This is a genomic window from Marinobacter daqiaonensis (genome assembly GCF_900115285.1).
Classification (GTDB): Bacteria; Pseudomonadota; Gammaproteobacteria; order Pseudomonadales; family Oleiphilaceae; genus Marinobacter; species Marinobacter daqiaonensis.
On record NZ_FOYW01000001.1, the window covers coordinates 1,147,287 to 1,262,629 of the forward strand.

At 60.9% G+C, this 115,343-nt stretch carries 106 protein-coding genes (2 of these 106 cut by a window edge); 50 read left to right on the plus strand and 56 right to left on the minus strand.

Annotated features, from left to right (window positions below):
• Positions 1–1,060 carry the 5' portion of a serine hydrolase domain-containing protein gene (locus tag BM346_RS05260; RefSeq protein WP_092009512.1) on the minus strand. Its footprint begins 89 nt before the window's first position, so only the first 1,060 of its 1,149 coding nucleotides appear in the window; its start codon is at positions 1,058–1,060; its stop codon lies beyond the left edge, outside the window.
• A 142-nt stretch (positions 1,061–1,202) separates the two neighbouring features.
• Positions 1,203–1,670, minus strand: a complete 468-nt coding sequence (locus BM346_RS05265; RefSeq protein WP_320083154.1) for a pilin — start codon at positions 1,668–1,670, stop codon at positions 1,203–1,205.
• Positions 1,671–2,057: 387 nt separating this feature from the next.
• Here BM346_RS05265 and pilB point away from each other — a divergent pair, with 387 nt between their 5' ends.
• The 10 genes from pilB to BM346_RS05315 all read left to right on the plus strand — a co-directional run bounded on the left by pilB (position 2,058) and on the right by BM346_RS05315 (position 13,016).
• The gene (gene pilB, locus BM346_RS05270) at positions 2,058–3,773 is read left to right on the plus strand and encodes a type IV-A pilus assembly ATPase PilB (RefSeq protein ID WP_092009514.1); all 1,716 of its coding nucleotides are present in this window, start codon (positions 2,058–2,060) and stop codon (positions 3,771–3,773) included.
• A 6-nt stretch (positions 3,774–3,779) separates the two neighbouring features.
• Positions 3,780–5,006, plus strand: coding sequence for a type II secretion system F family protein (locus tag BM346_RS05275; protein ID WP_092009516.1), 1,227 nt, complete (start codon positions 3,780–3,782; stop codon positions 5,004–5,006).
• Positions 5,007–5,137: 131 nt separating this feature from the next.
• Positions 5,138–6,013: a prepilin peptidase gene (locus BM346_RS05280; protein WP_092009518.1), complete on the plus strand. Its 876-nt coding sequence runs from the start codon at positions 5,138–5,140 to the stop codon at positions 6,011–6,013.
• A gap of 264 nt (positions 6,014–6,277) precedes the next feature.
• A complete protein-coding gene (gene coaE / locus BM346_RS05285; protein WP_092009520.1) occupies positions 6,278–6,889 on the plus strand; it encodes a dephospho-CoA kinase in 612 nt (203 codons plus the stop codon).
• A gap of 3 nt (positions 6,890–6,892) precedes the next feature.
• Positions 6,893–7,972, plus strand: coding sequence for a hypothetical protein (locus tag BM346_RS05290; protein WP_227662888.1), 1,080 nt, complete (start codon positions 6,893–6,895; stop codon positions 7,970–7,972).
• A 9-nt stretch (positions 7,973–7,981) separates the two neighbouring features.
• Positions 7,982–8,716: a tRNA (N6-threonylcarbamoyladenosine(37)-N6)-methyltransferase TrmO gene (gene tsaA / locus BM346_RS05295; protein WP_092009522.1), complete on the plus strand. Its 735-nt coding sequence runs from the start codon at positions 7,982–7,984 to the stop codon at positions 8,714–8,716.
• Between the two features lie 40 nt (positions 8,717–8,756).
• The gene (locus BM346_RS05300; RefSeq protein WP_227662887.1) at positions 8,757–11,126 is read left to right on the plus strand and encodes a response regulator; all 2,370 of its coding nucleotides are present in this window, start codon (positions 8,757–8,759) and stop codon (positions 11,124–11,126) included.
• Between the two features lie 10 nt (positions 11,127–11,136).
• A complete protein-coding gene (gene yacG / locus BM346_RS05305) occupies positions 11,137–11,328 on the plus strand; it encodes a DNA gyrase inhibitor YacG (protein WP_092009524.1) in 192 nt (63 codons plus the stop codon).
• A gap of 132 nt (positions 11,329–11,460) precedes the next feature.
• Positions 11,461–12,024 carry a YfaZ family outer membrane protein gene (locus tag BM346_RS05310; RefSeq protein WP_227662886.1) on the plus strand — a complete coding sequence of 188 codons (564 nt, stop codon included), beginning with the start codon at positions 11,461–11,463 and terminating at the stop codon, positions 12,022–12,024.
• Between the two features lie 74 nt (positions 12,025–12,098).
• Positions 12,099–13,016 carry a glucosaminidase domain-containing protein gene (locus BM346_RS05315; protein WP_092009527.1) on the plus strand — a complete coding sequence of 306 codons (918 nt, stop codon included), beginning with the start codon at positions 12,099–12,101 and terminating at the stop codon, positions 13,014–13,016.
• A gap of 7 nt (positions 13,017–13,023) precedes the next feature.
• Here the strand turns inward: BM346_RS05315 and zapE are convergent, their stop codons facing one another.
• Complete coding sequence (zapE, locus tag BM346_RS05320) at positions 13,024–14,121, minus strand: cell division protein ZapE (RefSeq protein ID WP_092009529.1); 1,098 nt, start codon at positions 14,119–14,121, stop codon at positions 13,024–13,026.
• A 224-nt stretch (positions 14,122–14,345) separates the two neighbouring features.
• Here zapE and BM346_RS05325 point away from each other — a divergent pair, with 224 nt between their 5' ends.
• Positions 14,346–14,789, plus strand: a complete 444-nt coding sequence (locus BM346_RS05325) for a Z-ring associated ZapG family protein (RefSeq protein ID WP_092009531.1) — start codon at positions 14,346–14,348, stop codon at positions 14,787–14,789.
• Positions 14,790–15,028: 239 nt separating this feature from the next.
• Here BM346_RS05325 and BM346_RS05330 read toward each other — a convergent pair whose 3' ends face one another.
• From BM346_RS05330 to BM346_RS05380, 11 genes are all read right to left on the minus strand, one after another.
• On the minus strand, positions 15,029–15,772 hold the full coding sequence (locus tag BM346_RS05330) for a Nif3-like dinuclear metal center hexameric protein (protein ID WP_092009533.1): 744 nt from the start codon (positions 15,770–15,772) through the stop codon (positions 15,029–15,031).
• 503 nt (positions 15,773–16,275) lie between these two features.
• Positions 16,276–17,340, minus strand: a complete 1,065-nt coding sequence (gene hisC / locus BM346_RS05335; RefSeq protein ID WP_092009534.1) for a histidinol-phosphate transaminase — start codon at positions 17,338–17,340, stop codon at positions 16,276–16,278.
• Positions 17,341–17,350: 10 nt separating this feature from the next.
• Positions 17,351–18,664: a histidinol dehydrogenase gene (hisD, locus tag BM346_RS05340; protein WP_092009536.1), complete on the minus strand. Its 1,314-nt coding sequence runs from the start codon at positions 18,662–18,664 to the stop codon at positions 17,351–17,353.
• Positions 18,665–18,858: 194 nt separating this feature from the next.
• Positions 18,859–19,512, minus strand: coding sequence for an ATP phosphoribosyltransferase (gene hisG, locus BM346_RS05345; RefSeq protein ID WP_092009537.1), 654 nt, complete (start codon positions 19,510–19,512; stop codon positions 18,859–18,861).
• A 56-nt stretch (positions 19,513–19,568) separates the two neighbouring features.
• Positions 19,569–20,831: a UDP-N-acetylglucosamine 1-carboxyvinyltransferase gene (gene murA, locus BM346_RS05350; RefSeq protein ID WP_092009539.1), complete on the minus strand. Its 1,263-nt coding sequence runs from the start codon at positions 20,829–20,831 to the stop codon at positions 19,569–19,571.
• A 27-nt stretch (positions 20,832–20,858) separates the two neighbouring features.
• Entirely contained in the window at positions 20,859–21,101 is a 243-nt protein-coding gene (locus BM346_RS05355; protein WP_092009541.1) for a BolA family protein, read from the minus strand.
• A gap of 50 nt (positions 21,102–21,151) precedes the next feature.
• The gene (locus tag BM346_RS05360; protein ID WP_092009543.1) at positions 21,152–21,457 is read right to left on the minus strand and encodes an STAS domain-containing protein; all 306 of its coding nucleotides are present in this window, start codon (positions 21,455–21,457) and stop codon (positions 21,152–21,154) included.
• On the minus strand, positions 21,454–22,164 hold the full coding sequence (locus BM346_RS05365) for an MlaC/ttg2D family ABC transporter substrate-binding protein (RefSeq protein ID WP_174805152.1): 711 nt from the start codon (positions 22,162–22,164) through the stop codon (positions 21,454–21,456). Before BM346_RS05365 ends, BM346_RS05360 begins: the two co-directional genes overlap by 4 nt.
• 78 nt (positions 22,165–22,242) lie before the next feature.
• Positions 22,243–22,701: an outer membrane lipid asymmetry maintenance protein MlaD gene (gene mlaD, locus BM346_RS05370; protein ID WP_092009545.1), complete on the minus strand. Its 459-nt coding sequence runs from the start codon at positions 22,699–22,701 to the stop codon at positions 22,243–22,245.
• Positions 22,701–23,480 carry a lipid asymmetry maintenance ABC transporter permease subunit MlaE gene (mlaE, locus tag BM346_RS05375; RefSeq protein WP_206675705.1) on the minus strand — a complete coding sequence of 260 codons (780 nt, stop codon included), beginning with the start codon at positions 23,478–23,480 and terminating at the stop codon, positions 22,701–22,703. The genes mlaD and mlaE overlap by 1 nt, the downstream gene beginning before the upstream one ends.
• Positions 23,481–23,487: 7 nt before the next feature.
• A complete protein-coding gene (locus tag BM346_RS05380; RefSeq protein WP_092009547.1) occupies positions 23,488–24,312 on the minus strand; it encodes an ABC transporter ATP-binding protein in 825 nt (274 codons plus the stop codon).
• A 178-nt stretch (positions 24,313–24,490) separates the two neighbouring features.
• Here BM346_RS05380 and BM346_RS05385 point away from each other — a divergent pair, with 178 nt between their 5' ends.
• The 11 genes from BM346_RS05385 (at position 24,491) to yjgA (ending at position 32,351) form a co-directional block, all read left to right on the plus strand.
• Complete coding sequence (locus BM346_RS05385; RefSeq protein WP_092009549.1) at positions 24,491–25,459, plus strand: KpsF/GutQ family sugar-phosphate isomerase; 969 nt, start codon at positions 24,491–24,493, stop codon at positions 25,457–25,459.
• A gap of 10 nt (positions 25,460–25,469) precedes the next feature.
• Positions 25,470–26,042, plus strand: a complete 573-nt coding sequence (locus BM346_RS05390; protein ID WP_092009551.1) for a KdsC family phosphatase — start codon at positions 25,470–25,472, stop codon at positions 26,040–26,042.
• A complete protein-coding gene (lptC, locus tag BM346_RS05395; RefSeq protein WP_092009553.1) occupies positions 26,039–26,659 on the plus strand; it encodes an LPS export ABC transporter periplasmic protein LptC in 621 nt (206 codons plus the stop codon). The genes BM346_RS05390 and lptC overlap by 4 nt, the downstream gene beginning before the upstream one ends.
• Complete coding sequence (gene lptA, locus BM346_RS05400) at positions 26,643–27,182, plus strand: lipopolysaccharide transport periplasmic protein LptA (protein ID WP_092009555.1); 540 nt, start codon at positions 26,643–26,645, stop codon at positions 27,180–27,182. The genes lptC and lptA overlap by 17 nt, the downstream gene beginning before the upstream one ends.
• Positions 27,183–27,194: 12 nt before the next feature.
• On the plus strand, positions 27,195–27,920 hold the full coding sequence (gene lptB, locus BM346_RS05405; RefSeq protein ID WP_092009557.1) for an LPS export ABC transporter ATP-binding protein: 726 nt from the start codon (positions 27,195–27,197) through the stop codon (positions 27,918–27,920).
• 239 nt (positions 27,921–28,159) lie between these two features.
• Positions 28,160–29,671, plus strand: a complete 1,512-nt coding sequence (locus tag BM346_RS05410) for an RNA polymerase factor sigma-54 (protein WP_092013353.1) — start codon at positions 28,160–28,162, stop codon at positions 29,669–29,671.
• Positions 29,672–29,701: 30 nt separating this feature from the next.
• Positions 29,702–30,010: a ribosome hibernation promoting factor gene (hpf, locus tag BM346_RS05415; RefSeq protein ID WP_092009559.1), complete on the plus strand. Its 309-nt coding sequence runs from the start codon at positions 29,702–29,704 to the stop codon at positions 30,008–30,010.
• Positions 30,011–30,103: 93 nt separating this feature from the next.
• Complete coding sequence (gene ptsN / locus BM346_RS05420; RefSeq protein ID WP_092009561.1) at positions 30,104–30,571, plus strand: PTS IIA-like nitrogen regulatory protein PtsN; 468 nt, start codon at positions 30,104–30,106, stop codon at positions 30,569–30,571.
• Between the two features lie 64 nt (positions 30,572–30,635).
• Complete coding sequence (gene rapZ, locus BM346_RS05425) at positions 30,636–31,517, plus strand: RNase adapter RapZ (RefSeq protein ID WP_092009563.1); 882 nt, start codon at positions 30,636–30,638, stop codon at positions 31,515–31,517.
• Positions 31,518–31,526: 9 nt separating this feature from the next.
• Positions 31,527–31,796 (plus strand): HPr family phosphocarrier protein, encoded by a 270-nt coding sequence (locus BM346_RS05430; RefSeq protein WP_092009565.1) that lies wholly within the window; start codon positions 31,527–31,529, stop codon positions 31,794–31,796.
• 42 nt (positions 31,797–31,838) lie between these two features.
• Positions 31,839–32,351: a ribosome biogenesis factor YjgA gene (gene yjgA, locus BM346_RS05435; protein ID WP_228704314.1), complete on the plus strand. Its 513-nt coding sequence runs from the start codon at positions 31,839–31,841 to the stop codon at positions 32,349–32,351.
• Between the two features lie 242 nt (positions 32,352–32,593).
• Here yjgA and BM346_RS05440 read toward each other — a convergent pair whose 3' ends face one another.
• The 7 genes from BM346_RS05440 to BM346_RS05470 all read right to left on the minus strand — a co-directional run bounded on the left by BM346_RS05440 (position 32,594) and on the right by BM346_RS05470 (position 42,125).
• Positions 32,594–33,427, minus strand: a complete 834-nt coding sequence (locus BM346_RS05440; RefSeq protein ID WP_092009567.1) for a carbon-nitrogen hydrolase family protein — start codon at positions 33,425–33,427, stop codon at positions 32,594–32,596.
• 47 nt (positions 33,428–33,474) lie between these two features.
• Positions 33,475–37,458, minus strand: coding sequence for a YhdP family protein (locus tag BM346_RS05445; RefSeq protein ID WP_092009569.1), 3,984 nt, complete (start codon positions 37,456–37,458; stop codon positions 33,475–33,477).
• A gap of 5 nt (positions 37,459–37,463) precedes the next feature.
• Positions 37,464–38,954, minus strand: coding sequence for a ribonuclease G (gene rng, locus BM346_RS05450; RefSeq protein WP_092009572.1), 1,491 nt, complete (start codon positions 38,952–38,954; stop codon positions 37,464–37,466).
• Positions 38,955–39,004: 50 nt separating this feature from the next.
• Entirely contained in the window at positions 39,005–39,595 is a 591-nt protein-coding gene (locus BM346_RS05455) for a Maf family protein (protein WP_092009574.1), read from the minus strand.
• A 5-nt stretch (positions 39,596–39,600) separates the two neighbouring features.
• Entirely contained in the window at positions 39,601–40,077 is a 477-nt protein-coding gene (gene mreD / locus BM346_RS05460) for a rod shape-determining protein MreD (RefSeq protein WP_092009576.1), read from the minus strand.
• Positions 40,077–40,976 carry a rod shape-determining protein MreC gene (mreC, locus tag BM346_RS05465; protein WP_092013359.1) on the minus strand — a complete coding sequence of 300 codons (900 nt, stop codon included), beginning with the start codon at positions 40,974–40,976 and terminating at the stop codon, positions 40,077–40,079. The genes mreD and mreC overlap by 1 nt, the downstream gene beginning before the upstream one ends.
• 108 nt (positions 40,977–41,084) lie before the next feature.
• Complete coding sequence (locus BM346_RS05470; RefSeq protein WP_092009578.1) at positions 41,085–42,125, minus strand: rod shape-determining protein; 1,041 nt, start codon at positions 42,123–42,125, stop codon at positions 41,085–41,087.
• A 195-nt stretch (positions 42,126–42,320) separates the two neighbouring features.
• Here BM346_RS05470 and gatC point away from each other — a divergent pair, with 195 nt between their 5' ends.
• From gatC to gatB, 3 genes are read left to right on the plus strand one after another with little or no spacing between them, the layout of a single operon-like run.
• On the plus strand, positions 42,321–42,608 hold the full coding sequence (gatC, locus tag BM346_RS05475) for an Asp-tRNA(Asn)/Glu-tRNA(Gln) amidotransferase subunit GatC (RefSeq protein WP_092009580.1): 288 nt from the start codon (positions 42,321–42,323) through the stop codon (positions 42,606–42,608).
• A gap of 26 nt (positions 42,609–42,634) precedes the next feature.
• The gene (gatA, locus tag BM346_RS05480; RefSeq protein WP_092009582.1) at positions 42,635–44,080 is read left to right on the plus strand and encodes an Asp-tRNA(Asn)/Glu-tRNA(Gln) amidotransferase subunit GatA; all 1,446 of its coding nucleotides are present in this window, start codon (positions 42,635–42,637) and stop codon (positions 44,078–44,080) included.
• A 22-nt stretch (positions 44,081–44,102) separates the two neighbouring features.
• The gene (gene gatB, locus BM346_RS05485; protein WP_092009584.1) at positions 44,103–45,551 is read left to right on the plus strand and encodes an Asp-tRNA(Asn)/Glu-tRNA(Gln) amidotransferase subunit GatB; all 1,449 of its coding nucleotides are present in this window, start codon (positions 44,103–44,105) and stop codon (positions 45,549–45,551) included.
• A 531-nt stretch (positions 45,552–46,082) separates the two neighbouring features.
• Here gatB and rimO read toward each other — a convergent pair.
• Positions 46,083–47,423, minus strand: coding sequence for a 30S ribosomal protein S12 methylthiotransferase RimO (gene rimO / locus BM346_RS05490; RefSeq protein WP_092009586.1), 1,341 nt, complete (start codon positions 47,421–47,423; stop codon positions 46,083–46,085).
• 448 nt (positions 47,424–47,871) lie between these two features.
• Here rimO and BM346_RS05495 point away from each other — a divergent pair, with 448 nt between their 5' ends.
• The 4 genes from BM346_RS05495 (at position 47,872) to BM346_RS05510 (ending at position 52,592) form a co-directional block, all read left to right on the plus strand.
• Positions 47,872–48,324, plus strand: coding sequence for a PilZ domain-containing protein (locus BM346_RS05495; RefSeq protein WP_092009588.1), 453 nt, complete (start codon positions 47,872–47,874; stop codon positions 48,322–48,324).
• A gap of 201 nt (positions 48,325–48,525) precedes the next feature.
• Entirely contained in the window at positions 48,526–49,434 is a 909-nt protein-coding gene (gene cysD, locus BM346_RS05500; RefSeq protein WP_092009591.1) for a sulfate adenylyltransferase subunit CysD, read from the plus strand.
• Between the two features lies 1 nt (position 49,435).
• Positions 49,436–51,094, plus strand: a complete 1,659-nt coding sequence (gene cysN / locus BM346_RS05505; protein ID WP_092009593.1) for a sulfate adenylyltransferase subunit CysN — start codon at positions 49,436–49,438, stop codon at positions 51,092–51,094.
• A gap of 481 nt (positions 51,095–51,575) precedes the next feature.
• Positions 51,576–52,592: a nucleoid-associated protein gene (locus BM346_RS05510; RefSeq protein WP_092009595.1), complete on the plus strand. Its 1,017-nt coding sequence runs from the start codon at positions 51,576–51,578 to the stop codon at positions 52,590–52,592.
• Between the two features lie 136 nt (positions 52,593–52,728).
• Here BM346_RS05510 and trmH read toward each other — a convergent pair whose 3' ends face one another.
• Positions 52,729–53,436 carry a tRNA (guanosine(18)-2'-O)-methyltransferase TrmH gene (gene trmH / locus BM346_RS05515; protein WP_092009597.1) on the minus strand — a complete coding sequence of 236 codons (708 nt, stop codon included), beginning with the start codon at positions 53,434–53,436 and terminating at the stop codon, positions 52,729–52,731.
• A 130-nt stretch (positions 53,437–53,566) separates the two neighbouring features.
• Between trmH and miaB the strand changes: the two genes are divergently transcribed.
• The 5 genes from miaB (at position 53,567) to lnt (ending at position 59,040) form a co-directional block, all read left to right on the plus strand.
• Positions 53,567–54,913, plus strand: a complete 1,347-nt coding sequence (miaB, locus tag BM346_RS05520; RefSeq protein WP_092009599.1) for a tRNA (N6-isopentenyl adenosine(37)-C2)-methylthiotransferase MiaB — start codon at positions 53,567–53,569, stop codon at positions 54,911–54,913.
• 315 nt (positions 54,914–55,228) lie between these two features.
• Positions 55,229–56,209, plus strand: a complete 981-nt coding sequence (locus tag BM346_RS05525) for a PhoH family protein (RefSeq protein WP_092009601.1) — start codon at positions 55,229–55,231, stop codon at positions 56,207–56,209.
• Positions 56,206–56,679, plus strand: coding sequence for an rRNA maturation RNase YbeY (ybeY, locus tag BM346_RS05530; protein ID WP_092009603.1), 474 nt, complete (start codon positions 56,206–56,208; stop codon positions 56,677–56,679). Before BM346_RS05525 ends, ybeY begins: the two co-directional genes overlap by 4 nt.
• Positions 56,676–57,524, plus strand: coding sequence for an HlyC/CorC family transporter (locus tag BM346_RS05535; RefSeq protein ID WP_092009605.1), 849 nt, complete (start codon positions 56,676–56,678; stop codon positions 57,522–57,524). The genes ybeY and BM346_RS05535 overlap by 4 nt, the downstream gene beginning before the upstream one ends.
• On the plus strand, positions 57,514–59,040 hold the full coding sequence (gene lnt / locus BM346_RS05540; protein ID WP_092009607.1) for an apolipoprotein N-acyltransferase: 1,527 nt from the start codon (positions 57,514–57,516) through the stop codon (positions 59,038–59,040). Before BM346_RS05535 ends, lnt begins: the two co-directional genes overlap by 11 nt.
• 223 nt (positions 59,041–59,263) lie before the next feature.
• Here the strand turns inward: lnt and BM346_RS05545 are convergent, their stop codons facing one another.
• On the minus strand, positions 59,264–59,815 hold the full coding sequence (locus BM346_RS05545) for a zinc ribbon-containing protein (RefSeq protein WP_092009608.1): 552 nt from the start codon (positions 59,813–59,815) through the stop codon (positions 59,264–59,266).
• 172 nt (positions 59,816–59,987) lie between these two features.
• Between BM346_RS05545 and leuS the strand changes: the two genes are divergently transcribed.
• Genes leuS through holA form a run of 3 tightly spaced genes read left to right on the plus strand, consistent with a single transcriptional unit; the run spans position 59,988 to position 64,146 of the window.
• Complete coding sequence (gene leuS / locus BM346_RS05550) at positions 59,988–62,573, plus strand: leucine--tRNA ligase (RefSeq protein ID WP_092013362.1); 2,586 nt, start codon at positions 59,988–59,990, stop codon at positions 62,571–62,573.
• Between the two features lie 29 nt (positions 62,574–62,602).
• Entirely contained in the window at positions 62,603–63,151 is a 549-nt protein-coding gene (locus tag BM346_RS05555; protein ID WP_092013365.1) for an LPS-assembly lipoprotein LptE, read from the plus strand.
• Positions 63,148–64,146, plus strand: a complete 999-nt coding sequence (gene holA, locus BM346_RS05560; RefSeq protein ID WP_092009610.1) for a DNA polymerase III subunit delta — start codon at positions 63,148–63,150, stop codon at positions 64,144–64,146. The genes BM346_RS05555 and holA overlap by 4 nt, the downstream gene beginning before the upstream one ends.
• A 50-nt stretch (positions 64,147–64,196) precedes the next feature.
• On the opposite strand, the gene BM346_RS05565 is transcribed toward holA, so the two are convergent.
• From BM346_RS05565 to bioB, 8 genes are all read right to left on the minus strand, one after another.
• Complete coding sequence (locus BM346_RS05565; protein WP_092013368.1) at positions 64,197–64,460, minus strand: hypothetical protein; 264 nt, start codon at positions 64,458–64,460, stop codon at positions 64,197–64,199.
• A gap of 135 nt (positions 64,461–64,595) precedes the next feature.
• The gene (locus BM346_RS05570) at positions 64,596–66,386 is read right to left on the minus strand and encodes an acyl-CoA dehydrogenase C-terminal domain-containing protein (protein ID WP_092009612.1); all 1,791 of its coding nucleotides are present in this window, start codon (positions 66,384–66,386) and stop codon (positions 64,596–64,598) included.
• 237 nt (positions 66,387–66,623) lie between these two features.
• On the minus strand, positions 66,624–68,423 hold the full coding sequence (locus BM346_RS05575; RefSeq protein WP_092009614.1) for an acyl-CoA dehydrogenase C-terminal domain-containing protein: 1,800 nt from the start codon (positions 68,421–68,423) through the stop codon (positions 66,624–66,626).
• A gap of 277 nt (positions 68,424–68,700) precedes the next feature.
• Positions 68,701–69,399, minus strand: coding sequence for a putative metalloprotease CJM1_0395 family protein (locus BM346_RS05580; RefSeq protein ID WP_092009616.1), 699 nt, complete (start codon positions 69,397–69,399; stop codon positions 68,701–68,703).
• Between the two features lie 77 nt (positions 69,400–69,476).
• On the minus strand, positions 69,477–69,722 hold the full coding sequence (locus BM346_RS05585) for a flagellar basal body rod C-terminal domain-containing protein (RefSeq protein ID WP_092013371.1): 246 nt from the start codon (positions 69,720–69,722) through the stop codon (positions 69,477–69,479).
• A 168-nt stretch (positions 69,723–69,890) separates the two neighbouring features.
• Positions 69,891–70,595, minus strand: coding sequence for a dethiobiotin synthase (bioD, locus tag BM346_RS05590; protein WP_092009618.1), 705 nt, complete (start codon positions 70,593–70,595; stop codon positions 69,891–69,893).
• A 35-nt stretch (positions 70,596–70,630) separates the two neighbouring features.
• Positions 70,631–71,812, minus strand: a complete 1,182-nt coding sequence (gene bioF / locus BM346_RS05595) for an 8-amino-7-oxononanoate synthase (RefSeq protein ID WP_092009620.1) — start codon at positions 71,810–71,812, stop codon at positions 70,631–70,633.
• Positions 71,812–72,870 carry a biotin synthase BioB gene (bioB, locus tag BM346_RS05600; protein ID WP_092009622.1) on the minus strand — a complete coding sequence of 353 codons (1,059 nt, stop codon included), beginning with the start codon at positions 72,868–72,870 and terminating at the stop codon, positions 71,812–71,814. Before bioB ends, bioF begins: the two co-directional genes overlap by 1 nt.
• 50 nt (positions 72,871–72,920) lie before the next feature.
• On the opposite strand from bioB, the gene BM346_RS18235 reads away from it, so the two are divergent.
• A complete protein-coding gene (locus BM346_RS18235) occupies positions 72,921–73,763 on the plus strand; it encodes a ComF family protein (RefSeq protein ID WP_092009624.1) in 843 nt (280 codons plus the stop codon).
• Here the strand turns inward: BM346_RS18235 and BM346_RS05610 are convergent.
• Positions 73,704–74,807 carry an NAD(P)/FAD-dependent oxidoreductase gene (locus BM346_RS05610; protein WP_227662882.1) on the minus strand — a complete coding sequence of 368 codons (1,104 nt, stop codon included), beginning with the start codon at positions 74,805–74,807 and terminating at the stop codon, positions 73,704–73,706. The two genes, BM346_RS18235 and BM346_RS05610, sit on opposite strands and share 60 nt — an antisense overlap.
• Positions 74,808–74,920: 113 nt before the next feature.
• Between BM346_RS05610 and BM346_RS05615 the strand changes: the two genes are divergently transcribed.
• From BM346_RS05615 to cmoB, 4 genes are read left to right on the plus strand one after another with little or no spacing between them, the layout of a single operon-like run.
• Positions 74,921–75,940, plus strand: a complete 1,020-nt coding sequence (locus tag BM346_RS05615) for a serine/threonine protein kinase (protein WP_092009627.1) — start codon at positions 74,921–74,923, stop codon at positions 75,938–75,940.
• A 31-nt stretch (positions 75,941–75,971) separates the two neighbouring features.
• Positions 75,972–76,304, plus strand: coding sequence for a kinase (locus BM346_RS05620; RefSeq protein ID WP_092009629.1), 333 nt, complete (start codon positions 75,972–75,974; stop codon positions 76,302–76,304).
• Between the two features lie 10 nt (positions 76,305–76,314).
• The gene (cmoA, locus tag BM346_RS05625) at positions 76,315–77,076 is read left to right on the plus strand and encodes a carboxy-S-adenosyl-L-methionine synthase CmoA (protein WP_092009631.1); all 762 of its coding nucleotides are present in this window, start codon (positions 76,315–76,317) and stop codon (positions 77,074–77,076) included.
• A gap of 22 nt (positions 77,077–77,098) precedes the next feature.
• Complete coding sequence (cmoB, locus tag BM346_RS05630; protein ID WP_092009633.1) at positions 77,099–78,121, plus strand: tRNA 5-methoxyuridine(34)/uridine 5-oxyacetic acid(34) synthase CmoB; 1,023 nt, start codon at positions 77,099–77,101, stop codon at positions 78,119–78,121.
• A 49-nt stretch (positions 78,122–78,170) separates the two neighbouring features.
• Here cmoB and BM346_RS05635 read toward each other — a convergent pair whose 3' ends face one another.
• The 11 genes from BM346_RS05635 to BM346_RS05685 form a co-directional block, all read right to left on the minus strand.
• Positions 78,171–79,466 (minus strand): adenylosuccinate synthase, encoded by a 1,296-nt coding sequence (locus BM346_RS05635; RefSeq protein ID WP_092009635.1) that lies wholly within the window; start codon positions 79,464–79,466, stop codon positions 78,171–78,173.
• 46 nt (positions 79,467–79,512) lie between these two features.
• Positions 79,513–80,694, minus strand: coding sequence for an ATP phosphoribosyltransferase regulatory subunit (locus BM346_RS05640; protein WP_092009637.1), 1,182 nt, complete (start codon positions 80,692–80,694; stop codon positions 79,513–79,515).
• A 202-nt stretch (positions 80,695–80,896) separates the two neighbouring features.
• Complete coding sequence (hflC, locus tag BM346_RS05645; protein WP_092009639.1) at positions 80,897–81,775, minus strand: protease modulator HflC; 879 nt, start codon at positions 81,773–81,775, stop codon at positions 80,897–80,899.
• 2 nt (positions 81,776–81,777) lie between these two features.
• A complete protein-coding gene (gene hflK, locus BM346_RS05650) occupies positions 81,778–82,989 on the minus strand; it encodes an FtsH protease activity modulator HflK (RefSeq protein WP_092009641.1) in 1,212 nt (403 codons plus the stop codon).
• Positions 82,990–83,087: 98 nt separating this feature from the next.
• A complete protein-coding gene (hflX, locus tag BM346_RS05655) occupies positions 83,088–84,389 on the minus strand; it encodes a ribosome rescue GTPase HflX (protein ID WP_092009643.1) in 1,302 nt (433 codons plus the stop codon).
• Positions 84,390–84,508: 119 nt separating this feature from the next.
• Complete coding sequence (hfq, locus tag BM346_RS05660) at positions 84,509–84,760, minus strand: RNA chaperone Hfq (protein ID WP_092009645.1); 252 nt, start codon at positions 84,758–84,760, stop codon at positions 84,509–84,511.
• A gap of 152 nt (positions 84,761–84,912) precedes the next feature.
• Positions 84,913–85,917, minus strand: coding sequence for a tRNA (adenosine(37)-N6)-dimethylallyltransferase MiaA (miaA, locus tag BM346_RS05665; protein ID WP_092009647.1), 1,005 nt, complete (start codon positions 85,915–85,917; stop codon positions 84,913–84,915).
• A gap of 2 nt (positions 85,918–85,919) precedes the next feature.
• A complete protein-coding gene (gene mutL / locus BM346_RS05670; RefSeq protein WP_092009649.1) occupies positions 85,920–87,845 on the minus strand; it encodes a DNA mismatch repair endonuclease MutL in 1,926 nt (641 codons plus the stop codon).
• Positions 87,846–87,899: 54 nt separating this feature from the next.
• On the minus strand, positions 87,900–89,258 hold the full coding sequence (locus tag BM346_RS05675; RefSeq protein WP_092013374.1) for an N-acetylmuramoyl-L-alanine amidase: 1,359 nt from the start codon (positions 89,256–89,258) through the stop codon (positions 87,900–87,902).
• An 11-nt stretch (positions 89,259–89,269) separates the two neighbouring features.
• Positions 89,270–89,803: a tRNA (adenosine(37)-N6)-threonylcarbamoyltransferase complex ATPase subunit type 1 TsaE gene (gene tsaE, locus BM346_RS05680; RefSeq protein ID WP_092009651.1), complete on the minus strand. Its 534-nt coding sequence runs from the start codon at positions 89,801–89,803 to the stop codon at positions 89,270–89,272.
• Positions 89,796–91,364 (minus strand): NAD(P)H-hydrate dehydratase, encoded by a 1,569-nt coding sequence (locus tag BM346_RS05685; RefSeq protein ID WP_092009653.1) that lies wholly within the window; start codon positions 91,362–91,364, stop codon positions 89,796–89,798. The genes tsaE and BM346_RS05685 overlap by 8 nt, the downstream gene beginning before the upstream one ends.
• Positions 91,365–91,474: 110 nt before the next feature.
• On the opposite strand from BM346_RS05685, the gene queG reads away from it, so the two are divergent.
• On the plus strand, positions 91,475–92,533 hold the full coding sequence (gene queG, locus BM346_RS05690; RefSeq protein ID WP_092009655.1) for a tRNA epoxyqueuosine(34) reductase QueG: 1,059 nt from the start codon (positions 91,475–91,477) through the stop codon (positions 92,531–92,533).
• A gap of 381 nt (positions 92,534–92,914) precedes the next feature.
• On the opposite strand, the gene orn is transcribed toward queG, so the two are convergent.
• Positions 92,915–93,457, minus strand: coding sequence for an oligoribonuclease (gene orn, locus BM346_RS05695; protein ID WP_092009657.1), 543 nt, complete (start codon positions 93,455–93,457; stop codon positions 92,915–92,917).
• Between the two features lie 77 nt (positions 93,458–93,534).
• Here orn and rsgA point away from each other — a divergent pair, with 77 nt between their 5' ends.
• Positions 93,535–94,587 carry a small ribosomal subunit biogenesis GTPase RsgA gene (gene rsgA, locus BM346_RS05700; RefSeq protein WP_092009659.1) on the plus strand — a complete coding sequence of 351 codons (1,053 nt, stop codon included), beginning with the start codon at positions 93,535–93,537 and terminating at the stop codon, positions 94,585–94,587.
• A 21-nt stretch (positions 94,588–94,608) separates the two neighbouring features.
• Here rsgA and motB read toward each other — a convergent pair whose 3' ends face one another.
• Entirely contained in the window at positions 94,609–95,568 is a 960-nt protein-coding gene (gene motB, locus BM346_RS05705; RefSeq protein ID WP_092009661.1) for a flagellar motor protein MotB, read from the minus strand.
• Positions 95,569–95,618: 50 nt separating this feature from the next.
• A complete protein-coding gene (gene motA / locus BM346_RS05710; RefSeq protein WP_092009663.1) occupies positions 95,619–96,470 on the minus strand; it encodes a flagellar motor stator protein MotA in 852 nt (283 codons plus the stop codon).
• A 171-nt stretch (positions 96,471–96,641) separates the two neighbouring features.
• Between motA and asd the strand changes: the two genes are divergently transcribed.
• Positions 96,642–97,532 carry an archaetidylserine decarboxylase gene (gene asd / locus BM346_RS05715; protein ID WP_092009665.1) on the plus strand — a complete coding sequence of 297 codons (891 nt, stop codon included), beginning with the start codon at positions 96,642–96,644 and terminating at the stop codon, positions 97,530–97,532.
• Here the strand turns inward: asd and epmA are convergent.
• Both epmA and efp read right to left on the minus strand, forming a co-directional pair.
• Positions 97,499–98,500 (minus strand): EF-P lysine aminoacylase EpmA, encoded by a 1,002-nt coding sequence (gene epmA, locus BM346_RS05720; protein ID WP_092009667.1) that lies wholly within the window; start codon positions 98,498–98,500, stop codon positions 97,499–97,501. The genes asd and epmA overlap by 34 nt on opposite strands.
• 15 nt (positions 98,501–98,515) lie before the next feature.
• Entirely contained in the window at positions 98,516–99,088 is a 573-nt protein-coding gene (efp, locus tag BM346_RS05725; protein WP_092009669.1) for an elongation factor P, read from the minus strand.
• Positions 99,089–99,133: 45 nt separating this feature from the next.
• Between efp and epmB the strand changes: the two genes are divergently transcribed.
• From epmB to BM346_RS05740, 3 genes are all read left to right on the plus strand, one after another.
• Positions 99,134–100,177 carry an EF-P beta-lysylation protein EpmB gene (gene epmB, locus BM346_RS05730; RefSeq protein ID WP_092009671.1) on the plus strand — a complete coding sequence of 348 codons (1,044 nt, stop codon included), beginning with the start codon at positions 99,134–99,136 and terminating at the stop codon, positions 100,175–100,177.
• Positions 100,178–100,415: 238 nt separating this feature from the next.
• Positions 100,416–102,233 carry a GTPase gene (locus tag BM346_RS05735; RefSeq protein WP_092009673.1) on the plus strand — a complete coding sequence of 606 codons (1,818 nt, stop codon included), beginning with the start codon at positions 100,416–100,418 and terminating at the stop codon, positions 102,231–102,233.
• Positions 102,234–102,510: 277 nt separating this feature from the next.
• Positions 102,511–104,595, plus strand: coding sequence for an EAL domain-containing response regulator (locus BM346_RS05740; protein WP_092009675.1), 2,085 nt, complete (start codon positions 102,511–102,513; stop codon positions 104,593–104,595).
• 40 nt (positions 104,596–104,635) lie between these two features.
• On the opposite strand, the gene serB is transcribed toward BM346_RS05740, so the two are convergent.
• Together serB and parC are read right to left on the minus strand one after the other, a co-directional pair.
• Complete coding sequence (serB, locus tag BM346_RS05745; protein WP_092009677.1) at positions 104,636–105,859, minus strand: phosphoserine phosphatase SerB; 1,224 nt, start codon at positions 105,857–105,859, stop codon at positions 104,636–104,638.
• On the minus strand, positions 105,852–108,149 hold the full coding sequence (parC, locus tag BM346_RS05750; protein ID WP_092009679.1) for a DNA topoisomerase IV subunit A: 2,298 nt from the start codon (positions 108,147–108,149) through the stop codon (positions 105,852–105,854). Before parC ends, serB begins: the two co-directional genes overlap by 8 nt.
• A gap of 314 nt (positions 108,150–108,463) precedes the next feature.
• On the opposite strand from parC, the gene BM346_RS05755 reads away from it, so the two are divergent.
• A complete protein-coding gene (locus BM346_RS05755; RefSeq protein WP_092009681.1) occupies positions 108,464–108,703 on the plus strand; it encodes a hypothetical protein in 240 nt (79 codons plus the stop codon).
• Positions 108,704–108,735: 32 nt separating this feature from the next.
• On the opposite strand, the gene BM346_RS05760 is transcribed toward BM346_RS05755, so the two are convergent.
• A complete protein-coding gene (locus tag BM346_RS05760) occupies positions 108,736–109,320 on the minus strand; it encodes a YceI family protein (protein ID WP_092009683.1) in 585 nt (194 codons plus the stop codon).
• 77 nt (positions 109,321–109,397) lie between these two features.
• Entirely contained in the window at positions 109,398–109,964 is a 567-nt protein-coding gene (locus tag BM346_RS05765; RefSeq protein WP_092009685.1) for a cytochrome b, read from the minus strand.
• A 943-nt stretch (positions 109,965–110,907) separates the two neighbouring features.
• On the opposite strand from BM346_RS05765, the gene BM346_RS05770 reads away from it, so the two are divergent.
• Complete coding sequence (locus BM346_RS05770) at positions 110,908–112,185, plus strand: EAL domain-containing protein (RefSeq protein WP_092009687.1); 1,278 nt, start codon at positions 110,908–110,910, stop codon at positions 112,183–112,185.
• 10 nt (positions 112,186–112,195) lie between these two features.
• On the opposite strand, the gene parE is transcribed toward BM346_RS05770, so the two are convergent.
• The 3 genes from parE to BM346_RS05785 all read right to left on the minus strand — a co-directional run.
• The gene (gene parE, locus BM346_RS05775) at positions 112,196–114,091 is read right to left on the minus strand and encodes a DNA topoisomerase IV subunit B (RefSeq protein WP_092009689.1); all 1,896 of its coding nucleotides are present in this window, start codon (positions 114,089–114,091) and stop codon (positions 112,196–112,198) included.
• Positions 114,092–114,212: 121 nt separating this feature from the next.
• Positions 114,213–114,695 (minus strand): protease complex subunit PrcB family protein, encoded by a 483-nt coding sequence (locus BM346_RS05780; protein WP_092009690.1) that lies wholly within the window; start codon positions 114,693–114,695, stop codon positions 114,213–114,215.
• On the minus strand, positions 114,692–115,343 hold the end of the coding sequence (locus BM346_RS05785; protein ID WP_092009692.1) for a S8 family serine peptidase. Its footprint extends 2,099 nt past the window's final position; the window shows 652 of its 2,751 coding nt (coding positions 2,100–2,751); its start codon lies off the right edge, out of view; the stop codon is at positions 114,692–114,694. The genes BM346_RS05780 and BM346_RS05785 overlap by 4 nt, the downstream gene beginning before the upstream one ends.

The following is a 115,343-nucleotide window of genomic DNA, read 5'->3' on the forward strand; positions in this document are numbered from 1 at the left end:
CGAAAATCTCTCGGTTTTCGTTAATCACCGCCACACCAGAGGCTCCTGGTAAATAGCCTTCCTTTATCTGGTAAGCTTTTTCGCTTACAGGTGAGTATTCGTAGAAGGCGTAGCCATAACATTTCTTGAAAACGCTGCTATCACAATCGCCGCTGTAAAAAAAATCTGGAGCTGCCCCCTTTATCAAGTCCCGCAATAATAGCGCATAGGCAGATGCACTACCGCTCATTCCTGCTGTGGATGAAATGGCGTCGTAATCGAATCGCCCCTTAAGGTTACGACCATAGAAATCGTTGAATCTAAAATCTCTTTCAACCTCATCAACAGCTTCATCGTACTGTACGTAACCGATATTTCTCTCCGACAGATAATAGCTGGACTCCACTGCTGAGCGGTAAGAGCGCCCAGTCGCCACCGCGATAACTTCGCCCAGAATACAATAGCCTAAATTGGAATATTGGAAATCCCCAACAGAGCCGACATTCCCAGAGGAAATCAGATCGGAAAGAGCGTACGGGCAAACGGGCGTCATATTGTTAACAAATATCTGTCCCCTTATGCCAGACCTGTGGCTCAACAACTGTCCGACCGTGACATCGCCGACGCTTCCCGTACCCTCTGGCATGGAGAACAGATCGTCCAGTGCGCTTTGCAACGTCAACTTCTCTTCTTTTACCAGATCCAAAACCTTTGCTGCGGTAATCGGCTTGGTAAGACTCCCATACCTGAAGCGCGTGTCTTGGTCGACCATTTCTGACAAGAGCATGGTCGACTTCCAGCCGGTTTCACAATGGGACAGTTTGCCTTGCTCATCAACAAACGCCACCTGCGTTGACAAGGCTTTCAGACGGACGATGCCATGGGACGTCATTTCACCCAGCCAGTCAGGTGCGCCTTCGGAGCATTTGGCGCTCAGTCTTGCGATTGGAGCCTGAACTGTAAACAGTGCCCGCATGACTGCATTGCGGTCGGAAAGCCAGTAATGCAGAGCCAAGGACAGACAGATTATGCCCAGAAGCATTAGAAGAAACGAAACAGGTAGTCGCTTTGCGGTTCCCATTGCACTTTAGCCAAAAAGCTCACTCGAAGTCGCCAGCCATTAACAAGATAAAAGCTCAAGTATTTTCTGGCTGTTCTCTCAGTCCAAAAAAAAAAGCGAACCGCTCACGCGATTCGCTTTTGCTATAGAGCAGCTAGAGATCTTAAGAGCCGGTACCAGAACAACCAGTCGGCTGATACTTAGCTTCTACAGTTGTTGCACAGCTCCACACACCGGCCGGGGTACGAGTCCAGGTCAGGGTCTGGCTTGCAACAGCTGCACTCGCGTTACCTCCAAACGTAGCCTCGATAGTGCTGTTTTCAGTATTGGTTGTTGCGATTTCTACGGCCAGTCCCGTTTGGGGGGCATATGAAGTTGCACCGATCAGGTTGCTGTTGGTCCAACCAAGATCACACTCGCCCGCAGCAGTGAGGCCGTCCAGCAGACAGGTTTCAATCACGGTTTTCAGAGCACCCGTCTCCTGCATCACACGAGTTACCTGGGACTTGGAAACGTAATTCTGGTACTGCGGGATGGCTACGGCAGCCAGAATACCGATGATCGCTACAACGATCATCAGTTCGATCAGGGTAAAACCCTTCTGAGCGTGGTTCATCTGAATGTTCTTCATGTCACAACCTCTGTGTGTTTTTTCGATTTGCTTTCGACTGGCCCCGGGGCCGGTGGAGCGCTGCCCCCGAACCGGTGTGAGCCTGCCGAACTCATTGCAGTGATCGTGCCAACTTACGTGATAACCTAATTTAACCTTTGTTTTCAGTTCGGTACGGATTTGGCCCTGATCCAAAGAAGGGCGCGAGAGCCCGGCATTTTCATGACGCATCCGGTCGACCAATGACCCTCAGCGTCACTCTGCGATGACAGTCACATGCCTGAGTGACACAAATGGTCAATAAGGAGTCTTTCCAATCATACTTGGTCCATCTAAACTCACTGTCATTCAGTCACCGCAGGTCCATTCCCGTCCTGTCAGTGCTTTACCGACAAAAGTTCAATGTCTATGGCAACCAACAAAAGCAATGTGACCCTCACCGGCCTGGCCCGGCGTTTTGTGGAAGATGGCCTGCTGGAAGAGGCGGTCGCCAAGGACGCCTACCTTCAGGCGGCCAACAACCGGATTCCGCTTATTACCTACCTGGTGCAGAACAATCTGGCGAACAGTCAGAAGCTGGCGTTCGCCGCTGCCATGGAGTTTGGCGTCTCGGTTCTGGACCTGAGCAGCTTCCTGCCGGAAATGCTTCCGGAAAATCTGGTCGATGAGAAGCTCGTTCGAAAACACAATGCGCTGCCGCTCTACAAGCGTGGAAATCGTCTGTTTATTGCCGTTTCGGACCCCACCAACATCCAGGCGCTGGATGAGATAAAATTCAATACCGGGCTGAGCACCGATGCGATCCTCGTGGATGACGCGGCGCTTCGCACCGCCATCGACAAGTACCTCGAGTCACACGACGACTCCATGGGCAATCTTGATGATGCTGACCTGGAAGGCGTGGAAACGGAAGGCGGCGATCAGGACGAAGACGACAGCGTCGTCAGCACGACGGATGTGGATGACGCCCCCATCGTCAAGTACGTGAACAAGGTACTCCTCGATGCCATTCGCGGCGGTGCCTCGGACGTCCACTTTGAACCCTATGAGAAGACATACCGGGTCCGCTACCGCACAGATGGCATTCTTAAGGAAGTCTCCAGGCCCTCTATCAAGCTGGCCCCCAAGATCTCCGCCCGGGTCAAGATCATGTCTCAATTGGACATTTCCGAGCGTCGCGTACCCCAGGACGGCCGGATCAAGATGAAGCTGTCCAAGACAAAGGCCATCGACTTTCGTGTTAACACCCTGCCCACCCTGTGGGGCGAGAAGATCGTGCTCCGGATTCTGGATCCCAGCCAGGCCCAGATGGGCATTGATGTGCTGGGCTATGAGGAAGACCAGAAAGAACTGTACATGGACGCCCTGAAACAGCCTCAGGGCATGATTCTGGTCACCGGTCCCACCGGTTCGGGCAAGACGGTCTCCCTTTACACCGGCCTGAACATTCTCAACACCGCCGAGATCAACATTTCCACGGCGGAAGATCCGGCCGAGATCAACCTGGAAGGCATCAACCAGGTCAACGTGAACAACAAGGTGGGACTCGGCTTTGCCGAGGCTCTGAGGGCCTTCCTCCGCCAGGATCCTGACGTGATCATGGTGGGCGAGATCCGGGATCTGGAAACCGCCAACATTGCCATCAAGGCGGCCCAGACCGGGCACCTGGTGCTTTCCACACTGCACACCAACAGTGCGGCGGAAACCCTGACCCGGATGATGAACATGGGGGTCCCCTCCTTCAACATTGCCACCTCGGTCAGCCTGATCATCGCCCAGCGCCTGGCCCGGCGCCTCTGTAGCTGCAAGCAACCTTTAGAGGTGCCCAGAGAGACCCTTTTGAAGGAGGGGTTCACAGAAGAACAAATTGAAACAGGCTTCACGTTGTTCACACCTAAGGGCTGTGATAAATGCAGTGGAGGCTATAAGGGCCGCGTGGGCATATACGAGGTGGTGAAGATCACCGAATCCCTGGCCAACATGATCATGGAGGAGGCAAGCTCCCTCCAGATCGCCCGCGAGGCCCAGAAAGAAGGTTTCCGCAACCTGCGTCAGTCCGCCCTTCGCAAGGTAATGGACGGGATGACCAGTCTTGAGGAAGCCAACCGCGTGACGAAGGATTAAGCAAGTATGGCAACGGCAAACAGCTCAGAAAAGCTTCAGGCGTATGTCTGGGAAGGTAAGGACCGTAAAGGCAACAAAACCAAGGGAGAGGTGTCCGGTACCAATCTCGCCCTGGTGAAGGCCCAGTTGCGAAAGCAGGGCATCATGCCCAGCAAGGTCAAGAAAAAGCCCAAGCCCCTGTTTGGCGGCAGTAAGAAAATCACGCCTTTCGACATCGCCATGTTCACCCGGCAACTGGCCACGATGATGAAGGCGGGCGTGCCGCTGGTTCAGAGCTTTGACATCGTCGCGGATGGCCTTGAGAACAAGGGCCTTCAGGAACTGGTCATGTCCATTCGTAATGACGTGGCCTCGGGCACCAGTTTTGCGGGAGCCCTCAAGCGTCACCCAAAGCATTTTGACGACCTTTACTGCAACCTGGTGGAATCCGGCGAGAAGGCCGGTGCCCTGGAGCAGATGCTTGATCGGATTGCCACCTATCTTGAGAAAACGGAACTGCTCAAGAAAAAGGTCAAGAAGGCCATGACCTACCCAATCGCGGTTGTCGTGGTAGCTATTATTGTTACCGCGATACTTCTGGTAAAGGTGGTACCTCAGTTCGAAAGCCTGTTCCAGGGCTTTGGGGCCGAACTTCCTGTATTTACGCAGATGGTGGTGCAATTATCCGAATGGATGCAAAGTTGGTGGTTTGTGGTACTCATTGCCATTGTAGGAACCATTTACCTTTTCAAGGAAGCCAAAAGGCGATCTCAGAAATTCTCTGATCTGGTGGACAAGTACGTCCTCAAGCTGCCTATTGTCGGTGAAATTATAGACAAGTCCGCAGTGGCGAAATTCGGTCGTGTCCTTTCCACAACTTTCGCGTCAGGCGTACCACTGGTCGATGCCTTGGACTCGGTCGCTGGTGCGACTGGCAACGCGATTTACCGGGATGCCATCATGAAGATCAAGGATGAAGTGTCCGCAGGCGTTCAGTTACAGGCTGCCATGAAACAGACGGATGTCTTCCCGGTCATGGCTGTCCAGCTAACCGCCATTGGCGAGGAGTCCGGCAACCTCGATGAGATGCTGGAGAAAGTTGCCGACCATTATGAAGCCGTGGTGGACGACATGGTGGACAACCTTACCGCACTGATGGAGCCAATGATCATGGCCGTGCTGGGTGTGCTGGTGGGCGGCCTTATTATTGCCATGTACCTGCCGATCTTCCAGATGGGCAACGTCGTTGGTTGATCAGCGCTGGAATGATCACTACCTGTAGGAGCTGGCCTGCCAGCGAGGTGGTGGACTGCGGCCTCGAAGCCACCCTCCTCGCCAGCAGGCTGGCTCCTACAGTTTTTCGCCCCCAGATACATAGGTAATTGATGGCATTTCTCGACACCCTGTTGGGCACCCCCTGGCTTCTCTACCTTGTGGTCCTGTTTGTTTCCCTCTGCATCGGCAGTTTCCTGAACGTTGTCATTCTCCGGCTACCGAAGATGATGCAGCAGGAGTGGCGATGCCAGTGTGAGGATTTCCTCGCTATTCCTGAGAAGGGACGTAGCACTGAAGAGGCCATCACCCTATCGAAGCCTGCGTCCACCTGCCCCTCCTGCGGCCACCGTATCCGGCCCTGGGAGAACATTCCGGTTGTCAGCTACCTGCTTCTCCGTGGCAAGTGCAGTAACTGCAAGTCCCCGATATCCGCCCGCTACCCGCTGATTGAAACGGTTACGGCGCTTTTTTCATTGATCACCGTCTGGTTGCTTGGCCCCGATGTTGGAACTCTCTGGGCCCTGGTGCTGGTCTGGGCATTGATTGCCCTCACCATGATCGACTTCGATACCCAGCTGTTACCCGACAACATCACCCTGCCGTTGCTGTGGCTCGGGCTGGTACTCAACTACTTCGGCACTATCACGGACTTTACCAGTGCCTTCTGGGGCGCGGTGGCGGGTTACCTGTCGCTGTGGTCCGTGTACTGGCTGTTCAAACTTGTCACCGGCAAGGAAGGCATGGGGTACGGTGACTTCAAGCTGCTGGCGGCCCTGGGTGCCTGGCTGGGCTGGCAACTCCTGCCTGCCGTGATCCTTCTTTCCTCCCTGGTGGGCGCCATTGTCGGCATCAGCCTGATGGTCTTCCGCCGCCACGGCCGGGAAGTACCCATCCCCTTCGGCCCCTACCTGGCCGCCGCCGGCCTCTTGTCCCTGTGGTTCGGGGATGAAATACTAGCCGGCTGGTATGCGTGGCTTGGGGTTTAACACTTTTTTGCCGCGGAATCGGCGGAAGTACGCGGAAAAGACAGAGACGATTTTAGCCACGGAACCCACGGAAGGACACGGAAAAATAACGGGCTGCGGGAAACCCGAACTTTTGATGGCACCCGCAACCCATTCTTTTCTGTTGGTCTTTTCTTCCGTGTTTTCCGTGTTTTCCGTGTTTTCCGTGGATTCCGTGGCTATCCTTAATCCTTTCTTTCCGCGTACTTCCGCGGATTCCGCGGCCAAATAATAAAGAGGGTATTCATGGAGAATCCGGTGGTAATTGGCCTGACCGGCGGGATTGGTAGCGGCAAGTCCACGGTTGCGAAGATGTTTGGCGATCTGGGTGTGCATTGGGTGGACGCGGATATTGTGGCGCGGGAGGTGGTTGAGCCTGGCACGCCGGGTCTGGAGAAGATCGCCGAACATTTTGGCCAGGAGATTCTGCAGGAAGACGGTTCGCTGGACCGGGCCGCATTGCGCACCATTGTGTTCCGAGATCCCCATGAAAGGGAGTGGCTTGAGAGCCTGTTGCACCCGACCATCCGGGACGAGCTGGCGCGGCAGCTTCAACCGGAGGACTACGACCTGCCCTACGTGCTGCTGGTCTCCCCCCTCTTGCTGGAAACCGACCAGTACACCCTGGCCCGGAAGGTGATTGTGGTGGACGTTCCGGTCGAAACCCAGATTGAGCGGGCCATGGAGCGGGACGACAATCCCAGGGATCAGGTCGAGCGCATCATTGCCGCCCAGATGCCCAGGGAGCACCGTCTGGAGCGGGCTGACTACGTGATCGATAACGATCGGCCACTGGACCAGGTCCGCGACGTGGTCAGGGAACTGCACCTGAAGCTGCAGGACAAGGACTGGGACTGACGCTTGAACCTCCACCTGTCAGAGTATTCAAAAGCCGGGATATTCCGTTACTGGCTTCTGCCCGTGGCACTGCTCGCCCTTCCAATTTCGGCCTCTGCGCAACCGTCTCTCAGGGACGAGCTGTCGCTGGAGCGCCTGCCTGCGGACTTTTTCACGTTTGAGCCGGAGGAATACTGGCTTGAGCCCCGGGATTCCTACTGGATGAGCTTCTCCAACTGGGTGATCGGGCAGGAGCATGCGCAGTCCCAGCGCATCCAGGCCCTTGGGGCCTGGGCGGACCGCAGCCTGTCCGGCAACCCCAGGGCCATGCCCAACAACCAGAGCTATCTCCGCATCGGCTTCGCGGCCGAAGCAAGGACAGGAGAGCTGGCGAGCCTGGAGCCGGAAGCCCGGTTCAAGCTGGACCTGCCCACGGCGGAAGAGAAGTTGCGGGTGGTTGTGGAAAGCCAGAGTGATGAACTGATCCCCCTGGGGGAGCGTCGCCGGGACCGGCAGCTGACCGATGACCAGCGCTCGGACGGCACCGCGACCGGGGCACTGCGCTGGCTTGCCTCGTTGTCCGACACGGTCAACCTGAGCAACGATATCGGTGCCCGGCTTCGTTTTCCCCCGGACGCCTTCTGGCGGGCCACAGCGAAGGGGCGGTGGGAGCTGGATGAGGACTGGCGCCTGGTGGCGGATCAGCGGGTCTATTATTTTCACCAGGAGGGCTGGGGCGCCTCCACCTGGTTCGGCCTGAGCCGGGAACTGGGCAATGGCTGGGACTTCCTGGCCAGTACCGAGGCGGTCTGGGAGCATGATAATCGCGAGTTCGAACTCTCCCACGTTCTCAATTTTCACAAGATCCTCAATAACCGGGCCGAGCTGAATCCCCGCCTGGGAATACTGGGTGAGAGCAAGCCCAACTGGCGCACCACCAGCGTGTTCGCGGACCTCACCTGGCGTTACCGGCTTTACCACGACTGGCTTTATGGTGAGGTGATTCCCGGCATCGAGTTTCCCAGGGAGGATAGCTTCAAGGACCGCACGTCGCTGATCCTGCGGATTGAAATGTTCTTCTCCGGCGAAGTCCGGTCGCGCTAGGGAGCCCTTGTGCCGCGTCATCCTTCCAGGCCCGCCGTTGAAGCGCTGACCCTGACCCCCATTGCGATAACCCGTTCCTGCTTCCGGGACAAGTTCGGGGTTCCGAGGCAGCCCGGCCTTACCCGTAACGCCTGGGCGGATCTGTTGATTCAACCGCCTTTCAACCGGGAGGACGCATTCCGGGGCCTGGAGACCTGTACTCACCTCTGGCTGACCTTCCAGTTTCACGAAGCGGTAAGGGCCGAGTGGCGTCCGGTGGTCCGCCCTCCACGCCTGGGCGGCAATCGCAAGGTTGGTGTATTCGCCAGCCGCTCACCGTTCCGGCCCAACAGCCTTGGGCTGTCGGTGGTACGCAATGAGGGACTGGCCTACCGGGATGAGCAGCTGGTACTGCGGATCCGCGACCATGACCTGATCGACGGCACGCCCATCCTGGACATCAAACCCTATCTGCCCTTTGCCGACGCCATCGCCGATGCCCGCGTTGGCTGGGCCGGTGACGAGGCCCCGGAGCGGCTCCCCGTCCGCTTTTCAGAGGAGGCGGAGACCCAGGTTGCCGCTCTGCCCGCTGCGGACTACCCTGATCTCAGGGGACTGATCGAGGATATCGCCAGTTACGATCCGAGACCGTCCTTTCGACGGGGCCGGGCAGATGAAGACCGGGTTTACGGTGCCCATCTTTATGACCTGAACGTCCGTTTCCAGTTTGATAAGGCCGGTGCTGTTATTTTGACAGTCTGCTAGACTGGCCCATGGAGTCTGATATCACAAGGAATCAAGTGCCTTGTCTTTTTCTCGACCTATAACAGCGCCGACCCGCAGGTTGGGCGTGCGCCCCCTGGCTGTACGCCTGCTTCTCTATGTGCTGTTATTCAGCGTTCTGGTGGCGGTATCGGCCACAGCGATTCAGCTGTCTGGTGAAACCAGCCGCCGCCTGGACGAGATCCGGTCCCAGCAACTGAAAGCCGCTGAAATCGTGGAGGATCACCTCAGTCAGCAGCTCTGGCTGATGAATTTCGCCGAGGTGGAAAACATACTGGATGACCTACGGGCGTTTGACGTTATCCAGCATGCAGAGATCATCACACCCGCAGGTACCCAGTTCAGCACAGGCGTCTATCCGGAAGGCGATGTCATCAGCCATGAGCGCCCCCTGGTGGTGGAGCGCCCGCGAACCGGCGCCATGCCCCCGGTGGGGCGCCTCGTGCTTACGTCGTCCACGGAGCAGGTGCAGGCGGCTGTGTGGGACCGCGCTATCGCCCAGCTGCTGTTGCAGTCGGTCATTGTCATGCTCGGCACTCTGGGTCTGCTGTTCGTCATCCGCCTGATGCTGTCACGCCACCTGGAAACCATGGCCGACTACGCGGTACAACTCAACCTGGACACCCTGACCAAACCCCTTCGCCTCAACCGCAAGGCCCCCAGGTGGCCGGACGAACTCAGCGAGGTGGAACATGCACTCAACCAGATGCGCCAGAGGCTCCTGGAAGAGACCCGCGACCTCCGCCACACCAGCCAGCAGTCCAGCGACGAAAGGGATGAGGCAATCCGCGCCAACCATGCCAAGAATGTGTTTCTCGCCAACCTGAGCCACGAGCTGCGTATTCCACTGCAATCGGTGCTGGGTTACGCCAGCCTGCTGCACGACACCCAGCTGGACCAGGAACAGCGCGACTACGTGGACACCCTGCTTCATGCCGCCGAGGGTCTCTCCGCCATCATCAATGATCTGCTGGATATCTCCAGTATCGAGGCGGGAAAGCTGGAACTGGACCGGATCGAGTTCAACCTGCGCGACACCCTCAACGATCTCGTCGACATGCTCGGCCCCAGAGCCCGGGAAAAAGGCCTGGCGCTGGAGCTCCGGGTCGATCACAACCTGCCGGAGTGCCTGGTGGGAGACCCCATCCGTATTCGCCAGGTACTCCTGAACCTTACGTCCAATGCAATCCGGTATACGGACTCGGGCCATGTGCTGGTCGGTGCCGAATTGCTCGGTCACAAGGATGGCGACGCCCGAATCCGGCTTTCGGTGGAGGATACCGGCATTGGCATAAGCGCCGCCAACCTGCCCCTGATCTTCGAGCCCTATGTTCAGCTGGATACCCGTGCCCGCCGGCAGCTTACCGGGGCGGGCCTGGGTCTGACCATCTGCCGTCAGCTGGTCAGGCTCATGGATGGCCAACTCGACGTCGACAGTAGCCCCGGGGAAGGTTCCACCTTCTGGGTAGAGCTCGCCCTGGCGGAAGCCACCCAGAAAACCCCGCGTAGCCGCCTCAACCTCGGCAAGGTCCGGGGGCGCCGGGCCCTGGTTGTGGACTCCTACGCCCTCTCCCGCAAGATTACCCTCGAGATGCTGTCGCGGCTGGACATGGACATCGAGGCGGCCCGCTCCGGTACGGAAGCGCTGGCGGCACTGGCCACCGCCCAGGAGTCGGGCACACCCTTCGACGCCGTGATCCTGGACGGCTTTGTGCCCGACATGGACAGCGACCTGCTGTGCCAGCGAATCAGGAATAACCCCGAATGGGACCGTACCCGCATCTTCGTGCTCTCCGCCAACCCCCAGAGGGGCGATGGCGAACATTTCCGGGAAGCCGGTGCGGATGCGTTTCTGAGCAAGGCCCTCCGGGAATCCCGGCTGGCTCCCATCCTCAACCAGCTGTTCGAGGACGCGGAGAAGGGCCAGCGGCGGTTCCTGACCCGTTTCTCTCTCCAGGCGCCGGTTTCACCCCTGCCGGTGACCAGGCCCCTTCCCTGCGGACCCATGGACGTGCTGCTGGCGGAAGACAATCCTGTCAATCGGGCCCTGACCCAGCGGCTGCTGGAAAAACTCGGCTGCCACGTAACCACCGCGGCGGACGGCAGCCAGGCACTGGCGCTGTGGCGCGCCCAGCCCTTTGACCTGGTCTTCATGGACTGCGTCATGCCCGAGCTGGATGGTTACGAAGCCACTCGGCAGCTACGCCGGGAGGAAGTCACAAGGCGACTGGACCATACCCCGGTGATTGCCCTGACCGCCAGCGCCATGGAGCAGGACGAGGAACGCAGCCGCAAGGCCGGCATGGATGTGTTCGTGGCGAAGCCGGTAAATATCGACATGCTGAGGGCGGTTCTGGAACAATACTGTTCTGAAAGCCAACCTGAAATCTGAGAGATACTGAATGCTTGTCGATTGCCCTACCTGTAAGACTCCGGTGGAGTGGAGTGAGAAGAATCCCCATCGCCCTTTCTGTTCCGATCGCTGTCGTCTCATCGACCTGGGGGCGTGGGCCAGCGAGGACTATCGCATCCCCTCCCGGGAGCCCGTGTCCGAAGACGACCTGATAAACCCTGATCACCACGACACCCATTAAGGTCGTGAGGCCATCGCTCCGTGACCGACAGCGGATAAACGGAGTTTAAGTTGAGGGACCGGGCGCCGGGGGTTAACATGCCATCCATTCGGTTTTTTACCGCCTGATCATCAATCCAGAGGTAGCCCCATCATGTTTTTACGGACTTCTGCCATCGCCGCGACCCTGACTCTGTTCGCCGCCCCCGCCTTTGCCGCGGACGCGGATTTCAGCCTGACCAACGACTCCGTCAAGGGCCAGGTCAACTTCTTTGACGGCCGCTCCGATATCCAGGCTGGTGCCGGTTACACCTACCACGAGGGTTCCCGTCACCTGCTCAACGGTGACTTCCACGCCCAGGGCCGCACCGCCCTCGGCAACCTGCCCACCACCGCCGGTATCGGTTTCCGCGGCCTGGCCTGGGACGACGATGACAATCTCGACGGCGGCGCCATCGGTATCGGCGGCTTTGGTACGGTGAACATTCCAACCGTTCCGGGCCTGTCCTTCTACGGCAGCGCCCATTACGCGCCCAGCATCCTGTCTTTCGGTGATTCCGACGACCTCACCAACATTGAAGTCAGGGCCAGCTACCGGGTGATCCGCAATGCGGAAGTCTTCGCCGGTTACCGCTATATCAACACCGATATCGACGGCGCCAGCGGGGATCTCAACCTGGATGAGGGTATCCTGGCCGGCCTGAAAATCTACTTCTGAAACAAACCCATACAGATCTCTCCCGTTCTGGCTGTTAGACTGACGCCGTCTGACAGCCAAATACGAGGAAGCCGATGTCTGCAGGTTTGAGAAGTACCCTCCTGATCGCCCCACTGGTTGCCATCATCCTCTGGGGCGCGCTTTACACGCCGCCTCCCTACACCGTCTCGACGGAAGACGATGACATTGAGCTGGCGAGTCTTCCGGATCTGCCGGACTGGATCAATGAACGGCTCCCGAACTTTGATCACTACACCGACGTCACTGAAAAGAAGGAGGCCTTCTTTGCCTATCTGTACAGCCGCACTTTGCTGGCCAATAGCCGGATCCTGCTCCAGCGCCAGCACCTGAAGAACCTCCAGGCCAGTGACACCCTGACGGAAGAGGACCAGCAATGGCTGGCACGGCAGGCAGAGCGCCTGCGCGTGGATGAGGACAATGGCACGGAGGAGATGTTCGAGTTGTTGCTGAAGCGTCTGGACACCATTCCGCCATCGCTGGTGCTGGCCCAGGCCGCCAATGAATCGGCCTGGGGAACCTCCCGCTTCGCCCAACAGGGCAACAACCTGTTCGGCCAGTGGTGTTTTTCACCGGGCTGCGGCCTGATCCCCCTGGGCCGGCCCGAAGGCGCCTCCTATGAGGTGGCCAGCTTTCGCTCCGCCTATCATTCGGTACGGGCCTATATCCAGAACCTGAACCGTCATCCCGCCTACCAGTCCCTGCGGGACCTGCGGCAACAGTTGCGGAACAAGGGGCAGCATCCCACGGGTGTCCAGCTCGCCGCCGGTCTGGGGAGCTACTCGGAACGGGGTGACGAGTACATCCGGGAACTTCGTGAAATGATCCGCTACAACAACCTGCCCTGGTACGACCAGCGTTACCGGGAAACCATCGTCAGCCGTGACAACCTGGAGGGTCTCATGGAGCTGGCAACCGCTCCGGAGAAACGGTTGCAGCCCGACTACGACCCGGACCCGGAAACGGCGGAGTAATCCTCCGTCAGGCCTTGTGGGGCGCTTCCAGGTATTCCTGTGACTGCATCTCGAGCAGCCGGGATTCGGTGCGTTCAAACTCGAAGCCCAGGCGCCCTCCGGCGTAGAGCCCGGTGATGGGCGCCTCGGCGGAAATGATCACCTTGACGTTACGGTCATAGAACTCGTCGATCATGTTGATGAAACGACGGGCCTGGTCATCCTTGTCGCCCCCGAGCACGGGCACATTGGAGATGATAATGGCGTGAAATTCCCGGGCCAGTTCGATGTAATCGTTCTGGCTCCGGGGGCCATCGCAAAGCTCCCGGAACTCGAACCACACCACGTCTTCGGCATGGGCCCTTGCCTGCAGCTTGCGGCCATTGATCTCAAGGTTCAGGGAGTGGGCGCCGGCCTCCACCGCCAGGGCGTCAAAACTCTGCTGGAGGCTGATGTCCGCCTGCTCGTCCAACGGTGAATGGTACAGTTCGGCCTGCTCCAGGGTACGAAGGCGGTAGTCCACCCCGCCGTCCACATTCACCACCTCGGTGTGTTTCTTGACCAGCTCGATGGCAGGCAGGAAGCGCGCCCGCTGGAGGCCGTCCTTGTACAGACCGTCCGGCGGGATGTTCGAGGTGCACACCAGGGTGACTCCCCGACTGAAAAGCCCGTCCATCAGCGTAGCCAGGATCATGGCATCGCCAATATCGGACACGAAGAACTCGTCAAAGCAGATAACCCGGGCCTCATCGGCAAACCGGGCAGCCACTTTCTCAAGGGGATTCTTCTCGCCCTTGAGTCCCTTCAGTTCCCGGTGAACCCGCTGCATGAAGCGGTGGAAATGGACCCGCATCTTGCGCTCGAAGGGCAGCGATTCGAAGAAGGTATCCATGAGGTAGGTCTTGCCACGGCCGACGCCGCCCCAGAAGTACAATCCCTTGACCGGTTCCTCGCGCCCCTTGCGAACCTTCAGCTTGAGTTTCTGCAACGGCTTGTTGCGCTCGTTCTCGGCTTCCACCAGTTTGTCATACAGAGCCTGCAGCCGGCGTACCGCGTCTTCCTGTGCGGAATCCTTCAGAAAATCCGGACGTTGCAGATCTTGCTGGTAACGTTCCCAGGGTGTCATTCAGAGCTTGCCCCTCATCAGGTGATCAACATCGGGGTGATTGGTCAGGGCGCGTATTGTCGCTGATTTTGACGGCGTTCGCCATTTTTCGGGTGTTCTCAGGGGCTTTGCCGGGATAAGACTTTCGCAGGGGAGGAAGGCCATGGGCAGTGCCTGCCTTTAACGGTTATACTCGACGTATAATCATTCCGAGCCAAATGGACTTCCGACAGGACGACTACTCTATGACAAACCTGATTCTGGCCGCTGTTGCCGCACTCGCCGTAGGACTTATTATTGGCCTGCTTATTGGTCGATCCAGCCAGAGCAGTAGCCTGCGCCAGCGCCGTGCCGAACAGCAGGTTGAAGAGCTGCGCAGCGAATATACCCGCTACCAGGCCCAGGTGAACGAACATTTCATGGAATCGGCCCACCTCCTCCGTCGCTTCAACGATGCCTTCAGTGACGTCAATCAGCACATGGCCCGGGGCGCCAACCGGCTGGCCAACGACGATGAATGGCTGAACGAACTGGAACAGGACAAGAAACGTGCCCGCCTGGCCGACGGTAGCCAGGACGACGACGCCGAGCCGCCGCGGGACTATGCTCCCAAGAAGGACCCGGCCGAGAAAGGCACCCTGGCTGAGGACTATGGCCTGAGCGACGAACAGAAGAAGGCCAAGGCCTGATTTTTTGTCGCGGCACCCGCGGAAAAGATAAAAAAGACTGATTTAGCCACGGAATCCACGGAAGAACACGGAAAAAAGAACGAAAAAAATCGGGTTGCGGGCATTGCGATACGTTTGATGGCTCCCGCTATCCCAGTCTCTGTTTTATCTTTTCCTTCCGTGTTCTTCCGTGGATTCCGTGGCTAATTTCTTTCGCTTTTCTTTCCGCGTACTTCCGCGGGTTCCGCGGCTAACCATCCTTAGACCGGGTTATCGCAATCGATAAAGCGGTGCTCCACCCCGAACTCCTTTGCCAGGGCCTCGCCCAGGGCCTGTACCCCATAGCGCTCGGTGGCGTGGTGCCCGGCGCCGTAGTAGTGGATTCCGCATTCCCGGGCGGTGTGGGTGGTGGGCTCCGAGGCTTCTCCGCTGATGTAGGCATCCACCCCGGCTTCCAGAGCCATTGTGATATATCCCTGGGCGGCCCCTGTGCACCAGGCCACGCGCCGGATCTCCTCGGCGCCAGCGCCTACATGGAGGGGCTGGCGGTTGAGGCGGTCTCCGAGATACGCAGAGAAGGCATCCGGTGTCATGGGTTCGTCCAGCTCCCCCTCCCACAGCAATCCGGCAAGTGGGCGGGGATTGCGGATTCCCAGCACTTCCGCCAGCTGACGGTTGTTGCCGAACTCCGGGTGATCGTCCAGCGGCAGATGATAAGCCACCAGGCTTATGTTGTTGGCGAGCAGCGTCCCGATGCGTTTCTTTTTCATGCCGACGACGGCCTGGGGCTCTCCCTTCCAGAAATACCCGTGATGCACCAGCACCATATCCGCGCCGGCTTCCACGGCCGCATCGAGCAGCGCCTGGGAGGCGGTGACGCCGGTAACGAGGGTGCGCACCTCATCCTTGCCTTCCACCTGCAGACCGTTCGGGCAGTAATCCTGGAAATTTTCTGGGGTGAGCCATTCTTCCAGCTTCCGGATCAGCTCGGCGCGACTTGGCATCGGAGTTCTCCTGTGGTTCAGATGATTTGAGCCACAAATTGTACCTGAAACCGGAGAGCCCCCCACAACCTGTAGGAGCTGGCCTGCCAGCGAGGAGGGGGACTCCGGGCCCTGGCGCTGTCCTCTTCGCCAGCAGGCTGGCTCCTACAGGGTGCGGCCTTCAGGCTGGCGGGTACCCGTGACTGTAGGAGCTGGCCTGCCAGCGAGGAGGTGGACTCTGGGCCCTGGTGCTGCCCTCCTCGCCAGCAGGCTGGCTCCTACAGGGTGGGACCTCCAGGCTGGCGGGTACCCGCGACTGTAGGAGCTGGCCTGCCAGCGAGGAGGGGGACTCCGGGCCTTGGCGCTGGCCTCTTCGCCAGCAGGCTGGCTCCTACAGGGTGGGGATCTCCGGGCTGGCGGGTCCCCGCGACTGTAGGAGCTGGCCTGGCAGTGAGGAGGTGGACTCCGGGCCTTAGTGCTGCCCTCCTCGCCAGCAGGCTGGCTCCTACAGGGGGTGGTGTGGCTCAGGTTGCCTGGAGGAGGGTTCCCAGGGCGATCAATAACTCGTTGTTCTGCTCCGGCGTGCCGATGGTGATCCGCAGGAAGTTGTCGATCCGGGGCTTGTCGAAATGGCGGACGATGATGCCCTGCTCTCGTAGTGCCTGGGCCAGTGCTGCGCCCTTGTGCTCACGGTGCTGGCAGAACACGAAATTGGCGGCGGATGGCAGGACGTCGAAACCCCGCTCTGCGAGCCCTGCAGTCACTCGCTCCCGCTCGTCGATCACGCGCTGCCGGGTCTCCTGGAACCAGGCGTCATCCTCGAAGGCGGCGGCAGCGCCCGCCTGGGCGAGGCGGTCCAGTGGGTAGGAATTAAAGCTGTTCTTGACCCGGTTCAGGGCCTCGATGAGGTCCTTGTGACCAATCGCCAGGCCGACCCTGAGGCCCGCCAGGGAGCGGGCTTTCGAGAGGGTCTGGCTGACCAGGAGATTGGGGTAACGGTCCACCAGGGCAACCGCTGTCTCTCCCCCGAAATCCACATAGGCCTCATCCACAACCACAACGCTGTCCGGGTTGCCTCCGACGATGCGCTCCACCTCCTTCAGTGAAAGGCAGCAACCGGTGGGCGCATTGGGGTTCGGGAAGATAATGCCGCCGTTTGGCTGGTCATAGTCCTCCGGACGAATCCTGAAATTCTCGTCGAGGGGCACCGGACGGCTTTCCACCCCGTACAGGCCGCAGTAGACCGGGTAGAAGCTGTAGGTGATGTCCGGGAACAGAATCGGTCTGTCCTGCTTGAGCAGCCCGTGAAAGATATGGGCCAGCACTTCGTCGGAGCCGTTACCCACGAACACCTGATTGGCGGCAACGCCATAGTATCGGGCGATGACCTCCCGCAGGTGTTCGCTCTCGGGGTCCGGATACAGCTTGAGGCCCTCATCGAGCTGCTCACGGATGGCTTCAAGCACCCGCGGTGACGGTCCGTAGGGGTTTTCGTTGGTATTGAGCTTCACCAGCCGCTGCATTTTGGGCTGCTCGCCGGGCACGTAGGGCTTGAGCTCGCGTACAAGGGGACTCCAGTATTTGCTCATGAAGGTTCCCCTACTGATCCTGGTCCAGGCGGTATTCCGCCGAGCGGGCGTGCGCTGTCAGCCCCTCGCCCCGGGCCAGTACCGACGCGACCCGGCCCATACGGTCGGCGCCCGCCGCGCTGAAGCCGATAAGCGATGAGCGCTTCTGGAAGTCGTACACCCCCAAGGGCGATGAGAACCGCGCGGTGCCTGATGTCGGCAGAACGTGATTCGGCCCGGCGCAGTAATCCCCAAGGGCTTCGGCCGTGTACCGGCCGAGGAAGATGGCCCCGGCGTGACGGATCTTCTCCGCCAGTGCCTGGGGGTCCGCCACCGACAGCTCCAGGTGTTCCGGAGCAATCCGGTTGGAGACCTCAGCCGCCTCATCCAGGTCTTTTACCTGGATCAGCGCGCCCCGGTCAGTGAGGGATCTGGCGATAATCTCGCCCCGCTCCATGGTCACCACCAGTTTGCGAATGCTGGCTTCCACCGCGTCCAGGAAGGCCGCGTCAGGACTCAACAGGATGGACTGGGCCTGCTCATCGTGCTCGGCCTGGGAGAACAGGTCCATGGCAATCCAGTCCGGATCCGTCTGGCCGTCGCAGATCACCAGGATCTCCGAGGGCCCGGCAATCATGTCGATGCCCACGGTACCGAACACCTCCCGCTTGGCAGTCGCCACAAAGATGTTGCCCGGCCCCACGATCTTGTCCACCGCCGGCACCGTCTCGGTACCATAGGCCAGGGCACCGACCGCCTGGGCTCCGCCGAGAGTGAACACCCGGTCCACCCCTGCAATCGCGGCCGCCGCGAGCACCATATCGTTCACCACACCGGCCGGGGTGGGCACCACCATGATGATCTCGGCCACTCCCGCCACCTTTGCGGGAAGTGCATTCATCAGCACCGACGACGGATAGGCGGCCTTGCCGCCGGGCACGTAGATACCGACCCGGTCCAGGGGAGTCACCTTCTGGCCCAGCACGGTGCCATCGGCATCCTCATACTGCCAGGAGTCCTGACGCTGACGCTGGTGATAGTCCCGGATCCGGTCCGCGGCTGCCTCCAGGGCATCCCGCTGGTCCGCGGGAATCCGCTCCAGAGCCTGCTCGAGCCGCGCCTGCGACATCTCCAGCTCGGCCATGGAGGCCACCTCGAGCTGGTCGAACTTCGCGGTAAACTCCATGACCGCCGCATCACCCCTCAGCTTCACTTCACCCAGGATATGGCGGACCGACTCGTTTACCTGATGATCCACGCTGTCGTCCCAGGCCAGTAGCCTGTTAAGCGCATCATCAAAACCTGCCTCAGAAGCAGAAAGTCTGGTAATCGATATATCGGTCATAAGGTCACCTGCGGTTAACTCCCAAGAAGTCCGGATGGGCCGGGAAGCCTTTCCAGGACCGTCGAACGCCAGGGAAGGCGTTCGTCGAGCCCTACATGGACGTACTTGCGGGGCGTGTCCTGGAAAGGCTTGCCGGCTCAGCCGGACGGAAGGACAAACTCATAAACTCGAAATTCAAATGCTGGAACTCAGGTTCAGGCCGGAACAGTGCGACGGGCCTCAACAGCAGCCCCCATCTTCTCAATGATGGGCTGCAACAAATCATGCTTCATCTTCATGGACGCCCGGTTAGCCACCAGCCGGGTGCTGATATTCTCGATCAGATCCCGCGGCTCCAGCCCGTTCGCCTTAAGGGTATTGCCGGTATCCACAATATCCACGATTTCATCCGCCAGCCCGAGAATCGGTGCCAGCTCCATCGCCCCGTAGAGCTTGATGATGTCCGCCTGGCGTCCCTGGGCCGCATAGTAGCGCCGGGCCAGGTTCACGAACTTGGTGGCCACCCGCAGACGTCCCCTGGGCGCCGGCTGGCCCTTGACCCCGGCCGTCATCAGCCGGCAGCGGGCAATATTGAGATCCAGAGGCTCGTAAAGACCATCACCCCCGTGCTCCATCAGCACATCCTTGCCGGTTACCCCGAGATCCGCCCCGCCATACTGGACATAGGTTGGCACATCGGTGGCCCGGATGATCAACAACCTCACATTGGGGTCCGTGGAGGGAAAAACCAGCTTCCGTGACTTGCTGATGTCATCCACAAACTCGATACCCGCTTCTTTCAGCAAGGGAATGGTTTCGTCAAGAATGCGGCCCTTTGACAGGGCTATGGTAATCGCCGTTTCGGTCATCGGTTGTAGTGTTCCTTAACACAAGGTCCGGTCTGAACGTCCTGACTGCCCTGGAGTCACGCCGGCATCCGGCGGATACTCGCTCCCAGAAGCTGAAGTTTCTCCTCGATGCATTCGTAACCGCGGTCAATGTGGTAGATGCGATCGACAATCGTATCGCCATTTGCCACCAGTCCGGCGATAACCAGGCTGGCCGAGGCCCGCAGGTCCGTTGCCATCACCGGAGCACCGGTCAGGTGAGGCACGCCCTTAATAATCGCCGCGTTGCCCTCGAGGGTGATGTCGGCGCCCATGCGGCTCAGCTCCTGGATGTGCATGAAGCGATTCTCGAATACCGTCTCGACGATGGTCCCGGTACCCTCGGCCACGGTGTTCATGGCGGCAAACTGGGCCTGCATGTCCGTCGGAAAGGCCGGATAGGGAGCAGTACGAAGGGAAACCGCCCTTGGACGGTTGCCCTTCATGTCCAGCTCGATCCAGTCCTTGCCGGTGCTGATGTGGGCCCCTGCCTCTTCCAGCTTCAGCAGTACCGCTTCAAGCAGATTTTCACGGGTGTCCTTCAAGCGCACCCGGCCACCGGTGGCCGCCGCGGCCACCAGGTAGGTCCCGGTCTCCACTCGGTCCGGCATCACATCGTAGTGACAGCCGTGGAGGCGCTCCACGCCGTGGATTTCAATGGTAGCGGTGCCATGGCCCCGGACATCGGCACCCATGGCAATCAGGCATTCCGCCAGGTCCACCACTTCCGGTTCACGGGCGGCGTTCTCGAGAATGGTGACCCCGTCCGCCAGGGCAGCGGCCATCATGAGGTTTTCGGTACCGGTCACGGTCACCGTATCGAGAAAAATGTGGGCGCCCTTGAGGCGGCCATTGGACTTGGCATAGATGTATCCGTTCTCCACCCTCACTTCGGCCCCCATCATCTCGAGACCGTGGATGTGGAGGTTTACCGGTCGGCTGCCGATGGCGCACCCGCCCGGCAGGGAAACCACCGCTTCGCCGAAGTGAGCCACCAACGGCCCAAGCACCAGGATCGAGGCGCGCATGGTCTTGACCAGCTCGTAGGGGGCGACCGTTTCCTTGATGGTGCTGGCATCCACCTGCACGCTCATTTTCTCGTCGATCATCAGCTCGATGCCCATGCGACCGAGCAGCTCGATCATGGTGGTGACATCGTTGAGATGAGGCAGATTGCCGACGGTCACTGGCTCATCAGCCAGAAGGGTGGCGGCGAGAATGGGCAGGGCCGAGTTCTTGGCGCCGGAGATGCGTATCTCGCCGTCAAGTGGCTTACCGCCCCGGATCAGTAATTTATCCACAATAGTATCCTGTTGGTCTGCAGCGGCTTACTGCTGTCTGGCTGCCCACTGGGCCGGGGTGAAAGCGCGAATGGTCAGGGCGTGGATGGTACCGTCATCCAGCTGGGGCCGAAGCGCGCCATAGATCAGCTGCTGCTTCTTGACCGGTGACATGCCCTCAAAGCGCTCGCCAATGGCCACCACCAGGTAGTGGTTGCCATCGTTCTGGACCTGGATTTCACAGTCGGGCAGTTCTTTGCGAACCAGTTCAGCAACGTCCTGGGCTTGCATAAGCGGTTTAACCTCGGTTTATACGAAAACGAAAGCGGAATTGTACCGGATTATGCAGGGCCGGTCAGCCAGTGGGAGACTCCGTTCAACCTCGACAGTTCCAGCAGTTGCCCGGACGCACCCTTCACAGCGAGGGTCAGGTTCATTCGCCGGGCCTCGCGCAGCCAGCAGAGCAGCAATGACAACAGCACGCTGCTGGCGGACTCAACGGCAGACAGGTCGACGGAGAGTCGATCACCACGGGTGCGGGACGACAGCCAGCGCTCGCCCTGCTGACGGAGCGCCAGGGCATTGTCGGCGGTAACCACACCGCCCAGGATCAGGCGGTTACCCTCCTCTGTGACGGATGCCTTCATTGGCTGTCTTCCGACTCCCCATCAGTGTCGCTTCCCACTTCTTCTTCGAGCTTCAGTGAAGCGACTGCATCACCCCAGTTGTCGATCACAGCGTCGATATCACCACGGCGGGATTCCATTTCCTGGGCGAAACGGTCACGGAAGGCCAGGCCGATGTTAACCCCCTCGACAATCACGTTCTCCACCAGCCAGTCACCGTTGTTCTTGCTGTGGTGCATGGAGTAACTCACCTGATAGCGGTTGCCCGAGTCGGAGGTTACGATCATGCCGACGGAGGCACGGCTGTCGTCCCGGGGATTGATCTCGGCCTGGTCCACTTCAATACTGAAGCCTTCGGAATTGCTGACCAGGGCCTGGGCGTAGGCGTCAAAAAGGCTGCGCTTGAACCTCGCCACGAACTCGTCCCTTTGCTCCGGCGTGGTCTGGCGGGCATAGCGCCCCATGACCCGGGCAGCGATCCGGCGGAAGTCCACAAAGCCGGTAAGGGCCTCGTCCATTTCCTCATAGAAGGCTTCCGGATCCTCCTCATAGAGGCCCTTGTTCTCGTTCAGCTTCTCCACCAGGCGCTGGGTATTCTTGTCCACGTACTCGGCCAGCTCCTGGCTGCTGGCGCTTGCCTGGCCGGCGACGAGGGCGAGGGCGGCGATAATCGCCAGCATGAGCCCGCGCAGAGGGGTTTGGATTGTCTGATTAAACGCCTGTTTCATTGCTCTCTCCTGGTATTTCGGCCTGAAGGGTTCCGACTGCGGATGTGGACAGATGGTTCCCGCCGGTCGTTCAGTCGGTCAATCCGCGGCCTGCCCCGACGCGAAGTTACTGATCATCCGCTCCAGATTGAGGGCGGACTGGGTCTCGTAGAAAGTATCGCCGTCCGACAGGGACTCCATGTCGGCGCCCGGCGAAATATCAATATACTGCTCACCCAGCAATCCGGACGTACGTATGATTGCGGAGCTGTCCGCCGGAATGCTGTCGACCCGGGCTTCGATATCGATCACCACCTTCGCCTGGAAGGTCTCCTGGTCCAGGCTGACATCCCGGATCCGCCCCACCGTCACCCCGGCCATGGAAACCCTGCCCCTCGGCGCCAGACCACCGGCATCGTTAAAGTAAGCATACACCTTATAGGTGTCGCCGGCCGGCTTGAAAGTCAGGCCACTCACCTGCAGGGCCAGGAACAGCAGCGCCGCTCCGCCCGCGAGAATGAACAGTCCGACGACGATTTCCGTGGTTCGCTTTGCCATCAGAAACTCCCGAACATGACGGCGGTGAGGACGAAATCGAGCCCCAGTACCGCCAAGGATGAATACACAACAGTCTTGGTCGTGGCCGAACTGATGCCAGCCGACGTGGGCACACAGTCGTAACCCTGATAGACCGCGATCCAGGTGCACACGAACCCGAACACCAGGCTCTTGATAATGCCGTTGATAACGTCCTTGCTGAATGTCACCGACGCCTGCATGTTGCCCCAGTAGGACCCCTCGAAGACGCCGAGCCATTCCACCCCGACCAGCATACCGCCCCAGATGCCGACGACGGAGAAAATCAGGGCCAGCACAGGCATGGAAATGAAACCGGCCAGCAGCCGGGGTGCAATGACCCGGCGCAGGGGATCCACCCCCATCATTTCCATACTGGAAAGTTGCTCGGTGGTCTTCATCAGGCCGATCTCCGCCGTCAGGGCGGAGCCCGCACGGCCCGCGAACAGAAGCGCCGTCACCACGGGACCGAGTTCCCGCAGCAGGGTCAGGGCGATCATCTGACCGATGGCGCTTTCCGAACCGAAATCACTGAGGATGGTATAGCCCTGGAGCGCCAGCACCATGCCAATAAACAGCCCCGACACCACCACGATGGCAAGCGACAACACCCCGATGGCGTATATCTGGGCCAGCAGCAGGCGAAGCCCGACCCCAGGCTTCGGCACCCCCACCAGGGCACCCCACAGGAAGATTGAGGCGCGACCGAGGGAGGCCAGCGTCTCCAGCCCGCCCCGGCCCAGGCCCGCGATTCGATCCATCAGACCGTTAGCCACCGGGCACCTCCTCCGGAGCCAGCCCACCCCAGTCGCTGTCGGGATCCGGCGCGGGGTAATGGAATGGCACCGGTCCGTCGGGCTGACCATGAAGGAACTGCTGGACACGCTCGGACGGGTGGTTGCGGAGCTCATCGGGGGTGCCCTCACCGATGATCCTGCCATCGGCGATAATGCAGGCGTAATGGGCAATGCTGAGGGACTCCGGGACATCGTGGGACACCAGCACGCTGGTCAGGCCCATGGTCGTGTTCAGTTCCCGGATCAGTTTCACCAGGACTCCCATGGCGATGGGATCCTGGCCTGCGAATGGCTCATCGTACATGATCAGCTCCGGGTCCAGGGCAATGGTACGGGCCAGGGCCACCCGGCGGGTCATGCCGCCGGACAGCTCCGCCGGCATGAGGTCGCGGGCGCCCCTCAGGCCCACCGCCTCCAGCTTCATAAGGACGATGTCGCGGATCATGTCGTCCGGCAGAGGGGTGTGCACGCGAAGGGGAAAGGCCACATTCTCGAACACGCTCAGGTCGGTGAACAGGGCCCCGCTCTGAAACAGCATGCCCATACGCTCCCTGAGGGTATAGAGGGCCTTGCGGCCCAGGCCGGGCACGTCGTTTCCGTCAACGCGGATACTGCCACTGTCCGGCTTCAACTGCCCGCCGATCAGGCGCAGCAGCGTGGTCTTGCCGGTACCACTGGGCCCCATGATAGCGGTGATGCGCCCCCGGGGGATGCTCAGTGTCACCCCATCGAAAATGCGCCGTTGGCCACGTGTGAAGACCACGTTGTCCAGCGAAATGTAGGAACGGTCAGACATGTCGGCTACCAGGGAACGACCGCGCCTCCATCCCGGATGATCACAGCGGTCCCTCATCTAAATTTTGGCGCTACATTATGCCATCTTGGCGCTACGCTCAATGGTCAGAATATCTGAGCACCCTGGGTTGGTGATATACTTGCGCCTGAATCACGCACCCTCATGCCCCAGGAGCCCCATGACCAGACCTTTTGTCTCCGCCGCGCTGCAGGCCATCGAGATCCAACGCCAGGCTGTTGGAGCCCTGCTGGACCGCATCGACGACCAGTTTGTGACCGCCTGCGAAGTCATCATGGCCTGCAAGGGACGGGTGGTGGTGACCGGTATGGGCAAGTCCGGGCATATCGGCAACAAGATCGCCGCCACCCTCGCCAGCACCGGTACTCCGGCGTTTTTCGTTCACCCTGGCGAGGCCAGCCACGGTGACCTGGGGATGATTACCAGCCAGGACGTTGTGCTCGCCATATCCAATTCCGGAAGCACCTCCGAGGTTCTCACCATTCTGCCGCTGCTCAAGCGCATGGGGGCCCCGCTGATCAGCATGACCGGTAAACCGGATTCCACCCTGGCCCGGGAAGCGGTTGCCAATCTCGACGTCAGCGTGGCCCAGGAAGCCTGTCCCCTGGGGCTCGCCCCCACCTCCAGCACTACCGCCACCCTGGTGATGGGTGACGCTCTGGCGGTTGCGTTGCTGGATGCCCGCGGTTTCAGCGCCGAGGATTTCGCCTTTTCCCACCCCGGCGGGGCCCTTGGCCGACGACTGCTGCTGCGTGTCACGGACATCATGCACACCGGTGACCGGATCCCCCGTGTTCATGAGAACACGCCACTGTCGGGAGCCTTGCTGGAGATATCCCTGAAAGGACTGGGCATGACGACCATCGTGGACGACGATGGCCAGATGGTGGGTATTTTCACCGACGGCGACCTGCGTCGCACCCTGGACCGTTCCATTGATGTCCACAACACCCTGATACGGGACGTGATGACCCGTAATGGACGAACCATCCACGATGACCAGCTCGCCGCCGAGGCACTCCACATCATGGAGGAGCTGAAGATCAACGCCCTGCCGGTAATGAACCGGGCGGAGCAGCTGGTGGGCGCCATCAACATGCACGACCTGCTGCGGGCAGGGGTGATCTGAGAGGCTGACCATGACGACGCAGGATCATAACGGACTGCAGCCACAGTGGCCGGAGTATACCCTCCGGCTGGCCCGCCCGGTACGGTTGCTGGCACTCGATGTGGACGGGGTGATGAGTGACGGCTCGCTGCTGTTTTCCGCCGCCGGCGATGAACTGAAGGCCTTTAACATCCTGGATGGCCTGGGCCTGAAGCAGGCCATGTCGGCGGGCATCGAGGTGGCGGTAATTACCGGCCGCAGCTCCCCCCTGACCGAGCGCCGCATGAACAGCCTGGGCATCACCACCCTGCTCCAGGGTCGCGAGGACAAACTTACCGCCCTGCGTGAAATTGCTGACAGCCGGGGCCTGACTGCAGATCAGCTGGCCTACGTAGGCGACGATCTGCCCGACCTGGCCGCCATCCGCTATGCCGGGTTCGGTATATCGGTGCCCAACGGCCACTGGTACGTCCGCCAGCATGCGGATTACTGCACCCATGCTGCCGGCGGGTACGGTGCGGTCCGCGAGGTCACCGACCTGTTGCTCACCGCCAGGGGCAGTCTCGACGACCAGCTCCGGGGGTGGCTCGGGGAGACATCATGACGGACCCAACGAAGCCTTCATGGAAGGAGCGGCTGGCAACACTCCTGACCAGGCCGGCGATTCGCAACCCGATTCTGCTGGTTGCCTTTGCGGCCCTGGCTTTCATACTGTGGCGCAGTGATGACCCGCAAACCATACTGACCGATGCCCAGAAATTGCGCGGGGCAGCGGAACCGGACACTTTTGTGAACCAGGGCGAGTATCGCGTGTTCGACGAGCAGGGCCAGTTGCAGGCAGTCATCAGCAGCCCCCGCATCGAGCAGCTCGAGGGGCCGGGCGAAGCCCGCATGGTCCAGCCGGAGGCCAGTCTGTATGATGCCGACACGGAATCCCGCTGGCACCTGGTCGCCCGGCAAGGGTCATTTGACCAGAGCAGCCGAATCATGGAACTTGATGGGGACGTGAGAGTCACCCGGAATGTGCAGGGGGGAGAAGCCATCCTGCGCACAGAGCACCTGCGCATCGACAACACCGCCGGCAGAATCAGCACGGACCAGCCGGTTACGCTGGAGTCTCCAGGCGCCGTCACCCGTGCCAACAGTCTGACGGGCTGGATTGATGAGCGGGTACTGGAACTGGACAACACCGTTGAGGGGATCTATGAAACCCGCCCATAAACTGGCAGGCCAGTGGCTGATGATTCCGGCGCTGCTTGCGCTGGCTTCCGGTCACGCAGCGGCGTTTGACCTGGACGCCGGCCAACCCATCCGGGTAAGCGCGGACAGCGCGCGGCTGGACGACAGCCAGGGGGTCGCCATCTACCAGGGCAACGTCAGGATAACCCAGGGCGAAACGAGGATAACGGCGGACCGGGTGGAACTCTATCGTGATGCCGACGGCCTCGACCGCATTGCCGCCAAAGGCCAGCCAGCCACCTACCACCAGCCCGCCACGGACAACCAGTCCGCCACCGATGCCCGGGCCAGGCTCATCTACTATTTCGCCGACGACAGCCGCCTGCGTTTCGAGGAGGAGGCGGTGGTGGAACAGGGAGGCAATGAGTTCCGGGGAGCCATCATCGACTACAACACCGCCAACCGGGTCGTTACCGCCGAAGGCCGTACTCCCGAGGGCGAGGGCTCGGGGCGTGTGGAAATGGTTATCCAGCCCCGGCAGGGCGCGGACTCACCAGCGGACTAGCGACCAACACCTATGGCATTACTGCAAGCGAACCACCTGGCAAAGAGCTACAAACAGAAGAAGGTCGTGATCGATGTGTCCCTGAGCATCGAAAGCGGGCAGATCGTCGGCCTGCTGGGCCCCAACGGAGCAGGCAAGACCACCTGCTTCTACATGATTGTGGGCCTGGTTCATGCGGACCATGGCCATATCAGCATCGATGGCAAGGACATCACGCCCCTGCCCATGCACGGCAGGGCCCGCCAGGGCATTGGCTACCTGCCCCAGGAAGCCTCGGTATTCCGCAAGCTCTCGGTCAGCGACAACATCATGGCGATTCTGGAGACCCGGAAGGACCTGAACCGAAAGCAGCGCCAGGATAAGCTGGAGGACCTGCTGCGGGAGTTCCATATCACCCACATTCGCGACAGCATCGGCATGGCCCTGTCCGGAGGCGAACGGCGGCGGGTGGAAATCGCCCGGGCGCTGGCCATGGAGCCGGCCTTCATCCTGCTGGACGAGCCTTTTGCCGGGGTCGACCCCATTTCCGTCAGTGACATCAAACAGATCATCCGCCACCTGCGTGACATGGGCATCGGCGTGCTGATTACCGACCATAACGTCCGGGAAACCCTCGATATCTGCGAGAAGGCCTACATCGTGAGCAGTGGTCACATCATCGCTTCGGGCTCGGCCGAGGAGATCCTCGCCAACCAGCAGGTCAAGGAGGTCTATCTGGGCGAGGAGTTCCGGCTCTGACCTCGCCGCTCGCCGCGGTCGCGAGCGGTTACATTTTCACACCGTCCTCCCGGTGCTAACAATTGTGTTCCGACAGCCAAAGGGAGTACACTCGGCAAAGAACTTGCTTGTTATTTCCAAGTATCCGGTAACACTGATTTTTTTGCCAAATCCTGACGATAATTGAGCTGAATCAGTGGCTTTTTTGATAAATCTGTTATCGGTTACCTCAGAAGGGTGGTGGATCTCGAACCATGGTTATGAAAGCCTCATTACAGTTAAAGATGGGTCAGAGCCTGACCATGACCCCACAACTGCAACAGGCAATCCGGCTGCTCCAGCTCTCTACCCTGGACCTGCAGCAGGAAATCCAGCAGGCGCTCGATTCCAACCCGATGCTGGAAACCCCCGACGACGACGAAGGCACCGACTCTGACCAGGAAAGGGAGCGGGAGAGGGAGACCGATCGCTCCGACGATCAGGTAACCGCATCCGAGGGCAGTGAAAATCCCTGGGACGAATCCGACTGGTCCGCCGACAACAACGACACCGGTACCATACCGGACGATCTGCCGGTGGATACCGCCTGGGATGATATCTACCAGTCGGCGCCCGCCTCCTCCTCCCGGGGCGACGACGACAACGACAGCGATTTCGAGAGCCGAAACCCGGCGACGGAGACCCTGCGGGATCATCTGGAGTGGCAACTGAACCTTACCCCCCTGAATGAGCGCGACAGTGCCATCGCCCATGCCCTGCTCGACGCTGTGGATGACCGGGGCTACCTGACCTCCGAGGTGGAGGAGATCCACTCCGGGCTGGTGACCGAGGGCGACGAGGATCCCCTGGAACTGGACGAGGTGGAAGCGGTACTGCATCGCCTGCAGCACTTCGATCCGCCTGGCGTCTTTGCCCGGGACCTGCAGGACTGTCTGCTGATCCAGCTCAACCAGCTGCCCCCGGATACGCCCTGGCTGGCCCAGGCGCGACTGGTGATCACCCACTACATCAACCTGCTGGGCAATCGCGATTACGCCCAGCTGCTGCGCAGAAGCCGGCTCAAGGAAGACCAGTTACGGGAAGTACTGGCGGTGATAACCTCGCTGAACCCCCACCCGGGGGACAGCCTCGACCGCTCGGAGCCGGACTACGTCATTCCCGATGTGATTGTGCGCAAGGAAAAGGGTCGCTGGCGGGTGGAACTGAACCCGGAAATAGCACCGCGCATTCGCGTCAATGCCAGCTATGCTTCCCTTATCAGGCGGGCGGACAGCAGTGCCGACAATACCTACATGCGGGACCAGCTGCAGGAGGCCAAGTGGTTTATCAAGAGCCTCCAGAGCCGGAACGAGACCCTGCTGAAAGTGGCGACCCGAATAGTTGAACATCAGCAGGGTTTTCTGGACCATGGTGAGGAGGCGATGAAGCCTCTGATTCTGTCGGATATCGCCCAGGCGGTGGAAATGCACGAGTCCACTATCTCCCGGGTAACGACCCAGAAGTACATGCATACCCCCCGTGGCATCTTCGAGCTGAAGTATTTCTTCTCGAGTCACGTGAGCACGGACGAGGGTGGCGAATGCTCCTCCACGGCCATCCGTGCCATGATCAAGAAACTGATTGCGGCGGAAACCCCGAAAAAGCCGCTCAGCGACAGCAAGATTGCCACGATGCTGGGAGAACAGGGCATCAAGGTGGCCCGGCGAACGGTGGCAAAGTACCGTGAAGCCATGCATATTCCGCCCTCCAATGAGCGGAAACGACTGGTCTGAACAATAGGGTCTGACAAACAGGAGAAGCCCATGCAACTGAATATTTCCGGTCATCACGTTGAACTGACTCCCGCCCTCAAGGATTACGTGAACGAGAAGTTCCAGAAACTCGAACGCCACTTTGATCATATCAGTAACTGTCAGGTCACCCTCGAGGTGGAAAAAGTGCGCCAGATTGCAGAGGCAACCCTGCACGTGGTGGGAGGCGAGATACATGCCAAGGCCGAGAACAGCGACATGTATGCGGCAATCGACGCTCTCATCGACAAACTTGACCGGCAGATCCTCAAGCACAAGGAAAAGAATGTTGACCGGATGCATGGAGCTGCAGCCCGCTAAACATTACCCGGTCTAACCGGCTATAATCTGTGCCACACCGCTGCGGTACGATGTCGTGCCGCAGCATTTTTTTATCGTGACCAATGAGAATCCATGACCGATTCGACCCTGACCATCAACAATATCCTGGCGCCGGAGCTGACCCTGTGCGGCGTCAGCGCTTCCAGCAAGAAGCGGATTCTTGAATTCATTGCGGAAAAGGTGGCCGGACATTACCCGGAACTGGACGAAACCCAGATCTTCAATAACCTGGTGGCGCGGGAACGCCTCGGCAGCACGGGCATCGGCCAGGGTATCGCCATCCCCCATTGCCGGCTGGAAGGCTGCACCCGGGTGGTCGGCGCCCTGGTGACCCTGAAGGAAGGAGTCGCTTTTGACGCCATCGACAATCAGCCCGTCGACCTGCTGTTCACCCTGATTGTCCCGAAGGAAGCCACCTCCGAACACCTGGAGCTCCTCAGCCAACTGGCGGAAAAGTTCAACGAACGTTCATTCTGCGACAGCCTGCGGGCCTGTTCCGGCTCCGACGACCTGTATCGCCAGATGACCGGCAACGGGTGATCCGTCGGGATCGCCCGGCACACCGGACCGCCGGTGAACGCCTGGCTGCAAGAGGGTATCTCCCATGAAGCTGATCATTGTTAGCGGTCGTTCAGGCTCGGGCAAGAGTACGGCACTGCACGTGCTGGAGGACCTTGGCTTCTACTGCATCGATAACCTGCCGATCGGGCTGCTGTTTCCCCTGACCACAGAAGCCACGACCCGCAACTCCGGTACTCGCCTGCAGAACATTGCCGTCAGCATCGATGCCCGTAACCTGTCCGACGAGATTGCCAATTTCGAGACCATTCACCAGCGTCTGCTGGAAATCGGCATGACCACCGAGATCATCTATCTGGACGCCTCCGAGCAGTCGCTGCTGCAACGCTTCCATGCTACCCGGCGCAAGCATCCGCTCAGTGACGACAGTACCTCCCTCACCGAGGCGATACGGTTCGAGAAGAAACTGCTGGAGCCCATTGCGCAGCTGGCGGATCTCTACCTGGACACCACCGAGCTGTCCATGTACGAACTGAGGGATCTGATCAAGCAACGGGTTATCGGTCGCAGCGAACAGGAGCTGGCCCTGCTGTTCCAGTCCTTCGGCTTCAAGCATGGCGTTCCGGTGGACTCCGACTACGTTCTTGATGTGCGCTGCCTGCCCAATCCCTACTGGGACACGTCCCTTCGCAAGTACACGGGGCTGGACCAGCCGGTGCAGGAGTTCCTCGGCGGGGACCCCATGACCAATCGCATGATCGACGATATCACCCGCTTCCTGGAACACTGGCTGCCCGAGTTCAGCAACAGCAACCGGAGTTACATGACCATTTCCATTGGCTGCACAGGTGGCCAGCACCGGTCGGTGTATGTGTGCGAGCAGCTCTCACGCTATTTCAAGCGCCAGTACAACCAGGTGCAGACCCGGCATACCGAACTGCCCCACCTGAACCCGAAATCTCACTGAAAGAGCCACATGATCCGCCAACCCATTACCATCATCAACAAACTCGGTCTTCATGCCCGTGCAGCCGCCAAGCTGGTGGAGACCGCCTCCCGCTTCGAGAGCCGTGTTCAGCTGGTAAAGGACAACCGGGAAGTGGACGCCAAGAGCATCATGCCCGTGATGATGCTGGCGGCCAGCCAGGGCACCGAAGTGGAGCTCAAGGCCGAAGGCCCCGACGAAGAACAGGCCGTTGCGGCCCTTGAAGAACTAATCAACGACTATTTTGGCGAGGGTGGGTAAACCGTGAGCAGGAAAAGCCATCAGAACCCGTCGCAAGACGACATCCACAACGATGAAGACCTGATCAAGAGCAAATCCCAGCTCAAGCGGGAAATGCACGAGTTGCAGGACCTCGGCAAACGGATGCTGGATCTCAGCGATGATCAGCTGGTCTCCCTGCCCATGAGCGAGACGCTGAAACGTGCCATCGTGGAGTCCCGCCGCATCCGCCAGCATGAGGCCCGTCGCCGCCACCTCCAGTACGTGGGCAAGGTGATCCGCAACGAGGACGACCCGGAAGCGCTGAGGCGTGCCGTGGAAGCCTTCGACGCCGGGAGCGAGGAACACACCCGGCGCCACCATCTGGCAGAGCGTTGGCGCGACCAGCTGATAGCCGAAGGCAACGCTGCTGTCGCCGGCTTCGTGGAACAATGCCCGGCCACCGACGTCCAGCACCTGCGCAACCTGGTACGCAACGCCCAGAAAGACGCCCAGGCGGAAAAGAACACCGGCCAGGGCAGGAAGCTGTTCCGCTATTTGCGGGAGTGCATAGACGAGGCCGAGCAGAACTCTTAAAAAACAGATTTTTAGCCGCGGAATCCGCGGAAGAACGCGGAAAAAATAATTTAGCCACGGAAAACACGGAAAACACGGAAAACACGGAAGAAAAGATAAAAGAAGAAAAAATGGTTGCGGGTATTATCAATGTACTAATCCTACCGCAACCTATGTTTTTTATTTTTCCGTGTCCTTCCGTGGTTTCCGTGGCTATCTCTGGTCTTTTCTTTCCGCATTCTTCCGCGGCTAAATCATTCCTTCTAGAAGCGACGGTGCTCCCAGACGGGCATGCGCTTGCGAACCTCGGCCAGGTAGTCGAGGTTCAGTTCGGTGGAGATGACCCCCGCACCTTCCGCCAGCTCTTTCACCACTCCGCCCCAGGGATCCACGATCATGGAGTGGCCGTAGGTGCGGCGGCGTTCGCTGTTCTGGCCTCCCTGCCCCGGCGCGACCACCCAGACCTGGTTTTCGATGGCCCGGGCGCGGACCAGGGGGTGCCAGTGGGCATCTCCGGTGTGCCAGGTGAAGGCGCTGGGCAGGGAAATCCAGTCCACTTCCTTCTCCCGGAGCAACCGGAACATCTTCGGAAAACGGAGGTCGTAGCAGATCGACAGACCGAGCCGGCCTGCGGGGGTATCCACGGCGACCAGGCTGTCACCGGGCTCGAACGTGTCGGACTCCCGGTACTGCCCCTGGCTGTCTTCAACCATGGCGTCGAAAAGGTGAATCTTGTCATAGCGGGCCACTTCCCTGCCCTGATCGTCCACTACCACACAGCTGGCCCGCACCCGGCCCTCAATGGGCGAGCCGTCGGGCCTCGCGGCAATGGGCAGCGACCCACCCACGATCCAGAGGCCATGTTTTCGGGCCTGCTCCGCCAGGAACTGACGGATGGGGCCTTCCGGGCTGACCTCGCGACCTCCGTGGAGCGCCATATTGGCGGTATCCAGCACTGCAAAGTTCTCCGGCAGCACGGCGACCCTGGCGCCCTGCTCGGCGGCCTTCGCCAGCAGCAGCGATGCCTGGTGCAGATTGTCGTCGATCTGGTGCGTACTCACCATCTGGATGGCGGACACGGTCTGAGAATGCGCCATGGAAGTTCTCTCCGGGAGTGTGAGCCGGCCAGCGGAAAGCCGGACGGCTAGTCCTGATTACCTGTGTCAAAAATGTTCCTGAGGGTGACCTCCGGATTTTCCCAGGTACCTTTTACACTATAAGTGGCACTGGTGAGTCGGCTCAATGGTTCTCCAAGAAGTTTGTCCAGAACAAACAACGCTCCGCCCACCGGAGGCGATGCTCCCAGCAGGATCGCCGCCAGTGGTAGATTCTGGGTCAGCGGAAGAATCACCACCAGGCGCATGTCCAGGCTCTTGTCAGCCAGGTTGGTGGCACCGGAAAGCCTGAGGGCTCCAGAGGGCCCGGCCAGTTGCAGGTCAGGTTTCCAGCGCAGCACCCCCTCGTTGAGGGCGCCCTTGCCATAAATGGCGTCGAAGGCAATACCCGCTTCGTAGAGATCGGAAAAGTCGAACTTCAGGCGGCGCTGCAGCGTGTCGGTGTTGAGCAGGTTGAATACCCGGAACAGCTGGGCGGTATTATTGCTCTCCAGAATCACGCCGTCATTCAGGCGGAGCGTAAACTCACCGTTGAGGCGGCCCGCCGTGAACTGGTCCGGTCGTCCGGCCCAGGCAACATCAAGGTCCAGAATGGACCCTTCGTTGGTCAATGGCATCGGTTCGCCCAGAAGACCGCTCAGATCCTGCAGCCCCCCGCCCTCGAGAACACCCCTGAGTGCGGTGACTTCCTCTCCGGAACCGACACCCCAGCTCAGTTGGCCCGCGAAGGCGAGGCTTCCAAGCTGCCCCTGCAGATCCCGGAGAGCGATCCGTTCCGGCTCCGAATCCAGAACGAACGACCAGGAGCCGGCCGGATCGTCCCCCAACACCAGGGACTCGATCCGCACATCCACGGAAGGCCATTCGCCGGCCCGCATTTCGTAGAATGCCCGCAGCTGCTCCGAGGGAGTCAGCAATTCGGGAACCGAGGCCACGGCCGGATCCTCCGGGTCGGGTGACCGTTCCAGCTGCAACCGGGCAAGGTCGACCCAGACCAGATCTTCACCGCGGGAGACACGTATCCGGCCGGTGATACGTTCCGAATCCGTGGTAATGAGCCAGCCGCCACTTTCCGGACGAAGGGTCGCGCTGAACCCGGGCAGACGCTGGTCGCCCAGGATCAGCTGGTCCGCGGACAGCCTCACCTGGTTCAGCCAGTCCCGCGGCGGGGGCAATGTCTCGACCGTGGTCGACTCATCAGGGGTTTCGGTGAAACCGGCGGCAAAGACTTTCAGCCGCTCCAGCCAGGGTTTCCAGCGGGTCGGCGCGAACTGCCCCATAGTGGCGTCAACCTCGAGGCCCGAGGCGACGGGCAGGTCGGCGTTCGTCTGCCCGACGGTGACTTCGCCGGACCAGAATCGGCCGTCACGCCAGTCCAGGGCCACACCCAGCCGCTCTCCCCAGGTTCCCCGCAGGGTGAGTCGCTGAGGCGAATGCCACTGCAGCACCGCATCGATGGTTTCTTCCGGGCCCGCCTGCCGGGAGAGCGGCCCGGGCCACTCGGACCAGAGCCCGGCGCCATTGGCGGTAATCGCGAGCCGTACCGGAGCCTCCGCGGCAATATCCAGTTGCGCCCGGTAGGGCAACCTGCCCTCGATGCCGGGGAAGGCTGCCTGCTCCCCCATCGCCTGACTCACCAGCTCCCCCAGTTCCGCCTGGCCGGACTGGATCACGGAAAGCCGTTGTTCACCCGGTGGCGCCCGCAGGGAAACCGTTACCGGCTCATCCAGGAAGCGGGCATTGAAACTGTTCGTGTCGAAGCCATCGGCGCTGGTGTAGCGCAGTTGCCCCGACAGGTTCTGCCAGTGGAGATCCGCGCCCGGATAATGCACCTCACCGTTCTCCGTGGCGATGGCCGCGCTCACCCTGACCGGTACACTGGTATCCAGGGGAATGCCAAGGCCGAGTTCAACGTCAAAATCTCCGCTAACGCTGACCGTATCCGCTGCCTCCCCGGCCATGTCGCCCAACGGGGTTTCCCGCAGCCAGTAGGCCACCTGGTCGCCGTTCACTCGGGTATTGGCTGCCACCCGGACCTCGGTGGGGCCGCCTTCCGGCGCCACCGTCACCTCGCCCCCCTGCAGACTGATGCCGCCGGTATTGGCACTCTCAAGGACAACCCGTGTGTGACCATTATTGATGGTCACTGCACCGTTGGCATCGGTTACCTCCGGCCACTTGGGATCATAACGGACCCGGGCATTCCTGAACCGGTAGCTCTGGGCGGTACTGAAACTGAAGGGCGGCTTGTCACGGCCAATCTGGCCATGGGCCCGGAACTCTCCACTGACCACCTCCCCATCGATGATGGCGGTTGTCAGCCAGTCGTATAGGCCGGGATCGACAGCGCCGACCGGCACCAGGTCCGGCAACATGTCCGCGGTGGCGTTGGCGATCGTCACCCGCAGGCCCAGGTTATCCTCGCCATAGCGATCGAGCCTCAGGTCAAAGGCCCCGGTCAGGCGTGTCTGCTCCTGATAGTGCATATCCAGACCACTGCCGAAAACCCGGATAATACCTCCGTCGAGGCGCCAGCCCACTTTCCCGCTGGCTTCCCGGATGGTCCACGGGTCGGCGTACAACTGGGGAAAGTAAAGGGTCATATCCTGCCCCTCAAGGACCGCGCGCCCTCCGTGACGGTTCAGCCAGACCGTGCCTCGCAGGTTGCCGCCCGCAGGGGCGCCGTGATGAGCCTGGACACTCACGCCATCCAGACCCGCCGCAATCTCGAAGTCTTCCGGCTTCTGCCAGGGCAGGCTCAGCCGGAACGATGACAGGGTGCCCTCCGGTTGATAGTAGCCCAGCTCGACCACCGCCCGCGCCGGCAACATCTCCGCGGCCACTGCCACCCGGGCAATCTCGCCAACGGGGACGCGGGCCGCTTCGACCCGGATGTCATCATCTGTGTATTCCACCCGGGCATCGACCCCGGCAACGGAGTCACCATGCCAGTCCCATCCGAGATTGGCGATGGCCATGCGACCACCCGCCTCCGTGGCCTGCCAGCCAATGTCCGCGGTCAGGTTTTTCAGGGGTGGCAGGGTATTCAGCTCATTGCTCACCTGGAAAAGGGGCAGCTCAAGCCTGCCATTGAGCTTGCGCAGGCGACCTTCCTCGAACCGCAGCCAGGTGTCGGCATTCGCCTCCAGCTCCAGTATCTGAAAGCCTTCCCACTCCATGCCCCGGGTTATGCCTTCGAAAAAACCACCGGGGGTGATTTCGGCCCAGGCATCGCCGGTAAAACGCCCTTCCAGAAGCCCCCTGCCCCTTACCGAAAATCTTGCCACCTGGTTCAGGGTTCCCTGGCGCATGGCCCTGCCAGAAGCTCTTACCGCGCCACCCTCGTAAACCAGGTCAAGCTGCGGGATATCCACATAGATAGCGTCGGTGTCGGGAGCCCTAAGGCCGAGAGTAAAGTGGGTAAGACGAATGTGGGGATCCGATATCCGGCGTGTCAGTTCGTCCAGCCACCTTTCCGGATCAAGCCACCTGTCCAGAGTGTCCTCGTTCGGGTCCGGTTCCTCGGGGGAAAACCCGTTGAGCCGGATGCCGTCCGGCGTGAAACGGCCCTGCTCATCCCTGGCGACCACCAGCTCCAGTCCGTCCGCCTCTATTCTTTCGAACACCAGCGCCAGGCGCAGCAGTGACCGGGGTCCATCCAGGCGTAGCAGCAGGTGCTGCAGGGTGGCGGCTTCCTTCTCCGGCTCCCCGGCATGGGTCAGGCGTACGCCGCTGGCCTGGAGCACCGGATCCGGCCCCCGCCAGTCTGCGGTGAGTTCGTGGATGGTGACCGGTTGGCCCAGACGGTCACTGAGGACTTCTTCCACAGCCGGCCGGTAATCATCGATATTATCCGCCAGATGACGGAGGTAGGCCGCGCCCACCGCCACCACTACCAGTAACAGCAGCAGAGACCAGCCGAGAACGGCTTTCAGATGCCCGGACAGAGTGGGCTTCGGCCTGGATGGGCGCCGGTGCGCCCGATCACCAGAATCGGAGGGTCGGGAAGACATCACTTTCAGAGCAAGACCACATCGTACTGTTCCTGGCTGTAGAAGGGCTCGACCTGGAACCGGATCGACTTGCCGATGAAGCTTTCCAGGTCGGCGACGTTGTCCGCCTCCTCATCCACCAGACGATCCACCACCTTCTGGGAGGCCATGACCAGGTAACTTTCCGCCTCATAGGCCCGATTCACCCGCAGGATCTCCCGAAAGACTTCATAGCATACGGTTTCCGCGGTTTTGAGAAACCCCCGGCCGTCACAGATCGGGCAGGGTTCACACAGGATCTGCCCCAGGCTCTCGGTGGTGCGTTTGCGGGTCATTTCCACCAGGCCAAGCTCCGAGACCCCGGTAATCTTGGTCTTGGCGTGATCCCGCTCCAGCATTTTCTCCAGCATGCGATGAACCTGGCGCTGGTGCTCCGGGTCGTCCATGTCGATGAAGTCGATAATGATGATGCCGCCCAGGTTGCGCAGCCGAAGCTGGCGGCTTATCGCCCGGGCCGCCTCCAGGTTGGTCTTGAAGATGGTTTCTTCAAGGTTGCGGTGACCCACGAACGCCCCGGTGTTGATGTCAATGGTGGTCATCGCCTCGGTCTGGTCGATAATGACATAACCACCGGACTTGAGCTGGACCTTGCGGCTCAGGGCCTTCTGGATCTCGTCCTCGACACTGTAGAGGTCGAAGATCGGCCGTTCCCCGGGATAGTATTCCACCTTGTCCTGGAACTCGGTGACAAACTCGTTCACGAATTCCATGACCCGCTGGTGACTTTCACGGGAATCAATGCGGACCTTTTCGGTCTGTGGCCGGATCAGGTCACGGATCGTGCGGATAAACAGCGGCAGATCCTGGTAGACGATAGCAGGGGCCTTCACCTGCTCAATGCGATCAATAATGGACTGGTTGAGGCGCTGGAGATAGGCCATGTCCGCCAGCAGGTCATCCGGTGTAACCCCCTCGGCGGCGGTGCGGATGATAAACCCGCCGGCGCAATGTTCCTGGCTGGCAATCCGGGATTCGACAGTCGTCTTCAGGCGGGTCCGCTCGTCATCATCCTCGATCCGCTGGGAGATTCCGATGTGGTGCACGCCGGGCATGAACACCAGATAACGGGAGGGAATCGACAACTGGGTGGTCAGACGGGCGCCCTTGGTACCGATGGGGTCCTTGGTGACCTGGACCACCAGCGACTGTCCCTCACGCAACAGGGTACGGATATCCGGAACCGGGCGCGGGCCGTTGCCCGGTTCCGGGTTGTCAGCGCCGTCGCCCTCCACGGGCAGCACGTCGGACGCGTGAATAAACGCTGCCCGCTCAAGACCGATGTCCACGAAGGCAGCCTCCATGCCCGGCAGCACTCTCACGACCTTACCCTTGAAGATGTTGCCGACAATGCCCTTGCGGCTGGTGCGTTCGACATAAGCCTCCTGAAGCATCCCGTTTTCAACCAGTGCCACCCGGGTCTCCACCGGTGTAACGTTGATCAGGATCTCTTCGCTCATGTCACTCTCCGTTCAGGAACTCAGTGTGGCTACCCGGGAATTGCAGCCGTTCAGGATATCCAGTACTTCCAGACCGGCACGCCGGCGTCGGCCAGGAGTTCGGCCGTAATGTCCAGCGGTAGCCCGACCACCGCACTGTAACTGCCCTGGATCTGTCTGACAAAAGCACCCCCCTTACCCTGGATGCCATAACCACCTGCCTTGTCCATGGGCTCTCCGGTGTCGCAGTAAGCCTGGATTTCCCCGGGCGCCAGAACCCGGAAGGAAACCTCGGTGACACTCAGACGGACCCGGCATATACCGGCACCGGCCAGGGCAACCCCCGTCATGACCTGATGCCGCCGACCCGACAGATCCTGCAGCATCGCCACGGCGGCCTCCCGACTATGGGGTTTGCCGAGAATCCGGTCGTCAAGAACCACGGATGTATCCGAGCCCAGTACCAGGGCCTCGGCCTCACCGGCCAGCTCGTAGCCCGCGACGGCCTTTTCACGGGCCAGGCGGGTAACGTAGTCCGCCGGAGCCTCTCCCTGCCCGGGTGTCTCATCGATGTCGAGGGCCATCGTGGTAAAAGATAGCCCAAGCTGGCGCAGCAATTCAGCCCGACGCGGCGATGCTGACGCAAGAATGATCGGTTGCATGGACACTAGCCCAGTTTGAGGTTAAGCCGGTCCAGCAGCGGACAGACGATGACCCAGAGAACGGCGCTGGTGGCGGCGGGCCACAGATAGTCAAAACCGGCGCTCTCGGCCCCCAGCAGCTGCTTGATGAAATGCACCAGCATCTGGTTGATGCCCAGCAGCAGAAAAACAATCAGGCACTGCTGGACCATGGGGAACATTCGCAGACGCTGATGCACGGTCAGTACCAGGAACGCGATAACCGCCATGCCAAGCGCGTTGACGCCCAGGGGTGTGGCTTCAATGACGTCCAGCAGGAGCCCCAGGACCCAGGCAGACAGGATGCCAAACTGGGCCGGCGCACGAAAGGTCCAGTAGAAAACCATCAGCCCTACCCACTCCGGCCTGAACTCGAACCAGCCATGGGGAAAGAGGGAAATGCTCAGCACCAGGGAAACAACAATGCTGAGCAACATGACCGGATAACTGATCACCGAGAGCATCAGCGTGCCTCCCCTGGCTCAGCATCCCCGGCAGACCCGCCCTCGCCATCATCCTGCTGATCGTAAAGCTCGCCGGCGCCGGCGGCGCCCGCTTCCTGGAACACCACCAGGACCAGTTTGCTTCGACTGAGGCTGGCCATTGGCTCTGCGTGGATGGTAATGAACGGTGCGCCCGGGTCCTTGGTAATGGAGGAGACTTCCGCCACCGGATAGCCCTTCGGGAAACGTCCTCCCAGGCCGGAACTGACAAGAACATCACCCTCGCGGATATCTCCGGTGTCCGGAACGTGGACCAGTTCCAGCTGACCGATATCGCCATTACCCAGTAGGATGGCACGCAGGCCGTTGCGGAGCACTTCCACCGGTACGGCATGGCTGCTGTCGGAAATCAGGAGAACACGGGAGGTAAAGGCGGAAGTGTACAGCACCTGCCCCATAAGACCATTGGCATCGAGGATCGCCTGCCCGGCCGAAACCCCGTCGCGGGAACCCTTGTTGATGATCACTTCGTGGGAATACGGATCCGGCGAGACGCCAACCACCTCAGCCACCACCACACGGTCATCAAGTGTGCCGGAAGCATTCATCAGCTCACGCAGGCGATTATTTTCGGCCGCCACGGCCGCGTACTTGAGGGCGCGACGCTCCAGGATCATCAGGCGCGCCTTGAGGGCCTCGTTTTCGCTGACGAGATCTTCCCGGGGGGTTACCAACCCCGCGAACCAGTCCCCGAGGCGGTCCGGGGCATTGCCCAGCCAGAACACGGGAGCGAGGAAGGTGGAGATTCTGCTACGGACCTCTTCCAGCCGGTCAAAGCGGGCGTCGGCGACAATCAGCACCAGTGATAACACCAGCACGAACAGGAGCCGAAAACCGGGGACCGGGCCCTGTACAAAAATGGTCTTAATAGTGACTCCCTCCTGCCCCGAGAACACAAACGCCGCTGAGGTTTCCCTCCAGCGGCGGTTTCGGGGTCGAGAGCCTCAGGCCGAACCCGGCTGCCATGGTCACCCCTCCTGGGAGAACATACCGATGCCGCCACGATCGATGACTTCCAGGGCCTTGCCGCCGCCACGGGCAACACAGGTCAGGGGGTCTTCCGCGATGATCACCGGCAGGCCGGTTTCCTCGCTGATCAGCTTGTCCAGGCCACGGAGCAGTGCGCCGCCGCCCGTGAGGACAATACCTCTTTCGGCGATGTCCGAGGCCAGCTCAGGGGGCGACTGCTCAAGGGCGCTCTTGACGGTCTGGACGATCTGGGCCAGGGATTCCTGAAGGGCGTCCAGGATCTCTTCGCTGTTGAGAGTAAAGGCCCGGGGCACACCTTCCGCCAGGTTACGGCCTCGGACATCGATCTCGCGAACCTCGACGCCCTCGTAGGCACAGCCAATCTCGTGCTTGATGCGCTCCGCGGTGGAATCGCCGATCAGGCTGCCGTAGTTTCGACGCACGTAGGTGACGATGGCTTCGTCAAACTTGTCGCCACCCACGCGGACGGATTCCGCGTAGACGATGCCATTAAGGGAAATGATGGCGATTTCGGTGGTGCCGCCGCCGATGTCCACGATCATCGAGCCGCTGGCTTCCTCCACCGGGAGGCCGGCACCAATGGCGGCCGCCATGGGCTCCTCGATCAGGAAGACTTCCCGGGCGCCGGCGCCCAGGGCGGATTCCCGAATGGCCTTTTTCTCCACCTGGGTGGATTTGCTGGGCACACATACCAGAACCCGGGGGCTTGGAGTGATAAAGCTGTTCTCATGCACTTTGTGGATGAAGTGCTGGAGCATCTTCTCGGTGACCACGAAGTCGGCGATGACACCGTCCTTCAGAGGGCGGATGGCGGTGATATTACCCGGCGTCCGGCCCAGCATGCGCTTGGCCTCCGTGCCCACAGCAGCCACCATCTTCTGGGCGTTGTTGGTGCGGATTGCCACCACCGAAGGCTCATTCAGTACGATCCCCCGATCACGGACATAGATTAGGGTATTGGCAGTACCAAGATCGATTGAGAGATCGCTTGAGAAGAGGCCTCGGATACGTTTCAACATTCGCGTTATTTCAACCTGAGAAATGCAGTAGGGAAATGATGCCGCAACTTTAGCAGTGAGCACCCCCACAGGCAAGGCATGATCCTTGCGATTACGCGCTGTTACAGGGCCGTCAGGGTACTGCCCCCATACCGGAATCTGTTACCATAGGGGTTTTTCATGTTAACGAGATTTCACGGACCTCGGAGGCCATACGTGACCATTTCCCGCACGGACATAGAAAAAGTCGCGGTGCTTGCCCGTATCCAGGTGGATGAGGCGCAGGTTTCGGCACTGGAAAATGACCTGGGCAACATCCTCGACCTGGTGGACCAGCTCAGCGCCGCCGATACCGATTCGGTCGAGCCCCTCGCCCACCCCCTGGACGCGGTGCAACGCCTGCGTCCCGACGAGGTCACCGAATCCGATCAGCGGGAAGCCTTCCAGGCCATCGCTCCGGCCACTGAAAACGGGCTGTACCTTGTACCCCGCGTCATCGAGTGATCTGATCCGCGACTCCAGGAATCATCATGCATAACAAATCCGTAGCAGAACTCTCCAGAGAACTGGAAAGCGGCGCGATCTCCAGCGTCGAGTTGACCCGGCAGCTCCTAGACCGCATCAAGCGGGAGGACGGCGCCTATAACAGCTTTATCACCGTAACCGAGGAAGAGGCCCTGGCGGACGCCAAAGCGGCGGACGAACAGCGCGCCACCGGCAAAGCCACTCCCTGGACCGGCGTCCCCTTCGCCCACAAGGACATCTTCTGCACCCGGGGCGTGCGCACCACCTGTGGCTCGAAGATGCTGGAGAATTTCGTTCCGCCCTACGACGCCACAGTCACCGCGAATTTCCGACGGGCCGGCGCGGTCTGCCTGGGCAAGACCAATATGGACGAGTTCGCCATGGGTTCGTCCACCGAATCCAGTTATTTCGGCGCCACCACCAACCCCTGGGGCGAACAGCGGGTGCCCGGCGGCTCCTCGGGCGGGTCGGCGGCTGCGGTCGCTGCGCGCCTGGTACCGGCGGCGACCGCCACCGATACCGGTGGTTCCATCCGCCAGCCGGCGGCCCTGTGCGGCATCACCGGCCTCAAGCCCACCTACGGCCGTGTGTCCCGCTACGGGATGATTGCCTTCGCCTCCAGCCTGGACCAGGGCGGCACCATGGCCCGCACCGCCGAAGACAACGCCATGATGCTGAATGTGATGGCCGGTTTCGACCCGAACGATTCCACGTCGGTCGATCGCATCGTGCCGGACTACACCGCCAGCCTGGATGAACCACTTAAAGGCCTCAGGATCGGCCTGCCGAAGGAGTACTTCAGTGACCAGCTCAGCCCGGCCATGGAGGAGCAGGTCCGTAACGCGGTGAGAGAGTACGAAAAGCTGGGCGCCACCGTAAAGGAGGTGTCGCTGCCCGATGCCAGGCTTGCGATTGCCGCCTATTACGTGATCGCGCCAGCGGAAGCGTCCGCCAACCTGTCCCGATTCGACGGTGTTCGCTACGGCTACCGGTGTGAGGATCCGAAAGACCTGATGGATCTGTACACCCGTACCCGGGCCGAGGGCTTCGGGGACGAGGTGAAGCGCCGTATCCTGGTGGGCACCTACGCCCTGTCCGCCGGTTATTTTGACGCTTACTACCTCAAGGCCCAGAAGGTCCGGCGTCTCATCCAGCAGGATTTCATCAGTGCCTTCCGTGAAGTAGACGTATTGATGAGCCCCACCTCGCCCTCGCCGGCGTTCCGGCAGGGGGAGAAGACGAACGATCCCGTGACCATGTACCTGGAGGACATCTTCACCATCGCGGTGAATCTGGCGGGCGTACCCGCCATGTCGGTACCCGCCGGCTTTGTCGACGGCCTGCCCGTCGGCCTCCAGATCATCGGGGACTATTTCTCCGAGGCCCGGCTGCTCAATGCCGCCCATCAGTTCCAGCAGGTGACCGACTGGCACCAGCGCGAGCCACAATAAGCCCGACAGAGGAGAGTCTTACATGCAATGGGATATCGTGATCGGGCTGGAAATCCACGTTCAGCTTGCCACCCGAACCAAGATCTTTTCCGGCTCCAGCACCGCCTACGGCGCCGAGCCCAACACCCAGGCCAACGCGGTTGATCTGGCCATGCCGGGCACCCTGCCGGTGCCCAACGAACAGGCATTCCGTTACGCGGTCATGTTCGGCCTGGCGGTGAACGCCGAGATCGAGCGTCGCTCGGTGTTTGAAAGAAAGAATTACTTCTACCCGGACCTGCCCAAGGGCTACCAGACCACCCAGCTCGAGCGCCCGATCGTCGGGCCCGGCTACGTGGGTATTGATCTGGAAAATGGCGAAACCAAGCGGGTGCGCATTCACCATGCCCACCTTGAAGAAGATGCCGGCAAATCGCTCCATGAGGACTTCCATGGCATGACCGGGGTTGACCTGAACCGAGCGGGCACTCCGTTGATCGAGGTGGTGACCGAGCCGGACATGAACAATGCCGCCGAGGCGGTGGCCTTTGCCAGGAAGCTCCATGGCATTGTCACTTCACTCGGTATCTGCGACGGCGACATGTCTCAGGGTTCCATGCGTTTCGACGTCAACATTTCCCTGAAGCCCAAGGGGTCGGACAAGCTTGGCACCCGTACGGAAACCAAGAACCTGAACTCTTTCCGTTTCATGGAGCAGGCCATCGCCCATGAGGTGGAGCGGCAGATGGATATCCTGGAAGACGGCGGCACCATCACCCAGGAAACCCGCCTGTACAACGGCGACCGGGATGAGTCCCGCTCCATGCGGACCAAGGAGGAGGCCAACGACTACCGCTACTTCCCCTGCCCGGATCTGTTGCCGGTGGAGATTGATGAGGCTTTTATAGAAGAGGCCCGCGCCAGCCTTCCGGAACTGCCGGATGCCCGCAAGGCGCGCTTCATGGAGCAGTATGGCCTGAATGACTATGATGCAAGCCTGTTGGCGAGTGACTCCAGGCTGGCGGCGTTCTTTGAAGAGACGGTCAAGCATGGCAAGGACGCGAAGCTGGCGGCCAACTGGATCCAGGGCGAATTCTCGGCGCGCCTGAATGCCGAGGGCAAGTCCGTTGCCCAGTCGCCCGTTTCCGGCAAGCAGCTCGGGGATCTGGTGGTTCGGATTGCGGACAACACGATTTCTTCCGCCGGTGCCAAGAAGGTTTTTGAGGCGCTCTGGACCGGTGAGAATGATGATGTGGACGCCATTATCGAGGCAAAGGGCCTGAAGCAGGTTTCCGATACCGGGGAACTGGAGAAGATGGTGGACGAGGTTCTGGCCGAGATGCCGGATCAGGTTGCCCAGTATCAGCAGGAGGAAGACCCCAAGAAGCGGAAGAAGATGCTTGGTGGGTTTATGGGGCCCCTGATGAAGGCCTCCAAGGGTCAGGGTAACCCCAAGCTGTTTAATGAGATTCTTCAGAAGAAACTGGGGTAACTTTTGCGTTGGCCTTCCGGCCTGGTTGATCGACTGATTGGTGCGGGGACTGGGACCGGGGTGGTATCCCTTTTTCCGCTGCAATTCACGGCCCATCCTTGGGCCGACCTTGCCCCGCGCCATCCATGGCGCTGCTACAAAAGGGATACCACCCCACTCCCGGCCGAACGACTCAGATAACGCCGGCGAGGATGATAGACACAAGGATTAAAAGACAAACAGCGTTTAGCTATTACTGGATGCTGATAGGCACTTAGGAAGAAAGTATTGCTCGATTGCAGTACTAGCCCCCAACCTTGCCTGTAGAAGAAATGGTTTCGGGAGACGAGAAAAAACCAGGCACAGCCAACCAATTTACTCGTAGGCAGGGACAGTGTTCGCGGGGGCTTCGGGTTGGGGGGCTCTTTCGCAGCAGCGCCATGGATGGCGCGGTGCAAGGTCGGTCCAGGGAAGGACCGTGAATTGCAGCGGAGAAAGAGCCCCCCAGCCCGAAGCCCTTCCTCCAAACTACCAATCAAGCCCAATTGACGGTCAATCGGCCAAAATACCCCAGAGGTCATGCTCATCAGCATGCTCAACAACCACCCGAACAATCTGCCCGGGCTCCAACCCGGTCTCGTCATTCAGGTAGACCATGCCATCAATCTCAGGCGCATCCGCCTTGGACCGGCCAATGGCACCCTCCTCGTCGACCTCGTCAATCAGCACCTCAATGGTGGTGCCAATCTTGGCCTGAAGGCGGGCTGCTGAAATCTCGGCCTGCTTGGCCATGAACCGGGCCAGACGCTCTTCCTTCACTTCCTCCGGAACCGCACCTTCCAGCTCGTTGGCCTTCGCCCCTTCCACGGCGCTGTAGGTGAACGCACCGACCCGGTCCAGCTGGGCCTCCTCCAGCCAGTCCAGCAGGTACTGGAAATCCTCTTCCGTCTCGCCGGGGAAACCGACGATAAAGGTGGAGCGAATGGTCAGCTCCGGGCAGATCTCCCGCCAGCGGCGGATCCGCTCCAGGGTCTTGCTGTCGTGGGCGGGGCGCTTCATGGCCTTGAGGACACGGGGACTGGCATGCTGGAAGGGAATATCCAGATACGGCAGGATCTTGCCTTCCGCCATCAGCGGAATCACGTCGTCCACGTGGGGATAGGGGTAGACGTAATGCAGCCGAACCCAGACCCCGAGATCGCCCAGAGCCTCACACAACGATTGCATCTTGGTTTTCAGCGGCCGCCCCTGCCAGAAGCCTGTCCGGTACTTGGTATCGACGCCGTAGGCGGAGGTGTCCTGGGATATCACCAGCAGCTCCTTCACCCCGGCGTCCACCAGGCGCTGGGCCTCATCCATCACGTCACCGATGGGCCGGCTGACCAGGTCACCGCGCATGGAAGGAATAATGCAGAAGGTGCAACGATGATTGCAGCCTTCGGAAATCTTCAGGTAGGCGTAATGACGGGGCGTCAGCTTGATCCCCTGGGGCGGAACCAGGTCGGTGAACGGGTCGTGCACCTTTCTCGGAGGCACGTACTGATGCACCGCCCCCACCACCTCTTCATAGGCATGGGGACCTGAAACCGCCAGCACGCCGGGGTGGGTCTCACGGATTCTGTCCGCCTCGACGCCCATGCACCCGGTGACGATCACTTTGCCGTTTTCGTTGATGGCCTCGCCGATAGCGTCCAGCGATTCCTGCTTCGCCGCGTCTATAAAACCACAGGTGTTGACCACGACAATGTCCGCGTCTTCATAGGTCGGAACCACGTCGTAACCGTCCTGACGCAACTGAGTCAGGATCCGCTCGGAATCCACCAGGGCCTTGGGACAGCCGAGGCTGATAAATCCGACTTTACCACCGGAGGTGGCGGGAGCTTTTTCTGTCATCAGGAAACCGCTATCGTTGAATTTTTAACCGGCAGGGATTCTACAGGACGCCGCTGCTTACAAGAAGACTTGCGGGTAGGGGTTTAACGCAAACAGCCCCCTCAATGGCGAATCGTTGCAGATGTGACAGAAGTCCACCTGAAAACCACATAACATGACGCACGTCACGACGCCCCATCTTGCTGGTCACAATTCAACCAGTTAAAATTGGCCGCAATAAGAAAAACCAATATGAGTCCGAAGTTACGTGGCCATGTTGCGAGCCTCTGAAAAAGAGGCCTGGCACCGGTTGAATTGATCCAGCCGACAAGGAATCACCACACTCGATTTTGTAGTTCAGGGCGCAGGAGGCGCACCAGGGGCTTTTTCCGAGATTCGTCAATACACAGGGTAACGGCCCACTCAGCTTCGGCCACCGACGGGTAATCAGACCGAACAGGGTATGACAATGGGAAAGCCGCTAGACATTGAGTCCGGAAACGCGAAGCCACTGCGGGTAAAACCCCGCGCCGCGGAGCCCAACCTCAGAGACCAGCAACGGGTGGATGTGAAGCTGCCCGTAACCCTGAACCGGCCCGGCCAGGCCGTGATCGAATGCGAAATCTGCAACCTTTCCCGCTCAGGCATGCTGATCCGTTGTACCGGAAAAGTCACCGACGTCCTGATGCCGGGTCGACGAACCCCCGCCCCTGGCGACTGGATTGATGTAACCGCCCGCTTCGAGGTCCCCGTGATCGCCCGGCAGACCATCTCCCTCGCTGCACGGTGCCACATCGCCCACCTGCGACGCATAGCCCGGGACGAATTCCACCTTGGCATCCGTTTCGTGGACTTTGAGGGACGCGGCTTTGATTACGTCGACCAGTATGTTCATCGCCTTATGGCCGATCGAATCGTCTGAGCCAGAGCGTTTCCGGATCGGCAAACGGCACCTCACTATCCGCTATAACCACCATGCTTTCCTGCGCATATTGTTATAGCGGTAAACTCTATTAGCTCATCTTCTTATAAGTTCTCACCCCTGATATAGTAGCGCTTCTCTTGGAAAATCCTTTCTTTATCTGTTACTGGCCCTCTGGCCAAGCGCTCGGTGAGCTGAATTATGACCACGTACAACCTGACACATCTCAAGCAGCTGGAAGCTGAAAGCATCCACATCATTCGGGAGGTCGCCGCAGAGTTCGACAACCCGGTCATGCTCTACTCCGTTGGCAAGGATTCCGCTGTCATGCTGCACCTGGCGCGGAAGGCCTTTTACCCGGGCAAACTTCCTTTTCCCCTGTTGCACGTCGACACCACCTGGAAATTCCGGGAAATGATCGAGTTCCGCGACCGGAAAGCCAAGGAATACGGCCTCGACCTGATCGTGCACATCAACGAAGAAGGCGTGAAGCAGGGCGTGGGACCCTTCACCCATGGCAGTGCCAAGCACACTGACATCATGAAAACCCAGTCCCTGAAGCAGGCCCTGAACAAGTACAAGTTCGACGCTGCCTTTGGAGGGGCCCGCCGCGACGAGGAAAAGTCCCGCGCCAAGGAGCGCGTCTACTCCTTCCGGGACGAATACCATCGCTGGGACCCCAAGAATCAGCGCCCTGAGCTCTGGAACATCTACAACGGCAAGATCAACAAGGGCGAGAGCATCCGGGTATTCCCGCTGTCCAACTGGACAGAGCTGGATATCTGGCAATACATCTACCTTGAGAACATCGAGATCGTGCCACTGTACTATGCGGCCAAGCGCCCGGTCGTCGAGCGCGACGGCACGCTGATCATGGTGGACGACGACCGTATGCCGCTGAAGGAAGGCGAAACACCGATGATGAAGTCGGTCCGCTTCCGCACCCTCGGCTGTTACCCGCTGACCGGCGCCATTGAATCCGGGGCAGACACGCTGCCGGAGATCATCCAGGAAATGTTGCTGGCCACCAGCTCCGAGCGCCAGGGCCGCGTTATCGACCACGATTCGGCCGGGTCCATGGAACAGAAGAAGCGGGAAGGGTATTTCTAAAATGTCACACCAATCCGAACTGATTGCAGAAGATATTCAGGCCTACCTGAAGCAACACGAGAACAAGGAGCTGCTGCGCCTGCTGACCTGCGGCAGCGTGGATGACGGCAAGAGCACCCTCATCGGCCGCCTGCTCCATGACACCAAGATGATCTACGAAGATCATATGGCCAGCCTCAAGACCGACAGCGCCAAGATGGGCACCACCGGCGAGAAGCTGGACCTGGCCCTGCTGGTGGATGGCCTCCAGGCGGAGCGTGAACAGGGCATCACCATCGATGTTGCCTACCGGTACTTCTCCACCGACAAGCGCAAGTTCATCATTGCGGACACCCCGGGCCACGAGCAGTACACCCGGAACATGGCCACCGGTGCGTCCACCGCGCAGCTCGCGATCGTCATGATCGATGCCCGCTACGGCGTGCTGACCCAGACCCGTCGTCATTCCTACATCGCATCCCTGCTGGGTATCCGCCATGTGGTCGTGGCCATAAACAAGATGGACCTGGTGGATTTCAGCGAAGAGCGCTTCAACGAAATCAAGGACGACTACCTGTCGTTCGCCACCAAGCTTGGCCTGAAGGACATTCGGTTTGTGCCCATTTCCGCACTGGAAGGCGACAACGTGGTAAACCGGAGCGAGAGAAGCCCCTGGTTCACCGGTCAGCCGCTGATGGAAATTCTGGAAACGGTGGAGGTGTCCCGGGACAAGAACCTGGAGCATTTCCGCTTCCCGGTGCAGTACGTTACCCGTCCCAACCTGAACTTCCGTGGCTTCTGCGGCACCATCGCCTCCGGCGTGATCCGTCCGGGCGACAAGGTTATGGCCCTGCCCTCCCGACGTACCAGCTCCATCAAGGAAGTGGTCACCTTTGACGGCAATCTGGAGGAAGCCTACATCGATCAGGCCGTGACCCTGACCCTCAACGATGAGATCGACGTAAGTCGCGGGGACATGCTGGTCAAGGCCGAGGATGAGCCGGAAGTGGGTAACCGCTTCAATGCCCACATTGTCTGGATGACAGACTCGCCGCTGGAGACCGGTCGTCTCTACGACATCAAGCTGGGACCGACCTTCACGTCCGGTACGGTGAAAACGATCCATCACCAGACCGATGTGAATACGCTTGAACAGAACGCCAACCCCAGCCAGCTGGCCCTGAACGAGATTGGTCTGTGTGAGCTGACCCTGAGCCAGCCCATTGCCTTTGACGCCTACCAGCGCAACCATGCAACAGGCAGCTTCATTGTCATTGATCGCCTGAGCAACGTGACCGTGGGCGCTGGCATGGTGGCCAGTATCGCAGGTGGCGTGGAGTCTCTGGACCCGGTAACAACCGAAGAGCGCGAGCGCCGCCTGGCACAGAAGCCTGCGATCATTGCCTGTAATGGCAAGAAGGCCCCGGCCCTTGCCACGGCTGTAGAACGCGCGCTGTTCGACCAGGGCAAGACCACCGTGGTTCTCACCGAGACCAACGCCGGCACGGCGGACGACCGTCGTCGAACCGCCCAACTGCTTGCGGCCCACGGTCTGGTAGCCATTGCCGTCGATCTGGGTACAGACGTCGCCACCGTCACCACCTCGGCGGACACTGACGAGGAAATACCGGGCGCCGTGAGCGAACTGCTCCAGGGGCTGATCCGGGACAAGCGGCTTTAAAGACGATTTAGCCGCGGAATCCACGGAAGGACACGGAAGGAAAGACAAAGAAAAGATAAGCCACGGACGAGACGGACCAGCACGGACAAAGACAAAAGATCGTTTAAGCAGTAAATCTTTTGTCCGTGAAGTCCGTGTCGTCCGTGGCTAGTGTCCCGTTTGGTTAATTCGCTGATCCACTGCTTGCCGCTGGCGCCTCTGGCCAAGGCGCCAGTCCGAAGGTGTGGTGGTTCCACATCAAGGGCTGGCAACACAGGTCCAGAGGCGCCAGCGGCAAGCCCTTCGGGAGCTCCTGAAAGCCTTGATAGCTGTGTTGCGGTGTCTCGATTTGGAGCCACCAAACCTTCACCACCGCGCCTTGCTCTCAAGGCTTTCAGGGGCTCAGTGGATCAGCGAATTAACCAAACGGGACACTAGTTTTTATCTTTTATTTTTCCGTGTCTTCCGTGGATTCCGTGGCCAACAAAAGGATACCCCTCCCATGGCCATCAAACACCTCCGTGTCGCTTTCGCCAGTCAGTATCAGCCCGGTCAGCCGGCGCGAATGCAGGCGGGAGCTCCCCTGCAGGAGCCCGGTGGCGACTACGAGATGCTGCACAAGCAGATGAAGCGGCTGTTCAACAGCAAGCCCGGCAAGAAGTATGGACGCTTTTCCGAGGACATTGGCGAGAATCCCTTCAGCGCCTGGCTCAAGGACTATCTTGAGGACAAACAGACCTTCGCCTCCCTCACCGACCGCCTGTTCGGCCAGTGGCAGGAATTGCTCAATGGCGCTCAGGAAGAGTTTTCCGGCCACCTGATGCTGGTCCACGAAGCGCTCGCCGACGGCGAAGTGGCGTACCTGCTCATACTGGAAAGTGACAGTGCCCTGCGCTTCGACGGCAACCAGGCCCTGGACTCCACTGACGTTCTGAGCCTGTCACGGCTCAACCTGGCTGTACGTATTGAACTGGATGACTGGCTGAGCGGCAACACCAGTGAGAATTACCTCACCCTGGTACACGGCCGGGGTACCGGCGAAGCCGGTGAGCTCTTCATCCGTCTCTGCGGTTTCACAAACCAGGTGGATGTGGAAAAGGAAACCCTCACCTTCCTCGATGCGGTGGAAGCCTTTGCCAAAAGTTCCGAACCCGAGGAGGCCGGAAAGGTGCGCGCCCGGGCCTATGAGTTCTGCAAGGAGCAACACGCCCTGGGGGAGCCGGTGGAAATTTCTGCGCTGTCAGGCTATCTCGACGAGAGCCAGCCGGAACGCTTCCGGGAATTCGCCTCCCAGACGGCCGAAATGCCGGAGAGCGGTGTTCTTCATCCGGATCACCGCAAGGTCAAAAAACTGGTGCGTATCGCCGGCTCTGGCGGCGGCATGAGCGTTTCCTTTTCCTCGGACCTCGTCAACCAGGCGGTGTACTACGACCGGGATAAGGACGCACTCACTATCACCCGCCTGCCAAAGGCATTGCGGGAACAGTTGCAGCGGTATCTGGAAGACCGGAATGACTGAGTGACGGTTTCTGCCACGGAATCCGCGGAAGAACGCGGAAAATACAGACGACACGGACAAAGAGATTCAACTTCTTATGACCTTTCGTCATTGTGAGTTCGCGTCGCTGGTGGCCAAAACCGGTTTATTTTAGAGCTCAGGTCTCTGCCAGGTGCGGATGCCGCTGCCGGCGCACCTCCCGCATCCACGCTACCCCATCGACCAGCTCACCGGTTTCCGGATCGATCGGCGGGTATGGCAGGTTGCGGTCGTCGCAGTAGCGCTTGACGGTGGGCTGGCACCAGCGGAACAGCAGACGCATGTATTCGTCATCGGGCAGTCGGCGATGGTCGAACAGCCCGGCCAGTTTCCGCTGACGCTGGGCTTCGGCCAGAATGATGGCGCAGGCGGACGAGACGTTGAGGGACTCAACCATGCCCATCATCGGGATCACGATATGCTCATCTGCCTGATCCGAGGCGCTGGCACTGACACCATCCACTTCATTTCCCATGATAACGGTGCAGGGAACGGTGAAATCCACTTCCCGGTAATCGACCGCCCGGTCTGACAGCTGGGCCGCGTATAGCCTGTGGCCCTGGACCTTCAGTGTTGAAACGGCGTCATCCATCGAGGGATGGGTATGGGTGGTCACCCAGTTATAGCTGCCGCCGGCGGTCTTGCGAAAGGCGCGAAAGCCCTCCCGGGGCCACACCACGTGCATGCTGGCCAGACCAAAAGCATCGCAGGAACGGATGATCGCGGACAGGTTCCGGGGCTTGTGCACCTGGTCCGTCAGCACGCTGAGGTCGGGCTGGCGGGTGTCGAGGATATGCTTGATGCGGGCGAGACGCTCCGGGGTCATTTACTACGGCCCTCTGGTTGCGGATTGAACAGCCGGTTATAATACCCGATTACTTTTCTGACTTCTCATTCATCGCATTCACCATTCGCCCCAGCTCGGGGTGAGCATTCACCAGCTTACGTTGAGACCCATGGCCAAGAAGCTTTACATAAAGACCCACGGCTGCCAGATGAACGAGTACGACTCCGCCCGCATGGCGGACCTGCTCAAGACCGGCGAAGCGCTCGAGATGACCGACTCCCCGGACGACGCCGATATCCTGCTGCTGAACACCTGCTCGATCCGGGAAAAAGCCCAGGAGAAGGTCTTCCACCAGCTCGGCCGCTGGAAGAGTCTCAAGAAACACAAGCCGGAGCTGATTATCGGCGTGGGTGGCTGTGTCGCCAGCCAGGAAGGCCAGGCGATCATCGATCGCGCGCCTTATGTGGACATGGTGTTCGGGCCCCAGACCCTCCACCGGCTGCCGGACATGATCACCGAGATCCGCACCAAGGGTAATGGCGTGGGTGTGGTGGACGTGAGCTTCCCGGAAATCGAGAAGTTCGACAATCTGCCCGACCCCGGCGCCGATGGCCCGTCCGCCTTTGTCTCCATCATGGAAGGCTGCAGCAAGTACTGTACGTTCTGCGTGGTGCCCTACACCCGTGGCGAGGAAGTGAGCCGGCCGGTGGACGACGTGATCGTGGAGGTTGCCCATCTCGCCGGCCAGGGCGTGCGGGAAGTGAACCTGCTGGGCCAGAACGTGAACGCCTATCGTGGTGAAACCCATGATGGCGACACCATGGACCTGGCGGAACTGATCACCATGATCGCCACCATCGATGGCATCGACCGGATCCGCTACACCACGTCCCATCCGGTGGAGTTCTCCGACAGCCTGATCGAAGCCTATGAGAAGGTTCCGGAGCTGGTCAGTCACCTTCATCTGCCGGTGCAGAGTGGTTCCGACCGCATCCTGGCCGCCATGAAGCGAGGGCATACCGCCCTGGAATACAAATCCAAGCTTCGCCGCCTGCGCAGGATCCGCCCGGACATCAGTTTCTCCTCCGACTTCATCATTGGCTTCCCCGGGGAGACCGAGAAGGATTTCGAGGACACCATGAAGCTGATCAACGATATCGGTTTCGATGTCTCGTTCAGCTTCATCTACAGCGCCCGTCCGGGCACCCCCGCGTCTGACCTGCCGGATGACACCCCTTTGGCGGTAAAAAAAGAGCGCCTGGCCATCCTGCAGCAGCGCATCAACCAGCACGCCATGGAGATCAGTCGCAAGATGGTGGGCTCCACCCAGCGGATTCTGGTCACCGGCCTGTCCAAGAAGGATCCTGGCGAGTACGCCGGCCGCACCGAGAACAACCGCATTGTGAACTTCCGGCATGATAATCCGGAGGTGATCGGGCACTTTATTGATGTCGAGATTCGGGAGGCGTTGCCGAATTCCCTACGGGGTGTGCCTGTTGATGATTTGCTCCACTAAACGCCTTTTGGGCGCCTGCCATGCCTGGCGCACGGTCGAGGAGGCGGTACATTTTTCCGGAACACGCCCGTAAACCCGTCCCTGGGGGCTCGACTGCAGCCATCCCTGACTGCAGACGGTTCCAGAAAAACGTCCCCCCTCCTCGCCCCCAAGCATTCGAGCTGCCGGAAATAAAACCCAAACAGTATCTTGAAGGATGGTCGAGCGGGTACCATTCTTAGCTTGAAGCGAATTGCAAACAGGTTGCGAGGCGGAGGTTGGAGAGTTTGCCATTCGTCCCGGGGCACACAGATTTACAACAGACCAGAGGAACGATTGACTACCACAACCGAAGCACGACAATTCGACCTGAGCCCTGTCGACCAGCGCAGGCTGGCCGCGCTGTGCGGGCAGTTTGACGAGCACCTCAAACACATCGAACGGCGCATGGACGTTCGCATCGGTCGCCGCGGCCATCATTTCCGCATCGAGGGCGAACCCGAACACGCCACCGCCGCCACCGAAGTCATCCGCCACCTGTACCGGGAAACCGAAGCCAGCGATGACATTCACCCTGAAACCGTCCACCTGTTTATCCGGGAGTCCGGTTTTGAACGACTGCCCCAGTCCAAAGAATTCGAGGGTGGCAATGTCGTTATCAAGACCCCCAAGCTCCAGGCCAGACCCCGGGGCAGGAACCAGCAGAAGTATGTCCACAACATACGCAGCCACGACATCAACTTTGGCATAGGGCCCGCCGGTACCGGCAAAACCTGGCTGGCCGTCGCCTGCGCCGTGGAGGCCCTGAAGGACGAGCAGGTCAAACGCATCATGCTGGTGCGTCCGGCCGTGGAAGCCGGCGAAAAACTGGGGTTCCTGCCTGGAGACCTGGCCCAGAAAGTGGACCCCTATCTGCGGCCGTTGTACGACGCTCTTTACGAGATGCTGGGCTTCGACCAGGTAACCCGTCTTATCGAGAAAAGCGTGATCGAGATTGCACCGCTGGCCTTCATGCGCGGGCGAACCCTCAATAACTCGTTCATCATTCTCGACGAAAGCCAGAACACCACACGGGAGCAGATGAAAATGTTCCTCACCCGGATCGGTTTCGGCTCTACCGCAGTGATCACCGGCGACACCACCCAGGTGGACCTGCCCCGGGGACAGAACTCCGGCCTGATCCACGCTGCCAGTGTCTTGAGCAAGGTCTCGGGAATCGGCTTCACCCGTTTCGAGTCCGCTGATGTGGTCCGGCATCCCCTGGTGCAGCGTATCGTGGAAGCCTATGACGACTTTGGCGACAGGGACCCGGTATGAGCATCCTCACCGTGGATATCCAGCGGGCGACCGAGGGGGATCAGTTGCCGGAGGACGAACAGCTTCAGCGATGGGCCGAAACCGCATGGCGGCAGGATCATGATTCCGAGGTGACCCTGCGCCTGGTGGACGAAGAGGAAAGCCGGGAGCTGAACCACCAGTACCGGGGAAAGGACAGGCCCACCAACGTGCTGTCCTTCCCATTTGAGGCTCCAGCCGGTATAACGATGTCCCTGGCCGGAGACCTGGTGATCTGTGCGCCGGTCGTCGCCCGCGAGGCGAAGGAACAGGGCAAATCACTGCAGGCACACTGGGCACACATGGTGGTCCATGGCATGCTGCATCTTCAGGGTTACGACCATATCGGGGACAGCGAAGCCGATCTTATGGAAGCCCTGGAAATCCGGTTGCTGGGTCAGTTCGGCATCAGCAACCCTTACGAGACAGAGGAATCGGAACCAAACTCATGAGCGACGATCAGTCGAGTCGCGGCCAGGGCAGCAAGTCCTGGCTGGAGCGAATATCCCAGGCTTTCTCCAGCGAGCCTGAGTCCGTGGAGGACGTGCTGGGGATTCTTCGCGATGCCGAAGAACATAATATTATCGATGCCGATGCCATGAGCATCATCGAAGGCGCCATGCAGGTCATCGACATGCGCGTCGACGAGATCATGATACCCCGGTCCCAGATGGTGACCGTCAAGGCCTCTCAGGACCCCAAAACCTTCCTCAAGGAAATCATGGATTCGGCCCACAGCCGCTTCCCGGTCATCGGCGACAGCCAGGATGATGTGACCGGGGTGCTGCTGGCCAAGGACCTGCTCCCCCTGGCACTGAACAACGACCTGAACTGGAACCGCATTCGCGAGATCCTGCGGCCGCCCACCTTCGTACCCGAGAGCAAGCGCCTTAACCAGCTGCTCAAGGAGTTCAAGGAGAACCGCAACCACATGGCCATCGTGGTGGACGAGTATGGTGGCACCGCCGGCCTGATCACCATTGAAGACGTGCTGGAGCAGATTGTCGGCGAAATCGAGGATGAGCACGATTTCGACGAGGAAACCAACATCAAACCCCATGGCGATGGGGTCTGGGCGGTGAAAGCCGTCACCCCCGTGGAAGATTTCAACGAGTTCTTCGACACCGAAATGGACGAACAGGAGTTCGACACCATTGGCGGCATCATCCTCAAGGAATTCGGACACCTGCCCCGCCGTGGCGAGAGCGTCAGTTTCAACGGCTTCACCTTTACCATTGCCAACGCCGACAACCGGGTTATCCGGTTACTGCAGGTGACCCGGGACAATGGCGAATAATCCGCTGGCCCGCTCTCCCCTCTGGGTCAGTGGTCTGTTGCTGCTCGTTGCGGGGGCATCGCAGACCCTGACGCTCTCCCCATGGGAATGGTGGTGGCTCGGGCCGATATCCATGGCCCTGATCGTCTTCACCATCATGCCTCTGGCCACGCGCCACCTGTTCCTGGCGGGCTGGCTCACCGGGGTCGGTCTCTATGGTTCCGGGGTGACCTGGATCTACATCAGCATCAGTGAACACGGCAACACTTCAACCCCAATCGCGGTCATACTGATGGCACTGTTCGTGGCGGGGGTGGCCATTGTCCATGGCCTGGCGTTCTGGTTCTGGGGCAAGCTCGGCAAAGACAGCCCGGCCCGCCGGCTGATCCTGTTTCCGGCGGTATGGGTACTGGCGGACTGGGTCCGGGGCTGGCTGCTGACGGGGTTCCCCTGGCTCTACCTGGGCACCGCTCATGTGGATGGCCCCCTGGCCGGCTGGGCGCCGGTGGCGGGCGTACACGGCATCACCCTGATTGTGGCCGGCTCCGGTTCTGCACTCTACGCCCTGTACTGGCTGTTCCAGGCGCGACGCCGGACCTCGGCGGGGGTGGTCGCTGCCCTCACCCTCGCGCTCTGGCTGGCCGGTCCGGCCCTCAACCGGATCCAGTGGACCGATCTGGCTGAGGAGCCCCTGAGTTTCGCAGCCATGCAGGGAAACATTCCCCAGCAGATCAAATGGGATCCGGATTTCCTGAGGGACCAGCTGGTGGTCTATCTGGGCCTGACCGAAGACGACTGGAACAGGGACATTATCCTGTGGCCGGAAACGGCAATACCCATTACCCAGGACCAGGCTGGCCCCATTATCGAACACATCGCCTCGGAACTGGGAGCAGGCAGTACACTGGTTACCGGCATCCCCTGGTATACCTTCAGCGACCGCCGGGAAGACTATACCTTCCATAACTCGATCATGGCGATCGGAGAGGACGCGGAGGGCGTCTACCACAAGCAGAAACTGGTGCCCTTTGGCGAGTATGTTCCGCTGGAGAACTGGTTGCGGGGTCTGATCGGCTTCTTTGACCTGCCCATGTCGAGCTTCAGCCGGGGACCGGCGTACCAGGCGCCGCTGGAAGCAGGCGACACCAAACTGACTCCGGCCATCTGCTACGAAGTGGCCTATCCGGACTTTGTCGCGTTCAGCGCCCGCCGGGGCAACATGCTGGTCACCATCAGCAACGATGGCTGGTTCGGCGACTCCATAGGCCCCCACCAACATCTCCAGATGGCACGAATGCGGGCCCTGGAAACCGGTCGGTATATGCTTCGTGGCACCAACAATGGTGTCACCGCCATCATCGACGAGAAAGGTCAGGTGACAGAGCGTATCCCACAGTTCGAACGGGCCGTGATGCGGGGCGAGGTATACAGCGCATCCGGCCTCACCCCCTTCATGAACACCGGCTCCTGGCCAGTGCTGACCCTGGTGGCGATCCTGATCGTGTTTGTGCGGGTGCGGGTGATACCCAGGAACTGATTTTTTAGCCGCGGAATCCGCGGAAGTACGCGGAAAGAAAAGACTATAGATAGCCACGGAAACCACGGAAGGACACGGAAAAATAAAAGAGAAAGGCTACGGGTAAAATTAATGAGCATATTGTACCCGCAGTCATTTTTTTCTTTTTTTGATCTTTTCTTCCGTGTTTTCCGTGGATTCCGTGGCTAAATCAGTTTTTCCGCGTACTTCCGCGACAAAACAGTCACTCAGGCCACTTGCCGGTAACCCGCTCGAAGTAGTGTGCTTCACAGGCCTCGCAGGGTTCCAGCTGGCTGGTGGCGGTGAGGCATTTCATGTGATTGCAGTTCAGGCACCGGAACATGCCGGCTGTGGCCACTTCGCCGGCCATGTAGTGGGTGGCGTCCTGATTGTCGATTTTCTGGTTGAGCTCAAGGGTCTCCACCCGGGTTTTGTCGGCGATGGAAAAGAGCAGTTCCTCCAGCTTGTTTTCCATCAGTGACAGGTCAAACTGCAGCCATTCCCTGAGACCTTCCCCGGTGCCTTCCACGAAGGTCACCAAGTGTTCAAGGTCCCGCCTGAGGTAGGCGGCCAGCAGGCTGGCCTCATCCCGGGTCAGGCGGCGAAGTTCGGTTTCGACTTCCACTGCGTCATCAATCTCATGGCGCAGGGTATCCAGGGTCTGCTTTTCGGCCTTCGCCAGCCGGGCCTCCACCCGCTCCAGCATGCGGTCATAGGCCTTGAGGGCCTGATTCGACAACTGTTTTGGCTGCTTGCCACTGCCCTTTTCGCTCATACCCTCTCCTCCAGTGCGGTTTCCATAAGTGTGGCACAAAGCCGGCCCTTTGGCAGGCTACCTGTTGTGGCGACAGTACGTTAGAATGTCCGGCCCACTTGAACACTCTTTTCTGACGGAGGCTTTTTCAAGGGCCTCGTTCGACACAAGGTACAGTACCGCAATGGCAGGAATGGACGAGCACTACAATCCCCGCGACGTTGAACAGAATGCCCGCACATTCTGGGAAGACAACAACACCTTCACTGTGAGGGAAGAGCCGGGCAAGCCCAAGTACTACTGCCTGTCCATGTTTCCCTATCCCAGTGGCAAGCTGCACATGGGCCACGTACGCAATTACACCATAGGCGACGTGATTTCCCGCTATCAGCGCATGCAGGGCAAGAATGTGATGCAGCCCATGGGCTGGGATGCTTTTGGCCTGCCTGCCGAGAACGCCGCCATTGCCAACAGGTCCGCCCCTGCCAAGTGGACCCGCGCCAACATCGATTACATGAAAAAGCAGCTCAGGCAGCTGGGTTTTGGCTACGACTGGAGCCGGGAACTGGCCACCTGCGATCCGGACTACTATCGCTGGGAACAATGGTTCTTTACCCGCCTCTACGAGAAAGGCCTGGTCTACAAGAAAATGTCCACGGTGAACTGGGACCCGGTGGACCAGACCGTCCTGGCCAATGAGCAGGTGGTTGATGGCCGCGGCTGGCGCTCGGGCGCTCTGGTTGAGCAGAAGAAAATTCCCCAGTGGTTTATCCGCATCACCGACTATGCGGAAGAGCTTCTGAACGATCTGGACCAGCTGGAAGACTGGCCGGAACAGGTCAAGACCATGCAGCGGAACTGGATCGGCAAGTCGGTGGGTACCGAGCTCACCTTCCCCCTGAAAGGCCGGAATGACGGGATGACGGTATACACCACCCGTCCCGATACCCTCATGGGGGTCACCTACATGGCGGTCGCCGCCGACCACCCTCTTGCCAGGGCGGCAGCCCAGGAGCACCGGGACGTGGCGGATTTTGTCGAACAGTGCCGGAACAGCAAGGTGGCGGAAGCCGATATGGCCACCATGGAGAAGAAGGGGGTGGATACCGGCTACAAGGCCATCCATCCCCTCACCCAGGAAGAGATTCCGGTGTGGATCGCCAACTTCGTGCTGATGGATTATGGTACCGGCGCATTGATGGCGGTTCCCGCCCACGATGAGCGTGACCACGAGTTCGCCCGCAAGTACCGGCTGCCCATCAAGCAGGTCATCGCCGCCAGTGATGGTCGTGAGCTGGATGTGCAGGAGGAAGCCTTCACCGAGAAGGGTACCCTGGTATCGTCCGGCAAATACAGCGGACTCACCAGCGAGGAAGCGTTCGAGGCCATCGCCGATTACCTGGAAGAACATGGCATCGGCAAGCGTACCGTCAACTACCGCCTGCGGGACTGGGGTGTTTCCCGCCAGCGTTACTGGGGCGCCCCCATTCCGATGATGACCCTTGAAGACGGTACCGAGATGCCGGTCCCTGATGACAGGCTGCCGGTCGTGCTGCCGGAGGATGTGGAGATGGACGGTGTCCAGTCCCCCCTGAAGGCAGATCCGGAGTGGGCGAAGACGGAATACAGGGGGCAGGCCGCCACCCTTGAGACTGACACTTTTGATACCTTCATGGAGTCATCCTGGTACTACGCCCGCTTCTGCAGCCCCAACTACGACAAGGGCATGCTGGACCCGGCCGCGGCCAATTACTGGCTGCCTGTGGACCAGTACATCGGCGGTATCGAACACGCCATCCTGCACCTGCTGTACGCCCGCTTCTTCCACAAGCTGATGCGGGACGTAGGTCTTGTCACCAGTTCCGAACCCTTTAACCGGCTGTTGTGCCAGGGCATGGTGCTGGCGGAGACCTATTACCGGGAGGATGAGTCCGGCAAGAAGACCTGGATCTCGCCGGCGGATGTGACCGTAGAGCGGGACAACAAGGGCCAGGTGGTCAAGGCCATTTACGGGAAGGACGGCCAGCCGGTGGAAATCGGCGGCGTCACCAAGATGTCAAAGTCGAAGAACAACGGCATCGACCCCCAGGCCATCATCGACCAGTACGGCGCCGATACCGTGCGCCTGTTCATGATGTTCGCGGCCCCGCCCGAGCAGTCCCTGGAATGGTCCGACAGTGGCGTCGAGGGCGCCCACCGCTTCCTCAAGCGGCTCTGGCGCATCGTCAGGGACCATGTATCCGGTGGCGACGTGCCAGCGATTGATGTTGGCAATCTCTCCGACACCCGCAGGGACCTGCGTCGCAAGACTCACGAAACCATTGCCAAGGTCAGTGATGACATCAGCCGTCGTCTGACGTTCAACACCACGATTGCCGCGATCATGGAGCTTCTCAACGAGGTGGGGAGGCTGGAAGTCAGCGATGAGCAGGATCGCGCAGTCGTTCAGGAGGCTCTGGATACCGCCGTGCTGATGCTGTCGCCCATCGCCCCCCATGTCAGCCACCAGTTGTGGCAGGCCCTCGGACACGACCAGCCAGTGGTGGACGCCAGCTGGCCCATCGCCGATGAGAGCGCCATGGTGCGCAGCCGGATCGAAGTGGTCCTGCAGGTCAATGGCAAGGTGCGGGGCAAGACCGAGGTACCCGCGGATATCCAGAAAGCCGACCTGGAGAAACTCGCCCTGGAGCACGAGAACGTGACCCGGTTTACCGAAGGCAAGACCGTACGCAAGGTGATCGTGGTGCCCGGAAAACTGGTGAACGTGGTAGCCAACTAGTGTCCATGAATGGCAAGGCAGGAACCGGCATGACCCGTTATGCAAGAAACCTGAGCCTGATAGTGCTGGCGGTCGCCCTTGGCGGCTGCGGCTTTCAGCTGAGGGGGTCATCGCCGGTACCGGAGGCCCTCCAGCCGCTCTGGGTGGACTGCCACGACAGCGTGCCATTCCCACTTTGCCAGGCCGTCAGGGCCCAGGTCGGAGCCGTAGCCGAATCGCGACAGGACGCCAGCTATGCTCTCTCCCTGGGAGACTTCCGGCAGCGTCAGCGCACCAGCGCCATCACGCTGCAGGGGGAGGCGGCTGAATACGATCTGCGTCAGACCGTGACGATCGTGCTGCTGACCCGGGATGGAAATCCTCTGCTGGAAGAGACCGAAGTCGGCGCCTCCCAGGCCTATCGCTTCGATGAGACCAGCGTTCTGGCCAAACGTCGGGAACGCCAGGAGATCGAGCGTCAGCTGTACGACAACCTGGCGCGCCAGATCAGCTTCCGGCTTTCACCCTTCGATCAGGGGCGAATCGATCGGACTCTGGAGGCCGGAGGTGAACAGCCGCCTGGTGACAGCCGTCCGTGAAGATTAATCCCGGCCAGCTATCCCAGGCCCTGGAGAAATCCCTGGCGCCGGCCTATCTGGTCTCCGGTGACGAGCCCCTGCTGGTTCAGGAAGCCTGTGACCAGATCCGGGCCAGGGCCCGGGATGCCGGCTTCCACGACCGCCAGGTGTATCACGCCGATCAGCACCTGAACTGGGGCGCGGTGCAGGACGAGATTGGCGCCATGTCACTGTTTGCGGAGCAGCGCCGCATCGAGATTCATCTGCCGACCGGCAAGCTCGGGGACGGGCGGGATGTGATAGAACAGGCCCTGACCCAACCCGCCGAGGACATCCTGCTGCTGCTCATCAGTGCACGGCTGGACGCCGCCGAAACCAGGCGTAAATGGTACAAGCAGCTCCAGAAGACCGGCGTTCATGTGACCGTCTGGCCCATCGACGGCAACAAGTTTACCGGTTGGCTGGAGCAGAGGGCGAAGAGTCGTGGCCTTACCCTGACCAGGGGCGCCATGGAGCTGCTCAGTGAGCGTCTGGAAGGAAATCTGCTGGCGGCGGCCCAGGAACTGGACCGGCTGGCGCTGCTGAGTCCTGAGCGGACCATTAACGAAGACGCAGTGGAGCAGGCGGTGCAGTACAGCGCCCGCTTCAGCATCTTCGAAGTGATCGCCGACCTGCTGGCCGGCAAGGCAGCCCACGCCCAGAAGGCAATCACAACCCTTCGCCAGGAGGGCGAGAACCCCCTGGGCCTGCTTGCCATGCTGGTACGGGACCTGAATATCACCCTGGAACTGCAGCAGGCCATGAAAAAAAGGGAAGCCCCGGCGGCCTTTCTGAAAAAAAACGGCGTCTTCCAGCCCCAGCGGGCCCGCGCCGTCGAGCAGGCCGCCCGGCGCCTTAGTCGTCCGACTCTGCAACAGGCGCTGGTTCTATGTAGCGAGGCTGACCGGGCGGCAAAGGGTTTTGGGGATCTTCCACCCTGGCATTATCTTGGGGATCTGGCTGTTTTGCTGAAATAGAGGACAGGACCCGGGGATTTCGTCAAGCTCCCCGGGGATTACCAGGTGTTTTATTTCAAGCGTTTGCGAATCCGCTCATACCCTTCCCGCAGGTCTTCCCCCAGCTTGTGGGCCGTGTCGCGGGTGTCCTGGGTCACGCCATCACTGCTGTGGCGGATCTCATCGAGCTTGTGGCGGAACTGATCCCAGTAACGGTCCAGGTCGTCCCATTCATCCTGCACATCCTGCTTCGCCAGATGCAACTGGACCCGGAGTTCGTCCCGATACTGCTTCACGGTTTCCGACAGTTTGTTGAGGTCGTCTTTCATGGTCATGGATACCTCCTCGATCATGGGTCACTGCATGAACACTAACATGCGCCTGTTATGGAAATGGTGTCAATGCCTCCCAAACACAAGAGGCCGGCATAAGCCGGCCTCCTGAAGGACTTTCCTGCGTTGTTCCCGGAATCAGAACTCGTTGGCTGCGTGGCGCATCAGGGACTCACTGCCACTGCGAATGCCCTCCGCCAGGGAGACGGTTTTCGGCAACAGACGGTCATAATAGAACCGGGCTGTCTTCAATTTACCGGTATAGAAGCCCGAGGTATCGTTCTCGGCCTTCGGGGCAGCCGCCACCACGATCTTTGCCCACATATAGGCCAGCGCCGTCAGACCGAACAGGTCGGTGTAATCCACTGAGGCAGCGCCGGGGGCGTTCGGATCGGTCTGGGCCTGCTCCAGCACGTGCTCGGTGACGTCCGACAACCGCTCAAGCGAGGCGGCAAGTGGCTCAAGGAACGGCTTGAGCGCCGGATTGCCCTGCTCTTTCTCGATGAAGGCACTCATATCCTCCGCGAAAAGCTCGAACAGCGCTCCCTGGGATCCAACCACCTTGCGCCCCATCAGGTCCAGGGCCTGAATGCCATTGGCACCCTCATAGATCTGACAGATGCGGGCATCACGAACCAGCTGCTCCTGGCCCCATTCACGAATATAGCCATGGCCACCAAATACCTGCTGGCCAATCACGCAGACATCGAGGCCACGGTCCGTCAGGAATGCCTTGGCAACAGGCGTCAGCAGGGCAACCATTCCCTCGGCCTGTTTGCGATGGCTGTCGTCGTCCGTGAACTTGGCGATATCCAGCCACTGGCCGCAGTAGGTGGAAAACGCACGGCCACCTTCCACATAGGCCTTCATGGTCAGGATCATGCGGCGAACATCCGGATGAACGATCAGCGGATCGGCGGCCTTGTCGGGATTCTGGGGACCGGTGGGAGCACGGCTCTGGAGCCGCTCGAAGGCGTACTCACGGGCACTCTGCAGTGAAGCTTCGGCAGCTCCAAGCCCCTGGATGCCGACACCAAGGCGCTCGTAGTTCATCATGGTGAACATGGCGGCCAGGCCCTTGTTTTCCTCGCCCACGAGCCAGCCCCTGGCTCCGTCGAAATTCATCACGCAGGTGGCGGAGCCCTTGATGCCCATCTTCTTCTCGATGGAGCCACAGCTGAAGGCGTTACGCTCGCCCAGAGAGCCATCATCGTTGACCAGGAACTTGGGCACCAGGAACAGGGAAATACCCTTGGGACCCTTGGGCGCATCCGGGAGCTTGGCCAGCACGAAATGGATGATGTTCTCAGCCATGTCGTGTTCACCCCAGGTAATGAAAATCTTGGTACCGGAGAGGGAGTAGCTGCCATCCTCCTGGGGCACGGCCTTGGTACGCATTATGCCCAGATCGGTTCCGCAATGAGGCTCAGTCAGGTCCATGGAGCCGGACCAGACACCGGAATAGAGGTTGGGCAGGTATTTCTGCTTCAGCTCCTGGCTGCCATGGGCATCCAGAGCCAGGCAGGCCCCGGCGGTAAGCATCGGCGCCAGGCCCAGGGCCATGTTGGCCGCCTGCATCATCTCCTCGAACTGGACCACCAGAGTCTTGGGCATGCCCATGCCATCGAATTCCGGGTTGCCGCCGAGACCGTTCCAGCCACCCTCGACAATGGTCTGATAGGCTTCCCGGAAGCCGTCAGGGGTGGTGACGTTGCCGTTGTCCCACTTGCAGCCCTGCTCGTCACCTTCGCGATTGAGCGGAGCAAGCACGTTGGTGGTGACCTTGCCGGCTTCCTCGATAATGGCATCAGCCGTGTCAGGATCGACCCTCTCCGCCAGGCGGGGCATGGAAGCCCACAATGCCGGCGCATCGAACACTTCGTTCATGACGAAACGGATTTCCTGTAACGGAGCCTTATAGTCGGCCATTCCTCTTCTCCACTGTTTCAGAATTCTATCAATATGGTGGGTTATTATTTTACTGATCCGGACGCTGATCAGATTCCCTGCCTGAACACACAGTCTACCCCATCAACGTAGGCTGGATAACACTTGAGTTTTCGAAAAGGTACCTGGCGTTACCTGCCTGTAAAAAAAGCCCGCGACCTTGCGGAGCGCGGGCAGGACTGGCCGGAGTGAGCAACCGGCAAGTAATTCTCGGGTGCGTCAGAACGCGAAGTGTTCTTCCGGCAGACCCAGCAGGGTATCCGCCCCGGCAAACATGGTTTCCACATGGGTGCGGGTGCGAGGCAGCATGCGCTTGAAGTAGAAGCGCGCGGTCTGGATCTTGGCGTCGTAGAAGGCCTCTTCACTGGTGCCTTCAACCATCGCGTCCAGGGCCACTTTCGCTGAGCGGGCCCACAGGTAGGCGAAGACCGCGTAACCGGAGTACATCAGGTAGTCCACCGCCGCGGCGCCCACTTCCTCACGATTCTGCATGGCGGTCATGCCCAGCTTCATGGTGATCTCGCCCCACTCCCTGTTGAGCGTCTGGAGGGGCTCGATGAATTCCCTGAGCTGTTCGTTGTCAGCGTTTTCCTTGCAGAACACGTGAACGACCTTGGTGAACTGCTTGAGGGCTTCACCCTGGCTCATCAGGACCTTGCGACCCAGCAAATCCAGCGCCTGGATGCCGGTGGTGCCTTCATAGATGGTGCCGATGCGGGCATCACGGACGTTCTGCTCCATGCCCCACTCGGAAATGAAGCCGTGGCCTCCGAATACCTGCATTCCCAGGTTGGCGGATTCATAACCGATCTCGGTCAGGAAGGCCTTGGCGATCGGGGTCAAAAAGCCCAGCATGGCATCCGCCGCCTGACGCTCTTCCTCGGTCTTGCCACGGACAACAATGTCCGATTGCTGGGCCGCCAGATAGATCATTGCCCGCGCACCCTCGGCAACCGCCTTCTGGGTAAGCAGCATGCGGCGAACATCCGGGTGCACAATGATCGGATCGGCTGGTCCGTCCGGATTCTTGGGACCGCTCAGGGAACGCATCGCCAGACGCTCTTTGGCATAGGCAAGAGAGCCCTGGAAACCCAGTTCCGCCGCACCCAGACCCTGGATGGCGGTACCGATGCGGGCCGTGTTCATGAAGGTGAACATGCAGTTGAGGCCGCGGTTTTCCGGACCGATCAGCCAACCCCTGGCGCCATCGAAGTTCATCACGCAGGTGGCGTTACCGTGGATGCCCATCTTGTGCTCAAGGGAGCCACAGGACACCGCGTTCCGCTCGCCGGCGGAGCCGTCTTCATCGGGCAGGCGCTTGGGAACGATGAACAGGGAGATACCCTTGGTCCCTTCCGGGGCCCCCGGCAGGCGGGCCAGGACAATGTGCACAATGTTCTCGGCCATGTCGTGTTCACCGGCGGAGATGAAGATCTTGGTGCCGGTAATGCTGTAGGTACCGTCGCTGTTGGGTTCGGCCCTGGTGCGCAGGGTGCCCAGGTCGGAACCGCAGTGGGGTTCGGTCAGGCACATGGTGCCGGTCCACTCGCCGCTGATCAGCTTGGTGAGATAGGTCTGTTTCTGTTCTTCAGTGCCGTGGGCTTCCAGTGTATTCATGGCGCCATGGCTCAGGCCGGGATACATGCCCCAGGACCAGTTGGCGGTTCCCACCATCTCGCTCATCACGATACCCACGGAGCTGGGCAGGCCCTGGCCGCCGTACTCGGTATCGGAGGTCATGGAGGGCCAGCCCCCTTCCACATACTGCTGGTAGGCTTCTTTGAAGCCGGTGGGGGTTTTGACGCCGTCTTCGCTCCAGGTACAGCCCTCACGGTCACCAACCTGGTTCAGAGGAGAAAGCACCTGCTCACAGAACTTGGCGCCTTCCTGGACGATCGCGTCCACCATATCCGGGGTGGCATCCTCGGCATTCTGCAGGGAAGCGTAATGCTGCTCACTGTTCAGCAACTCGTTCATGACGAACTTGATATCACGCAGTGGCGCTTTGTACTCGGGCATGGAACTCACCTCGCATCATTCGGGCTCGGGGATACGAGCCTGACGGTCTTACTGGTTAAGCCGACCCTTCACAATCGGATCGGATCTGGCAATCCCGGGACTGAAGCACCTGTAAAATGACCGGCAACGGCTCTGTAATGGGCACTTCAAACGGTTGTTTGAAACATACGTTTATAGAGGCCAGTCTGTCAAGGGATTTAGTAGGGGGGAGCTTAAAAACGCGAAGGGCAAACACAGGGATCACCGGAACGGCGAATCCGCTATCTCAGGGTGGGAGTCAGGCAACCGCCTGGAACGCGCTACGGGACTGGGAGGCTCCGGACATGGCGGAGACCGCCTCATAAGCGCTGCTCGCTGCGGCGCCTTCTCTGGAACCGGCTCCACCGGCCCGGGTCGCCTCCGCCTGCCCCCGCTCACGGGCCACTTCCATCTGGGCCTGGAGCATGATCTGCATGGCCTGGGCGGCCACGGCACGGTCCTGACCGGAGGGCTGGGCGGGCGCCATGGCGGCGGCACGCACGGTGCGCATTTTTTCGATGGTGGCCCGGGGATCTCCCGCCACCGGGGAAATGTCGATGGGCACTTCACCGCCGACGGCGTACTGATTGCCATCGGGGCCTCTCTGATAGGTATAGCTGGCGGCGCCGGCATAGGGCCCGCCAACCGCCTGGTGAGCCTGTTCGTGCGCCTTTACTTCCCGGTCCCGGGCCTTGAGTTCCTGCAACTCCCTGAGCTGTTGCTCGTCCAGCCCCTGATCGGTAGGCGCGTCCCGCTTATTGCGGGGACGGCTACCCGGTTCCTCCCCCCGGTTGCCCCGTACTTCGACACTTTCGTCGGTGGCTCTGGCCGTATCAGGGGAAATGGACTCACTGGCAGCACGGGTATCCGACGCAGACGCCGGACCGATGACGCCGCGACCACTGGCAGGGGCAATGGGAGCTGGAGTCGTATAGGAGAAGGGAGAGCCAATGATCATGGTGGTGCCCGGTCAGGGACTGCTGATCAGAATGCTGGGATGATCCTGCTTATCCGCCAGCCGGTCAGACCGGGCGGTCAGGCGCGAATGTCCAGCAGCGTGCCAAGAGTCTCATCCGCGGTCTTGACCACCTGGGCGGAGGCCTCGACGCTGCGCTCGTAAAGCTTGAGGTCAACAATGGGCTCAACGAGGCTGTTACCACCTTCAGCACTGCCCCGGGGACCATCGGCTCCACCACGGGCAATCCTGCGGGCCGCGCCCTCCATACCCTGCATGCCATCCTGGATACCCTGGATGCCGATGTTCAGTGCATTATTGATCATCATGGGGAGAGCTCCCGGAGCCTGGACCAGTATCCATTGAGCCACAGGTATGTATGGTTTTCAAACAGATTTGGTTACGGACTGTATCTCGAAGGAGACGGAATCAAGTGCCTGAGCAAGCGGTTGGCCCCCCCAACCACTTGCCCTCCAGCCCTTTTGGTAGCTGCCTCAGAACACAGCCGCTCTGGCAAGCAGTGGGTCAATATCCAGCTCCTGCGCCAGCTTCGCGATATCCAGCCGTGGAAGCCAGGGAAGCACCCCAAGACAGGGGGCGCCCATGTGGCCTTTCAGGAAATCCAGGGTTTCCTGCTCACAGCTCATCGGCTTCTCATCCGGACGATTGGCAACCCAGCCAGCGACGGTCAGGCCGTCGTGACGGATGGCTTCCACCGTCAGCAGGGCGTGATTGATACAGCCTAAACGCAGGGGCACAACCACGACCACGCCAAGACCCAGTTCAGCGGGCAGGCGGGCGTATGTCTCCCGGTCATTGAGGGGAACCCGCCAGCCGCCGGCGCCTTCGATAAGCATCAGGTCGGCGGGCTTCATCATCAGACCCCGGGCCAGGCCGACCAGGCGCTGGGCGGACAACTGGCGTCCGGCCTGACTGGCGGCAACATGGGGCGCGATCGCCGGCTCCAGGGCGATGGGGTTAACCTGCTCGTATGGCAGCACCTCGGTCATATGTTCCATGAGCATGAGCGCATCTTCGTTGCGCAGGCCTTCGGCGGTCAGCTCGCAGCCGGAGGCGACGGGCTTCATGGCCACGGTTTTCAGGGACAGGTTCGACGCCTTTTTCAGAATGGCGGCGGTTACCACGGTCTTACCGACTTCTGTGTCGGTACCGGTCAAAAAGTAGGTGTGCTTGGCCACAATCGGGTCTCTTGTCTGGGAAAAATCCTGAGGTGTCAGGCACCGACCAAGGCGCGCCGGGGGACCTGTATCGGCGCGTGCCGGGACAGTGCGTCCAGTAACCGGTCAAGATGCTCATCGGTGTGGGCCGCACTGAAGGTCACCCGCAAGCGGGACTCTCCGGCCGGGACGGTAGGCGGACGTATCGCGGTCACCAGAATACCGTGCCGTTCCAGTGCCCCGCTAAGACGCATGGCCTCATGGGCATCGCCAATCATGATCGGCTGGATGGGTGTGGCGGAGGCCATGAGGTTGTAACCCATGGCGGCTGCCTCGGCCCGGAACCGGTTAACCAGCCGGTCAAGCTGGCGCCGTCGTTGGGGCTCCTGCTCAACGAGCGCCACGCTCCGGCATGAGGCTGAGGCCAGCGCCGGCGGCATGGCCGTGGTGTAGATGTAGGAGCGCGCTTTCTGAACCAGGTAATCCAGAAGCAGGGGCGGACCCGCCACAAAGGCGCCGCTGGTCCCGAAGGCCTTGCCCAGGGTACCCACCACCAGCGGGACATCGTTCTCGTTCAGTCCGGCCTCCAGTACGGAGCCACGACCATCGGGACCAACACAACCGAAGCCGTGGGCGTCATCCACGATCAGCAGCGCGTCGTGCCGGCGGCAAAGAGCGGCCAGTTCCCGCAAAGGGGCAACGTCGCCGTCCATGCTGAAGACGCCATCCGTCACCACCACTTTGTGGCCGTCCGTCTCCGCAAGAAGCGCCGCCAGCGCGCAGGTGTCGGAATGGGGATAGATTTTGACTTTCGCTCCGCTGAGCCGGCAGCCGTCGATAATGGAGGCGTGGTTCAGTGCATCGGAAAAAATGGTGTCGCCCTTGCCCGCCAGGGCGGTGATAACGCCCACATTGGCCATGTACCCGGTGGAGAAGAACAGCGCGCCGGAGCGACGGGTAAATCTGGCCAGCGCTTCTTCCAGGCGGTGGTGCTCGGCGTGGTGGCCGCAGATCAGGTGGGACGCCGCGCCGCCGACTCCGTTGTCCTGAAGGCTTCGGGAGGCTGCCGCAATCAGTTCCGGGTGCCCTGCCAGCCCCAGATAATCATTGCTGCAGAAGGCCAGTACCGGCCTGCCGTCAGCAGTGAGTTGGGGCTGATGGGGCCCCGCCATGTGGCGACGGACCCGGTAGAGTCCGGCATCCCGGCGCTGATCGAGTTCGGCGGCGAAATCGCGCATCAGGCGCTCTGCCGGGCGGCGTCGTAGAACAGGTGACGGTTACGCTCTTCTTCCAGGGCGTGAACCAGGGCTTCTTCATGGTCTTCTTCGGTATGACCGGTCTCACGCTCTTCCGGGCGGATACCCAGGCGCTTGAACAGCTGGCGGTCGTGGTCCGCCTCCGGGTTGGCGGTGGTCAGCAGCTTCTCGCCGTAGAAAATGGAATTGGCGCCCGCCAGGAAACACAGGGCCTGCATCTGGTCGTTCATGTCCTCGCGTCCCGCCGAAAGGCGGACGTGGGACTGTGGCATCAGGATACGGGCGACGGCGATGGTACGGACAAACTCGAAGGGGTCCAGGTCTTCCACATTCTCCATGGGGGTTCCCGACACCTTGACCAGCATGTTGATGGGCACGCTCTCCGGATGGTGAGGAAGGTTGGCCAGCTGCATCAGCAGGCCGGCACGGTCGTCGGCATCTTCGCCCATCCCCATGATTCCGCCACAGCATACCTTCATCCCCGCCTTGCGGACCCGCTCCAGTGTGTCCAGACGGTCCTGATAGGTACGGGTGGTAATGATGTGGTTGTAGAATTTCTCGGAGGTATCGAGGTTGTGGTTGTAGTAGTCCAGGCCGGCCTCGGCCAGCTCACCCGCCTGGTTGTCATCCAGCATGCCCAGTGTCATGCAGGTTTCCAGGCCCAGGGACTTCACCTGGCGGACCATTTCCGTGACGTAGGGCATGTCTTTCTTGGTGGGGCTGCGCCAGGCGGCACCCATGCAGAAGCGGGACGCGCCTTTCTCTTTGGCTGCCCGGGCTTCCACCACCACCTTTTCGATTTCCAGCAGCTTTTCCTTTTCCAGGCCGGTATTGTAGTGACCGCTCTGGGGGCAGTACTTGCAGTCTTCCGGGCAGGCCCCGGTCTTGATGGACAACAGGGTGCTGACCTGGACCTCATTTGGATCGAAAAACTGCCGGTGAGCGGTCTGGGCCCGGAAGATCAGGTCGTTGAAGGGCAATTCGAACAGATCGCGAATTTCCTGCAGGGTCCAGTCGTGGCGGATCGAAGTGGCGGTCATGGGAGCATCCTGTTAACTTGTATGCCATTAAAGGTTTACGGATAAACCGCATGATAAGGCCCCCCGCCCCACTGTCAACCATATTCAGGGATTTGGTTAACCGGTTTCGTGCCGACATCCCCGCACTGCGCCGCACCGGCAGGTACGCACTGCTTCCGGAACTCTGCGTAAACTGCCTGGGTAAGGACGCCCGCCAGGGACTCTGCTCCGGTTGCCGGAGCGACCTGCCAATCAACCACACATGCTGCCATCGGTGCGGCCTTCCCCTCATCCTGGCCATGCCCCGGCCCGGGCTGATCTGTGGTGAATGCCTGAAGCATCCACCGGCTTATGATCGCGCCTTTATGCCATGGCGCTATGAATTCCCCGTGGACCGGATGATCAGCCATTACAAATATCACCGGCAGCGGGCCTTCGGGCGGCCCCTGCTGGCCGACATGGCCGGCCATGTCGAGGCTTATCTCGCCGCCTGCCCGGACCAGCGCCCTGACCTCCTGGTTCCGGCTCCCATGCATCGACAGCGGGAACGCCAGCGGGGCTTTAACCAGGCGGCGGAGATCGCTGAAGCCATAAGCCAGCGCACCGGCATTCCCTGGTCGGGACAGCGGGTTCGCCGGGTTCGCAAAAGCGCCGCCCAGTCAGGGCTGGACCGCCAGGAGCGGTTGCGAAATCTCCGCGGTGTTTTCGAGGTTAACGGCGAGGTGCCTGCCCATCTGGCGATCGTTGATGACGTGGTAACCACCGGCGCGACCATGCGCACTCTTGCGTGGCTGTTGCGAAAGCACGGAGCGGAACGGATCCAGGTATGGGCCCTGGCGAGAACCCCGGCACACTCAGGCCATCAGGGATTTTACATGACGGGCAATGGCGAGACAGGACGTGAGTCCGGGTGACTCGATGCCGAACAGGTGCACCAGGCCCGGCACCCCGTGGTCGCTCTCGTCCTGGATGAGGAAGTCAACGAACCCAGCCTCCGGTCCCGCCAGTTTGGGTCGTATTCCGGCATAAGCCGGCTGCAGCCGGTCCGGTTCCAGTGCCGGCCACCACTGTTTTATCGAATCGACAAACGCTTGCCTTCTTCCAGGATCGACAGTGACGTCCGGCGCCGGGATCCACTCAACATCAGGGCCGAAGCGGGCCTGGCCGGCCAGGTCCAGGGTCAGATGTACTCCGAGTCCGCCGGGCTCGGGCACGGGATAGACCAGTGTGTCGAAGGGGTGGCGGCCACTATAGGAAAAATAGACTCCCCGGGCGTACCAGGCCGGCGGACAGAACCCGGGGTCGTATCCCTGCCAGTTCCCGGCAAGGGGTGTCGCACCAAGGCCGGCAGCATTCACCACCCGCTTGCAGGCCAGCCTGCAGGGCATCTCTCCACCGACAGTCAGCGTGTGACCACCTTCATCACTGGTAACAGCGATGACCGGAGCACGGCAAACCAGTTGCCCGCCGGCGGACTCAAGCTCCCCCAGCAGGGAGACCATCAACTCATGACTGCTGATTATCCCGGTACGGGGAGAATAGAGCCCGGCCACAGCCTGAACGCCGGGCAATGCCCGGCACAGGGCCTCGCCCTCGGCTACCTCCAGAGCCACGCCATTGGCGGCGGCAGAATCATATACCCGCTCCAGGGGCCCCCTCTGCCGGTCATGGCTGGCAATGATCCATTTGCCGGTCTGCCGGTGGGCCACCGGGTGAGTCTGGCAATAACCATAGAGAAGCTCGCGTCCTTCCAGGCAGAAACGCGCCTTGAGTGAGCCGGCAGGGTAGTAGATGCCGCCATGAATGACTTCGCTGTTACGGGACGAGATACCTTCGCCGAACTGTGCGCCCTGCTCCAGGACAATCACCTCCTGGCCCGCCAGGGCCAGCTCCCGGGCAACGGCCAGACCCACGACGCCAGCGCCTATGACCACAAGGTCGGTTTGCAGGGTTTCCAAGTGTTCCTCTCCGGATTGCTGAACTGAACAGGCATGAACCGGTATACTGTCATTCACGGAGCCACCGGAAAAGCCCGGGGCCCGACCATTTTGCATGAACCGACGGGAGTCCTATGTCGTCCGACCAGATAGCGGCGAATAACAGCAGCCACCCCTACGACGCGCTGACGCCGGACCATATCCTGGATGCCGTGGAGGAGGAGCAGTTCCCGGTCAGCGGCCGGCTGTTCGCCCTGAACAGCTACGAGAACCGTGTTTACCAGGTGGGGCTCGACGACCAGCCGCCGGTGATCGCCAAGTTCTACCGCCCCGGTCGCTGGAGCGAGGCCCAGATCCGGGAGGAACACCGGTTCTCGCTGGAACTGGAAGAGGCCGGAGTACCGGTTGTCGCTCCGCTGCGTCTGCCATCCGGTGACACTCTGGGCCGCCACCAGGCATTCCTGTTCGCACTTTTCCACCAGCGCGGCGGCCAGGCCCCGGACACCAGTGTGACGGACACCCTCTACCGGCTCGGCCAGTGGCTGGGACAATTGCACAACGTGGGCGGCGCCGGCACTTTTGAGCATCGTCCCACCATGGCCATACTGCCGGGCATCACCGACTTCAGCCGCTACCTGACTGAGAATGGCTGGATTCCTGCGGACCTGCGTCCGGCCTGGGACAGCCTGATTCCGGACCTGATCGATGCCTGTGCCCGTCTTATCGACCAGGCCGGGGAACTGGACAATATCCGGCTCCACGGTGACTGCCACGCCGGCAACATCCTGGTCCGGGAGGACAGGCTGCTGTTCGTGGATCTGGATGACTGCCGCTCGGGCCCGGCCATCCAGGACCTGTGGCTGCTGCTCAACGGCGATGACCATGAGCGAAGCCTGCAGTTCGCGGAACTGTTGGAAGGATACGAGATGTTCCGGGACTTCAACCGCCGTGAGCGTTACCTGATCGAACCCCTGCGCTGCTACCGGCAGCTTTCCCACTGCGCATGGCTGGCCCAGCGTTGGGACGACCCTGCCTTCCCCCGTTTTTTCCCCTGGTTTGCCCAACCCCGGTTCTGGTCCGACCAGGTGCTGTCGCTGCGGGAGCAGCTGGCGGCCCTTCAGGGCCCGGTGCTGACTCTCCCGGGCCAGTACTGAACCGACATTCCGACCTTTCGATGGAGCATCCATGAGCCAGAATGAGGCGACCTATACAATCCGAAGCCTGATCGTCACCGCCATTGTGAGCATTATCGCCACTGTGCTGGTGCTGGAGCTGAGCGGCAAGATCGCCCATCCGGACAACAAGGACCACATGCCGGTCGGGGACTTTCAGGCCATCCATATCAAACCGGGCGAGGACTTCCGTATGTCGCCGAAAGCCTCGGAACTCCATGCCGTTTGCGTGGACGGCTACCTGGCGATTGCCTCCGATGCCGACCCGGATTACAGGGGCGTCCTGGTGGACTACAAGAACCGGGGGGTTCGCTGCCGCCCGGCGCCCATGAGCGGCGACCTGTAAGGAGAACTGCATGTCGAACACCGAGCAACCCCCGTTTCCGACGCAGGAGGCCGACCGGCTCTTCGCCCGGGAGCAGCCCCGGCAGGATTTCCGCTTCGATGCTTCCGTCGCCCGGGTATTCCCTGACATGATCCGGCGCTCCGTGCCCGGCTACACCACCATCATCCCCATGATCGAGGTCATTACCGAGCAGTACGCCCAGCCAGGCTCTCACTGTTACGACCTGGGCTGCTCCCTTGGGGCGTCCACCCTGGCCATGCGCCATGGCCTCCCGGAGAGCGGCTGCACCCTGGTGGGCGTGGACAACTCCGAAGCGATGATCGAACGGTGCCGGCACCATATCGCCCTGGACGACCACCCGCTGCCGGTGGAACTGCGCTGCGAAGACATTCTGGAGACGACGATCCAGGACGCGTCCGTGACCACCCTGAATTTCACACTTCAGTTCGTTCCGCCAGCGCAGCGACCTGAGTTGCTGGCGCGTATTGCCGGGGCGACCCGCCCTGGGGGCGTACTGATCCTGTCCGAAAAAATCCGCTTTGAGCGGCCACAGGAACAGGAGGTGCAGACCCGCCTGCACCATGAGTTCAAACGCGCCAACGGCTACTCCGACCTTGAGATCAGCCAGAAGCGGTCGGCCCTGGAACAGGTTCTCATACCGGAAACCCTTTCGGGCCATCGGGAACGTCTGGAAGAAGCCGGCTTTCGCGATGTCATGGTCTGGTACCAGTGCTTCAACTTCGTCTCCATGCTGGCCTTCAAGCCCGCCTGACACCACCAAGGGAGACCCTGAAATGACGGACTTCAACTGGGAACAGACGTGGGAAGCCATGCTGGCGAGACTGGAAAGCGAAGGCTGGCAGGACCGGGCCGCCCAGATCCGCGAGCAGCTTCATACCCGCTTCGTCACCAATCCCCATGGCGACCTCCCTCGTTGGGCCGCGGCCCTGGCGCAACTTCCCGAGCGCTCCGACGCCCTGGTCTACAACGATCGCAGCGAGGTCACGGTGGATAGCCTCGTCCCGCTGTCCTCCCCTGAGACGGAACAGCTCGAAGCCGGACTGAGGGGACTCATGCCCTGGCGCAAGGGCCCCTTCCGGTTCTTTGGCACGCTGGTGGACACGGAATGGCGTTCCGACTGGAAGTGGGACCGGGTTGCCCCCTCCCTCAGTGACCTCAACGGCCGCCGGGTGCTGGACGTAGGCTGCGGATCCGGCTATCACCTGTGGCGCATGTACGGCGCCGGCGCCTCGGAAGTTATTGGAATCGACCCTGGCCTGCTCTTTCTCTTCCAGTTCCTGGCGGTCAAGCGGTATCAGCCCTCGGCGCCGGTGGACCTGTTGCCGCTTCGTATAGAGGAGCTGCCACGCCCGCTGGAATACTTCGATACCACTTTCTCCATGGGCGTGCTCTATCACCGGCGCTCTCCCATTGACCACCTCCTGGAGCTCAAGGACACCCTCCGTCCCGGCGGCGAACTGGTCCTGGAAACCCTGGTGGTGGATGGTCCCGAAGGATACAGCCTGATGCCCGAAGACCGTTACGGGCAGATGCGCAATGTCTGGTTCCTGCCATCCAGCGCCACCCTTCTGCGCTGGATGGACCGGGCCGGACTGAGAGACGCTGAAGTGGTGGACGTGACGGTGACAACAACGGAAGAACAACGATCGACGGACTGGATGCGGTTCCAGTCACTGGATCACTTTCTCGACCCGGACGATCCATCAAGAACCATCGAGGGGTATCCCGGACCCATGCGAGCCACTGTCATCGCCCGGAAACCGGGAAAACGCAAGCCCCCCGGAAAACAGGGGTAGCCACAAATGCGAAAGGCGGCCAGATGGCCGCCTTTTGGAGTCACGCCGTTCAGGCGCCGAAGGGATGGCGCATGGTGATGGTCTCCACCCGGTCGGGACCGGTGGAAATGATATCGATGGGCGCCTCGATCTGCTCTTCCAGGAAGCGGATATAGGAGCGGGCATTCTCCGGCAGCTGATCCAGCGTGGTCAGGCCAACGGTGCTCTCGCTCCAGCCAGGCAGCTCTTCGTATACCGGCTCGATCAGGCCATACTCTTCCACGTTGATGGGTGGGCGGCTCATTTCTCCCGTCGGGGTCTTGTACCCGACGCATACCTTTACCGAGTCCATACCATCCAGCACGTCCAGCTTGGTCAGGCAGATGCCGGAAACACTGTTGATCTGGATGGCGTGGCGCAGGGCCACGGCATCAAACCAGCCGCAACGACGGGAGCGACCGGTGGTGGTGCCAATCTCATTGCCCTTCACTGCCAGATGCTGCCCCATCTCATCGAACAACTCGGTGGGGAACGGACCTGAACCAACCCGCGTGGTATAGGCCTTGGTGATGCCCAGCACATAGTCGAGGAACAGCGGACCGAATCCGGAGCCTGTCGCGGTGCCACCGGCCGTGGTGTTGGAGGAGGTCACAAAGGGGTAGGTACCCAGATCGATATCCAGCAAGGACCCCTGGGCGCCCTCGAACAGGATATTTTCCCCGCGCTTGCGGTAATCGTGAAGCAGATCGGTTACGTCCGCCGCCATGGGCAGGATCTCCTTGCCCATCTCCTTGAGGTTGGCGAGGGCCTGATCGATGTCCTCCGCCTGCTCCCCGAAATACTCGGTGAGCACGAAGTTGTGATAGCTCATGATCTCCCGCAGCTTGACCTCGAAGGCCTCCGGATTGAACAGGTCCCCGAGCCTCAGGCCCCGGCGGGAGACCTTGTCCTCGTATGCGGGACCGATACCACGGCCGGTGGTGCCGATCTTGTCGTTGCCCCTGGCCCGCTCACGGGCCTGATCGATGCGCACATGGGTCGGCAGAATCAGCGGGCAGGCATGGCTGATGCGCAGGCGATCGCGAACCGCCACCCCGCTTGCCTCCAGCTCGCGGACCTCCTTGAGCAGGGCTTCCGGTGACAGCACCACACCGTTGCCGATCAGGCACTGGACGTGCTTCCGCAGGATACCGGAGGGAATCAGGTGCAGGGCGGTCTTCTTACCCTCGATCACCAGGGTATGACCTGCATTGTGGCCACCCTGGAAACGCACGACAGCGGTCACCTGGTCGGTGAGCAGGTCGACGATCTTGCCCTTGCCTTCATCACCCCATTGGGTTCCCAGCACTACGACGTTCTTTCCCATGACGATCTCTCATACCGGCCGGCCCGTGGGGACCGGTCTGCCAAATTTAATCCAGTTGTTCGACAATCCACCGACCTTCGCGCTTGACCAGCACCCGGTCACAGCCGCGTTCGGCGGGATTGACACTTACATCTTCCGGAAGGGCCCGCACCACCGTTTCGGTCCTGCGCAGCTCCGCAATAGCCGTTTCCAGGCTGGCATCCGGCTCCGGCGGAGCCCAGATCACGGAGCGGGGCTTGCCGACCCGGCTGCCCAGGTACACCAGTGCCCGCACATCCAGGCTGAAGCCAGTAGCGGGCCGGGCCCGGCCAAAGTCCTGGCCGATGGCATCATACCGGCCGCCCTTGCCCACGGCATCGCCGTGGCCCGGAACATAAGCGGCAAACACCAGACCGGTATGGTAGTTGTAGCCCCGCAGCTCACAGAAATCGAAGCCGAGCTTCAGTTCGGGATGGCCGTCCTGAAGTCGTCCGGCAATGCGCTCAAGCTGGTCCAGGGCGGACAGGACATTGACCGGAGCCCCTTCCAGGGCACGGCGGGCAGTCTTCAGGGCTTCAGCACCTCCGCTGACCCGGGCGAGGGTGCGCAGGTGGGCTCCTGGCGAACCCGCGGGAGCCTCGCCCAGAAGTTCGTCCAGTTCGGGGATGGACTTGCGGGCCATGGCGTCAAAAATGGCTGCCCTGGTCTGCTCATCGACGTCCGCCGCCTCGATAAGGGACTGGTAGATGGAAACGTGGGCAAGATCCAGGTGAATCGAATCGATACCCGCCACCTTGAGGGTATCCAGCATCAGCCGGATCACTTCCAGGTCGGCTTCCTCGGACGAGCTGCCAAAGAGCTCACAGCCGGCCTGGATCGGTGTCCGCCCGGTCAGCATGTGCTGGGGCCGCGCGTGAAGAACATGTCCGGCGTAGCACAGCCGGGTAATGCCTTCCTGGTGCAGCGTATGGGCATCAATTCGAGCCGCCTGAGGCGTCATATCGGCCCGGACACCCATCATTCGCCCGGTGAGCTGGTCGGTCAGCTTGAAGGTCTGCAGCGCCAGGTCATGGCCGGTGCCGGTAAACAGCGATTCCAGATATTCGATCAGGGGCGGAATCACCAGTTGGTACCCCCACCGCTGACAGGTATCCATCACCTCACGGCGCAGGGATTCTATCTGCCCTGCCAGGGGCGGAAGGATGTCTTCCACGCCGTCGGGAAGCAGCCAGCGGTCAGAAACCGTCATGTCCTGTTTACCTTTTCGCTTGAGTCAGTTTGCCGGATTCGCCAGTGCGGCTCAGAGGCGAAGCAACCCTCGTGGGGACGCTCCATTCTTTTATGCAAAACCCGGCGGATTCTACACCTTTGCCGCCCACAAAAAAACCGGAACGGCCCTGTGGGCCCAGGGCGTTCCGGTTTTCTGGTTTTCCGGCAAAGGTCCGGCCCGATCAGTTAGTGGCGGGGGTGGGATCCTTCAGGTAGCGCAGGAACTCGCTATCCGTATCGATGACCATCAGATCGTCCTTGCCGGAGAAGGTGCGCTGATAGGCTTCGAGGCTGCGATACAGGCTGTAGAACTCCGGATCCGCGCCATAGGCGCCGGCGTAGATGCGGGCGGCCTCACCATCACCCTCACCGCGGGTCTCCTCCGCCTCGGCAAAGGCCTCTGCCAGGGTCACAGTCCTCTGACGATCTGCATCGGCGCGGATCCCCTCCGCCAGCTCGCGGCCGCGGGAGCGGAACTCCTGAGCCAGCTTTTCGCGCTCGGTTGCCATTCGGCGGAAGACGTTTTCGCTGACGGACTGGGGCAGCTCGATGGCCTTGACCCGGATATCTATCACTTCGATACCAAAGGCCTCCCGAACCCGCTCGTCGACCCGCGCGGTCAGGTTTTCCATCAGCTCATCCCGCTGACCGGAAACCACCTCGTGCATGGTGCGGACACCGAACTCATCCCTCAGGCCGTTGTCGATCCGGGACAGCAGCAGCGACTGGGCGCGAAGCTCGTCACCCCCGGTGGACCGGTAATACTCGTCCACGTCCTGAATACGCCAGGCCACATAGGAATCCACGTCCAGCGGCTTCTTCTCCGCCGTCAGGTACTGCTTCGCCGGAAGGTCGGTGGTCAGAAGCCGGACGTCGAATTCACGCACCTGATCCACCACCGGCACCTTGAAGTGCAGACCAGCCGGCACATCGGTCTCGATCAGTTCACCAAACCTCAGGACAACGCCGCGATGGGTCTCCGGAATGATATAAACGCTCGACAGCACCAGCAGGACCACGACCAGGGCACCTGCAATGCCCGCAATGCTTTTAGGGCCCATAATTATCGACCTCCCCGGCTGTTACTGGATTCCTGACGGTTGCGGAGCTCCTCGATCACCCGGTCCGTAAGGGCCTGGATGTTCTGCTCGTCCGTACGCTGACTGCTGTCAGAGCGCGAACCGGATACCGCTGCCTGGTTCTGATCGCTCATGATCCGGTCCAGGGGCAGGTACATCATGTTGCCCGAACTGTCGGTGTCCACAAGCACCTTGCTGGTGTTGGTGAAGACGTTCTCAAGGGCCTGCAGGTACATGCGCTCACGGGTCACTTCAGGCGCGTTCTGGTAAACGCTCAGCAACTCGGTGAAACGCGCGGTTTCACCCCGGGCCCGCTCGATCACTTCCTCCTTGTAGGCCATGGCTTCCTCAAGCAGTCGCTGGGCACGGCCCCGTGCTTCCGGAACGACCCTGTTGCGGTAGGTCTCGGCCTCTTCCTTGAACCGCTGCTCGTCTTCCCGGGCTCTCTGAACCTCGCGGAAGGCGTCCTGCACCGCCTCAGGCGGCTGGGTGCTCTCGACGTTTACCTGAACGATTTCAAGACCGGTGCTGTAGTCCGCCAGGAAGCTCTGCAGCCGCTGCTCGACGTTAATGGCAAGCTCCGCCCGGCCCTCGGTCAGAACCTGGTCCAGGGTGGTACTGCCCACTTCATGCCTGAGGGCACTGTCGGTTGCAAAAGCCAGGGCCTGATTGGAGTCCCGGACGTTCAACACGTAGGCCTTGGCATCCGCAACCCGGTACTGGACCTGAAGTTCCACCGACACCAGGTTTTCATCCTGGGTCAGCATCTGGCCCCTGGATTCGGCGTTCCGGACGTTGGTCACCCGAACCTTGGTGGCGGACTCGACCAGCGGCAGCTTGAACCGCAGACCGGGGTTCTCGGTGCGGTGATACTCACCGAAACGGAGCACCACGGCCCGCTCCTGCTCGTCCACAGTGTAGAAAGACTGAAAGACCACATAGCCGGCAACAATAATTGCACCCAGGGCAAGTACCGCACCGATACCAGCCGCGCTGCCGCCGCTACCGCCAGAACCCCCGCCGCTGCCGCCGGAGCGGTTGCCCTTTCCACCGAGCATGCGATTGAGTTTGTCGAGCCCCTTTTTCAGGGCTTCATCGAGGTCTGGGGGCCCCTGATCATTACCACCACGACGACCACCTCCGGTACCCCAGGGATCATTGTCGTTGCGGTTCCCACCCGGTTCATTCCAGGCCATAGGTCTCTCCGTCTGTACGTTTAAAGCATTGTGAATGGCTGCAAATACTAGGGATTTATATCAGCCCCGGCAATAGCAACGGAGCTTTTTGCAATGCGTCACGAGGCAGGCGCTTCCGTACGCACCTGTCCGGGCGTCATACCGGCTCGACTGAGCAGCTGATACCAGTCGCGGCTCTGCAACCGCACTTCCAGCACCACGTCGCCATTGTCCCGGTAGCGTTCGCTGATAACCGAATCCGCCTCGTGGAGCATGGCCCTCAGCCTGCCGTCGGTCGGGCCGAGAATCACACAGTGGTGAAGCAGGTCTTCCGCCAGCCGCTCGACAATGGCGTCATAAAGCAGTGCCAGACCGTCGCCGGTCTGGGCGGATACCCAGACCCGAACGGGCTCTCCCGCCTCGTTCCGCTCAATCCTGGGGGAAAATTCCTCAAGCAGGTCGATCTTGTTGAAGACTTCCAGAACCGGCACCTCGTCCGCACCGATCTCATCCAGCACGGACTCGACCTGCTCCATGTTGTCATCACGGCGTTCGTCATGACAGTCCACCACATGCAACAGCAATGCCGCCTGGGTGGTCTCCTCGAGGGTTGCACGGAAAGCTTCCACAAGCTTGTGGGGCAGATGGCGGATGAAGCCCACCGTATCCGCAATAACGACAGGCCCGATGTCGGGAAGTTCCAGCCGCCGCAGGGTGGGATCCAGGGTGGCGAACAACTGATCGGCGGTGTAAACACCGGATTCGGTAATGCGATTGAAAAGGGTGGACTTGCCGGCGTTGGTGTAGCCCACCAGGGACACCGTCGGAATGTCCGCACGCATTCGGGCACGACGCCCCTGGTCCCGCTGCCGGCGAACTTTCTCCAGCCGCTTGTGGATCGCCTTGATCCGTTCCCGAAGCAGACGCCGGTCGGTCTCCAGCTGGGTCTCACCGGGACCCCGCAGGCCGATACCGCCTTTCTGGCGCTCCAGGTGCGTCCAGCCCCGGACCAGCCGAGTGGACATATGTTCGAGCTGTGCCAGCTCGACCTGCAGTTTACCTTCGTGGGTACGGGCCCGCTGGGCGAAAATGTCCAGAATCACCCCGGTCCGGTCCAGTACCCGGCACTTGAGTTCCCGCTCGATGTTGCGTTCCTGGCTCGGGCTGAGAGCATGGTTGAACAGCACAACGTCCGCCTCGCTCGCCGCCACCACGTCACGGATCTCCTCCAGCTTCCCCTCTCCAACGAAAAGCCGGGAGGTGGGCTGCTTCCGCGTACCGGTCACCGTGGCCACCGGCTCGACGTTGGCCGAGATCACCAGCTCCCGAAACTCGCCGGGGTCCTCGGACTCGCTGCCATGGGAAGTAAACTCGATGTGAACGAGCACAGCCCGCTCACCGACATTCGGACGTTCAAACAAAAAAGTAGCCTCCAGTCACACAGCTCTCCGACAGCGCACAAACGCAAAAACCCGCACAGGCAGGACCGTCATAGGGTCCGGCCTGTGCGGGTTTGCTGACAAACCGCACAAGGGTTCGATCAATCTTCTGCTTCATGCTCCCCGGCAGGGGTCTGTGGTGGGATCCGGACGTTCCGTGCCGGTACGACCGTTGAAATCGCGTGCTTGTACACCATCTGACTGACGGTATTCTTGAGCAAAATCACAAACTGGTCAAATGACTCTACCTGGCCCTGCAACTTGATACCGTTCACCAGGAAGATGGAAACCGGGATACGCTCCTTGCGCAGTGCGTTAAGGTAAGGGTCTTGTAACGAGTGCCCTTTTGACATGTTCAGTTCTCCTGTTTTTCTGATAGTGCAGATCGTCATAGTTTAGGCGGCCACGAAACCCGCAGGCATTAGTCAATGCCCGGTTCGAGGCCAATCGAGACCGGATCCCTCCAGCGAAGTTCCCGGCAAATCCTCAGAATCACCCGGAAGCCTTACCGCTCCGGTTTTAATGTGGTGTGAGACCGGATTTTTTTCAAGGCGATATCGACATTTCCCCTGGCGTCGCTTTGCAGCCAGGTAACATCCTGCCATTTGCGCAGCCAGGTCAGCTGGCGTTTCGCCAGTTGCCGGGTTGCGGCAATCCCTTTCTCAACCATAACCGGATAGTCCCCTTCCCCCTGCAGCCAGCACCAGACCTGACGGTATCCGACACAACGCATAGAAGGCATGTCCAGGTTCAGATCACCCCTATTCATAAGGCACTTCACTTCATCAACAAAACCCTGATCCAGCATGGCCAGGAATCGTGCGCGGATCCGCTGATGGAGCTGGTGTCGCTCCGGCGGCGCCAGTGCGAACTGCAATACAGTATACGGAAGCTGATGATCGGCGTCTGCCTGCCATTGCGTCCTGTACGGGTAATCCTTCACATCCTCGCTCTGCCAGAACTCCGAGATCGGGCGCCCGGTCAGACGGATGACTTCCAGGGCCCGTATCAGGCGTTGCCGGTTGTGGGGGTGAATAAGACCGGCCGCCACCGGGTCCCGGTCAGCCAGCTCATTGTGCAGAGCCGCCCAGCCCCGCTCCCTGGCTTCAGCCTCAAGCCGCATGCGCATGTCCGCGTCGGCGGAAGGCAGGTTTCCCATTCCCTGCAGCAGCGCCTTGAAATACATCATGGTGCCACCCACCAGCAGGGGAATACGGCCGGCGGCAGTGATAGCCGCCATCTCCGCAAGGGCATCGCGGCGAAAATCCGCGGCCGAATAGCTCTGGGCCGGGTCACAGATATCGATCAGACGATGTGGCGCGGCCGCCAGCTCCTCCGGGGAGGGTTTGGCGGTACCGATGTCCATGCCCCGGTAAATCATCGCAGAGTCGACACTGATAATGTCACAGGGCAGGTGGCGGCAAAGCTCTATGGCCAGATCGGTCTTGCCGGAGGCAGTCGGCCCCATCAGAAAAATGGCCAGGGGCCTGTCGTCACTGGAATCAGCCATGGTCAGCGACCCCGCAGGAAAAGCTTGTCCAGCTCCGGCAGGGTCACCAGGGTCCAGGTGGGTCGGCCGTGATTGCACTGACCACTGCGCTCGGTGGCCTCCATGTCCCGCAGAAGGGCGTTCATTTCAGGAATTGTCAGCTGGCGATTGGCCCGCACTGAACCGTGACAGGCCATGGTACCGAGCAGCTCATGGGTCTGTGCCTCGACCCGGTCGCTGGTGCCATTGGCAATCAGATCCGCCAGCACGTCCCGCAACAACTGTTCGGCATCGGCACCCCGCAGAAGGGCGGGCAGTTGCCTGACTGCCAGGGTTTCGGGACCGATCCGCTCCACCGTCAGGCCCAGCATGGACAGCTCGGCGGCATGATCCTCCGCCAGCGCGGCCTCCTTCTGGCTGACCGCCACCGACACCGGAACCAACAGCGGCTGGCTGGTCAGGTCCTGGGTGTCCAGTGCCCGCTTCATGCGCTCATAGGTGATCCGCTCATGGGCCGCATGCATGTCGACAATGATCATGCCCTGGCGGCTCTGGGCGAGAATGTAGATACCGTGCAGCTGGGCAATGGCGTATCCCAGGGGAGGCTCGCCGGCCTCTCCCTCGACGGCTTCGGTCCGGCCCATGGCGGGCGTCGGAACGATATGGGGGTACGCTCTTGGCTCCGGGGCTGGCGCAGTCTGGGGCGCCGCTGACGGACCTCCCCCCTCGCTCAGGGAGCGGTAGAAGGCCATCTGGTCCTGGGCCGCCCACGGCGACTGCGGCTGTCCCGACGCTGCCCCGTAGCTCTGGTACTGGCCACTGTAGCCGGAGGCTGACTGGAATTCGCCACCCTGCTGCGGGGCTGGCGCCGGCGCGGCCGAAAGCGCGGCACCGCCGCCATTGCGGCCCAGTGACTGGGCCACCGCGCCGCGAAAATGGTCGTCGGGACGGACATCGCCTAACGCCCGGTGGAGGGTGCGGAAGATGAAATCATGCACCAGCCGTCCGTCCCGGAAACGCACCTCATGCTTGGTGGGATGCACGTTGACATCCACATTGGCCGGATCCAGTTCGAGATAGAGCACGAAAGCGGGGTGCCGGTTGTTATAGAGCACGTCACGGTAGGCCTGGCGCACCGCATGGGCCACCAGACGGTCACGAATCACCCGGCCGTTGACGAAGAAATACTGGAGGTCCGCCTGGCTCCGGGAAAAAGTGGGCAACGCCACCCAGCCTTTCAGCCTGAGCCCGGTGGCTTGGGCATCGATCACCACGGCATTGTCGATGAACTTCTGCCCACACAGGGCACCGACGCGGCGCTCATGATCCAGTTCGGTTTCCGCGGGCCGGAGGCTCTGTACGACCTTCTGGTTATGCCGAAGGGTAAAGCCGGTATCGAAACGCCCGAGAGCCTGGCGCCGCAACACCTCCTCAAGATGACCGAACTCGGTTTTTTCGGTGCGCATGAACTTGCGCCGGGCCGGGGTGTTGAAGAAAAGATCCCGTACTTCCACGGTGGTGCCCACGGGATGGGCCGCTGGCGATATCCTGGCATCCATGTCGCGACCCTCCACCTCGACCCGGCTCGCCGCCTCCTGGTCCGCGGTGCGGGAGGTCAGGGTCAGCCGGGAAACGGAACTGATGCTGGCCAGGGCCTCGCCCCGGAAGCCCAGGGAGGCGACCGCCTCAAGATCATCCAGGGAGGCAATCTTGCTGGTGGCATGACGGCTCAGCGCCAGCGGCAACTCGTCCCGGGGAATTCCCACGCCATCGTCCCGGACCCGGATCAGGCGCGCTCCGCCCTGCTCGACATCCACGTCGATCCGACGGCCACCGGCGTCGAGGGCGTTTTCGATGAGTTCCTTGAGGACGGAGGAAGGCCGTTCGACCACCTCCCCGGCGGCAATCTGGTTGGCCAGACGGGGAGACAGCAGCTTGATGGAAGGCATTGCGTTGCGGATCTCCGGGCGTTGGTGGATATCGACGCCCGGATGATAACAGATTCAGGAGGACGGTATCTGCAGCGTCTGACCCACGATCAGCCTGTCGTCCGTGAGTCCGTTGGCCCGCTTGAGCGCCTGGACACTGACCTGGTTCTGTCGTGCCACCGCAGACAGCGTATCGCCCCGCCGAATACGGTACTCGGTGCTGCCACCACCGCCACTCTGGCGCTTCTGCCAGGCAAGCAGGGTGCCAGGCGGCGGCCGGTTGTTGAAGTAGTCATCGATCCCGTCGAATACCGCCTCTGCCACCTTGCGCTGGTGACGGGCGCTGGCCAGGTTCCGCTCCTCACGCGGGTTCGAGATAAATCCTGCCTCCACAAGAATCGAGGGGATGTCGGGTGACTTGAGCACCGCGAACGCAGCCTGTTCAACGCCCGGTTTGTGGAGTTTGGTGACCTTGCCGAGCTTGCCCAGTATATAGTCACCGACACCCACACTGGCGTTGATGCTGGCGGTCATGGAGAGATCCAGCAACACCCCGGCCAGGATGTCGTCCTTGTCTCCCAGTGTCACCCCGCCGACACCGCCGATCAGGTCGGAACGGTTCTCACTGCGGGCAAGCCAGCGGGCGGTCTCACTGGTGGCTCCCCGCTGGGACAGGGCAAATACCGAGGCGCCGCTGGGCTGGGGGCTGCGGAAAGCGTCGGCATGCACCGACACGAAGAGATCCGCCTTGTGTTTGCGGGCCAGCAATGTCCGGCTCCGCAGATCAATGTAGTAGTCGCCGGTCCGGGTCAGCCTGGCCTCGTAACCGGGCTTGCTGTCGATCAGATCCTTCAGGTGACGGGCCATGGACAGCACCACGTCTTTTTCCAGGGTACCGGCAGGGCCGATGGCACCGGGGTCTTCACCACCATGGCCGGCGTCAATCACCACGATGATGTCCCGCTTGCCATCGCCATGATCACGGACAATGGGCCGGTCCGGGGAAGGCAGCGATGCCCTTTCCTCCTGGATCAGGTCCACCACCAGGCGATGCCCGTACTGCTGGTTCGGCTCCAGCTGAAAGCTGCGGGGCTTGATGTCACGGTCCAGGTCCAGCACCACCCTCAGGTCGTTGCCGTTGCGGGAGGCGCTGCGAATGCGCTTGACCGGACTCCCCTTCAGATCCAGTCCATCAAGATCCGTTTTCAGGTCAGTATTCTTGAGGTCGATGACAAGGCGCGCCGGGTTTTCCAGGGAAAAAATGGTGTGATCCACCGGAGTCCGCGTGTCAAACACCAGGCGGGTATGGTCCGGCGCCGGCCAGATCCGGGCACTTTCGACGCTGGTGCTGGCAGTGGCTGGCAGCGAAGCTGTCAGCAGCACCGACGCCAGCGCCAACAACCATGCCAGCCTGAAAAATCCTTGACGCTTCATATCCGAAGCCCTCATTCCAGATCCGTCTCCGTCATCGCCCCGTCAAAGGGAGCGGTCGACCTCAGCCTTTCATGAAACCGTGTCAGCAGCACCCGGCCAGCCTCTGTGCGTTGCTCGGCAATCAACGAGCGCCCTCCTCCTTCCGGCGCGAGAGTCAGCTCCAGGTCCGGTGTCGGCAGGATGCCGGCGCCCCGCTCTGGCCACTCCACCAGACAAACGTTCCCCGGCACCAGATAGTCACGTATTCCCATGAACTCCAGTTCCTCAGGGTCACCCAGGCGGTAAAGATCAAAATGCCAGGTGGCTGGGGTAAGCTGCTCGTAGGGCTCCACCAGGGTATAGGTGGGGCTCTTGACCGCTCCCTCGTGGCCCAGCGCCCGGATGAACCCCCGGCTGAATGTGGTCTTGCCGGCGCCCAGGGTGCCGTGGAGGAATATAACAAGTCCCGCCGCCGAAGACACCGACTGGACCACGGCCGCCAGCAGATTGCCCGCCGACACCGTGGCCGCCTCATCCGGCAACCATACCCGCAGCGCCTTACTCATCGGCCCAGCTCCCGTATACCGGCTGCTCGGCCGACCGGAATGCCCACGACAGCGCATCAATAACATCCACCGGCAACAGGGACCGGTAACCCCGTACCAGGGATGCCCGGTTGGCCGACTCAATGTGTACGGCGGCGGCCAGCGTGGTCGCATCCCGCAACGACAGCTCCGGTGACTTCACCGTGAGCGCCGCCAGCGCACCGCAGATTCCCGACAGCACATCTCCCATGCCGCCTGTTGCCATGCCGGGATTTGCACCCGCCACCAGCACCGGCAAACCTTCCTCACCGGCAATCAGGGTACCGGCTCCCTTGAGCAGGGCCACTCCGCCATAACGCCGCTGGAGTCGGGTGACCGCCTCAAGCCGGTCGGCCTCGATGTCCGCCACCGAGCAGTCCAGAAGACGCGCAGCCTCACCCGGATGCGGCGTGATCACCTGCTTCTCCGCAACAACCGGCTTCTGCTGCGCCAGCAGATTGAGAGCGTCTGCGTCCAGCACCCGTGGTATGTTGGTGGACAGCACCTGCTGGAGCATCTGCTGTCCCCAGGCGGACTGTCCTATGCCAGGGCCGCAGACCACCGCATCGGCCCTTTCCAGCAGTTCAGAAAGCTGATTGCCGTGAGTCACGCCCCGCACCATGACTGAGGGACATCTGGCCAGCGCAGGCGCCACATGATCCGGATGGGTAGCCAGACTTACCAGTCCGGCGCCACTGCGACCGGCAGCCTCGGCCGCCAGCAGACCAGCCCCACCGAAGCCCTGGCTGCCTGCTATGATCAGCACATGGCCAAACGCACCCTTATGGGCCACCCGGGATACCGCCGGCAGTGACGCCTTGATACGGGACCAGGTGGCCAGGCCGGCCACCGGGGGCTCCTCGCATCCGGCCAGGTCATCACCGACACCGAGGGTATCGAACTCCACCCGACCGGCATATTGCGGCCCCTGGCCGGTCAACAGGCCGATTTTCTGGCCGATGAATGTCGCCGTCACCCTGGCCTGGACCGCTTCGCCCTCCGCTGCGCCGGTAGCCGCATCCAGCCCGGAGGGGACATCCACCGCCAGCACTGGCATGGCTGAACGATTGATCCGCCGCACCAGTTCATCCACGGGTGGTCGGGGCTTGCCCCGGACCCCGGTCCCCAGCATGGCGTCGACGATAACCCCCTCACCGGAAAACAGATCGTCTTTCTGGCTATCGGACAAATCTTCCCATTGCCTGACCTGTACCCCTGCGTCCACCGCATCCTGCCAGGCCTTGCGGGCATCGCCGGAAAGTTTGCCCGGATCCTTGACCGCGACGCAGTCGACCCGGTGCCCGTGCCGCAGTGCATTCAGGGCAACAAGATAGCCATCGCCACCATTGTTGCCGCTGGCACAGAGCACCAGAACCTGTTTCGCTTCGGGCCAGTGACGAGCCAGCTGGCGAAAGGCCGCGCGGGCGGCTTTCTGCATGAGGACATAGCCATCCACACCGACTTCGTCGATGAGATAACGGTCGAGGGCCTGCACACCCCCCGCAGTGAAGAGTGATTCTGATAAGATGTTGTCTGTCAGCATGGGTGACGGAACCGGTGTTTGATCAAGAATTCAGTTTAACTGTTTTGGCCAGCCCTCTGTAAGGCCTAGCAAAAACTAGTTATAGACCATAACGCAAGCATTAGTAAACCATGACCACGGCGCTAGAGGCATTACCCGAGAAAATCGACCAGTGGGCCCGCGAGCTGGGCTTCAGTGCGGTGGGCATAACCCGCCCGGACACTGGTGTGCACGCCCAGCGGCTGCAGCAGTGGCTGGAGGCGGGTATGCAGGGCCAGATGACCTGGATGGGCGACCATGGCGACAAGCGTTACAATCCCACCTCACTGGTGCCCGGCACGGAACGTGTCATTTCGTTAAGAATGGACTATCTGCCGGCGCCGGACAGCCCGGCGGAGGTTCTTCAGGACCGGGAAAAGGCCTACATCTCCCGCTATACCCTCGGCAGGGACTATCACAAGCTGATCCGCAAGCGGCTTTCACAACTGGCAAAGCGTATCGACGAAGAACTGGAAGGCCACCACTACCGGGCCTTCACCGACAGCGCACCGGTGATGGAGCGGGCCCTGGCCCAGCGGGCCGGTCTGGGGTGGATCGGCAAGAACACCATGCTGCTGGCCCCCACCGTCGGCTCGTTTTTCTTTCTCGGGGAAATCTTCACCAGTGCCCCCCTCCCCGAGACAGCCCCCTTTGAGAAAGAACACTGCGGGAGCTGCTCAGCCTGCCTTGACCGCTGCCCGACCGATGCCTTTGTCGGCCCCCACGTGCTGGATGCCCGCAAGTGCATCAGTTACCTGACCATCGAACTCAAGGGGTCGATACCGGAGGAGTTGCGGCCGCTGATGGGCAATCGTGTGTTCGGCTGCGACGACTGCCAGCTGGTATGCCCCTGGAACAAGTTCAGCAAGCCCAGTGCGGAGGATGATTTCCAGCCCCGACACAGTCTGGACAACACGACCCTGGCGGAGCTGTTCCTGTGGTCGGAAGAGGAATTCCTGAAGCGGACGGAGGGTTCGGCGATTCGTCGCACCGGGTATGAGGGCTGGCTGCGCAACCTGGCCGTCGGCCTGGGAAACGCCCCTTCGACCATCCCCGTCATCGAAGCACTGAAGGCCCGGGCCGATCACCCCTCCGAGCTGGTCCGGGAACATGTTCACTGGGCCCTGAATCAACACAACGCAGTCCACTGATACATCATCCCCGACAGCCCACGCCCAAAGTCAGCAGGGGCGAGCATGGGGTGAGGCTTCTGGACTTTCGCAGCAGCGCCATGGATGGCGCGGAGCAAGGCCGGCCCATGGATGGGCCGTGAATTGCGGCGGAGAAAGTCCGGAAGCCTCACCCCATGATTGCCCTGGACCACCCAGGTTAAGGCCTGCAATCCAATCAAACTGAGTGTCTGACCGGCCGGCTGGAGGGAGGGGTACTTTCTCCACCGCAATTCACGGTAGTCCCTTTACCGGCCTTGCTCCGCGCCATCCATGGCGCTGTTCCGAAAGCACCCCTCCCTCCATCCGGCCTCACCATTCAGCACGGTTGAAGCACGGTGCATGGCCGGTCAACGTTACTGATTACAGCTTGAAAAACGTCTCACGGTAGTGCTGCAGTTCGGCGATGGACTCCCGGATATCATCCAGGGCCAGGTGGGCGCCCTTCTTTTTCACGCCATCCAACACCTCCGGCCGCCAGCGCCGGGCCAGCTCCTTGATGGTGCTCACGTCCAGGTTACGGTAATGGAAAAAGGCTTCGAGGCGGGGCATGTACTTCACCAGGAAGCGCCGGTCCTGGCCGATGCTGTTGCCGCACAGGGGAGACTGACCCTTTTCCAGGTACTGGGCCAGAAAATTCAGGGTCTGGTCTTCCGCTGCTTTCTCTGAAATCGGACTCTCCTGTACACGCTTAGTCAGCCCGCTCTCACCGTGGGTCCGCGTACACCACTCATCCATGGCCTCGAGGATATCGTTGCTCTGGTGAACGGCCAGCACCGGGCCTTCGGCGACCACTTTGAGATTCGAGTCCGTCACAATGGTGGCAATCTCGATAATCCGCTCCTTCTCCGGATCCAGCCCGGTCATTTCCAGATCGATCCATACCAGTCGGTCGTTATCCACCATTGCTGTATCTCCCGTCATCAAGCGTCACAAGGTCTGATATGATGAAGCATAGCCACTTCCATAACAATCAGGACTCTATGGCCAAGCGTCGACTCAGCAAGCAGCAACAGCACCGTATCCGCAAGATCCAGGAGGAACGGGCAACCCGGGCCGGCAAACGGGAGAAGGTCATCGACGCGCAAAGGGAAGCCGGCGAGCTGGGGCCAGAGCAGCAGGGCCTGGTGATCGCCCACTACGGCCAGCAACTGGATGTTGAGGCACTGGAGGGGGAGCAGGCGGGACAACTGTTCCGTTGCTTCGTTCGCGCCAATATCGACAGCCTGGTGACCGGCGACCGGGTGGCCTGGTGCGCCGGGCAGGGAAGCGCCGGTGTGATCGTTGCCCGCCATGACCGCCACAGCCTGCTGCAGCGACCGGACAACTTTGGCCAGCTCAAGCCGGTTGCCGCCAACATTGACCACATCGTACTGGTGATCGCCCCGGAACCGGAGCCCCACGACAGCCTCATCGACCGCTACCTGGTCGCCGCCGAGAACACCGGAATTCCTGCCGTCATCCTGCTGAACAAGGCAGACCTGATTACGGACGCCAACAGGGGCTCCCTGAACGCCCTGCTCGACCGGTACCGGCACCTGGGCTACGACGTTGTCACGGCCTCCGCCCGCAACCCCGAAAGCCACGGCAATACCATCACGGAGCTGGTGCAGGATCGGACAAGTGTGTTTGTGGGTCAGTCCGGGGTTGGCAAGTCCTCCATTATCCAGACCCTGGTACCGGACCGGGAGCTGAAGGTCGGTGCCCTTTCCGAAAGCACCGGCAAGGGCACCCATACGACGACCACTGCGATGCTGTTCCATCTCGACTGTGGGGGCGACCTGATCGACTCCCCGGGCATCCGCGAGTTCGGGTTGTGGCACATGACAGCGCAGGAACTGGAGTATGGCTTTCGGGAAATCCGCGATCTGACCGGGCTTTGCCGCTTCCGGGACTGCCGCCATCAGGGCGAGCCGGGCTGTGCTCTGGATGCGGCGGTGGAGGCAGGCCGGATCAGCCCCGAGAGACTGCGGAGCTTCCGGAGAATCCTGCAGGACATGGAGGAACAACAGGCAAGGGGCCTGAAGGTCACCTGACGGAACGCCACCTGCAAGCCATTACCAGTTCAGCTCGCCCGGCTGGACCGGCTCCTTCTCCTGCCCCCAGTCGCCGCTCTCCAGCTGCTCCCGCGCCGCTTCCTGCTCTGCCTCGGTGGGCTGGGTCAGGTCAATCAGCGGCTCGCCGGACCGGCCCGCACGGCCCTGTATCTCGCCGGCGGCCTTCTTGTTCAGCACAATGATGGAGATGCGCCGGTTTACCGGAGCAGTGGGGTCGTCCTGGTCAAACAACACCGAGTCGGCCAGGCCAACCACCCGGCCGATCTGTTCCGGGCGCACACCGCCGGCCACCAGGGCACGACGGGCGGTGTTGGCCCGGTCTGCGGACAGCTCCCAGTTGGTGTAACCGGGACGCCCACCAAACGGAGTGGCATCGGTATGACCGGTGATGGACAGTTTGTTGGGGACGGAGCCCAGGGGCTTGGCCAGCTCGAACAGGATATCCTGGGAATAGTACTTGAGCTGGGCGCTGCCGCTGTCGAACATGGGGCGCTGGGAGCGGTCAACGATCTGGATGCGAAGGCCCTCGTCGGTAATGTCAATCAGCAGCTGGTCCTTGAACTCGCTCAGGGTCTCACTGTTCTCGATCTGTTCCTTGAGGTCCTGGAACAACTCCTCCATCTGGCGCTGTTCCAACTGTTCGGCCATGGTTTCAATACGCTGGTCATCAATGCGTATCTCATGGTCAGCCTGATCAGCATCACTGGCCTCCACCACCGACGCACTCCCGCCGAGATCCACCGGATTGGCCGCACCGCCTTCCGTATAACCCACCGGGTCTCGGAAGTAACCCTGCACCGCCAGTTTTTGCTCCGGGGTCGCTGTTGCCGTCAGCCACAGGACCAGGAAAAACGCCATCATGGCGGTGGCGAAATCGGCAAACGCAACCTTCCACGAACCTCCGTGGTGGCCGCCGGCGACCTTCTTTACCCGCTTGACGATAATCGGCTGGTCGTCCATTCAGTGCTCCTGTTCAGCCCGACACAGCGGATGGCGAGAAAGAGAAACCATTACTTGGAGCGCACGTGGTCGTTGAGTTCCTGGAACGAGGGCCGTTTATCCGTCGGCAGCGCCTTGCGGCCAAACTCGATGGCCATCTGCGGGGCCTGCCCGGAGACCGTGGCAATGATCGCCGCCTTGGCGCACTCGTAACCCTTGAGCTCATACTTGGCATGATGTTCCAGGGCAATGGACATGGGACCGACGAAGCCGTAACCCATAAAGATACCGAGAAAGGTACCAACCAGGGCTGCCGCAACGCTCAGGCCGATCTTTTCGGGCCCTTCGGTGAGGAAATTCATGGTGATCACGATACCGAGCACCGCCGCAACGATACCAAGGCCCGGCAGGGCGTCTGCAACCTTGTTGACAGCGTGGGCAGGCTCTTCAAGCTCATGCTGGCGGGTATCCAGCTCCTGGTCCATCAGACCCTCCAGCTCATGGGGCGCCATGTTGCCTGAGCTGATGATGCGGAGATAATCGGTAACGAACGCTGTCAGGTGCTTCGACTTCATCACCGCCGGATACCGGGTGAAGATCTGACTCTGTTCCGGGTTGTCGATATCCTCTTCTATCGCCATGACCCCCTGCTTCCGGGACTTGTCGAAGACGTCGTACAACAGGCTCAGCAGATCCATGTAGAACGCCTTGTTGTAGGGCGACCCGGTGATCAGCCTCATGCAGCCCCCGAACACTTCCTTGAGCGTGTGCAGGGGATTGGAAATGATAAAGGCACCCAGAGCGGCACCGAAAATGATCAGCACTTCCGTTGGTTGCCACAACACCATCAAGTGGCCACCGTGCAGTACATAGCCAGTCAGGACGCTGGCCAGGACGATGATAGAACCGATTATCAGACCCATGGAACGCTACTACACCTGTGGTTAAAGCCCAGGCCGTACCACCTGGAAAATTTGGAATGACGTGTCATCATAGCAAGGACATTACGTTCGGGGGGCAATGATAAACCATTTCTACCAACGCGCGATGGTTTGCTAAACTCACGCGCCCAGATCCTTACAGGCCCACGATTCATGCTTGACCGGCTATTTGTACTTGTCCAATACGTCCTGCCCCACCGCCTGGTTTCCACCCTGGCGGGCAAGCTCGCGGACAGCCGGCCCCCCGCGGCTCTGAAGAACGCCTTCATTCGCTGGTTTATCGGCCGCTACGGAGTAAACATGAGCGAAGCGGCGGACGAAAATCCGGAAAGCTACCAGACGTTCAACGATTTCTTCACCCGCGCACTCAAACCCGGTCTTCGTCCCCTTGCCGGAACCGAGGCCACCATCGCCTCTCCGGTGGACGGCGCCATCAGCCAGGCGGGGCGGATCGGCTGCGACCGCGTCTTCCAGGCCAAGGGCCACTCCTTCAGCCTGGTGGATCTGCTCGGGGGTGACCACGACCGGGCGCGCCCCTTCGAGGACGGCGAGTTCGCCACGATCTATCTGGCGCCCAAGGACTACCACCGCATCCATATGCCGCTGACGGGCAGGCTGCTGGAGATGGTCCACGTGCCTGGGCGCCTCTTCTCCGTCAATCCGGTCACGGTATACCGGCTGCCGGGCCTGTTCGCCCGCAACGAGCGGGTGGTGTCAATTTTCGAGACGGAATACGGTCCCATGGCCATGGTACTGGTGGGTGCCATGATTGTCGGCAGCGTGGAAACCCGATGGGGCGGTATCGTCTCACCCACCGGCGGACCGAGGCAGGTCACCTCCTCCGATTACCGCCACGTGCAGACGCCCATTCAGTATCAGCGGGGGGAGGAAATGGGCCGCTTCCGGCTGGGCTCCACCGTGATCCTCGTGTTCCCGAAAGGAGCTGCCCGCTGGCAGGGCGATCTCGGTCCTGAAACCGTCCTTCGCCTGCATCAGGCCATGGGCGAGGCTCAGGCGAGCTCTGCCGGAAACGCCAGCACCTGACGGATATCGTCGGCACCCTGCTTAAGCATCAGCAGGCGGTCCAGTCCCAGAGCCACCCCTGAGCAATCGGGCAGGCCTGCCGCCAACGCCGCCAGAAAGCGTTCGTCCACCGGCATCTCCGGCTTGCCAAGCGCCAGGCGGCGCGCATTGTCCTGCTCGAACCGACGACGCTGCTCGCTGGGATCGGTCAGCTCCCAGAAGCCATTACAAAGCTCCACACCCTTCACATAGAGCTCGAACCGGTGAGCCACCTCGTGACCGTCCACCAGGGTGGTTCTCGCCAGTGCGGCCTGACTGGCGGGATAGTGACAGATAAAGACCGGCGACCGGTGACCCAGCTCCGGCTCCACCCGTACGCCCATCAGCAGATCGAGGCACTCATCCCGGCTCAGGCCTTCCGCCGTGGCTTCGTCACCAACAATGCCCAGGCAGGTGCTGCGCAACGCCGACAGGGAGACGGTAAACGGATCCACCCCGGCATGGCGCAGCATGGCGTCACGGTAGCTCAGGGTTTCCGGTGGTGGGGCGCCGAGCCAGCCGCAAACGAGCTCGGCCACTTCCGCCATCAGCTGCCGGTCGTCAAAGCCGGGCCGATACCATTCCAAGAGGGAAAACTCCGGATTGTGGCGGGCACCCCGTTCGCCATTGCGGAAAACGCGACTGACCTGAAAGATGCTGCCGCTGCCGGAAGCCAGCAGGCGCTTCATGTGGTATTCAGGCGAGGTCTGCAGCCAGCCGCTTCCCACGGCCTGGTCCGCCACCGGCAGGGCCCGGGCCTGGACACTGTCGATATTGACGTCGGTGACGCCACACTGCCCCAGCACCGGCGTCTCCACCTCCAGCACTCCCCGATCCGCAAAAAAGCCGCGCACCCAGCCTGACTGGCGTGCGCGGCTCTCAAGCATCTCGCGGGTGGCGGTGGGACACCATGAGCGGTCGCCCGGTTCACGGCTCCCACGCAAAACCATGAAGTGCCCCTTACCTCAGCTCTTGACGCGGCTGACGTAGTCGCCGGTGCGGGTATCCACTTTCAACACCTCGCCAATGGTAATGAACAGCGGCACCTGGACCACGGCCCCGGTGGACAGGGTCGCCGGCTTGGAGCCGCCCTGGGCGGTATCGCCCTTCATGCCGGGATCGGTATCAACCACTTCCAGTTCCACGAAATTCGGTGGCGTGACACTCAGCGGCGCGCCGTTGTAAAGGGTTACGGTGTAAACGTCCTGTTCCTTCAGCCACTTCACCGTATCGCCCACGGCTTTCGCGTCGGCGGGATACTGTTCGAAAGAGCCATCAGTCTTCATGAAGTGCCAGAACTCGCCATCCGTATACAGGTATTCCATATCCTGATCCAGCACGTCCGCGGCTTCGAGGGTCTCGCCGGACTTGAAGGTACGCTCCCACTGGCGGTTGGTCATCAGGTTACGCAGCTTTACGCGGTTGAACGCCTGACCCTTTCCGGGTTTGACGAACTCATTCTCGAGGATGATGCAGGGGTCGCCATCCAGCAAAACCTTAAGACCGCTGCGGAATTCATTGGTAGAATATGAAGCCATGAAACACTCACCTGAAAAGACGCTGTGGGAAATTGAAAGACCGCTATGATACAGCGAACCGCCGCCCGTATAGAAGCCCGCTCCCTGGATAATGAGCCTGAGCGCTGGCAAACCCTGCTGGCCCGCTCCATTACCAGCCCCGAGCAGCTCCTTCAGCGGCTGGGACTCGATTCCAGCCTGCTGACCGAGGGCGCAGTCCCCGGCCACCGGGCTTTCCCGGTGAGAGTGCCCGAACCCTGGCTGGCCCGCATCCGCCCCGGCGACCCGTCCGACCCCCTGCTGCGGCAGGTCCTGCCGCTGGCCGAGGAAGGCGAGCACCGGGCCGGCTTTGTCGCGGACCCACTGCGGGAAACCGGTGTCACAGCCGATGCCGGGCTGATTCGCAAGTACCGCAGCCGCGCCCTGCTGATGGTGACCGGCCAGTGCGCCATCAACTGCCGCTACTGCTTCCGGCGTCACTTTCCCTACGAGGAGCACCGGCTCTCCCCCGCTCAGCGGGAGGAGGTTATCACCCGGCTGAGGGCGGACCCGGACATCAACGAGGTCATATTCAGCGGCGGCGACCCTCTGGCCGTAAACGACCGCCTGCTTGCCGCGTGGACGGCCGCCATCGCGACCATTCCAACCATCAGGCGGCTTCGTATCCATACACGGCTGCCGGTGGTCATACCCCAGCGGGTGGACGAGCAACTCCTGGCCTGGCTCCGGGACTGTCCCCTGCCGGTGGTGATGGTTGTGCACATCAATCATCCCCAGGAGATCGACGACGACGTTCGCGACGCCATGGCGCGCCTGAAGTCGGCGGGTGTCACGCTGCTGAACCAGAGCGTCATCCTGCGGGGCGTCAACGATGCTGTGGATATCCTGGAGCAGTTAAGTGAACGGCTTTTCGGAGCGGGCATCCTGCCCTACTACCTGCACGCTTTCGACCCGGTGGCCGGCGCCCATCATTTCGACGTCAGTGACAGGGAGGCCAGAACCATGGTGCGGACGCTGCAGGCCCGACTGCCCGGATACCTGGTACCGAGGCTGGTCCGGGAAGTACCCGGTCACCCCGGCAAGACCCTGCTTGACCTGGGCATGGAATAGCTCCCGGCCTTGAGTTCAGTCAATGACATGGCACGCGGCAGGTTACGACCCGCTCGCTTTCTGTTACCCTTTTTTGCTATTTTATGATCAGTAAACGGCCAACCTACAACAATTTGCAATCCCGGCAGTTCCCCAAGGGCGGCATGCCCCTGATGAAAGTGCGCGTTTTGATCCGGAGCACACATTTCCGATCCAGCCCCTCGCCGGCCTGAGAACCATGGTACAACTGGTAGAAAGAATGCAGAAACCCGAACTGACCGTACCGGAACCCAAAATTGCCAGCCTGTCCTTCTGTGACACCAACACCAGGCAGTTCCGTAGCTGGGTCAGCCACCTGCCCATGGCGAACCTTGGCGAGCTTTCGCGGCAGCTCTACCATGCCATCATCGAGCTCAACCAGTTGCTCACCACCCCGGCCCAGCGACTCCAGCTGCTGGAACTGATCCGCCCCCGGATCCGCTTTGTGTGCTCGGAGCTGTCCCGCCACTATCTGGGTATGGCCATTGCCCTGCCGGAAAAGCAGCGCAAGATCGCCAACCTCTCCCAGGCCCTGCAGCTTCACCTGGCTAACGGCTACAAGCTGACCCTGATGGAGTTGCTGGACAATGGCAGCGTTGACCGCAACCGCAAAAATCTGGCCCTGGCCTGTCACCGGGCCATTACCGAGCTGGGCGCCACCCTGCTTCGTGCCCAGCAGCTCTATGCCTCCAGTCCCGCCGGCAGCTGGCACGAAAGTCATCAGCTGTTCCGCTTTGCCCGCCAGCATGGTCTCCAGGACAGCCAGATTGCGGATGACGAACTCCAGCACCGGGCCGGCTCGACCATTGCCGATACCTATTACCGCAGCCTGTTGCTGGGATGTGCCCGGGCGAACCAGTTGCGTCAGAATGAACTGGAACAGGTCCATGAGCTGTTCGAGCTCTGGTCAGGACGGGTTACCTGTGGACCGGAACTGACTAGCTCGGCGGTTTTCCTGGTGGATCCGGACAGCGACAGCCCGCCCGTCTACCGGGCCCTGGTTCCGGACGACGACAGCAAGCACCAGTGGGGTTTCGACACCGCATCCCTGGCCGAGGAAATCCGGGAACACCTTCACCTGCAGGGCGGTACCCGTGAAACCGCGGGCGGCAGCCGACGCAGAAGCAGCGGCGCGAGAACCACGACACTGCCGCTGGTGGCCGGCGTCAGCGACACCCTGCTGGCCCATCTGTGCGAAGCCTTTACCCTGCTCACCCAGCGCAACTTCAACCGCCTCGCCAGTGAAGGGCAGCTGGAAGTCTGCGCCGGCCTGACGGCCGTGCATTACTTCCTGGCCGGTGGAACGCCCTTCAACGAGTTCGTGATCGGCAGTGGCAATACCGAAAATCGGTTCATGCAGCCCGTAAACCGAGATGCCTGGTCGGAAGCGCACGACGCCGGGGTCTCCGACGAGAAAATCCTGGCCAACACCGATGCCCCCATCCATTACCAGGGCGCAGGCACCCCGGCGGACAGCGCCCAGCATCGTAACCTGCCCCGCTCGTACCTGACCCGCATGGTGAACACCAGCCCCGGGGGCTATTGCGTGATCTGGAGCGCCAGTATTCCGCCCACCCTTCAGGCGGGCGAGATCCTCGGCATTCGTGAACAGCGCAATCACCCCTGGAGCGTGGCCCTGGTGCGCTGGCTGAAACAGGCCAAGGGAGAGGGCACCCGTGTAGGCATTGAAGTGATCGCACCCAATGCCACACCCTGTGGCGTGCAACTGATCCAGAAAACCGGCAACAGCAGCGAGTTCCTGCGGGGACTTCTGTTACCGGCGATACCGGGCGTCCGGCAGAGCGCCAGCCTGGTGACCCCGAAACTTCCCTTCCAGAGCGGCAGCCGCATCACCCTGTTACAGGGGGGCGTTCAGGATCAGGGTGTGCTGGGCCAGCGTCTGGCGGCCACGGGCAGTATCAGCCAGTTCGAGCTTCGTCTCTACAACCAGACGAATGAGGGCGATACAGGCGCAGTCCGGGCCGCGCCACAAAGCAAGACCGAAGATGAGTTCGACTCTCTCTGGCCCAGCCTGTAAAACCTTCACCGCAAGCCTTCGGTGCCCATCCCGCCCTGAAGAGGGACGGGCATTTTCCGGCTTGCTCAGCGGATTCCGAAAATGCGCGCCAGCTCCCGCTACGACCATGGCAGGCTTGTTATTGAGGGGGTTCCGCTGCATCATTCACCGCTAAGGACAGCAAGGCGTCCCGGACCTGACTGGACTCCGGCCACCGACCCGCCAACCAAGGGAATGCCATACGAAGACCACCGTGCCCTGTTGCGAGGCACCAGAAAGACAGCGAGACCGTCAGCGCATGCAGAAGCATAAGAGCACCGTCCACCTCCTGATCATGGATCCCTCCCAGAACGATGCGGAGTCACTGGTCAGCCTGCTGAGGAATTCAGGACGAGCCACCCGCGCGCACCGGGTTACCTCGGAGGAAGATCTCGACGAGGCCATCCGCACCGGCCAATGGGACCTTTTCCTGGCCCGGGACGCGGAGAGCGACTTCATCCCCGACGATGCCCTGGCAATCATCCGCCGACTCGACAAGGATATTCCCTTCGTCCTGCTGACCGAGACGGACGACCCTGACCGGGCCCTTGCCGCCATGAAGGCGGGCGCCCAGGACACTGTCCCGGCCAGGGAAACCGAACGCCTGATGCTGGTCATCCGCCGGGAGCTGGCCAGCCTGGACGAACGCCGCCGCCGCCGGATTCTCGAATCCCATCTGCGGGAGGCGGAGCAACGCTGCCAGCTGCTGCTGGAAAGCTCGAAGGACGCCATTGCCTACGTCAACGACGGCATGCACATCTATGCCAACTATGCCTACATGGATTTTCTGGGTTACGACGACCTGGACGAACTGATGTGCATTCCCCTGCTGGACACCCTCGCGCCCCAAAGCCAGGATGAGTTAAGGAAGTTCATGAAGGCCTTCTCGGAAACCGGGGAGGACGGCATGAAACTGAACTGCGTGGCCCGGCGCAGTGACGACCAGGATATCAATATCACCATGACGGTATCCGCCGCCACCTACGACGGCGAAGCCTGTGTGCAGGTGGTGATCCAGCCGGAACGCAATGATGTGGAGCTGCAGGAAAAAATCCGCGAGATCAGCAACCAGGACCTCCTGACTGGCCTCTACAACCGGCAGCACCTGATGGAGCGACTCACCAGCACGATTGCCACCGCTGGCGAGAAAAACGAAACTGGTGCCCTGGCCTACATCGGCATCGACCGTTTCGCCACCCTCAAGAATGAGCTGGGCATCGCCGTGACGGACCTGTTGCTGCGGGACCTTGCCGCTCTGCTGGAAAAGCATACCGAAGAAGACATGGTACTGGCGCGACTGAGCGACGATGCCTTCTGCCTGCTGGCCCTGCCCTATGAGGAGCAGTCCATGGCCCGGCTTGCGGAGACCATCCGCAAAGCGGTGGAGGATCACCTGTTCGATATTGAGGGCCGTTCCGCCCAGATGACGGTTTCCATCGGTGTTGCCGCCATCACCGAGAACGCCCCCAAGGCTCCGGACCTTCTCGGGCGTGTCCATACCGCCCACGCCGCGGTCCGCAAGCAGCCGGGTCACGAGAACGGAAATGGTGTAGTGGTCTACAATCCGGCGGAGTATGAGAAGCTGGACGATGCCAATTCCCTGGACGCCATCACCAAGGCACTGGAGGAAAACCGCTTCCGGCTCCTGTTCCAGCCCATTATCAACCTGCGGGGCGAGGGCGAGGAGCATTACGAGGCGCTGGTCCGGATGCTGGACATGGACGGCAAGGAGGTTTCCCCCTATGACTTCCTGCCCCCCGCCGGTCCGTCCGACATGGCCACCCGAATCGACCGCTGGGTAGTCCTGCAGACCATCAAGCAGCTTTCCCATCACCGGAGCCGGGGCCACGATACCCGTCTGTTCCTGAACGTGACCTCTGAAACCCTGCAGGACAGAACGTTTACCCAGTGGCTCAGCGTTGCCCTCAAGGCCGCCAGGCTACCCGGCGACTCACTGATCTTCCAGGTAAGGGAAGGCGATGCCAACAGTCACCTGAAGCAGGCCCGGGAATTCGCCAGTTCCATTCGCGAGCTTCACTGCAAGGTCTCGCTGTCGCAATTCGGCTGTGCTCTCAATCCGTTCAACACGCTCAAGCACGTGGATGTGGACTACGTGAAGATCGACGGCTCCTTCACCGAGGAAATCCAGAAAAACGAAGAAGCCAAGGATCAGGTCAAGGAGATGGTCCAGTCACTGCAGAGCAGCGGCAAGCTGACCATTATTCCACTGGTGGAGAACGCGTCGGTTCTGGCCACCCTCTGGCAGGCGGGAGTGAACTACATTCAGGGTTACTACCTGCAGGCGCCCGTGCCGGAAATGAACTACGACTTCGGCGATCAGTAAGATCGCCCCCTTCCCCCGACCCGTGGTCTCGCCGGAGTGATTATTCCGGCGAGACCAGACGGGCTTCGCTTTCACGGTAACCGATAAGATAGAGGATGGCATCCAGCCCCAGGGTTGAAATGGCGTGCCGGGCGGATTCCTTGACCAGCGGCTTGGCCCGGAAGGCCACGCCCAGTCCGGCCTGACTCAGCATGGGCAGATCATTGGCGCCGTCACCCACCGCAATCACCTGCTCCCGGGAAATCTTTTCCCGCTGGGCGATCTCAAGCAGGAGACTGGCCTTGCGGTCGCCGTCCACAATGGGGCCGGCGACCCGGCCGGTCACCTTGCCATCCACGATTTCCAGTTCGTTCGCATAAACGTAGTCAATGCCAAGCCGTTCCTGGAGATGCCGGGCAAAGTAATTGAAACCACCGGAGAGAATGGCCGTGCGATAGCCCAGGGAGCGCAATGTGCGGATCAGGTACTCGGCGCCCTCGGTCATCCTCAGGCGCCCGGCGATCCGCTCCAGTACCGACTCATCGAGCCCCCTGAGCAGTGCCAGCCGTTCCGCGAAGCTCTCACTGAAGTCCAGCTCACCCCGCATGGCCCGCTCGGTGATCTCGGAAACCTGCTCACCGACGCCGGCCTCGTGAGCCAGCTCATCAATGACCTCGGCCTCGATCAGGGTGGAGTCCATATCGAAGACCACCAGCCGGCGGTTACGCCGGAAGATGGAGTCCTCCTGGAAAGCGATATCCACGTTCATGTCCCCGGCGATTTTCAGGAAATCCGTACGCAGCCGCTCAAGGTCTTCCGGGGTACCCCGGACCGAGAATTCCACACAGGCGATGCGGTTCTCGGACGGGTTCAGGGAGGGACGAGCGGACAACCGGGAGATGTTGTCGATATTGAGTCCGTGGCGCGCGGTAATTTCCGACACCCGGGCAATCTGCTCCGCCTTGATATCCCGGGACAGCAGGGTAACGATGTAACAGGCCCGGTTGCGGCCTTCAGCCCACTGCTGGTACTCGGTCTCGGTGATGGGCGCAAACCGCACCTGCAGGTCCAGGGCATGGAGCCTGAACAGCAGGTCCCTGATGACCGGTGAGGCCCTGGACTCATCTGGAATCTCCGCCAGGATGCCCCAGGTCAGGTGGTCATGGATAACGGCCTGGCCAATATCCAGGATTCGGACATTGTACCGGCCCATGATGCCGGTAATCTCGGAAGTGAGCCCGGGCTTGTCACGCCCGGACACATTGATCAGAACCAGTTCACTCACCGTTGTCTTCTCCACCGGCCTCTTGCACACTGCCTTTCGCAGCGATTACATCAATGTCGTCCACCCGCTGCAGCCCCCGGGGCAGCTTATGGCCACGACGGCCACGTTCACCCAGGTAATGCTCAAGGTCACTGAAGCGTAGTCCAAGTTTACGCTTGCCGGCACGGATCTCGAGCTGATCGTCTTCGCCAAACACCGTCAGCACCACCATGAACTCTTCCCGGTTCTGAACCCGGGCGGAGGGAATACCGATGATCTTGTTGCCCTTGCCCCGGCCAAGCTCGGGCAACTGCTCCAGGGGGAATACCAGCATTCGGCCCTCGTTGGAGATGGCGGCCAGGTACAGCGGCTGATCCCGGCGGGGAATGGAGACCGGCTCCATCAGTCTGGCTCCCTTGGGAATGGTCACAACCGACTTGCCGTTACGGTTCTTGCTGATCAGGTCCGCCACACTGGCCACGAAACCATAGCCGGCGTCCGTGGCCAGCAGCACTTTCTGTTCCGGATCCGCCACCATCAGGCCGGCGAACGCCGCCCCCGAAGGCGGATTGATCCGGCCCGTCAGCGGCTCGCCCTGCCCCCGTGCCGACGGCAGACTGTGGCACATCAGCGAGTAGGCGCGACCGGTGGAGTCCAGGAACACCGCGTGCTGGTTGTTCCGCCCCCGCGCCGCCAGGGCAAACTGGTCGCCGGCCTTGTAGCTCAGGCCGGCGGGATCGATGTCGTGACCCTTGGCGGCACGTACCCAGCCCTTCTCCGACAGGACCACGGTAACGGGGTCGTTGGAAACCAGATCCGCCTCGCTGAAGGCCCGGGCCTCTTCCCGCTGGACAATGGGGGAGCGGCGGTCATCACCGTAGGTCTCGGCGTCGGCCAGCAGCTCCTGTTTGATAAGCTCCCGCAGGCGGTCCTGTGATCCGAGAATGGCCTGGAGCTCGTCCCGCTCGGCGGAGAGTTCGTCCTGCTCGCCTCGGATCTTCATTTCCTCCAGCTTGGCCAGGTGCCGAAGTTTCAGCTCAAGAATGGCTTCCGCCTGGTCACCGGACAGGCCAAAGCGACTGATCAGCTCTGCCTTGGGCTCGTCCTCGTAACGAATGATGCTGATCACCTCATCAATGTTGAGATAGGCGATCAACAGGCCCTCGAGGAGGTGCAGGCGCGCCAGGACTTTGTCGAGACGGTACTGCAGTCGACGGGTCACGGTGCTGCGGCGATAGGCCAGCCACTCGGTGAGCATGGTGTGGAGGTTCTTGACCGCCGGCCGGCCATCGTTACCAATCACGTTCAGGTTGACCCGGTAGGTTTTCTCCAGGTCGGTGCTGGCAAACAGGTGCGCCATCAGGCCGTCCACATCGACCCGCGACGACCGGGGCACGATGACAAGGCGTGTTGGATTCTCATGGTCCGACTCGTCCCGAAGGTCGGCCACCATGGGCAGCTTGCGGGTCTGCATCTGCTGGGCAATCTGCTCCAGCACCCGGTTGCCGGACACCTGATGGGGCAGATCGGTAATCACGATCTCACCGCTCTCCCGGATCCAGCGAGCCCGCATTCGCAGACTGCCCCGACCGGTCTGGTACATCTGCCGCAGATCACGGCGAGGGGTGATCAGCTCCGCCCCCGTGGGAAAATCCGGCCCCTTGATGTGCTCACACAGTTCGTCGATATCGGCATCTGGCCTGTCCAGCAGGCGCACACAGGCGGCGGTGACCTCACGGACATTATGGGGAGGAATGTCGGTCGCCATACCGACGGCAATGCCCGTGGTGCCGTTGAGCAGCACATGGGGCAGTCGCGCCGGCAGGGTGGAGGGTTCATCCATGGTGCCGTCAAAGTTGGGCACCCAGTCCACCGTACCCTGCCCCAACTCGCTGAGCAGCACTTCGGCAAACCTGGATAGGCGGGACTCGGTGTAACGCATGGCGGCAAATGACTTGGGATCGTCCGGCGAGCCCCAGTTGCCCTGCCCGTCCACCAGTGGATAACGGTAGGAAAATGGCTGCGCCATCAGCACCATGGCTTCATAACAGGCACTGTCGCCATGGGGATGGAACTTACCCAGGACATCGCCCACGGTGCGGGCCGACTTCTTGTATTTGCTGGTGGATTTCAGACCCAGCTCGGACATGGCGTATATGATCCGCCGCTGCACCGGTTTGAGGCCGTCCCCGACATTGGGCAGAGCCCGGTCGAGGATGACGTACATGGAGTAGTCCAGGTAAGCCTTCTCGGTGTAATCCCGCAGCGATACCCGCTCAAAGCCTTCGTCCGTTGTCTGAAACTCTGGCATGCATGCCCCTTGCTATAGGAATGAATTCACAAATGAACCCTCTGCAAATGCGGCGGAATCCCCCCACAGGGGCGTCCGGATGCCAGGATTCAATACTGCTATCAGGCGCGGGACATTATATGGAGGGGACAGGCAATAGACCAACTTTGCCGGTGAATTTGGAGGACGGGATTTCCAATAGCGGAATTCCCGCATGTTTCAACAGGCGGCACCGCCGTATTCTCGATAATGCACTGCGGATTAATGAGAAGGGACGCGAGTTCTGAATACCCGAGGCGCAAAGGTGCCCCGGCAACCCGATCAGAGCGAACACTATGAAACTGACTCTCAAGGCGTGTCGTTATGCGATACTGACCGCATTGATCAATGGCGCACTGGCGCTGGCGCTGATGCTCCTGGTGGAGTTCTCGCTCAGTGGCAGCCTGGTGATGACAAGACCATTCCTGATTGCCGGCCTGCTCGTTGCCCTGGTGATCTTCGTCGCTCAGTTCTTTCGCCAACTCAGACTGTGCCGTTGCAGTGATGAAGCAGGAAGCCGGATCTCCAGCAGGTAAGGATCCGGCCCCCACTCCCTTCTGCAGCTCCCTTACTGGCGAATACCTTCCACGGAGATTTCCAGTTTCACGGTTTCCGAAGCCGGCCCCAGATCCATCGGGATACCGAAATCTTCAAGCCTGAGCTCGGTCTGGGCGTCAAAGCCCATGCGGTAGCCCCCCCAAGGATCCTCGCCGTGACCCACCAGGTCCACATCCAGGGTCACCTCACGGGTGACACCACGCAGGGTCAGATCGCCGGTTACCTCGGCTTCGTCACCATCGTCGTTCACCACCACCTCTGTACTCTTGAAGGTGGCACGGGGATACTCATCCACGTAAAGGAAATCCTCGCTACGGAGGTGCTTGTCCCGTTCGGCGTGGTTGGAATCCACGCTGGCCGTATCGATGGTGACCTCGACACTGCTGTTGGCGGGATTGTCCGCATCGAAGGTGAACTGGCCGTCGAATTCATTGAACCGGCCGTACAGCGTGCTGTATCCCAGGTGCGAGATCTCGAAGGTAATGAACTGATGGGCGTCCTTCTTATCGAAGGCATAGGTTCCGCTATGCTGGTCGGCGCTGGCGGTGCCCATCATGGCCAACGTTACGGCCGAAGCGAGAAGTGTCTTTTTCATATCGTTATTCTCCTTTTCCTGAACAGGATCGCTTGTGTTCCCGGGACAGCCTTGCGGGCAGCCAGGCTGTCCGATGATTAAACGTCTTTATCTTTGAGTTGTACCGGTAACATACGCCTGAGGGTGTCATCCCGGTCAAAAAGGTGGTGCTTGAGGGCAGCCAGACCATGGATGCCCGCCAGCACCACCAGCGCCCAGGTGGCCCAGTAATGAACCTCTCCGGCCACGTCTTCCATTCGCTCCACCCGTCCGGTGACCGAAGGTACCTGAAACCAGCCAAATACATCGATGGAGGATCCGTCTGCAGTGGAAATGAGATAGCCGCTGATCATTGCGCCGAGCATCAGGACGTAGAGCGTGGCATGTGCGATGCGGGCGGAAATCACCTCGAACCGGGAATGGCTGGCCATGGGCGAAGGCTTTATTTCAACCAGGCGCCACAGGAGCCTTAGCAGAATGACGCCAAAGAGCAGAATGCCGACGCTACGATGGATATGGGGCGCAAGCCGATACCATTCGTTGTAATAGGACAGTCCCACCATCCAGTAACCCAGCCCGAACAGAGCAAACACCGCTACTGCCACAAGCCAGTGGAATGTCATATCCACCGCGCCATATCGCTTGTCAGACGTTCTCAACTGCATACCATTGTCTCCCGGTGCATCCCTAACCGGCGTATTGCCTGATAACACAATAGAAAGTCAGGCCCATGAAGCCAACCGGAATATTCTGCTCGCCCTGATCAGAAAAACTGACCAAGCCTTATTCTTCCGCGTTCACCTTCTCGCCAGCAGGCTGGCTCCTACAGGGTGGGGATCTCCGCGCTGGCGGGTGCCCGCAACTGTAGGAGCTGGCCTGCCAGCGAGGAGGTGGACTCCTGGTCTTGGCGCTGCCTTCTTCGCCAGCAGGCTGGCTCCTACAGGGTGGGATCTCCGGGCTGGCGGGTACCCGCGACTGTAGGAGCTGGCCTGCCAGCGAGGAGGTGGACTCCGGGTCTGGGGCTGCCCTCTTCGCCAGCAGGCTGGCTCCTACAGGGTGGGGCCTCCGGGCTGGCGGGTACCCGCGACTGTAGGAGCTGGCCTGCCAGCGAGGAGGGGGACTCCGGGCCCTGGCGCTGCCCTCCTCGCCAGCCGGCTGGCTCCTACAGAGGGGGGAACCTCCGGCACCGCAAATCACCTGCCACCTTTGTCGTATTCGGATTTTACGGATTTAACAAATTCATCAAGCAGATAGACTGTACTTATACCGTACTCACCGAGCGTTTCGCTCTTCCTGCTGATTCGCCATCAAGGAGATAACTCATGGAATTCGAATTTGACGAATCCGTTGTTGTTCCCAGCAATAACTGATTTCGGGCAGGCCTGCCTGCCCAACTCGTTATCGATGTTTTTTAACGGTCCATCATTCCAATACCTGACCGGCTCCTTTTATTTCTGACAGTCATTTCGGGCCCACAACCCGATAAACTTTGATGTAAGCCGCTGGCGCCCCTTCCCAAGTTCTGGCATTCTCCCGTTCTGAATAACCATTCCTCCACCAGTTGCTGGTATTGAGCCGGGTTTTTCACATGCATCAGAACGTGGATCCATGACCTATCTTTCAGACCCCTTGACAGGTGCCGACCTGGAGTTACTGGACCCATTGCTGACCCGCCAGGAGAATCAATGGACAGGAATGTTCCATGGCCTGGTGCTGAAAACTGCCCTGCAACCCATATTCAGTATTTCCCACAAACGTATCATTGGTTATGAAGCCCTCGTCCGGGCCTACGATCCGGACAATGCCGGTGTGCCCCCGGCCCAGCTTTTCCGGTTACCGGAAACCGACCAGGAGAACATTCTCCTCGACCGGCTTTGCCGGCTGCTTCATATCCGCAATTACAGCACCTTCAGCGATCAGGTGAACTGGCTGTTCCTGAACGTGTCGCCCCGGGTGGTGGCGTCCGCCTATCGCTACGATTCCTTCTTCGGGGAGCTGTTGCGCCGCACCGGGCTGCCACCCCACCGCATCGTGGTCGAGATCGTCGAGCAACCGACGGATGATTCGGAGCGCCTGCGGGAGACCGTGGAGTACTACAGGCAACTGGGCTGCCTGACCGCCATTGATGATTTTGGTGCCGGCCATTCCAATTTCGAGCGGATCTGGAACCTGTCCCCGGACATCGTCAAACTGGACCGCACCCTGGCGCTCCGGGCCAGCAATGACCCCAAGGCGCGGCAGATCCTCAATGGCATTGTCACGCTGCTCCACCAGTCCGGCTGCCTGGTGCTGCTGGAAGGGGTGGAAACCCACGACCAGGCCATGATCGCCATCGACGCCGGCGTGGATTTTGTACAGGGTTTCTACTTCTCGTTTCCACGGGTGGAACTGGAGCAGATACAGGCGCCGGACTTCGAGGGCCTGCTGGCGGACTACAAGAACCGCAACCGTATTCGCCTGGACCCCACCCAGCAACTGGCGGAATTCTTCACCAGCCACTTCCGCAGGGCCATTGCCCGCCTTCAGGAGGGGGCCTCCCTGGGCGAGGCCTGTAAAGACATTCTCGCCCACCATACCGTCTCACGCTGTTACCTGATCGATCAGCGCGGGGTCCAGATCGACGACACCATGGTCTCGGAAGCCGTCGCAAGGACCCTGGATCCACGTTACCGCCCCCTGGAAAACACCAGCAGCGCCGACTGGTATCGCCAGCACTATTTGAAGCAGGCCCTGGCCCAACCCAACCGTATGCAGGTGACGACCCCCTATCTGTCCATCAGCGGTGTCTACATGTGCGTCACCCTGTCGCTGGGATTCCGCTACCAGGGACAGTTGCGGGTACTGTGTTGCGATATCCTGGCGGATCAGGGTCCGCTGGCGGGCTAGTGTTCCCGCATCAGACCGCGATATCCGCCATATTACCGTAGGCCTCCAGCCAGGCACGACGGTCCCCCGCACGCTTCTTGCCAAGCAGCATGTCCATGCACTCAAGGGTGTCGTCACCATCCTCGATGGTCAACATCACCAGGCGCCGCGTATCCGGAGCCATGGTGGTTTCCCGCAGTTGCAGGGGATTCATCTCCCCAAGGCCCTTGAAACGGGTAACCTGGATCTTGCCCTTGCGTTTTTCCGCGGCGAGCCGGTCGATAATGCCCTGCTTCTCGTGTTCGTCCAGGGCGTAGAAGGTTTCCTTGCCCAGATCCACCCGGTACAGCGGCGGCATGGCGACGAATACGTGACCGGCCTTCACCACCGGGCGGAAATGCTGGACAAAGAGTGCGCATAGCAGGGTGGCAATATGGAGGCCATCGGAATCCGCGTCCGCCAGGATGCAAACCTTATTGTAGCGGAGCCCGTCGAGCTGCTCGGAACCCGGATCCACGCCAATGGCAACCGCGATGTCGTGTACTTCCTGGGAGGCCAGGATCTCGGACGAGTCCACCTCCCAAGTATTGAGGATCTTGCCCCGCAGCGGCATCACCGCCTGGAATTCCCGGTCACGGGCCTGCTTGGCGGAGCCGCCGGCGGAGTCCCCCTCCACCAGGAAGAGCTCGGAGCGGCTGGTGTCGGCGCCGGAGCAGTCCGCCAGCTTGCCGGGCAATGCCGGCCCGGAGGTGACCTTCTTGCGGGCAACCTTGCGGCTGGCCCGGAGCCGGCGCTGGGCATTGCTGATAAACAGCTCCGCCAGGGTCTCGGCGACGTCGGTGTGCTGGTTCAGCCACAGGCTGAAAGCGTCCTTCACCACACCGGAAATAAACGCCGCCGCTTCCCGGGAGGAAAGCCGCTCCTTGGTCTGTCCCGAAAACTGGGGGTCCTGCATCTTGAACGACAGCACGTAGGCGCAGCGCTCCCAGATGTCCTCCGGTGACAGCTTGACGCCCCGGGGCAGCAGGTTACGGAATTCACAGAACTCCCGCATGGCCTCCAGCAGGCCGGTACGGAAGCCGTTGACGTGAGTGCCTCCCTGGACGGTGGGAATCAGGTTGACGTAACTCTCGGTGACGGATTCACCGCCCTCCGGCAGCCACTGCACGGCCCAGTCCACCTCTTCGGTGTTGCCGGCGAAGCGACCGGTGAAGGGCTCCAGGGGAACCGACTCGATATTCGACAGTTCGCTGCGCAGGTAATCCCGCAAACCGTCCTCGTAATACCATTCGTCTTTTTCGCCGGTCTGCTCCTGCAGGAAAGTGACGTTAAGACCGGGGCAAAGCACCGCCTTGGCCCGCAGGTTGTGGCGCAGGCGGCTGACGGAGAATTTCGGCGAGTCAAAGTACTTCGGGTCCGGCATGAAGTGCAGGCGGGTGCCGGTGTTGCGCTTGCCCACCGTATCCACCACTTCCAGGTCCGTGGCCTTCTCGCCATCGGCGAAGGTCATGCGGTATAGGTTGCCATCCCGCTTGATGGCCACTTCCAGGTGAGTCGACAGGGCGTTGACCACCGAGACCCCCACCCCGTGCAGACCACCGGAGAAATTGTAATTGCCCTGGGAGAACTTGCCGCCGGCATGAAGGCGACTGAGGATCAGCTCGACCCCGGGCAGCCCCTCTTCCTTATGGAGATCCACCGGCATACCACGGCCGTCGTCCTCAACCGAAAGCGAACCGTCGGCGTGAAGTACCACATCCAGCCGCCGGGCATGGCCCGCCAGGGCCTCATCGACGCTGTTGTCGATGACTTCCTGAGCCAGGTGATTGGGCCGACTGGTGTCTGTGTACATCCCCGGGCGCTTGCGAACCGGGTCGAGACCGCTGAGAACTTCGATGGAGTCGGCGTTGTAGGTGTTTTGGCTCATAGGGCGGGAACAGCTCCGGATCTGCTTGGCAAATGGAGCCCATAGCTTAGGGAATCTGGGCCAAAGATCAACGACCACCACACCCTTAATGCGGCCTGAATCACCTACGGTCCGACAGCATTCACCGCTGGACGGAAAGTTCCGGTAAACCCGGGCCGGCGACCCGCACCCGATCCCAGCCCCTTGAGGGCACTGCGAGCAACAGGCAGGGACTGGTCAGGGCCTGGGTCACCATCTGGTTCGCCCCCGGCTCCGAAACCCGGACGCTGATATCGAGAACGTCATCGTGAAGGCGTGACTGATCCAGCGCGATACCGTAGCCTCCGGTGGGCTTGCGCCCCGCAGCCACCAGCAGCAGGTGCTCAGCGCTGAAATCATGGTCCTCAAGGGGCGCCAGGGTCACCCCACGGCGGCTGCCGACCTCCTCCAGGCGCGAACGGGAATCCATGTACACCAGGTCAGGCCCGCCAAAACCGCACTGGCTGGCCACCGACAATTGCCGTGCTTCCGCTGTGTTCTCGTCCTGCTGGCGCGGATCGCTGCCCACGCAGGCTGTGATAAAGAAAACAGCGAGGAACCCCAATGGGTAACAGCGGGCATTCATGGCAGTGAGACCTCCTTGGCCGGGTTGTTCCCGGAAGAGGGGGAACCCCCTTCCGGAATGCGGTAGCCCTCGAAGCCGTAGCGCGGCAGGCCCATCTCCGCCAGAGTGGGGCGTTGGAAGCTGGTGGTCATGTCGAGGCCCGAAATTCCATTATCCCCCACTGAAATAGGCTGCGGGGATCCGGTCACCGGGTACTCGGCACAGGCTTCACCGTTTTCACAGATAATGCCGTTATTGTCCAGGTCCGTGCCGGCAACCAGCAAATACTGACCAGGTTCGACATCGTTGAAGGAGAAGGGATACTGACCGGACTGGACAGTGGAAACCAGCTGCCGGCTGTTATCGTCGCCGGAATCGTCGATGTCGATCAACAGGACGTAGTGACGTCCGGCGGCCCGGTCAACGGTGTCATCGGGAACCTGGACCGTCACCGGAATATTCAGCACCCGGTTATCCGTGCCATACGGGATCGTCACCAGGCCTGTGGCAAGGCGGCCGGAAGGCAGCGCACTCTCGTTCACGGACAGCGTCAGACCGGAAGGCAGCGACTGGCTGGCCGCCAGGGCATTGCCATTGGCATCGGTGACGGTGATCCAGTCCGGCACACTGACAGTCCCGGTAATGTCCAGGCCCGAGCTGACTGTTGGC

Bases quoted from the DNA above. Each gene is read 5' to 3' on its own strand.
- BM346_RS05760 (WP_092009683.1), bottom strand. From the start codon at position 109,320: ATGAAAAAGACACTTCTCGCTTCGGCCGTAACGTTGGCCATGATGGGC.
- BM346_RS05585 (WP_092013371.1), bottom strand. From the start codon at position 69,722: ATGATCAATAATGCACTGAACATCGGCATCCAGGGTATCCAGGATGGC.
- BM346_RS05565 (WP_092013368.1), bottom strand. From the start codon at position 64,460: ATGACCATGAAAGACGACCTCAACAAACTGTCGGAAACCGTGAAGCAG.
- rng (WP_092009572.1), bottom strand. From the start codon at position 38,954: ATGAGCGAAGAGATCCTGATCAACGTTACACCGGTGGAGACCCGGGTG.
- BM346_RS05355 (WP_092009541.1), bottom strand. From the start codon at position 21,101: ATGCAAGCCCAGGACGTTGCTGAACTGGTTCGCAAAGAACTGCCCGAC.
- hflC (WP_092009639.1), bottom strand. From the start codon at position 81,775: ATGGGCCCTAAAAGCATTGCGGGCATTGCAGGTGCCCTGGTCGTGGTC.
- BM346_RS05735 (WP_092009673.1), top strand. From the start codon at position 100,416: ATGCAGAAACCCGAACTGACCGTACCGGAACCCAAAATTGCCAGCCTG.
- BM346_RS05545 (WP_092009608.1), bottom strand. From the start codon at position 59,815: ATGAGCGAAAAGGGCAGTGGCAAGCAGCCAAAACAGTTGTCGAATCAG.
- mreD (WP_092009576.1), bottom strand. From the start codon at position 40,077: ATGCTCTCGGTGATCAGTTATCCGGTCATGTTGCTCAGCATTGTTGTT.
- BM346_RS05770 (WP_092009687.1), top strand. From the start codon at position 110,908: ATGACCTATCTTTCAGACCCCTTGACAGGTGCCGACCTGGAGTTACTG.
- asd (WP_092009665.1), top strand. From the start codon at position 96,642: ATGCTTGACCGGCTATTTGTACTTGTCCAATACGTCCTGCCCCACCGC.
- BM346_RS05575 (WP_092009614.1), bottom strand. From the start codon at position 68,423: ATGCCCGAGTACAAAGCGCCACTGCGTGATATCAAGTTCGTCATGAAC.
- BM346_RS05740 (WP_092009675.1), top strand. From the start codon at position 102,511: ATGCAGAAGCATAAGAGCACCGTCCACCTCCTGATCATGGATCCCTCC.
- trmH (WP_092009597.1), bottom strand. From the start codon at position 53,436: ATGACCCCGGAGCGTCTCGCCCGCATCAAGCATATCCTCGACACCCGC.
- BM346_RS05365 (WP_174805152.1), bottom strand. From the start codon at position 22,164: ATGAAACAGGCGTTTAATCAGACAATCCAAACCCCTCTGCGCGGGCTC.
- queG (WP_092009655.1), top strand. From the start codon at position 91,475: ATGACCACGGCGCTAGAGGCATTACCCGAGAAAATCGACCAGTGGGCC.
- lptA (WP_092009555.1), top strand. From the start codon at position 26,643: ATGAAACCCGCCCATAAACTGGCAGGCCAGTGGCTGATGATTCCGGCG.
- hisD (WP_092009536.1), bottom strand. From the start codon at position 18,664: ATGACCGATATATCGATTACCAGACTTTCTGCTTCTGAGGCAGGTTTT.
- BM346_RS05315 (WP_092009527.1), top strand. From the start codon at position 12,099: ATGTCTGCAGGTTTGAGAAGTACCCTCCTGATCGCCCCACTGGTTGCC.
- BM346_RS05330 (WP_092009533.1), bottom strand. From the start codon at position 15,772: ATGCCAAGTCGCGCCGAGCTGATCCGGAAGCTGGAAGAATGGCTCACC.
- BM346_RS05755 (WP_092009681.1), top strand. From the start codon at position 108,464: ATGAAACTGACTCTCAAGGCGTGTCGTTATGCGATACTGACCGCATTG.
- BM346_RS05675 (WP_092013374.1), bottom strand. From the start codon at position 89,258: ATGAAGCGTCAAGGATTTTTCAGGCTGGCATGGTTGTTGGCGCTGGCG.
- BM346_RS05410 (WP_092013353.1), top strand. From the start codon at position 28,160: ATGAAAGCCTCATTACAGTTAAAGATGGGTCAGAGCCTGACCATGACC.
- rsgA (WP_092009659.1), top strand. From the start codon at position 93,535: ATGGCCAAGCGTCGACTCAGCAAGCAGCAACAGCACCGTATCCGCAAG.
- lnt (WP_092009607.1), top strand. From the start codon at position 57,514: ATGGCGAATAATCCGCTGGCCCGCTCTCCCCTCTGGGTCAGTGGTCTG.
- zapE (WP_092009529.1), bottom strand. From the start codon at position 14,121: ATGACACCCTGGGAACGTTACCAGCAAGATCTGCAACGTCCGGATTTT.
- miaA (WP_092009647.1), bottom strand. From the start codon at position 85,917: ATGGCTGATTCCAGTGACGACAGGCCCCTGGCCATTTTTCTGATGGGG.
- miaB (WP_092009599.1), top strand. From the start codon at position 53,567: ATGGCCAAGAAGCTTTACATAAAGACCCACGGCTGCCAGATGAACGAG.
- BM346_RS05265 (WP_320083154.1), bottom strand. From the start codon at position 1,670: ATGAAGAACATTCAGATGAACCACGCTCAGAAGGGTTTTACCCTGATC.
- BM346_RS05360 (WP_092009543.1), bottom strand. From the start codon at position 21,457: ATGAAGGCATCCGTCACAGAGGAGGGTAACCGCCTGATCCTGGGCGGT.
- rimO (WP_092009586.1), bottom strand. From the start codon at position 47,423: ATGACAGAAAAAGCTCCCGCCACCTCCGGTGGTAAAGTCGGATTTATC.
- mutL (WP_092009649.1), bottom strand. From the start codon at position 87,845: ATGCCTTCCATCAAGCTGCTGTCTCCCCGTCTGGCCAACCAGATTGCC.
- gatB (WP_092009584.1), top strand. From the start codon at position 44,103: ATGCAATGGGATATCGTGATCGGGCTGGAAATCCACGTTCAGCTTGCC.
- BM346_RS05385 (WP_092009549.1), top strand. From the start codon at position 24,491: ATGACCAGACCTTTTGTCTCCGCCGCGCTGCAGGCCATCGAGATCCAA.
- BM346_RS05510 (WP_092009595.1), top strand. From the start codon at position 51,576: ATGGCCATCAAACACCTCCGTGTCGCTTTCGCCAGTCAGTATCAGCCC.
- BM346_RS05495 (WP_092009588.1), top strand. From the start codon at position 47,872: ATGGGAAAGCCGCTAGACATTGAGTCCGGAAACGCGAAGCCACTGCGG.
- tsaE (WP_092009651.1), bottom strand. From the start codon at position 89,803: ATGAGTAAGGCGCTGCGGGTATGGTTGCCGGATGAGGCGGCCACGGTG.
- BM346_RS05780 (WP_092009690.1), bottom strand. From the start codon at position 114,695: ATGAATGCCCGCTGTTACCCATTGGGGTTCCTCGCTGTTTTCTTTATC.
- BM346_RS05535 (WP_092009605.1), top strand. From the start codon at position 56,676: ATGAGCGACGATCAGTCGAGTCGCGGCCAGGGCAGCAAGTCCTGGCTG.
- BM346_RS05470 (WP_092009578.1), bottom strand. From the start codon at position 42,125: ATGTTGAAACGTATCCGAGGCCTCTTCTCAAGCGATCTCTCAATCGAT.
- BM346_RS05620 (WP_092009629.1), top strand. From the start codon at position 75,972: ATGAGCCAGAATGAGGCGACCTATACAATCCGAAGCCTGATCGTCACC.
- rapZ (WP_092009563.1), top strand. From the start codon at position 30,636: ATGAAGCTGATCATTGTTAGCGGTCGTTCAGGCTCGGGCAAGAGTACG.
- BM346_RS05635 (WP_092009635.1), bottom strand. From the start codon at position 79,466: ATGGGAAAGAACGTCGTAGTGCTGGGAACCCAATGGGGTGATGAAGGC.
- bioF (WP_092009620.1), bottom strand. From the start codon at position 71,812: ATGCGCGATTTCGCCGCCGAACTCGATCAGCGCCGGGATGCCGGACTC.
- orn (WP_092009657.1), bottom strand. From the start codon at position 93,457: ATGGTGGATAACGACCGACTGGTATGGATCGATCTGGAAATGACCGGG.
- cmoA (WP_092009631.1), top strand. From the start codon at position 76,315: ATGTCGAACACCGAGCAACCCCCGTTTCCGACGCAGGAGGCCGACCGG.
- BM346_RS05765 (WP_092009685.1), bottom strand. From the start codon at position 109,964: ATGCAGTTGAGAACGTCTGACAAGCGATATGGCGCGGTGGATATGACA.
- hisG (WP_092009537.1), bottom strand. From the start codon at position 19,512: ATGACCGAAACGGCGATTACCATAGCCCTGTCAAAGGGCCGCATTCTT.
- cysD (WP_092009591.1), top strand. From the start codon at position 48,526: ATGACCACGTACAACCTGACACATCTCAAGCAGCTGGAAGCTGAAAGC.
- BM346_RS05555 (WP_092013365.1), top strand. From the start codon at position 62,603: ATGACCCGTTATGCAAGAAACCTGAGCCTGATAGTGCTGGCGGTCGCC.
- BM346_RS18235 (WP_092009624.1), top strand. From the start codon at position 72,921: ATGATAAGGCCCCCCGCCCCACTGTCAACCATATTCAGGGATTTGGTT.
- epmA (WP_092009667.1), bottom strand. From the start codon at position 98,500: ATGGTTTTGCGTGGGAGCCGTGAACCGGGCGACCGCTCATGGTGTCCC.
- motA (WP_092009663.1), bottom strand. From the start codon at position 96,470: ATGGGTCTGATAATCGGTTCTATCATCGTCCTGGCCAGCGTCCTGACT.
- BM346_RS05440 (WP_092009567.1), bottom strand. From the start codon at position 33,427: ATGGCGCATTCTCAGACCGTGTCCGCCATCCAGATGGTGAGTACGCAC.
- motB (WP_092009661.1), bottom strand. From the start codon at position 95,568: ATGGACGACCAGCCGATTATCGTCAAGCGGGTAAAGAAGGTCGCCGGC.
- lptC (WP_092009553.1), top strand. From the start codon at position 26,039: ATGACGGACCCAACGAAGCCTTCATGGAAGGAGCGGCTGGCAACACTC.
- bioB (WP_092009622.1), bottom strand. From the start codon at position 72,870: ATGACCGCCACTTCGATCCGCCACGACTGGACCCTGCAGGAAATTCGC.
- BM346_RS05390 (WP_092009551.1), top strand. From the start codon at position 25,470: ATGACGACGCAGGATCATAACGGACTGCAGCCACAGTGGCCGGAGTAT.
- BM346_RS05310 (WP_227662886.1), top strand. From the start codon at position 11,461: ATGTTTTTACGGACTTCTGCCATCGCCGCGACCCTGACTCTGTTCGCC.
- efp (WP_092009669.1), bottom strand. From the start codon at position 99,088: ATGGCTTCATATTCTACCAATGAATTCCGCAGCGGTCTTAAGGTTTTG.
- mlaE (WP_206675705.1), bottom strand. From the start codon at position 23,480: ATGGATCGAATCGCGGGCCTGGGCCGGGGCGGGCTGGAGACGCTGGCC.
- lptB (WP_092009557.1), top strand. From the start codon at position 27,195: ATGGCATTACTGCAAGCGAACCACCTGGCAAAGAGCTACAAACAGAAG.
- BM346_RS05580 (WP_092009616.1), bottom strand. From the start codon at position 69,399: ATGATCATTGGCTCTCCCTTCTCCTATACGACTCCAGCTCCCATTGCC.
- BM346_RS05280 (WP_092009518.1), top strand. From the start codon at position 5,138: ATGGCATTTCTCGACACCCTGTTGGGCACCCCCTGGCTTCTCTACCTT.
- parE (WP_092009689.1), bottom strand. From the start codon at position 114,091: ATGAGCCAAAACACCTACAACGCCGACTCCATCGAAGTTCTCAGCGGT.
- leuS (WP_092013362.1), top strand. From the start codon at position 59,988: ATGGACGAGCACTACAATCCCCGCGACGTTGAACAGAATGCCCGCACA.
- gatA (WP_092009582.1), top strand. From the start codon at position 42,635: ATGCATAACAAATCCGTAGCAGAACTCTCCAGAGAACTGGAAAGCGGC.
- hisC (WP_092009534.1), bottom strand. From the start codon at position 17,340: ATGAGCAAATACTGGAGTCCCCTTGTACGCGAGCTCAAGCCCTACGTG.
- hpf (WP_092009559.1), top strand. From the start codon at position 29,702: ATGCAACTGAATATTTCCGGTCATCACGTTGAACTGACTCCCGCCCTC.
- BM346_RS05430 (WP_092009565.1), top strand. From the start codon at position 31,527: ATGATCCGCCAACCCATTACCATCATCAACAAACTCGGTCTTCATGCC.
- epmB (WP_092009671.1), top strand. From the start codon at position 99,134: ATGATACAGCGAACCGCCGCCCGTATAGAAGCCCGCTCCCTGGATAAT.
- BM346_RS05325 (WP_092009531.1), top strand. From the start codon at position 14,346: ATGACAAACCTGATTCTGGCCGCTGTTGCCGCACTCGCCGTAGGACTT.
- cmoB (WP_092009633.1), top strand. From the start codon at position 77,099: ATGACGGACTTCAACTGGGAACAGACGTGGGAAGCCATGCTGGCGAGA.
- ptsN (WP_092009561.1), top strand. From the start codon at position 30,104: ATGACCGATTCGACCCTGACCATCAACAATATCCTGGCGCCGGAGCTG.
- parC (WP_092009679.1), bottom strand. From the start codon at position 108,149: ATGCCAGAGTTTCAGACAACGGACGAAGGCTTTGAGCGGGTATCGCTG.
- BM346_RS05570 (WP_092009612.1), bottom strand. From the start codon at position 66,386: ATGGCCGACTATAAGGCTCCGTTACAGGAAATCCGTTTCGTCATGAAC.
- BM346_RS05445 (WP_092009569.1), bottom strand. From the start codon at position 37,458: ATGTCTTCCCGACCCTCCGATTCTGGTGATCGGGCGCACCGGCGCCCA.
- yacG (WP_092009524.1), top strand. From the start codon at position 11,137: ATGCTTGTCGATTGCCCTACCTGTAAGACTCCGGTGGAGTGGAGTGAG.
- BM346_RS05640 (WP_092009637.1), bottom strand. From the start codon at position 80,694: ATGACGGTTTCTGACCGCTGGCTGCTTCCCGACGGCGTGGAAGACATC.
- hfq (WP_092009645.1), bottom strand. From the start codon at position 84,760: ATGTCAAAAGGGCACTCGTTACAAGACCCTTACCTTAACGCACTGCGC.
- ybeY (WP_092009603.1), top strand. From the start codon at position 56,206: ATGAGCATCCTCACCGTGGATATCCAGCGGGCGACCGAGGGGGATCAG.
- BM346_RS05275 (WP_092009516.1), top strand. From the start codon at position 3,780: ATGGCAACGGCAAACAGCTCAGAAAAGCTTCAGGCGTATGTCTGGGAA.
- mlaD (WP_092009545.1), bottom strand. From the start codon at position 22,701: ATGGCAAAGCGAACCACGGAAATCGTCGTCGGACTGTTCATTCTCGCG.
- pilB (WP_092009514.1), top strand. From the start codon at position 2,058: ATGGCAACCAACAAAAGCAATGTGACCCTCACCGGCCTGGCCCGGCGT.
- coaE (WP_092009520.1), top strand. From the start codon at position 6,278: ATGGAGAATCCGGTGGTAATTGGCCTGACCGGCGGGATTGGTAGCGGC.
- cysN (WP_092009593.1), top strand. From the start codon at position 49,436: ATGTCACACCAATCCGAACTGATTGCAGAAGATATTCAGGCCTACCTG.
- BM346_RS05455 (WP_092009574.1), bottom strand. From the start codon at position 39,595: ATGCAACCGATCATTCTTGCGTCAGCATCGCCGCGTCGGGCTGAATTG.
- BM346_RS05685 (WP_092009653.1), bottom strand. From the start codon at position 91,364: ATGCTGACAGACAACATCTTATCAGAATCACTCTTCACTGCGGGGGGT.
- hflK (WP_092009641.1), bottom strand. From the start codon at position 82,989: ATGGCCTGGAATGAACCGGGTGGGAACCGCAACGACAATGATCCCTGG.
- BM346_RS05380 (WP_092009547.1), bottom strand. From the start codon at position 24,312: ATGTCTGACCGTTCCTACATTTCGCTGGACAACGTGGTCTTCACACGT.
- BM346_RS05615 (WP_092009627.1), top strand. From the start codon at position 74,921: ATGTCGTCCGACCAGATAGCGGCGAATAACAGCAGCCACCCCTACGAC.